The following is a 115343-nucleotide window of genomic DNA, read 5'->3' on the forward strand; positions in this document are numbered from 1 at the left end:
AGGGCGTCAAGACCGATATCGGCGGATGGCTTGTCCTTGACATGCGGCAGCCGCGCGGCGAATCGCGCGAGTTGCGACGAGCCTTGCGCCTTGAGCGAAACGGCGTCGCCTTTCACCGCAGCACCGAGGTCGGACAAGGCGATCTCACCGTTTTCGAGGGAAACCTCGATTGCCGGTTCCCCCGCAGCCGCCGGGACGCTGGCCTGAGCCTTGGATAGACTGGCGGTGGCGTTGGTTGTGAAGAGCGTCGATTCCGGCTGCTGGGTCAGGTCGAACGGCGATGCCGAGATGGCGATTTTCGCCGCTGCGGCGCGTCCTCCCGGCACCGCCGAGGGCGTGGCCGGCGCGGCGCCGGCGCGGCGCGACCGCGCTGTCGGCTGCGGGCTCGGCGACGGCGCGCTGCCCCAGGTGCTGGCCACATCGGTGATCGCAACGTTCAGCTTCCCGCCGCCCTTGGTGCCGGTCTCGCTGCTGGCGAGGTGCAGTTCGTCGAGCTTGGCTTCGGCGCCGCCGACGGCGAATTCAACCGCGGGGGCATCACCGGCGGCCGGCAGCGCACCCGACAATGACGTCAAGCGAGCTTCGGCGTTGCCCGCAATCGCCGCCCGCCCGGCGTTGGCCTCCACGGACAGCGGCGATGCGGTCACATCGAGCGCATCGGCGCCAATCCGTTGTTCACCGCCGCCCGGCTGAGGCAGGCTCACGGTGATCTGCTTGGCGGCGATGTCGGGCGCGACATTCATCTTGAGCCGCTCGCCATCAAGGGTCAGCGAAAGCTCGCCGAGGGATGCCTTCAACGCGGCGAGCGATGCCGCGATCGGGGCCGCCGCGCCTTCCTGCGCTGTTCGCAGCGAAGCATTGGCGAGCGTCGCCGTCGCCTTTGCCGAAGCGGTGGTGCGCTGGGGTGCCGTCGCATCGATGGCTGCGATATCGGCGCTGAGCGCGGTCACATCAAGGACGATGGAATCGGCGCTTGCCTCGACCGGGGAGGCCAGTGCGAGTTTGGCAAGGTCGATCTTGAGGCGTTCGCCATCCCCATCCGCTCCGGCATCGAGACGCACCGTCATCGCGCCTTCGGCGGTGGAGGCGAATTTCAGCGATGATGCCTTTACCGCGATTTTCTCGGCGTTGCCGCGTATCGGCTCGCTGACTGCCGGCCGTTCGATGAAAAAGTCGGGGCGGGCGGACGCATCGATCGCACCGTCGCTGGTGCGGCGGAAGGCGACATCGGCGAGGCCCAGCTCTGCCGATGCCAGCGCCAGCGACGCGCCGCCGACGGCATGCCCCGACGCCTCGTTGAGCTTCGCCTGCACGGTACCGTCGGCGCTGAGGTCGCTGTTTTCGCCGACGACGAAGGAGCCGTCGACGGTAACGCTGCCTTGGTCGACCTTGAGCGCGCCGCTATCGGTCTTGGAAACATCGACATTGGCGAGCACGACGTTGGTGCTGGTGTGGCCTTCGATTCGGCTATCGGGGAATAAGGCGAGTTCGCTTTTGGCATAAAGAGTGACGGTGCCGGCGCTGGTCGCAAGACCGAGCGGGCCGGTGAATCGCTCGATCCGCTGCAGTTCGATGCCGTCGACGGTGATATCGGAGGTGGTGGTGATTTTTTCGGCGAACGGTCGGGCCTCGCCGGTCGCCGAGACGGTGATGCCGTTGACGTCGGCGACGAGCGAGAACGATCCCGGCTTGTTCGGCTCCCACGAACGGAATCCGCGCAGGTCGAGTTCTTGAACCGTAAGCGCGGCGGTACCGCCATCCTTGTTGGTGAAGGTAACGAGAACGTTGCGTGCCTGCAGATTGTCGACCCCGGTACCCCATCCCGACGCCGCCGCCGGGGCGGCTTCGTTTTCGGCCTTCGGTGCCGGTTCGCCCGCCTCTTCGGCGAGGAACTGTCGCAACGAGATGCCGTTGATAATGAGCTCTCCGTCCCCGGTCTGGTGGATGGCGACGACAAGGTCAGAGAGCACCACCGATTCCAGCAGTGCCTGGCGCTCGATGAGATTGCGCAGGCTGAGCGTCAGGCCGAGGCGCCCGACGGAGCCGGGATCGGCTTCGCCGGCATGAAAGCGCACGGGACCGATCGAGATCTCGCCGCGCGGAATGTCGATGTCGATCGTCTTGACCCCCTCGACGTCGATCTGCATGCCGGCGAGGTAATGATTGGCGACGTAACGAGCGACGTAGCGGGGAGCAACGAGAACGAGGAGGGCGATCAGCGCCAGAAACCCGAGGACGATCGCGGCGATCGTCGCGATCCGGCGTCCGCGCCGTCGTCCGGGGCCTTGGCCTCCGTTGTTGCCTGCGGCGGACGATCCGGCTGTGAGGGAAACCTCCGAAGGATTTGATGCGGCCGTCATGGGTTCTCGGCCGCAGCGCCGATGGAAGCGGGAGTTGCGCGCGCGGCGATGGAGCGTCGCCGTATCTGCGCGTCGGCATCTTTGTCGGTCTGGTCAAGCGCGAGGTCACGCACCGTCGTGCTGTCGAGTGCATCGGCGAGCGCGTGCTCGATCCGCGCCTCGATGTCGTCGACGGCGGCGCCGCCCGGCGGCGATGAAACGTGCGCCGGTTTGGGATAATTGCGCACGACGTCCACCACCTCCTTGACCGGCAGGGCGTCGAACGGGCGTGTCGACAGCCAGCGTGGGGGATCGTCGGCGGAGGTCGTGAGCAGGCCGCCGCTGCGTAGCGTCTCGAGAATCTGAGAGACGGCCTGCGGCGATGCCTTGATGCGATCGGCAATGGCATCCGGGGTCATCGCCGGCTGGCGCTTGTATTGCGCGGCCGCGATCGCTCCGACTGCCGCCAGCGCCACGCGTTCGCGACCGAGATTGTTGATCAGGGGATCGTCGGCGCCGCCGAGCAAAGATTCCGGGTGGGCATGGTAGTAGGAAACGTCGACGCCGATCAGCACCACCAGCCAACTGACGTTCAGCCACAAAAAGAACAGGATCAGCGACGCGAGCGCCGAATAGATCGCTTCGTAGCTCGATGTGCCCTTGGCGAATTCGGCAAAGGCGATACCGGCGATCGTCCACAGCACGGTGCCGACGACGCCGCCCACGAAGGCAGATGAGAGCGGGACGCGCGTATTGGGCAGAAACTTATAGATAAAGGTAAACGCGCACAGCAAAAGCAGGAACGGCACCAGACGGCCCAAGGTATCGATCAGCAGGCCGAGCGGCGGAATGGCCGAGAGCTGCTGTACCGTGGGACTCGCGATCAAAGAGCCGACGATGCCGAGGGCTGAAAACAGCAGCACCGGTCCGATCAGAAGGACGCTGAGATAATCGGTGAATTTCCGCGTCATGGGGCGGGCCTGACCGACATGCCAGATGTCGTTGCAGGCGGTCTCGATCTTCTGGACGACGGATATCGCGGTATAGAACAGGGCGGCGACGCCGACGACGCCCAGCACGCCCACGTCCATCTTGTCGACGAACTCCATGATCTGGTCGGTGACCCTGCTCGCCTGGCCGCCGAGCGGAGAGAGAGCCTGGAGCAACAGCGGCTCGAAGCGGTAATGAATCCCGAACCCTTTGAGGACGGAAAATCCGAGAGCGAGGATCGGCACTAGGGATAACGTCGACGTGTAGACGAGGCTCGCGGCGTGCAGCCCCAACCGCCCGGTGGTGTTGTCGCGGGCGACGGCATAGGCGATCCGCAGGGCCTGAATGCCCGTCCGTCTCCAGCCCGCAACCGAATTCGCTTTTGGGCCCCACAGTCGTCGGACCGCGAAGGGGGCAAACATTTGGGGGGGTGGCATCATGTCGAATGGTCCTTCGGCCGGATGCGATTATCTCCGATCTAAAAACGATCACAATGCCTGAACGATCCATTCGTTTTCTGGACGGGGTCGCGCGCTGCTGCTCGCGACCCGCCTTGCGATCCATTCTGCCGCCTCCCGGCCGTCGCGATGGCGGCCGACGGCCCCACCGCGAACGGTCGCGACACGTGCCGCCGTCGTTACCGCATCGAAAGGATGGCAAGCATGCCGGCACCCAGCACAATTCGATAAAAGGCGAACGGCGCAAACCCATTGCGGGAGACGAACGAGATCAGGGTGCGGACGACGATCAGCGCCGCGATGAAGGCACAACCAAAGCCGAGGGCAATGATTGGAAAGTCGCCAAAGGTAAGAACCGACCAGTTTTTATAAATGTCGTAGAGCGTCGCCGCCAGCATCGTCGGAACGGCGAGGAAAAAGGAAAACTCGGTCGCCGTTGCCCGGCCGACCCCGAGCAGCAACGCGCCCATGATCGTCGCGCCGGAGCGGGAAACGCCGGGAATCATCGCCACACACTGACAAAAGCCGATCTTCAACGCCAGCATCGGTGTAATCGCATCAATTTGGCGAACGTCGGTTTTCGAGTGCCAGCGTTCGATGGCGAGGATGGCGAAGCCGCCGACAACCAGCATCGTCGCCACGACCCAAGGGTTGAACAACACACCCTTGATAAAGTCATGGGCAAACGCGCCGATGACCATCGCCGGCAAAAATCCCATGAACAGATTGAGGGTGAATCGTTGCGCTGTAGGATCGGAGAACAGTCCGCTCGCAACGTGGATGAACTTGGATCGATACAGCCAGCAGATGGCAAGAATGGCGCCGAACTGAATGGCGATTTCAAAGACGTGGCCCGCGGGTCCGCGGAATCCGAGAAGGTCGACGAGCAGGATGAGATGCCCGGTCGAGGACACCGGGATGAATTCGGTCAAGCCTTCGACGATACCGAGCAATGCGGCGGTCGCATAAGAGATGAGGTCCACCGAAAATCTCCAGGAAAGGATGCTTGAAACGCGCGCCAGGGCCGGCGGGCGCAAGGCGCTGTTCGTTTGACCCGGCGGCAATGAACCGACGAGAAGGGATGACACGTCCACGCGCATCGGATAAAGAAACGATTGCCTCGGTACCTCGACCTTGTAATCTTGGTCGCAAGGTCCGATGTTGACCGAGCGCCAGGGTGGAGTAGCCCGCTGACCGGCACGCGTCAAGCGAACGCTGGTCGATCAAGGGCGGATGACGGCCGGAAAAATCGGCCGACGCGAACGATAATGACTCCGGGTTCTGCGACGGGCGACGAAATTGGAGGTGCGGGCGACCACGAGTTAGGATGCGCCATATGCGAGATTGTGCTCTGCCGCCGAAGCAGGGGCTGTACGACCCGAATAACGAACACGACGCGTGCGGATTTGGTTTTCTTGCACACATCAAGAACCTTAAGAGCCATGACATTATCCGTCAGGGCCTAGGCATTCTGTGCAACCTGCGGCACCGTGGAGCCGTCGGAGCCGATCCTCTGGCGGGCGACGGTTCCGGCATTCTCATTCAGGTGCCGGATACGCTGCTGCGCGAGGAATGCGAGGGCCTCGGCTTTTCGCTTCCCGCACCCGGCGAGTATGCCGTCGGCATGGTCTTCCTGCCGCGCGACGAAGCAACGCGGCAGGCGTGCATTGACGCCTTCGCCAAGGTGGTTCCCGCCGAAGGCCAGAGCGTGATCGGCTGGCGCGACGTACCGACCGATAACAGCGTTCTCGGCTTCAGCGTCAAGCCGATCGAACCGGTTATCCGCCAGATCTTTATCAAGCGCGGCCCCAGCTGCGCCGATGTCGACTCGTTCGAGCGCAAGCTGTTCGTCATTCGCAAGCAGGCGCATCACGCAATCTGGGACCAGGGCTATACCGGCGGCGATCAGCTCTACATCGCGTCGTTGTCGGCGCGGACGATCGTCTACAAAGGGATGATCCTTGCCGAGAACCTCTCGACGTTCTATGCCGATCTGAGGGATGAGCGCTTGGTCTCGGCCATCGCCCTCGTCCACCAGCGCTTTTCGACCAACACCTTTCCCTCGTGGCGGCTGGCGCATCCGTTTCGCTATCTCTGCCACAATGGCGAGATCAATACGCTGCGTGGCAACATCAACTGGATGATGGCGCGCAAGGCGACGATGCGTTCGGCGCTGCTGGGAGACGATCTCGACAAGCTGTGGCCGCTGATCGGCGACGGATCGTCCGATAGCGCGACCTTTGATAACGCGCTCGAGCTTCTCGTCGCCGGTGGCTACAGCCTGCCGCACGCGATGATGATGATGATCCCGGAAGCGTGGGACGACAATCCGCTGATGGACGAGCCCCGGCGCGCGTTCTACGAGTATCACGCGGCGCTGATGGAGCCGTGGGATGGCCCGGCAGCGGTGGCATTCACCGACGGTCGGTTGATCGGCGCGACGCTGGATCGTAACGGGTTGCGCCCAGCGCGCTACGTCATTACCGAGGACGATCTGTGCGTGATGTCCTCGGAAGCCGGCGTGCTGCCGATTCCCGAGGAGAAGATCGTCAAGAAATGGCGGCTTCAGCCAGGCAAGATGTTCCTGATCGACCTTGAGCAGGGGCGGATTATCGACGACGCCGAGTTGAAGGAGCGCATCGCCGCCGAGCGGCCGTATCAGCAGTGGCTCGACGCGACCCAGATCCGTGTCGAAAAGCTGCCGCCGGAGGTCGGGCCGATGACACCCGATCCGCAGACGCTGCTCGACCAGCAACAGGCTTTTGGCTACACCCAGGAAGACCTCCGCTTTTTCCTGCGGCCGATGGGATTGACCGGAGAGGACCCGATCGGCTCGATGGGGCGCGATATCCCGATCGCGGTGCTGTCCGACCGGCCGAAGATGCTCTACGATTACTTCAAGCAATGCTTCGCGCAGGTGACCAACCCGCCGATCGATCCGATCCGCGAGGAACTGGTGATGTCGCTGGTCTCGTTGATCGGACCGCGGCCGAACCTGCTGGAACCGGAAGGGGCGGCCGGGCACAGCCGGCTTGAGGTGCGCACACCGATCCTTTCCAACGTCGACCTTGAGCGCGTCCGGCGGATCGAGAATCACGTCGACAACGCGTTCCGCACCTACACCCTCGACATCACCTACCCTGCGGCGGAGGCAGAAGCGGGCATGGACCCGGCGCTGGCGCGCATCTTCGCCAAGGCGAGCGCGGTGGTGCACAAGGGCTATAACATCATCATCCTCTCCGACCGGGCGCTGTGTGCGGATCGGATCGCCATCCCGGCGCTGCTGGCGACGGCGGGCGTGCACCATTATCTGATCCGCGAGGGCCTCAGGACCTCGGTCGGTCTCGTCGTCGAGACGGGCGAAGCGCGGCAGGTCCACGACTTCAGTCTGCTCGCAGGCTACGGCGCCGAAGCGATCAACCCTTATCTTGCGTTCTATACGCTCTCGAACCTGCGCGGCGAGATCGCGCAGGACATCACCGACGCCGAACTGCACAAGCGCTATATCAAGGCGATCTCCAAGGGCATCCTCAAAGTGATGTCGAAAATGGGGATTTCGACCTATCAATCGTACTGCGGCGCGCAGATTTTCGATGCTGTTGGGTTGTCACAGAAGTTCATCGACACCTACTTTACCGGTACCCGCACCCCGATCGAGGGAATCGGCTTCGACGAAATCGCCGCCGAGACGGTGCGCCGGCACAAGCTCGCCTACGGCGATTCACCGGTGCTGAATGGTGCCCTCGACGTCGGTGGCGAGGTCCAATACCGGTTGCGCGGCGAGGAACACATCTGGACGCCGGAAACGATTGGCCTGCTGCAACACGCCGCCCGCTCCGGCGACTACGCGCGATTCAAGGCCTATTCACGCAAAGTCAACGACCAGTCGGCGAAGCTGAAGAACCTGCGCGGTCTGTTCGAGTTGAAGAAGGCGCCGTCGCCGATACCACTCGATGAGGTCGAGCCGGTATCGGAGATCGTCAAGCGCTTCGCCACCGGAGCGATGTCGTTCGGTTCGATCTCATGGGAGGCGCACACCACCCTCGCCATTGCGATGAATCGGATTGGCGGCAAATCGAACACCGGTGAGGGTGGGGAGGAGCCGTCGCGCTTCGAGCCCCTACCGAACGGCGATTCCATGCGCTCGGCGATCAAACAGGTCGCCTCGGGCCGCTTTGGCGTGACCACCGAATATCTGGTCAATGCCGACGATCTGCAAATCAAGGTGGCGCAGGGGGCGAAGCCGGGCGAGGGCGGGCAACTCCCGGGTCATAAGGTAGACGACTGGATCGCGCGCGTGCGGCATTCGACGCCGGGCGTTGGCCTGATCTCGCCGCCGCCGCATCACGATATCTATTCGATCGAGGACCTCGCCCAGCTCATCTTCGATCTGAAGAACGTCAACCCCGAGGCGCGGATCAGCGTCAAGCTGGTCTCCGAGGTCGGAGTCGGCACCATCGCTGCGGGCGTTTCGAAGGCGCATGCCGACCATGTGACCATCGCCGGATTCGACGGTGGGACCGGTGCCAGCCCGGTGACGTCCATTCAGCACGCCGGTCTGCCCTGGGAAGTCGGCCTTGCCGAGACCCACCAGACGCTAGTGCTCAACGACCTGCGCGGGCGAATCGCCGTACAGGTCGACGGCGGCTTCAGAACCGGTCGCGACGTCATCGTCGGCGCGCTGCTCGGCGCGGACGAGTTCGGTTTCGCCACCGCGGCGCTGATTACCGCCGGCTGCGTCATGATGCGCAAGTGCCACCTGAATACGTGTCCGGTCGGCGTTGCCACCCAGGATCCGGAATTGCGCAAGCGCTTTACCGGCCAGCCGGAGCATGTGGTCAACTTCATGACCTTCATCGCCGAAGAGGTGCGGGAGATCATGGCCGAGATGGGATTCCGCACGCTTGCTGAGATGATCGGCCGCAGCGATCTGATCGAGAAGCGGCAGGCCATCAAGCATTGGAAGGCATGCGGTCTCGACTTCAGCCGGATGTTCCACCAGCCGGAGGTCGGTCCCGACGTCGCGCGGCGGAACTGCCAGGTGCAGGACCACGGGCTCGACAGCGTACTCGACCGTCAGTTGATCGAACAGGCCAAGCCGGCGCTCGACGAGCGTCGCCCGGTGCAGATCGAAACCCCGGTGCGCAACATCAATCGCAACGTCGGGGCGATGCTCTCCGGCCAACTTGCCCGCCGCTATGGCCGCCAAGGATTGCCGGACGATACCATCTGGATCCGCTGCACCGGTTCGGCCGGGCAGAGCTTCGGGGCCTTCCTCGCCCGCGGTGTGACCTTGGAACTCGAGGGAGACGCCAACGACTACGTCGGCAAGGGCATGTCGGGTGGGCGGGTGATCATTCATCCGTCGAAGCTCAGCAAGTTCAATCCGCGCGAGAACATCATCATCGGCAACACGGTGCTCTACGGCGCGGTCGACGGCGAAGCCTACTTCCGCGGCGTTGCCGGCGAGCGGTTCGCCGTGCGCAATTCCGGCGTTTTCGCCGTCGTTGAGGGTGTTGGCGATCACGGGTGCGAATACATGACCGGTGGCTGTGTCGTCGTGCTCGGCGCGACGGGACGCAACTTCGCCGCCGGAATGAGCGGCGGCATCGCCTACGTGCTCGATGAGGACGGCACGTTCAACAAGCGCTGCAACATGGCGATGGTCGCACTTGAGCCGATCGCCGACGAGGATGAGCAGCTTGAGGAAGAGTATCACCAGGGCGGGGACCTCGAAACGCATGGTCGCGTCGAGCTGATGCGTGATATGTCTCGTCATGACGCCCAGCGGCTGGAACAGTTGATCACGGCTCACCGGCGCTATACCGGAAGCCTGCGCGCCGGCGAGATTCTTGACCAGTGGAGCGACTACCTGCCGAAATTCGTCAAGGTCATGCCGGTCGACTACCGGCGGGCTCTGGAACAGATGCAAGCCAACTGGCGCACGACAGCCCGTAAGGGCGTCAGCGTTGCCGTGGGGATGTGATCATGGGAAAGCCCACGGGGTTCAAGGAAATCGCCCGGCGCGACCGCTCGTACGAGCCGATCGCCCAGCGCGTGCGTCACTGGCACGAGTTTGTCGTTCCGCTCGCTGAAACCGAGCTGGCGAAGCAGGGCGCCCGGTGCATGGACTGCGGCATCCCGTTCTGCCACTCGGGCTGTCCGGTCAACAACATCATTCCGGACTGGAACGATCTGGTGTTTCGCGGTTCGTACCGCGAGGCGCTGGATGTTCTGCATTCGACCAACAACTTCCCGGAATTCACCGGGCGGGTGTGCCCGGCGCCCTGCGAGGCGTCGTGTACACTGAACATCATCGACCAGCCGGTGACGATCAAATCGATCGAGTGTTCGATCATCGATAAGGGCTGGAGCGAGGGCTGGGTGCGGCCGGTGATCCCTCTGCACCGCACCGGCAAGCAGGTGGCCGTCGTCGGCTCGGGACCGGCCGGGCTCGCCTGTGCCCAGCAACTGGCCCGCGCCGGACATGCCGTGGTCGTTTTCGAAAAGCGCGACCGGATTGGCGGCCTGCTGCGTTACGGCATTCCCGACTTCAAGATGGAAAAGCACCTGATCGACCGGCGCATGGCGCAGATGCAAGCCGAAGGCGTTGAGTTCCGCCCCAACAGCCATGTCGGGGGCAATGTTTCGGCCAAGCGCCTGCTCGACGAGTATGATGCTGTCGTCCTCGCCGGCGGTGCCGAGGCGCCGCGCGATCTGACGGTTCCCGGCCGCGAACTCGACGGCATCCATTTCGCCATGGACTTTCTCGTCCAGCAGAATGCCCGCGTCGCCGGGCGCAACGTTGCCGAGGAGCAGGCGATCCTCGCCACCGGCAAGCACGTCGTCGTCATCGGCGGCGGCGATACCGGCTCGGACTGCGTCGGCACGTCGATCCGCCAGAGCGCCAGATCGGTCACCCAGCTCGAGATCATGCCGCGTCCGCCGGAACGGGAGGACAAAAGCCTGACGTGGCCTTTGTGGCCACTGAAGCTGCGCACGTCGACCTCTCACGAGGAAGGCTGCGAGCGCGACTGGGCCGTGTCCACCCGGCGAGCGCTCGGTAACGGGCGGCTCGAGGCACTGGAACTGGTGCGCGTCGATTGGGGTAAAGGCGAGAACGGAGCATGGCGGCTGCAAGAGCGGGACGACAGCGCGTTCACCATTCCGGCCGATCTGGTGCTTCTCGCCATGGGATTCGTCCATCCCGTGCATGACGCCCTGTTCACCGAACTCGGCACCCAGCTCGACGAGCGCGGCAATGTCAAGGCCGACACGGAAGCGGAGGTCGGCGCCTATCAGACCAATATCGCCAAGGTGTTCGCCGCCGGCGACATGCGCCGCGGCCAGTCGCTGGTGGTCTGGGCGATCCGCGAGGGACGTCAGTGCGCCCGCTCCGTCGACGAGTTTATCATGGGTCACTCGGAACTGCCGCGGTAATCCGGGTGGTTCCACCGGACGTACGTCACAAGGAAATCGGATGCTAAAGTCGAGGTTGCCGTGATCGTGTTCAATCTCAAATGCACCGAGGGGCATGCCTTCGAGGAGTGGTTCGCCTCGTCGGCGGACTACGAAGAAAAGGCGGCGGCACATAGTTTGGCCTGCCCCGAGTGCGGTGATACCCACGTCGAAAAAGGCCTGTCGGCGCCACGGATTAATGGCGGGGCGGCGACGCCGGCGCCCGCCGTCGGTCCGTGCGGCATGCCGTGTGGCAGCACCGGTGGCCTGTGCGGAATGGCGCGCTGAACCGTCCCTCGGCTGCCTCGGCTCCGGATGATGGTCGACCTGCGGTCTATTCCCGCCTCTGGGTGTTTCTTGGCGCGCTCAACGGCCTCGTTTCGGTGGCCGCCGGTGCCTATGGGCGGCACGGCGCGCTTGAACCGGCGGGGCGCGAGATGTTCACGATCGCCTCGCAATACCAGATGACCCACGGCCTCGCGCTGCTGGCGGTCGGCTGGCTCGCCGGCGGCAGCGCGCTGGGCGGCGGACGGGTTCTGCCCAACGTCGCCGGCATCGCCTTTACCCTCGGGATCGTGCTGTTCTGCGGCTCGCTCTACTGGTTCGGCATCAACGGGCTGGTGCCGCTGCAAGGCTCGGCGCCGACAGGCGGGATCTTGCTGATGGCCGGATGGGCCACCTTGATGGCGGCGGCGGTGCGCCGCATCGCCGCTCGAAGCTGAACGCGGCGCACGGCCTTGCCAAAGTCAAACTCTTAGAAGCGCACGGCCCTGGCGCGGACGACGTTGGGCAGGGTGCGGACCTGATCGAGGAGGGACTCGCTCGGGGCCTCGTCGATCTCGATCAGGGCGATCGCCTTGCCGCCGGCCTGATCGCGGCCGAGGTTGAAGGTGGCGATGTTGATGCCAGCGTCGCCCAGCAGCGTGCCGAGGCGGCCGATCAATCCCGGTCGGTCGCGGTTGGTGACCAGCAGCATGTTGGGGCGGAGCTGGGCGTCCATCGGCACGCCATTGATGCCGACGATACGCGGCTGATCGCCATTGAACAATGTGCCGGCGATCGTCCGTGTCTGGTTCTCGGAGACGACGGTGAGCGCGATCAGCGTCTGGTAGGCGCCGGCGCGCTCGCGCGTGACCTCGCTGACGGCGATGTCGCGCGCCTTGGCGATCATCGGCGCGTTGACCATGTTGACGGTCTCCATCTGCGGCGACAGCAGTCCCTCGAGCACCAGGCCGGTCAGCGGCTTGAGGTTGAGCGAGGCGGCGTGGCCCTCGTATTCGATAGTCACCGCCGTCACCGCGCTTTCGACCAGCTGGCCCATGAAGCGGCCGATCTGGCCGGCAAGCTTCATGTAGGGCTGCAGGCGCGGCATTTCCTCGGCGCTGACCGACGGCATGTTGAGGGCATTGACCACGGCGCCGGTCAGAAGGAAATCGGCCATCTGCTCGGCGACCTGCAGCGCCACCTTCTCCTGTGCCTCAACGGTGCTGGCGCCGAGATGCGGGGTCGCCACCACCTGCTCGAGGCCGAACAGCACGCTGCTCTTCGCCGGCTCGACCGCGAAGACGTCGAGCGCCGCGCCGGCGACTTTCCCCGCGAGGATCGCCGCCTTGAGGTCGTCCTCGATGACCAGCGAGCCGCGGGCGCAGTTGATGATCCGCACGCCCGGCTTCATCCTGGCCAGAGCCTCGGCGTTGATCATGCCACGCGTGGTTTCCGTCGATGGCGCGTGCAGGCTGATGAAGTCGGCCCGCGCGTAGAGCGCATCGAGCTCGATCTTCTCGACACCAAGCTCCTCGGCCCGCTCGGCGGAGAGGTACGGATCGTGGGCAATGACCTTCATCTTCAGCCCGCGCGCACGGTCGGCGACGATGCCACCGATGTTGCCGCAGCCCACGATGCCGAGCGTCTTGCCGGCGAGTTCAACCCCCATGAATCCTGACTTCTCCCACTTGCCGGCGTGGGTCGAGGCGTTGGCCTGGGGGATCTGGCGGGCGAGAGCCATCATCATCGCCAGCGCGTGCTCGGCGGTGGTGATCGAGTTGCCGAACGGCGTGTTCATCACCACGATGCCGCGCCCCGTGGCGGCGGGAACGTCGACGTTGTCGACGCCGATTCCGGCGCGGCCGATCACCTTGAGGTTCTCTGCGGCGGCGAGGATGTCGGCTGTGACCTTTGTCGACGAGCGAATGGCAAGGCCGTCGTAGCCGCCGATGATCGCCTTGAGCTCGTCGGGTTTGAGTCCGGTGCGGACGTGCACCTCGACTCCGCGCGAGCGGAAGATGTCAGCCGCCTGGCTGCTCATGCTGTCGGAAATCAGAACCTTGGGCATGGGAGTTTCGTCCAGTGATCGTGATATGTCAGTGATCTCGGTAGACCGGAATCGCCGGCCCGCAGTGCGCCGGACGTCCGACGTCAGGCGCGCCGCGAACCAGGTGTGGGCCGATCGGAGGGGGTGTCAGACGGCGGCGAGTTCGGAGCGCGCCTGCGTCCACGCCCAGTCCAGCCAGGGAAACAAGGCCTGCAGGTTGGCGGTCTCGACCGTGGCGCCGGCCCACAGGCGCAGGCCTGGCGGCGCGTCGCGATAGGCGCCGATGTCGTAGCCGGCCCCTTCCTGTTCGATCAGCGCGGCGAGCTTCTTGGCGAGGGCCGCCTGCTGGTCGGCCGGCAGGGCCTGGAAGCCGGGATCGACGATCTTCAGGCACACCGAGGTGCGCGAGCGGGTGACGGGGTCCTCGGCGAGGAAGTCAGGCCAGCCGGCGCGGGTAACCCAGCCGGCGATCGCCGCGAGGTTCTCGCGCGACCGGCGCATCAGACCGGCGAGGCCGCCAACGCTCTCCGCCCAGGCGAGGCCGTCGAGCGCGTCCTCGACCGCGAGCATCGACGGCGTGTTGATCGTCTCGCCCTTGAAGACGCCCTCGGTGAGCTTGCCGCCCTTGGTCATGCGGAACAGCTTGGGCATCGGCCAGGCGGGGGTATAGCTCTCCAGGCGTTCGACGGCGCGCGGGCTCAGCACCAGCATGCCATGCTGGGCCTCGCCGCCCAGCACCTTCTGCCAGGACCAGGTGACGACGTCGAGCTTGTCCCAGGGCAGCTCGTAGGCGAAGGCGGCCGAGGTGGCATCGCACAGGGTGAGCCCCTCACGGTCGGCGGCGATCCATTCGCCGTTGGGGACGACGACGCCGGAGGTGGTGCCGTTCCAGGTGAAGACGACGTCGCGGGCGAAATCGACCTGCGAAAGATCCGGCAGCTTGCCGTAGTCGGCTTTGAGCGCACGGACGTCGGTGAGCTTGAGCTGCTTGACGACGTCGGTCACCCACTGATCGCCGAAGCTCTCCCAGGCGAGCATGTCGACGCCGCGCGCGCCGAGCAGCGACCACATCGCCATCTCGATGGCGCCGGTATCGGAGGCGGGCACGATGGCGAGGCGGTAGTCGTCCGGAAGGCCCAGGATCGCCCGCGAGCGGGTGATCACCGCTTCGAGCTTGGTCTTGCCGGCCTTGCCGCGATGCGAGCGGCCGAGCACCGCGCCGTCGAGGGCGGCGAGCGACCAGCCCGGACGCTTGGCGCAGGGTCCGGACGAAAAACAGGGATTGGCCGGCCGAACGCTCGGCCGTTGCGACGTCGTGGTCATTCAGGTGTGCTCCCATCCTTGCAGATGGGTCGCGGCCCGTCGGGAGGCCGTGGCCCGCCCGGCTTATACGCGAGCGGGCGGGGTGGGGTCAAATGTCGGGTGCGGGAGGCTCGTTCAGTGTAGGGGTTCGGTTTTCCTAGGCCGCGGCCGCGGCCGGCGCTTCCAAAAGGTTGGTGTCAAAAGGCAAGATGATGGAAGCATTTTTATTGGTTTCACAAACGGCGTTACCGCGACCTTAACCCTTATTCAGCGAAGTGAGATTCGGAGTCTCCTTTTGCTGGCTGATTAGCAGATTGCGCTCACTCCATTCGGAGCTAGATTAATCTGATAAAATCGATTCTGAAGGTTAGGGGGAAGGATGTCCGACGTATTTTTGAGTTACTCGTCAAAAGATAAGGTATCAGTAACTCGACTTGCAAAAGATTTGCGAAGTCGTCACGTATCAGTATGGCTCGATGAATGGGAAATAGAGGTGGGGGAATCAATAACACAAAAAATAGAAGAAGCGTTGAAACAGGCAAAGTACATAGCGGTGTGGCTCACTCAAAATTCCGTTAACTCGGGGTGGGTGAGCAAAGAATGGCACGCAAAGATCTACCAGGAAATTTCATGCGCTAAGGTTATTATCTTGCCTTTGCTTGGTGAAAAATGTGATATCCCATTATTTTTGGCAGATAAAAAATGTGCTGATTTTGCGTTTAGCTATAAAACAGGCCTAGATGCCCTCTTGAGGTCTTTAAAGAAGAGGGCGGGTGCAGGAGAAAGTATCGCATTTGACAGCTCTACACCAATTCTTGTGTCTACGGAGCGCTTTCTTAAGGATTTAGAAGGGTCGCATATACCAATTCCATTGGTGGGAAATTTGAGAATTCTGAGATCATTGCAGAATCTTGAGCGATCAGGAAAGCTATTAAGACTCGAGAGCATGGTTCCTAAGCTACCAATACGGTCTATATACGACCATATTTTATCTGTCGCTCATTCAGCAGATTGTCTATTGCCTCACATTAACTTCCCATTATCTGGGAGGGATCGTGTTGAATTGGCTAGAGTCATCGCATATCACGATATATGTGAAATTATTTTGGGAGATATTCCTCAGCATACTAAGCTGAATTTTACAAAGAGAAGTCGAGCGCATGTTACCGCACAGGTGCGACTTGCGCAGCTTCCTGATGGAGAGCCAGAGAGAATAACCTATGATTTTATAGGGATGTTTCTTCAGAATAGTGAAAGAAATAGCTTACATGCTGCGGTAAGCACATTAAAGGGGCAGTCTAATGTAAAGAAACTATTCTATGCATTAGATAAAATAGATCCAATAATTGCAGTATGGCGATATATAGACTACTGCATGAGCATCAAACAATTTCATATAGATGAATTTATATACAGAATGATGAGATTTTTTGATAATCCACAGGTAAGAACTGCCGTGTATAAAAACGTTCCCGATGGAATGATGCTTGATCTTGTGGATCAACTCCAGAATTATGATAATGCCAGGGCATATTTCAATGATCAAACCATTATACGACGCAGATTATTTGAATTTGATGAAATCATCGTGCGGACACTAATACAAGGCCGAGGGTTACATTTCGTGAGATCGAGATCGAAAGCAAATATAAATAAACGTGGTCCCATAATCTCTTCTTCTGCGAGCGCGACGAACCCGGCGGATCGGATTCCACGCTAATTGTTGGGCTATCAATGTGTGCTTTGATTGATACACGACGTGCGGCGGATTAAGGGCGTTGCCCTAATCCGCCCTCTATCGACCCTGATAATCCGGCAAACCGCGATCTTTTCGTCCGCTTCGTCCGTTCCGCTATCATTGGCGTTGGGAGCACGCGGCGGCGCTAGGCGTTGCGCCAGAATGATTGCAGCGCCGTGGCGAACGCCGGCGGGTTGCTGCAGCTGTCGCCCGATGCCGCGCGTGCCATGACAAGGGCGTAAGGCCGCGGGGTGTCACTGGCATCGGGTGTGCTCAGACGGGTTCGCTGACGTCGCAGGGGCCGGCGGCGGCGGCTTCCTCGCCGCCGAGGATCAGGGCCCGCCAGTCGGCGCGCTGGGGCATCAGCGGCGGGCGGGCGGTGTGGATGGGGGCGAGGCCGGGCGCGGCGATGGCGCCGTGCGGGTCGCGCTCGCTGATCTCCATGCGCCGGTAGAAGAGGTTATAGACCGACCACAGCGCGCGGCTGCGCCCGCCGCCCAGCGGGAAGCGGCGCAACAGCGAGCGCGGCCCATAGAACCGGTCGTAGGCCAGCCACTGGCCGTCGCGGAGCTGCTCGGCGCCGAGGCCGACCGGCTTATAGACGACGTGATGCTGGTCGTAGGCGTTCCAGTCGAACGAGGCGATGCGGTCGTTTTGCAGCATCTCGAACCAGTTCAAGGTGCCGGGGTAGGGGGTCATGATCGAAAAGCCGCAGACGTCGTAGCCGGCGTCGATGACGAAGCGGGCGGTCTCGTCGAAGACGCTGGCCTCGTCCTGATCAAAGCCGAACATGAACAGGCCGAAGACGAGGATGCCGTGACTGTGGAGCTTTTCGACCAGCGCCCGGTAGCGCTCTGGCGAGTTCTGGTATTTATGCGCCTTGCGCAGGGTTTCGCGGGACAGGGATTCGAAGCCGATGGCGAGCATGTTGCAGCCGCTGGCGGCGGCGAGTTCGAGCAGCCGGTCGTCGAACGCCGCGCCGAAATTCACCCCCGCCTGCCAGGAGACGCGCCGGCCCTTGAGCGCCTGCATCACCTCGGCGGCGCGCGCCGGGGTACCAAAGAAGTCGGCGTCATTGAAGGCAAAGCTGCGGGCGCCGGTGGCATCGATCTCGCGCATCACCTCGTCCACCGGCCGGTAGCGGAAGCGCAGGCCATACATCAGCTGCTCGGCGCAGAAGGTGCAGGCGTGGTGACAGCCGCGCGAGGTCTGGATGAAGGTGCGGTTGACGTAGCGCTTCGGCTTGATCAGATCGTAGCGGGCGAGCGGCATGTCCTGCATCGAGTGCAGGCGGTCGGCCTTGTAGATGCCCTTGACGCCGTCGCCGTCGAGGTCGTCGAGGACCTTGTGCATGACCAGTTCGGCCTCGCCGATGAGCACCGCATCGGCGTGCTGCAGCGCCTCGTCGGGCATGAAGCTGGGATGCACGCCGCCCATGATCACCGGGATACCGCGGCGGCGGAAGGCATCGGCGATCTCGTAGCCGCGCTTGACATATGAGGTCATCGCCGAGATGCCGACCAGATCGGCGGTGAGGTCGAAATCGACCGGCTCGACGTTCTCGTCGGTCAGCACCACCTCGTAGCGGTCCTGGGGGATCAGCGCCGCCACCGCGAGCAGGCCGGCGAGCGGCGAATAGAGTGCCCGGCCGAAATAGAGCGGGCGGGTGATGGCGGAGTCCGCCTTCGGATTGACGAGATAGATCCGTCGCGCGCGCATGCTTTCCCTCTCTGCTCCCCATTGAGCGATTGGTCTTACCAGCGCGGGCTCGCGGGGTCTGGCGCGGGTCACCTCTGGCTTCAGTCTCACTGGCCTTGCTGGCCTTATTGTGTGCAATCGCTCCGCGAGCGTAACACCGTTCGGGAGCGGAATCAGACCGTAATCGCATGCATGGGGCGGCGTTCGCATCACGGCGGCGTGCGCCGCCCCTTGGCTGGCGTTGCGCCGGCGGGCGTGGATGCCTAAAGTCCGGCGCATGTCCATTCCCGTCATTGGTATCACGCTCGACCGCGAGGAGCCCGGCGGCTACTCGAAGTTTCCCTGGCTGGCGTTGCGGCAGAATTACTGCGGCGCGGTTGCCCACGCCGGCGGCTTGCCGCTGCTGCTGCCGCCCGATGCCGGTTCCGCCGAGGACTATCTCGCCAGGATCGACGGGTTGATCGTCTCCGGCGGCGCCTTTGATATCGATCCGGCGCTGTTCGGTGCCAGCGAGCGCCACCCCAGCGTGACCACCAAGGACGAGCGCACCGCCTTCGAATTGGCGCTGACCCGCCTTGCCCTTGAGAGCGATCGCCCGGTCTTCGGCATCTGCGGCGGCCAGCAGCTCCTTCATGTCGTTCTGGGCGGCACGCTCATCCAGCACATCCCCGACGAGATCGAGGGCGCGCTCGCCCACGAGCAGCCCAATCCCCGCGACGAGCCGGGCCACGTCGTGCGCGTTTTTGCCGGCACCCGCCTTCACGCCATCGTCGGCGCCGAGACCATGGCGGTGAACAGCGCCCACCACCAGGCGGTGAAGGACGTGCCGGTGGGCGTGGTCATCGGCGCGGTCGCCGAGGACGGGGTGATCGAGGCGATCGAGGCGCCGGACAAGCGCTTCTGCCTCGGCGTGCAGTGGCATCCCGAGTTCGAGATCGATCCCGGTGATCGCTTGCTATTCCAGGCCTTCGTCGATGCCGCGCGCACCTGACCGCGGCGCGGGGCCGGCGGCCAAGCCGGCGGAGACGGGGCGGGGGGAAAGGGCTGGGACGGAGAAGGTGGAGACGGAAAAAGCGCGGACGGACGGCGCGCGGATCGCCAAGCGCATCGCCGCGGCGGGGTTGTGCTCGCGCCGCGACGCCGAACGCTGGATCGCCGAAGGCCGGGTGGCGGTCAACGGCCGGACGATCGATTCCCCCGCCCTCGTCGTCGGCGGAGACGACCGGGTGGTGGTCGATGGCGCGCTGCTGCCCGACCAGGCTCCGCCGCGGCTGTGGCGCTACCACAAGCCGGCGGGGCTGGTGACCACCCATCGCGATCCCGAGGGGCGACCGACGGTGTTCGAGCATCTTCCCCGGGCCCTCGGCCGGGTGATCTCGATCGGTCGCCTCGACCTCACCTCGGAGGGGCTGCTGCTGCTGACCAATGACGGCGCGCTCGCCCGCCGACTTGAACTGCCGTCGACCGGATGGACCCGGCGCTACCGGGTGCGGGCGCATGGCACGCTCTCGCCGGCGGCCATCGACCGGCTTGGCCGCGGAATGATCGTCGACGGTATCCGCTACGGGCCGATCGAGGCGCAAGTCGACAAGCAGCAGGGCAGCAATGTCTGGCTGTCGCTCTCGCTTCAGGAAGGCAAGAACCGCGAGGTGCGCAAGGTCCTGGAAGCGCTGGGACTGACCGTCACCCGACTGATCCGCCTCGCCTATGGGCCGTTCCAGCTCGGCAGCCTCGAGCGCGGCGAGGTTGCCGAGATCTCCGCCAAGGTGATGCGCGAGCAGCTCGGATCTGAGGCGAAGCGGTGAGGATCGTCGCCGGGCGCCATCGCGGCCGGGTGCTGCGCGTCCCCGACGTCGTGGGCGTGCGGCCGACCGCCGATCGTGTGCGCGAATCGCTGTTCAATATTCTCGATCACGGGATCGACTGGCCGGGCATCGCCGGAGCGGGCGTGATCGATGGCTTCGCCGGCACCGGCGCCTGCGGGCTGGAAGCGCTGTCGCGCGGCGCCGCGCAGGTGACTTTCCTCGATACCAGCGCCGACGCCCTGCTCGCTATCCGCCGCAACGCGGCGAGTCTCGGCGAAATCGCCAACGCGGTGCTGCTCAAGCTCGACGCCAGCCGCCTGCCACCGCCGCCGCGGGTAATCAAGGCGCCGGCGAGCCTTGCGCTGCTCGATCCGCCCTACGATTCCGGCCTCGCGGTGCCGGCGCTGCAAGGGCTTGTCCTGCGCGGCTGGATGGCATCGGGGGCGATCGCGGTTGTCGAGGTGGCGGTGCGCGAGCCGCTCGCCGTGCCGTTTGCCTGGGCGATGATCGACGAGCGGGTCTACGGCGCGGCGCGGCTGGTGTTCCTGCGCGCCAAGGCGCCGACAGGCGAAGCGGGTGCGGCTGGCACCCTGCCTGCCGGCGAGCCTACCAGCGCAGGGTCATCTGACCGTGGCTGACCTCGTAGCCGCCAAGGCGGGCGAGGAAACTGGCGCCGAGTAAGGAGACATCCATCGGCTGGGCGCTGACCGAGGCGCGGACGTTGCGCATCCTCAGCGCGCCGATGCGCACCTCGCCCAACCGGACCGGCGCGGCGCGGACAACTCCGCCGGGGGTGCTGTAGATCTCGGTATAATCGTGGGCACCGACCTTGAGATCCAGACGCTCGGCATCGCTGGCGGAGAGCACGACGTTGCTGGCACCGGTATCGACGAGAAAGCGGATGGGCTGGCCGTCGACGTCGGCGCGGACGAGAAAATGGCCGCGCGGATCGGCGCGCAGGACCACCTTGCCAGGACCTTCTGTGACGATCGCGTTCGTCGGCTGGGGCTGCGGGATGAGGCGGGCAAGATCGTTCAGCGTCGAGCGATCGCCGAGGGAGGCAAGAACGAGCAGGCCGGCGCAAGCGGCGTTAAGCAACCAGCGGGCGAACGTCGCGATCATCGAAACGGCGGCATGCTCCTACTGGCGGCCACAGGCTAGCGCCGACCGAACAGTTTTTCGATGTCGGCGCGCTTGAGCTCGACCCAGGTCGGCCGGCCGTGGCTGCACTGGCCGGAATGTGGGGTCGCTTCCATCGCCCGCAACAGCGCGTTCATCTCATCGACAGCAAGCCGGCGCCCGGCGCGCACGCTGCCATGACAGGCCATGGTCGCGCAGACATTGGCGAGCCGGTCACGCAGGGCTGTCGCCTCGTCGAGCGTGGCGAGGTCCTCGGCGAGGTCACGGATGAGGCCGGCGACGTCGAGATCGCCAAGCACCGCCGGAACCTCACGGACGACGACGGCTCCCGGGCCGAACGGCTCGAGGATCAGGCCCAGCTCGGCCAGCTCGGCGAGCCGGGCGGTGAGGCGGCCGATCGCCGTGCTATCCAACTCGACGACCTCGGGCAGGAGGAGGCCCTGGCGGGTGACGCCGCCGCTGGCGAGAGCTGCCTTCAGGCGCTCGTGGACGAGGCGCTCGTGGGCGGCGTGCTGATCGACGATGACCATGCCATCGGCCGTCTGGGCGACAATGTAGGTGGCGTGCACCTGCGCCCGGGCGAAGCCAAGCGGAGGAATGGCATCGTCGCTGTCTGGCGTCGGTGCCGACGGCTGCGACACCCCATGCCCCCGCGCGAAGGGCGCCGCGTCTTCGGCAAGGCCGCGCACGCCGAAGCCGGCATCGAGTGCCAGTGTCAGGCTGTCGGTGGACAGCGATGGCGGCGGAATTGGACGCCAAGCGCCGCGCCCGCTGGCGCCGTGGCTGCCGGTCCATGGCGCCGAGACTGCCGACGATGCGGCGCGGTGGCCGGCGGCGGCCAGCGCCTGTTTCAGCGCGCCGACGATCAGTCCGCGAACCAATGCCGCGTCGCGGAAGCGCACTTCGGTTTTCATCGGGTGAACGTTGACGTCGACGAGGTCGGCGGGAACGTCGAGAAAGAGGGCGAGCAGCGGATGACGGTCGTGGGCGATCAGGTCGTGGTAGGCGGCGCGCACGGCGCCATGCAGCAGGCGATCGCGCACCGGGCGGCGATTGACGAACAGGTACTGGTGCGTCGACGTCCGGCGGTGCAGGGTCGGCAGTCCGGCATGACCGAAAAGTCGGATGCCCTCGCGCTCGGCCGAAATCGCCAGCGCGTTGGCGGAGAACTCGCGGCCCATGACCGCGGAGAGCCGCTGAAGGCGTGCATCGTCGCCCTCGATACCCGCGGACGGCAGGGACAGCAGGGTTCGAGCGTCTTCGCTGAGCGAGAAGGATACGGCCGGCCGGGCCATGGCGAGGCGGCTGACGGCATCGACGGTATGGGCGACCTCGGTCGGTCGGCTCTTGAGAAAGTTCAGCCGTGCCGGCGTCGCGAAGAAGAGATCGCGGACCTCGATGCGGGTGCCGGGCGGATGCGCCGCCGGCCGCACCGGCGCCAGACGTCCGCCCTCGACGCGGATCGCCCAGGCGCAGGCGCCGCCAGCCGGCCGGCTGGTGACGGTGAGGCGCGCCACCGCGCCGATCGACGGCAGTGCCTCGCCGCGAAAGCCGAGCGTGGCGATGTGGCGAAGGTCGTCGTCCGGCAGCTTCGAGGTCGCGTGCCGCTCGACGGCGAGCGCAAGCTCGCCGTCGTCCATGCCGCAACCGTCGTCGGTAACCGCAATGAGCGTCCGGCCGCCGTCGGTCAGCGTGATCTCGATCCGTGAGGCCCCGGCATCGAGACTGTTCTCGACCAGTTCCTTCACCGCCGAGGCCGGCCGCTCGACCACCTCGCCGGCGGCGATGCGGTTGACAACGGTCTCGGGCAGGCGGCGGATCGGCATCAGGTGCGAGCCCGCAACTCCTTGAACGTGTTGATCAGGCCATTGGTCGAGCCGTCATGGCCGGTGACCACCGCGTCGTTTTGCAACTCGGGCAGGATTACCTTGGCGAGCTGTTTGCCGAGTTCGACGCCCCACTGATCGAATGAATTGATCTGCCAGACCACTCCTTGGGTGAAGATCTTGTGCTCGTAGGCGGCGATGATCAGGCCGAGAGTGTAAGGATCGACCTGCTTGACCAGGATCGAATTGGTCGGCCGGTTGCCGTCGAAGACCTTGTGCGGCACCAGGGCCTCGAGTGCCTCGCCGGACAGGCCCTGTGCCGTCAGCTCGCTGCGCACCTCGGCTTCCGACTTGCCTTTCATCAGCGCTTCCGGCTGGGCGAAGAAGTTGGAGAGCAGCAGCGCGTGATGCTCGCCGATCGGGTTGTGCGACTTCGCCGGCGCGATGAAGTCGCACGGAACCAGCCGGGTGCTTTGGTGGACGAGCTGATAGAAGGAGTGCTGGCCGTTGGTTCCCGGTTCGCCGAACAGCACCGGGCCGGTCTTGTAGTCGACCCGCCCGCCGCTGCGGGTGACGTACTTGCCGTTGCTCTCCATGTCCGACTGTTGCAGGAACGCCGGCAGGCGGTGCAGGTACTGATCATAAGGCAGGACGGCGTAGGTCTCGGCGCCGAGGAAATTCGAATTCCAGATGCCGATCAATCCCATCAGTACCGGGATGTTCGCCTCCAGGGGTGCCGTGCAGAAATGGGCGTCCATCGCGCGGCCGCCGGCGAGCAGTTCGTCGAACCGATCCATGCCGATGGCGATGGCGATGGGCAGGCCGATCGCCGACCACAGGGAGTAGCGCCCGCCGACCCAGTCCCAGAAGGCGAACATGTTGGCGGGATCGATGCCGAACGCGGTGACCGCCGGCTCGTTGGTCGAAAGGGCGACGAAGTGCTTGGCGACCGCTGCCTCGCCCAGCGCCTCGACCAGCCAAGCCCGCGCCGTCCTGGCGTTGGCGATGGTTTCCTGGGTGGTAAACGTCTTGGAGGCGACGATGAACAGCGCGCTCTCGGGGCGCAGGCGCTTGAGCGTCTCGGCGGCGTGGGTGCCGTCGACGTTGGAGATGAAGTGGACGCGCAGGCCATCCTGTAGGTAAGGCTTGAGGGCCTCGGTGACCATCACCGGCCCGAGGTCCGAGCCACCGATGCCGATGTTGACGACGTCGGTGATCGGCTCGCCGGTGTGCCCCGTCCACGCGCCGCTGCGCACCGCCTCGGAGAACGTGCGCATCTGCTCACGCACCCGCACCACCTCCGGCATCACGTCCTCGCCGCCGACGAAGATCGGCTTGTCGAGCGTGTTGCGCAGCGCCACGTGCAGGACGGCGCGCCCTTCGGTGGCGTTGATCTTCTCGCCGGAGAACATCTTCGCTCGCCAGCCATCGAGATCGGCGGCACGCGCGAGATCGACGAGCAGCCGCAGCGTCTCGGCGGTGATCCGGTTTTTCGAATAATCGAACAGCAGATCGCCCAGCGTCAGCGAGAATGCTCGGAAGCGCTCGGGGTCCTGTGCGAACAGGTCGCGCATGTGGGTATTTTTGACCGCGTTGGCGTGCGCCTCCAGCGCGCCCCACGCCTGCGTGCCCGTGATCGACGACATATCCCTTCCCCTTTTGACATGATTTTCGTGGCCGGAAGACCTGCCGTGGACATTAGCGCAGGCCACGAGATCGACAAAGGGGAAGCCGGCGCAAAAGTGAACGCTGCCGAAAGGAATGCGATCGGGATCGTTGTTAGCAGCTTTCCTTCGCCACACGTTTACGCGCCTGCCCCGATGGGTTGTGCAAGGCGAGAGCGTAACGCCTGCAGGGCGCTTTCGGATTGTCTCCAGCGTCAATTCGCGCGCTGCCGGCGCCCGGGCGGTGCTCCATGACACCGACTGCTCTATGCGCTGTCGCTGCAAAAGTTGAGCTGCCGGCGCGGGAAATAGATGGTGGCTGGTCGCCAAATTCTGAATTTTTTGTAATTTGCAGGAGCCATATATTTGGAATATGGATGACAAGTTCTTAAGGGTAAATTTTTGATTTGAATAATTAACTATGAATGTGATTAGCAAAAAGTTTTTGTCTGTTCCTTATAATGTTAAGTTTATTTTTGATAAAATATGTTAAGTAAAACTATTTTTAATTGTTGAGTAAGATAATTTGAACGGCATAACAGCAGGAATTTTGATTGTTAATAATAGTCAGGCGAGTGTCGATTAAGCAATAGTGGTGATAAGTCGCCATAAAAAGTGCATCGTCTTGGTCGTGGAACATCAATGAATATGGACCATTTGCCCTCCGTGGACGCGTCGCGGGACGAATTTATGCGGGGCGCCGAAAGCAGTTCCGGCGGAATTTTTCCGAATTCTTCCCCATTTTCTCCTTTGGGTCAGCATACGGCCAAGCCGAGAGTGTGGTCGTCGGCACGGTTTCGTAAGCTGGTCTTGCTCGGCGTCGTTACCTTTGGTGTCGTGGGGAGTGCCGTCTATTTTTTCGCCGATACGCGGCCACCGATCGGATATCGCACCGCCGAGATCGCGCAAGGTCAGATCGTCAGCATCGTCGATGCGTCGGGCACGCTGAAGCCACAGGCCCTTGTTTCCATCTCAGCGCAGAGCACTGGTCAGATCGCTGATGTTCCGGTCAATCTCAATGCGTCCGTCAAGACCGGGGATGTTCTCGCGCGGCTAGACTCCGGCACCGCGGAAGCCCGGCTGGCGATGGCCGCCGCCGATCTCAACGTCGCGCGTGGTCAGGTCGAGATCGCGGGGGATCAGGCGGAACAGGCCCAGCGGCAGGTGGACAACGCGCGCGCCACGTTGCAGGGAATCCACGCCGACGTCGAGCACGCCGAACTGGCGCGCGGCGACGCCAATCGGGACCTGAAGCGCAAGCGCGAGTTGTTGCAGACCGGCGACGCCGCGCCGGTTGAGTCGGACAAGGCGAGGACAGCATCTGGACAGGCCGACGCCGCGTTTGCCTCAGCCAGGGCTCGGGAGAACGCTGCGCAGGCCGCTCTCGCCGCCGCCGAGGCGCAAGTCAAGGTCGCGCAGTCGGGCGAGGCCAACGCCGTTGCCATCGTTGCCGCGCGCGAAGCCGCGCTCAGGCAGGCGCGACTTGACCTCGATCATACGACGATCCGTTCACCGATCGACGGCATCGTCGTCGAGTCAAACGCCGTCGTCGGGCAGACGGTAAGCGCTGCCGCGCAAGCAGCGCCGCTTTTCGCCGTGGCCAACGACCTGCACAAGCTCGATTTGCACGCGAACGTCGACGAAGCCGATATTGGCCGCATCATCGAGGGGCAGGTGGCGACATTTACATTCGACGCTTATCCAGGGCAGGTCTTCACCGGCAAGGTCGCGGAAATTCGCAAGACGCCGCAAGTCCTGCAGAGCGTCGTCAGTTATGACGTTATCATCTCCGTGGTCAACGATGACCTCAAGCTTCTACCCGGCATGACCGCGGATACCCGCATCGTCACTGGCGAGCGCGACGACGTTCTCATGGTGCCGAACGCGGCCTTCCGCTTTCGTCCTTCTGCCGCGCACGAGCGATCCGCAGTACCCGCCGCTGGCGCAGAGAGTGGGACGCCGTCAACGGCGACGATCTGGCGCCTGACCCATGGTGGCCACCTTCAGGCCCTTGCCGTGCGTGCCGGCCTGTCGGACGGGATCGAGACTGAGATCGCTGGCGGCGATGTTGCTGTCGGGGACGCGATCGTGATCGGAGCGAACAAGGGCTCGGCCCCGGAAACGCGGGACGCCCGCGTCGGGCCACTGAAGTTCTAGGCCATGCATCCTCCCCTGATCGAGACCGTGGCCCTTTCCAAGCGCTATCGCCTCGGCGACTTCGAAGTCCCCGCACTGCTCGACGTCTCGCTCGCGATCGAGCGTGGCGATTTCATCGCGGTGATGGGGCGATCCGGCTCGGGCAAATCGACCCTGATGAACCAGATCGGTTGTCTTGATCGGCCGACATCGGGTCACTATCGCTTCGATGGCGACGACGTCTCGGCGCTTGGTCCCGATGAACTGGCGCGCGTGCGCAACCGCAAAGTTGGTTTTTGCTTTCAGTCGTTCAACCTGTTGCCACGGGCAAACGCCATCGACAACGTCGCGGTGCCGCTGGTCTATGCCGGAATTGAGGCCCGCGCGCGACGCCAGCGTGCCGAGGCGGCGATCGCCGCGGTCGGCCTCACCGAGCGCGCCCACCATCTGCCGAGTCAGCTTTCCGGCGGCCAACAGCAACGGATCGCCATTGCCCGGGCCCTGGTCAACCGGCCGGTGCTGATCCTTGCCGACGAGCCGACCGGGACACTCGACGAACGCACCGGACTTGAGATCATGGTGCTGTTTCGGCGGCTCAACCGGGCTGGGATCACCATACTGCTGGTCACTCACGATCCGGATGTAGCCCGGTTCGCTGATCGCGTCATCGTCCTGCGCGACGGCCGGATGGTGGAAGATCGAAGCCAGGCTCCGATCGATCCGACAGCACTGCTCACTCGCGCGCCCGCCGAGGTGCTCGCATGACCTTTCTCGATGCCCTCCTCAGTGCCGTGCAGGCGCTGCGCGCCAACGTCCTGCGCAGCGCCCTGACCATGCTGGGGATCGTCATCGGCGTGGCGGCGGTCATCCTCGTCGTCGCCATCGGTTCGGGCGCGCGCGACGTCATTGTCCGGCAAATCAGCAGTCTTGGCTCCAACCTGATCGTCATCGATCCACTTTCCGTGCCGATCGGCAGCATGCGAGGGATCGGCGGGAACGGCCGCTCACTCTCCGAGGACGACGCGGACGCAATCCGACGCGATGTGCCGGATATCCAGGACGCCGTCCCCATGGTGCGGGGCAGCGTCTTAGCCGTTCGCGGTGACCTTAACGTCGTTACGCCGATTTACGGGGTAACGTTGGGGTTTCTCGACGCACGCGACTGGGAGATCGCCAACGGGCGAAGTTTCGCCAACGACGAGATGAACGCGGGAGACAAGGTCGCGCTGATCGGAAAGACAGTCGCGCGCGCACTATTTGGCGAGATCGATCCCGTCGGCGCCGCCATCCGCATCCAGCGCGTTCCGTTCACCGTCGTCGGCGTGCTCGCCGCCAAGGGACAGACGACGTCGGGTAAAGACCAGGACGATGTGATCATCGCACCGCTCAAGACGGTCAAGGCGCGCGTTCTCGGAGTCAATCCGGCAGCGCCTCAGCGAGTGGATTCGATGCTGGTCAAGGTGAGCGAGGGCGCCGATTTGAGCGTCACCGAGGAAGAGGTGCGCGGTCTTTTGCGTGAGCGCCACCGGCTTCAGACCTTCCAGGAAGATGATTTCTCGATCAAGAATCTCGCCGAGGTCCTGCAGATCAAGCAGGCCTCGGCGCAGGCCCTGGCCTCGCTCGTCGCCGCCGTCGCCTCTGTCTCACTGCTTGTCGGCGGCATCGGCATCATGAATATCATGCTCGTCTCGGTCATCGAGCGCACCCGCGAGATCGGCATCCGCATGGCGGTCGGCGCACGCCGTCGCGACATCCTTGCGCAATTCCTTGTCGAGGCGGTGAGCGTATCGGCAATCGGCGGCGGCGTCGGCCTAATCATCGGTATCGTCGCCGCTGGCGTTGTCGCCTCGATCGCCGGCTGGCCATGGATCATCAGCCCCGTCGCCGTGCTGCTCGCCGTCGGATTCAGCGTTGGCGTCGGCGTCGTCTTCGGCTTCTACCCGGCCCGCCGGGCGGCATGGCTCGATCCGATCGAGGCACTCCGCCATGAATAGGCGGATCCAGCGCTTGGTGGCGAACGGCATCATCGCCACCGTGCTGACACCCACCGTGCTGGCACCGGGGGCGCTGGGACTGAGCCTGATTGTCGGCCCGTCTGTCGCCGCCGCCGAAACGCTCAGCGAAGCGCTGGCGCAGGCTTACGCGAACAATTCGATGCTGGCGGCGGCGCGGGCGGAACTGCGGCGAACGGACGAACTCGTGCCGGAAGCGCTGTCCGGTTGGCGGCCTCAGGCGGACGTGACCACCGGCGGTGGATACGTCTTCAGCGGCGGCGGCAGCGGCGGTGCCAGCAACGTCACGCAATCCAGCGGACCGGCAGTGGCACTGGACCTGCGTGTCAAACAGCCGATCTACAATTTCGTCACTCCGGCCACGGTCCGGCAGGCAAAGAGCGCGGTGCGGGCACAAAGGGCACGGCTGACGGCGGTCGAGCAGGACACGCTCCTGCATACGGCCACGGCCTACCTGGACGTGCTTCGTGCCGAGAGTGTGCTGCAGCTAACTGGAGATCAGCAACGCCAACTCGATCGTGACCTTCAATCGGCGCAGCGGCGGTTCGCTCTTGGTGAGCTTAAGAACAGCGACATCGCTCAGTCGGAAGCCGGGGTCGCGCGAGCACGGGCGATGCGCACCCAGGCGGAAGGCTCGCTGCAATCGGCGCGCGCTGCGCTGAGCGCGCTGACGGGCAGCGCTCCGGACGCCTTGACGATGCCGGTGATGCCCGATGACCTGCCGGCGACGGAAGCCGAGGCCGCCGATGCGTCGGTGAACAGCCCAAACGTCATCGCTGCCGATTTCGCTCTGCGCGCGGCCGAAGACGGCGTCGACGTCAGTTTCGGCCAGGAACTGCCGCAGGCCTACGTGCAGGCCGATGCCGGTGCCTCAACCCAATCGATCCTCGGGCTGGTCTCCTTTCCGCTCTACCACGGCGGCATGCTGGATGCGCAGGTTCGCGCCGCCAAGCAGCTTGTCGGCCAACGACAGCGGGAAGCCGACGGGCAACGACGGCAAGCGAAACAGGCGGCGATCACCGCCTGGGCGTTGCTGCAGAGCGGGCGCGCCAACGAAGAGTCCTATCAAGCGCAGGTCAAGGCCACGCAGGTCGCCGCCGATGGTATCGGCCGGGAAGGTGGCCTCGGCCTGCGAACAATGACCGACGTCCTCCTGTCGCGCCAGCAGGTGCTTGAAGCTCAGGTCGAAAGCCTCGGCGCGCAGCGGGACGCACTCGTCGGTGCCTACCAACTGCTCGCTGCCGTTGGGCGACTGACCGCGAACGACCTCAATCTTGACGTGCAGAAATACGACCCAACTGCGCATTACAACGACGTCAGCCAACTATGGGGTGGGCGTGATATCGGAGACGACAAGTAAAATATTTTTATTTATTTGATAAAAATTAAATAGTAGGATGTATCGTATAATGTACATCCATTTATAATGGAGTATATTCCCGATAATGCTTGCAATTTTTTAGGTTATTCTGTGTGTAAAAAGGATAAACACAATGAGAATGCTGCGCATGATGTTGGCAGATGCGGTAATATTCGCGTCTGTTGGTGTGGCTGCGTGTTCTTCTACAGATACACAGGCTGAGAAAGCCTACGATGATTCGACGGCAATATGCGAAAGAATGCAGGCGACCGATCAACGCGAGCAATGCTTTGACTCGGCCATGCGCACGTATCAGGCGGGGGTCGCGAAGCGGCGCGTTTCCACGGCGGATTGCCCGAAAAGTAGTTGCTGACCAGGATCGGCTCGCACGCGGTGGGAGCAGGCTGGGAGAACGGCTGCTGAGCTTCCAAGATAGCTCCGTTGCCCCGCGCTGGCGGACGGCCGCGTGAGCCACAGCAGGGTCATGCGACTGTTTCAGCAGCCCGGTCTGGACACTTTCGGCGTTTGCGCCGTCAGCGCCACTCGGTCGGTTGCGCCGATTCGCAAGGGGACGGTGCAGGGGAGTACGGTGAGCGGATGGCCGCCGGCGAAGTTGCGCCGGACATCCGCAGCGGCTGCGGCAAAGCGGTTGCTTGACGGGTGTCTTCGGCGCCGGCATCGTTAACGTGATGAGCGTTGCAAATGACAGTCAAGGCGTCGCCGCCGGCCGTGGTGCAGACCCTGGCGATGATCCGATCTGCGAGAAGGTTGGTGTTGTGGACGGCGGCGCTGGCGCGAGGGCGAGGGATAGCGACACGCCCAAGGCTCGCCTGGCGGCCGCCTTGCGCGATAACCTGAAGAAGCGCAAGGCGCAAGCGCGCCTTCGCGCTGGCACTCGTCCAGCCGCCGAGGAGCCGTAGCGCGCAATAAATTCGACGATGATCGATGGCATGTCGGCCGCCGGGTAGGGGGCAGGCCTCTTTGGCGAGAGGAGTACTTCCACCCCGGCGCAAAGCGACCGCCTGACGACGCGGCCAACTGAGGGGCGCGCCGCCAAGCGGAGTCACACCGAGATCATCGCGCCCCAGCCGCCGAACCGGGATCTGGCAGGGCGGGAGGACGGCAGGATCGTTTCCAAAGCGTACCCCACTGAAGGCTGTCAACCCTTGTGGCATCCGCCTGCCATCCGCCCGGCTAACCCGAATGCCTGGAGCGAGCGCGAAAGACGCATCCACTATTCGCTGCGTGCGACGCCTACGAGTTGCAGGATCCAGATAAACATCGTCACAAAACTGCCGTAGAGCATGAACGCACCGAATATCGATTTGCGCTGAGCGACGTCTCGGGCGTCTGACTCATAGTACCAGCTTTTGATCTGTTGCGTTTCGAACGCGGTCAGGCCGGCGAAGATCACCGGAACGACGAACGACATCACCAGATGCAAGCCGCTCGACTGCACGAAGATGTTGACGACCAGGGCAATCATCACGCCGATGCTTGCCATTACCAGGAAACGGCCCATCGCCGACAGGTCTCGCTTCGTGGTGTAGCCATAAAGGCTCATACCGGCGAAGGCGCCCGCGGTGATGAAGAAGGCGCGCGCGATGCTGTCTCCCGTGTACATGTAGAAGAAGGGCGCGATTAACGCTCCCCACATTGCCGCATACGCCCAGAAGCACGCCTGCGCTGCACCCACGCTGCGCGACATCATGATCTTCGGGGCGAAGAAGCCGAGGCCGAGAACACCAATGAACAGCACCCACTTGGCCGGGCCGAGGGCGATGGTTTGCATCAGCGCGACATTGCTAGCGACCAGCATGGCAATGATGCCGGTGAGCGCAACGCCAAGCGCCATGTAGTTGTAGACCCGCAGCATGTATTGGCGAAGGCCGACATCAATTTGCGCGGACGCCGCCTGCGAACGTGTCATCGGCTCGGTTCGAACGTCAAACCGCCGATCAGGTCCGAAAGCCATTTCTGCCTCTTTCCTCTCCATAAGACCGGCTCTAGATATGGCGGCATGGTGCGCGTCGCGCAAGGCAAGTCCGGCGCTGGTCGGCAGCCGGAGTTCTGGTGCGTATCGAAAGCGCGGGCAAAGGCGATGCCGGGGGCTGGCTTGAGGCTCACGCGATCGCAAGGAGTGCGGCCATGTTCCGCTTGTTCGTCGGCGTCCTGTTTCCGGATGACATCCGAAACCGGTTATCGTCCCTTTATTCCGGATTGCCGGGAGCGCGGTGGGTCGATGCGCAGAGCATGCATCTCACATTGCGGTTTATCGGCGAGGTGGGCGGTGGGCAGGCCGAGGACATCGACGCGGCGCTGCAACGGGTGACGGCCCCCGCCTTCGACCTCGTCGTCTCGAGCGTCGACTTCTTCGAGTCGGGCGGCAAGGTGCATACGTTGTGGGCGGGGGTGGATAAGCAGCCGTTGCTGATGCATCTGCGCGACAAGATTGAATCGGCGGTGGTACGCGCCGGTTGCACCCCCGAGCGACGCAAGTTCAAGGCACACGTAACCCTTGCCCGGTTCCGCACCGATCCGGGACCGCGCATCGGCGCTTTTCTTCAACTCAATGGGCGGCTGTCGATCGGCCCGTTTACAATCGATCGATTTATCCTCTTCCGCAGTCACCTGGGAAGCGAACGCGCGCATTACGAGATCCTGGCCGAGTACCCGCTCGATCTCTACGCGGCGCCGCGCCGGGCCATCTGACGCCAGACTGCCTGACGCTAAATCGCCCGAATGAGAACCGGGAGATCATGCATGCGCGCGAAGACCCGCGTGGCGCCTGCTTGCCGCAGGATCGCCGGATAATCGTTGTCGCAATGGCTGCCGCCAGAAAAGCCCAGGACGTGCATGCCGGCGGCAACCGCTGCCTGAACCCCCGCCGGTGAATCTTCGATCACGACACAGTCCTTCGCCGCGGCCCCCATGCGCGCGGCGGCATAAAGGAACAGGTCTGGCGCCGGCTTGCCGTGTTCCACCATCTCCGCCGAAAAAAGATGCGGCTCGACAAGATCGATGAGTCGGCTCAGCGTCAGTGTCAGCCGTATTTTGGCGATGCGTCCGGACGACGCGACGCACCGGGGCTGCGGGAGGCGCAGAAGGACGTCGCGCGCGCCCGGCATTGCGCTGAGCGAGCGGCGGAACGCGCTCTCGTCGCTCGCCCGCAGCCGATCGGTGAACCCCGCCGGTAACGGTTGTCCCCGCTCGGCTTCGATCAGTTCGAACACCCGCGGCATGCTCAGTCCGGTGTAACGCCGGATGCATTCCCGCGCCGTCAGATCGAAGCCGATGGCGGTCAGTTCCGTGGCCAGGACCTCGGCGGCGAGCAGTTCTGAATCGACGAGGACGCCATCACAGTCGAAGATCACGAGAACGATGCGATCTTTGTTCGTCACCGGCATCGATCCTCTTCTGGGCAACGGGGCTTGCGGCTACGATAAGTCTGCTCGCGCGCGTTATGCCAGACGCGAGCGAGCTTGGCTGCGGTCACATGTATCGCACTTCCGGCGTCGAGCCGCGAAGCCACAGGCGCGTCAAGGTCGGGCGAGTGCGCACGTAATCATGACGTTCGCGAGGGATTGGAAACAATGAACCAACGAAACGAGGGCGCTGGGGCGATCGTCGTTCTTACCGGCGCCGGGATCTCCAAGGAATCCGGCCTCGATACCTTCCGTTGTGAGGGAGGGATCTGGTCGCGGGTCAGTCTCGAGGACGTGGCGACACCGGAGGGTTTCGCCCGTGATCCGGTCCTTGTTCATGATTTCTACAATGCCCGGCGCAGCAAGCTCGCCGATCCGCAAATCGCTCCCAACGCCGCCCACCGGGCGCTCGCCCGGCTCGAACAGGAGTGGCCCGGTGAGGTCTTCATCGTGACCCAGAACATCGACGATCTGCATGAGCGTGCCGGCAGCCGCAACCTTCTGCACATGCACGGTGAGTTGACCAAGATCCGTTGCGATGCCTGCGACGAGGTGTTCGAATGGCGCTGTGATCTGACCGTTGATCACGTCTGCGCCAAGTGTGACGCCAGAGGCGGTCTCCGGCCGCATGTGGTGTGGTTCGGCGAAATGCCGATCGGTATGGAGCAGATTTTCGCGGCGCTGGACCGCTGCGCCCTGTTCATGTCCGTCGGTACGTCCGGCAACGTCTACCCTGCGGCGAGCTTCGTCAGCCAGGTCCGCCGCAACGGGCGGGCGCATACCGTCGAGCTCAATCTCGAGCCATCGAATGGCGCGACGCTGTTCGCAGAGACCATTTATGGCTCCGCGACAGAGGTGGTCCCGCGCTACATCGACACTTTGCTGGCGCAGCGCATACAGCACTGATTTGCCCGGCAAGATGGGGGATTTGTGTCGTCAAAAGCTTTGTGTTGATTTCCAATACAACTTTACGTATTTTTGTAATGAGGCACATCAAGTGTAGATTGCATGAATAAGGCGGCACCTGCCGCGCGGCACGAGCGGGAAAGCAAGCGATGAGCACCATGGACGCGGGACGCGGATTTTCGACAGGTGGCACCAGCGATCGCATCGAGCGCCGCGGCTGCGGGGATCGTCGCAGCGGCCTCGATCGACGAGGTTCGGGGCGTCGTTCACTGGTCTCGTGCGAGCCGCGGGCGTACGGCTTTCGCGAGTTTCGCGAACAGCGGACGATGCAAGATCGCCGTCTGTACGTCGCCGACGCCGCGGCCTGGGACCGCCGTCGCCGACCGGAGGACGACGAGGGATTCATCCGGCTGAGCCGTGCGGAGATCCTCGCCCTGCTCGCCGGCCTGGACGACTGACGCGGCGCCGCGATCAGGCGCCGCGCAGCCGCGCCGCCAGTCGCATGCGCAGTGCGTTCAACTTGATGAAGCCCTCGGCGTCGCGCTGATCGTAGACCACGTCCTCTTCAAACGTGGCGATGTCCTGATCGTAGAGGCTGTTCGGCGAGCGCCGGCCGGTTACGATGACATTGCCCTTGTAGAGCTTGAGGCGCACGCTGCCGGTCACGTTCCCTTGCGTCGAATCGATCAGCGCCTGCAGGGCGACGCGTTCCGGCGCGAACCAAAAGCCGTTATAGATCAGCTCGGCATAACGCGGCATCAGTTCGTCCTTAAGGTGTGCCGCTCCACGGTCGAGCGTCAGGCTTTCAACAGCGCGCCGGGCGGCGAGGAGAACCGTGCCTCCGGGTGTCTCGTAGACGCCGCGCGACTTCATGCCGACGAAGCGGTTCTCGACGAGATCAACGCGGCCGACGCCATTCGCGCCGGCAACAACGTTGAGGCGATCGAGCAGGCTTGCCGGCGACAGCCGCTCGCCATCAATGGCGACGGGGTCGCCCTGTTCGAAGTCGATGACGATCGTCGTCGGCTGATTGGGGGCCGCTTCCGGCGAGACGCTCAGGCGGAACATCTCCTCGCCGGGCTCGGTCCAGGGGTCCTCCAGCGCCTTGCCCTCATAGGAGATGTGCAGCAGGTTGGCGTCCATCGAATACGGTGGCTCGCCTTCCTTATCGGTCGGCACCGGAATCTGGTGCTGGCGCGCGTAATCGATCAGCTTGGCGCGCGAGTTCAGGTCCCATTCGCGCCAAGGGGCGATGACCCGGACGTCGGGTTTCAGCGCGTAATAGCCGAGCTCGAAGCGGACCTGATCGTTGCCTTTGCCGGTCGATCCGTGTGAGACGGCGTCGGCGCCGACCTCGTTGGCGATCTCGATCTGGCGCTTGGCGATCAGCGGCCGGGCGATCGAGGTCCCAAGCAGGTAGATTCCTTCGTAGAGCGCGTTCGCCCGGAACATCGGAAAGACGTAATCGCGGACGAATTCCTCGCGCAGGTCCTCAACGAAGATCTGCTTCACGCCCATCATTTCCGCCTTAGCGCGGGCCGGCTCGACCTCCTCGCGCTGGCCGACGTCGGCGGTGAAGGTGACCACCTCGCAGCGATAGGCGTCCTTCAACCAGCGCAGGATCACCGAGGTATCGAGCCCACCTGAGTACGCGAGCACGACCTTCTTCACATCACCCTTCATCGCTTGTCCGTCGTCCTTGAGGGAAAGAGCGGCGGAGTATAGGCGATGCCGGCGCGCCGGCAAGCCGCAACCACGCGCCGGTTGCGCCCTGTCGCGATTATGGTGCGCGCGTAAGACGGTTAATCGGCGCCGAGTGGCGCGTCGATGAGCGGCATCGCCATGCCCGTCGCGGGCGGTGGCGCGCTCACGGGTAGTGGGGCCGGCAGGGGCGTGACCGACGCGATGATCGCGCTGTCGTGGCGGGCGGGCGCGGCGATCGTCGCCAGTGCCACGACGGCGGTCATGGCCGCAAGCCGGAGGGTCAGCGCCAGCAGGAGCGGGTCCCATCCCTCGGACAACGAGGGCCGATGAGCGAACGGATGAAGATCGCGAATGCGGAATGCGTATTTCATGTTTCATGTTACGTATCAGAATTGACCGGCGAGCACAATCGCAATTAGTCTTGTCTCGCCTGTCATCCCGACCGCCGCCCATGCAAGCGGCTCGCCATGAGGCGGGTGGATCGTGGTGTCGCGTGCGATGAGATCGAAAAAGGGCACAGACAACCGAGCAGATAGGCGATGGCTGGTCAAACACAACGGTTGGTCAAATTAAGACGAACAAACCAATCGAAACGATCGGGAGGTAACGACAATGCAGCCATTGCGGTGCTCAACGCTTGGCCGTGATGCCTATACCGCGGTGCGTGCGGTGCTGCTCGACGGCGTGACGTTCGCCCCGGGCGCGAAGATCAGCGTCGAGGACATGGCTCGCCGGCTTGGCGTCAGCCGATCACCACTTTGGGCGGCGATCGCCCGGCTGGAAGCAGAGGGGATCGTTGACGTCGTCCCGCGCCAGGGGGTTTTCCTTTCTCGCTGTGATCCGATGAAGCTTACGGCGCTGTTCGAAGCGCGCGAGGCGCTCGAAGGCATGGCGGCCCGACTGGCGGCCGGTCGGCGCGACGAGTCCCACCTTGCGTCGATGGCGGCGGCGGTAACAGAGCAGCAGGGCTGCGCGCGGCGTGGCGAGCGCGGCGGCTATCACCATGCTGCTCGTGCCTTTCACGAGGTTGTATCGCGCGCCGCCGCCAGTCCGGAAATCGACCGCCTGTTAAGCGGCCTCTACGGTCGGGGGCAGGCGATGTGCAGCCGATTACCACCGCCACCGGACCGCTGGGCGGGCGCTTGCGCCGATCACGCGGCGCTCTTGGAGGCGTTGCACCAACGTGATGGCGATGCCGCAGAGCGCATCGCTCGCGCGCACGTCCACCGCCTGGCGCAGGCGGCGCTGGATGCTCTCGTGCCCGCATGAGTGAAGCGCGTGCGTTGACGCGCCGCTAGGGGTCGAGAACGATGACCATCAGCTCCTTCGGTCCATGCACGCCGTACGCGAGCGTCTGCTCGATGTCCGCCGTCTTGCTCGGCCCCGAGATCAGCAGGGCATTCGTTGGCATGCCCGCCGCCCAGTCGCAGGCGATCATCGCTTCAGTCAAGGTGCCGTAGAGCGCGCCGGCATCGACAAGGGCGATATGCAGCGGCGGCAGCAGCGACATCAGTCGCGGCTCGTCCCGCGTCGGCCACAAGATCAGCGAGCCGGTTTCAGCGATTCCGCCCATGGTGCCGGTCACCGCGGCGCCGACCCCGTGAACGAGGGTCTCCTTGAGCTCTTCCACCGGCCGATCGTAGGCCACCAGCGGGAAGTCGGGCTGGTCGGCCCATGCCTCGGCGAGTTGGCGGCCGTGTGCCGTGCCGGGCGCGTAAAGCACGGGGCCGATGGCACCGGTATTGCCGCGTGCCTTCAATCGCTCGGCGAGCAACGCCGGCCAGCGTTGCGAGGCACTGGTCACGACCTCGGCGTGGCTGGCCTCCAGCAAGGTACAGAAGCGATCGAGGCGCTCGGCGCTCGGCACGTCCGTGCGCCACTCCGGGAGTGCCGGCAACATTCCTTGTGGGGTCGCGCGCAAGCGGGCGAGAATGGCGGAGCGGGCGTTATTCATCATGGTATCCCCGGTCGCGGGCGAGGTCATGCAGGGATCGCGGCGCGAACTGCGGTTTGGCGCGCACGCGGGTCCAGTCGCGCAGCATCGGCAGCGAGGCGGGAAGCCGGTTGCCGATCAGCCTTAGCATCCGCGTGGCGAGACGATAGAAAAGCGGGGTGGCATACATCCAGCGCCAGCCGCGCCATATCCAATCCTCGACCGCACTGTGCTGCGCGCCGGCGCCCATGACCGATGATGACGGAATCGCATGCGATGCTTCCCGCCGGAGTCGCACCAGGAGATCGGGAATCGGAATGGCGACGGGGCAAACCTCCCCGCAGGCGCCACACAGGCTCGATGCGTGCGCGAGGTCGCCGGCCTTGCCCAGGCCTTCGATCTGCGGCGTCAGGATTTTGCCGATCGGGCCCGGATAGACGGCGTCATAGGCGTGCCCTCCCACCCGGGTATAAACCGGGCAGTGGTTCATGCAGGCGCCGCAGCGGATGCAGGCGAGGGTCTCGCGCAGTTGGAGATCACCGTGGATGCGCGATCGGCCATTGTCGAGCAGCACCAGGTGCACCTCACGGGGGCCGTCTTGTTCATCAGTCTTGCGCGGCCCCGAAATGAAGTTGACGTAGGTCGTGATCGTCTGGCCGGTTGCCGAGCGGGTCAGCAGCGATAACAGCGGCGGGACGTCCTCGAGTTGCTCGACGACCTTCTCGATGCCCATGACCGCGACATGCAATGGCGGCAAGGTGGTCGACAGCCGGCCGTTGCCCTCGTTCTCGACTAGGCAGAGCGTGCCGGTCTCGGCGACGGCGAAATTGACACCGGACAGTCCGGCGTCGGCTGCGGCAAACTGCTCGCGCAGGACCCGCCGCGCGGTCGCCGTCAGTACGTCGACGTCCTCGGTATAGGGCTGACCGTCGATCTTCGCCTCGAACAGGCTGGCCACGTCTTCTTTGCTCTTGTGGATGCACGGCATGATGATGTGCGATGGCGTCTCCTTGGCGAGTTGGATGACAAACTCGCCAAGGTCGGATTCAATCGCGCCGATGCCGTGCTCGCCGAGGAAGTGGTTGAGGTGAATCTCCTCGCTCACCATCGACTTGCCCTTGATGATCGTGCGCACGCCGTGTCGGGTAAGGATGCCCTCGATAATCCCGTCCGCCTCGGCGCTGGTCTCCGCCCAATGCACCGTGATTCCATTCTTGCGGCAATTGGCTTCGAGTTGCTCGAGCAGTTCCGGCAGCCGGGCGAGCGCCCGGCGGCGGATGGCGGCGCCGCGCGCGCGAAGGCTCGCCCACGCCTCGGTATCGGCGAACTGCGCTGCGCGCTTGGTCATCAGCCCGTCCATGGCGCGGCGGAACTTCCGCCGCAGTCCATCATCGGCGAGGGCGACGTGAGCGCGGGCGGCAAAGCTCGCGTGTGGAGGTGAAGCGGTCGTGGCCGCCGGGTCAGGCGCGTTCATGGCAGCGCTCCAAGATGAACTCGGCGATATGGCGCGCGCGAATGCTGACGCCCGCTTTCTCCATTGCGCCCGCGATGTTCATCAGGCAGCCGCAATCACCGGAAACGACCTCGTCCGCTCCGGACGTCTCGATGTCGGCGACCTTGTCGGCAACCATCGCCGCCGAAATCTCCGGCAGGCGAACGGAGAATGTGCCGCCGAAACCACAGCATTCCGCCGGCCGCTGCAGGTCGACGAAGGTCACCTGATCCAGTTCGCGCAGCAGGGCTTTGGGCTCGTCGCGAACGCCCATCTCGCGCTGGCTGTGGCACGAGCCGTGGAAAGTTACCGTGACCGGCTCCCCACGATCGACGAGCTTAACCTTGCAGACGTGGACGAGGAACCAGGTGAGTTCATAAACGCGCTCCGAGAATGCCGCGGCCTCGTCGGCATCCGGTTCGCCCGCGAATAATTCGGCATAGTGCTCGCGCATCATTCCGGCGCAGCTCCCCGACGGAACGACGATTGGCCACGGATTGGGAAAACTGCGGATCTGGCGACGCGCAACGGCGCGCGCTTCCTCGCGGAAACCGCAGTTGCGCGCCGGCTGCCCGCAGCAGCTCTGATTTGGCGGGAAGACGACGCGAAGGCCCTCGCGACGCAGCAATTCCATTCCTGCGAGCCCGGCGGAGGGATAGAACAGGTCGATCAGACAGGTTCCGAAGAAATAGACGGTCTTGGGCTTTTCAGGGACGGCAATCATGCGCCCCTCCTCGGTGTTGCTTTCACGTTGATCCTCCCGGCTCAGGCGGCGGCGTCTGTCGATCACACGTCGCCATGCTTTATTGCTTGTCAGACAAGTGTATGACCGAATCGACTCAATGGTCAATTTTTTTGTCCACCCAAGCCACCAGGTGCGCCGCGAATGACCACCGGCAAAAAAAATTGCCCAACCCTGACCGTCGGTCGATATGATTGCACAGCGTGACATGATGCCCGATTTGAGCTGCCCAGGGCGGCCGAGGGCGCGACGGTGGGCTGAATCGAAGGATCGCGGCGAGCGGTATGAGACAATCGATCAAGCCGATGCGGATCGCCGATGCGATCGCCGACCACCTCGAGCGGCTGATCTACGAGGGCGCGCTGCGTCCGGGTGAGCGGCTGATCGGCGAGCGCGAGCTGGCGCAGCGGCTCGATGTTTCGCGCCCGTCGCTGCGCGATGCGCTCTTGCTGCTCGAGCAGCGTGGCCTGATTCAGACGGACCGGCAGGGCTCGCGCGTCGCCGAATTCCTGCGGCCGTTAACCCAACCGCTGGAGCAGTTGATCCAGAGCAACCCGGACGCCTCGCTCGACTATATGGAATTTCGCTCGATCATCGAAAGCGCGGCAGCGGCGTTCGCTGCGGTGCGGGCGACCCCGCTCGATCGCGAGTCCATCTCCGTCATTCTCGCCCGCATGGAGCGTGCCCACGGAAACGCGGACCCGGCGGAAGAGGCGGATGCCGATGCCGAGTTGCACGCGGCAACCTACGAAGCGGCGCACAACGTCATTATTCTTCATGTCATGCGGGCGTTTTCGGAGATGCTGCGGCGCGACGTTTTCTACAGCCGCGCACAATTCTATGGACTGCCCGGCGTGCGCGATGCGCTGCTCGATCAGCACCGGGCGATCGGCGATGCCATTCTCCGCGGGGATGCCGCCGCGGCGCGCGGCGCGGCGGCGGCGCACATCGCGTTTACCCGCAGTACCCTGGAGGCTGCCCGCCAGGCCGATGCTCGCCTTGACGTTTCGTTGCGCCGCGTCGGCCGCGCTGATCTCATCGCTTCCGCACGAACTGGCGATGGACGGCCGGGCGAAGGCGACGAGGTCGGCGCGACGCAGGAATAAGACGAGACCTCTTCCTGCGGTCACGCGCGCTCCGTGTTCTCAGCTCGTCGCATGAAATCGTGGCCAGTATCCTTTACCGTCAATGAGGTGGCGATGAAGCGAGGTAACGCGGACAAGATGAGCATGCAATTTTGGTTTGAGTTCGCCAGCACGTATTCCTACCCGGCGGCGCTTCGGATCGAGCGCGCGGCGGCGGCGCGCAACGTGCGCATCGCCTGGTGCCCGTTTCTCCTCGGCCCGATTTTTGCGGCGCAGGGTTGGGGCGATTCCCCGTTCAATCTCTTCCCGGCCAAGGGTGCGTATATGTGGCGCGATCTCGAACGCCTCTGCGAGGCCGAGCGCTTGCCTTGGCGCAGACCGTCTTGCTTCCCGCGCAGCGGCTTGCTCGCCGCGCGCCTCGCCTGCGTTGCCGAAGACGAGCCGTGGCTGCCGTCGTTCGTTCGCTCGGTCTACTGCGCCAACTTCGCCGAAGACCGCGATATTACCGCGGTGGACGAGATCGGCCGTTTGCTGACTGCGCTCGATCTTCCCGCCAGCACTTGGCTCGATCGTGCGCAGAGTTACGATGCCAAAGCGCGGCTGCGCGCGCGGACCGAGGAGGCACAGCGAGCGGGGCTCTTCGGCGCTCCGAGCTTTGTTGTCGCGGGCGAACTGTTCTGGGGCAACGACCGCCTGGAAGCCGCGCTTGACTGGGCTGTTTGTCATGGCGGATGAGCGCATCAGCGCCGATCCGCTGCCCGATGCTGCGACGCGGGCCCGCGTGACCGCGTGGTTTGTCACCTTGCGCGATCGGCTCATCGCCGCGTTCGAGGCGATCGAAGCGGAGGGTGCCGCGCCCTCACCAGACCCTTCACGTCCGTCTGACGATGCCGCCCCGGGCCGGTTCGTGCGCACCGCGTGGCAACGGCCCGGCGGCGGTGGCGGTGAGATGTCGATCTTGCGCGGACGGGTGCTGGAGAAGGCGGGCGTAAACGTCTCGACGGTCGAGGGGGAATTTTCGCCGGCCGTGCGACAGCGTATTCCCGGGGCAGGCGAGGACGGTCGCTTCTGGGCCTCGGGAATTTCTGTGGTCGTCCACCCGCAGTCCCCCCTTGTGCCTGCGGCGCATATGAATACGCGGATGATCATCACCTCGAAGCGCTGGTTCGGCGGCGGTGCCGACCTCACGCCGGTCTTCGTCGATGACGACGATACATCAGCGTTCCATGGCGCGCTGCGTGCCGCGTGCGAGCGCCACGGTGATGCGTTTTATCCGCGCTTCAAGGCGTGGTGCGACGAATACTTCTACCTGCCGCACCGGGGTGAGCCACGCGGTGTCGGCGGCATTTTTTTCGATGATCTCTGCGGCGAGGGATTCGAAGCCGATTTCGCCTTTGTCCGCGACGTCGGACTCGCGTTTCTCGACGTTTATCCGGCAATCGTTCACCGCCACCGGGAGCGGCCATGGACGGAAGAGGAAAAGCGCGCGCAACTGATCAAGCGGGGTCGCTACGTCGAGTTCAACCTGCTGTGGGATCGGGGAACCCGCTTTGGCATCGAAACCGGCGGGAATCCCGAGGCGGTGCTCATGTCGATGCCGCCGGAAGTAATATGGCCGTGAGCCGCGTGCACTGATTCGCGGCAGCGGGGCAACAATCACCAGGGAAATCGTTGGCTAGTGTGACAACCGTCAACGGTGCGAGCCGGAAACTGGACTAGGATGCCACTCGTTCGCTCTGACGGCGGGCATGTTCGCGGCGATCTTGCGGGGGACTATGCTTCTTTCCTGGCTGGCGCTGATCGCCACCATTATCTGCAGCACCGGCGGCAACACCTTTGCCAACTGGTCTCACCACTTCGAAGGTCGTCGTCGACTGCTGGTTCTGGGCTCGGCGATCGGTATTCACGGCTTCGGGCTGCTGTGCTTTTCGCTGGCGCTGACCGGCATTCCGCTGGCAATCGCCTATCCGGTATTGATCGGCGGCAGCGTCGCCTGTGTGAGCTTTCTCGCCGTGCTGCTGTTTGGTGAGCGCATTACGTCACGCCACCTCGGCGGGCTGGCCTTGGTTCTTGTCGGCATGCTGATGTTGAACGACACAACGGCGCCAGTGTCCGGAGCCTCCGCCACACCGGTTACGACGCCGATGACAAGCCCGACCGCCGCTATGGGAGACGCCAAATGAGCCCTTCAGTCAAAGCAACTGCGGTGGCACCGCGGGCGGAGATCGGCTCGTGGCTTAACCTCGCAGTCGCGATCGCGCTGCTCAACGGTGGAAATCTCCTGCTCGACCGCGTCGCCAAGGCCGCGGGAGTGGGGCTTGATCTGTTCTTCTCGCCCGGATTCGTCGTTGCCATCGGCTGCCTCGGTCTCGCCTTCTTGTTTTACGTTCGCGCGCTGGCCCGTTTGCCCCTCGCGGTCGCCTATCCGATCATGGTCGGTCTGTCGATGATCATCGTCGCCGTTGCCAACCACTTCTGGGGTCAGGAGGTCCTGTCGCAGGTGCAGATCCTGGGCGTATTCGTGCTTTTCTTTGGCGTCGTGCTGATTTCGACCGCCGCGCGTCCCTCCTGATGCCGCTTTTGCCCGTCCCGGGACTGTGGCGTGGGTGTGATCGCGGAACAACCGATGTGTTTATGCGCGTCGCGCGTCTTGCGTGTGGCCGCAGGGACATCTAATAACATAAAGATAAATGTTCCTATGCCCCTGGTGGCGGCGGATCGCGGCGACGAAACGGAATGACAATGAAAGCCTTCCCGGTGTTGTGGCTGCTGGCTGTGACGGCCGGCGTAATACTCGTTCGTCAGCCCGAAGCCGGGGCCGCGATCGTCGGCGACATCCCCTCGTCGATCGAGCACCTGATGACCGCGGTGCCGCAGTCGGAGGTCGGCCTTGGAACGCCCACCGACGCGGATGTGCTTGCCGGGTTTTATCAGCAGCGGCAGTACAAGCCCGTCTGGATCGACGACCGCGGACTGAACGGGCGGGGACAATCATTGCTGCAGGCCTTCCGCTCGGCGACAGATGACGGTCTTGATCCCAGCGAATACCTGCCGCCCGAAACCTCGGCTGTGAACCTTGCTGCCAGCAATTCTGCGCCCACGCTGCGGGTGCCGGCCACCGCGGCCGCCCCTTCATTGCCGCTCTCCCCGCGCTCGGCGGGTGACGGCGCCCTCGCCGGGAGCGGCGCCACAGCCGATCGCCTGGCATCGATGGACGTTGCACTGAACCTCGCACTTCTTCGTTATGCGTCGGATGTTCGCCGCGGCCGGACCGTTCAATCGGGCAATGAGGACGGGAGGGTCGCCCTGAAGGTAATGGACCCCCTCGGCGTCCTGACCAAGGCGGCCGAATCGAACGATCCGAAGGCGTTCGTCGCGAGCCTCGCGCCGATTGATCCGATCTACATCGGCTTGCGTCGGCTGTTGGCCCGTTATCGGGCCATCGCGGCGGCCGGGGGCTGGCCGACTGTGCCAGAAGGGCCAAAGCTCGAGCCGGGAATGACCGATCGACGGACGGCAGCGCTGCGTTTGCGTCTGCAATTGACTGATGATCTGCCGGTCACTGAGCAGGGTCGGGCGCTTGATCGCTTCGATGATGCTGTCGAGCAAGCGGTGCGCCGCTTTCAAGGGCGCAATGGGCTCGCTGCGGATGGTGTGGTCGGCCCGCGCACTCTGGCGGCGCTGAACGTTCCGGCGCAGGACCGGATTCGCCAGATTCTGGTCAATCTTGAACGCTCACGCTGGTTGCCGGACGATCTTGGCAATCCCTATGTCATGGTCAATCTCGCCGCGTTCGAGCTCGAGGTTGTCGAATCCGGCCGGACGGCGCTTCAAATGCGGGTTGTCGTCGGCGAGCTCGACAAGCGGACGCCAGTGTTCAGCGACGCGATCAGCTACATCGAGTTCAACCCTTATTGGAATATTCCCCGTAGTATCGCGGTGAAGGAAGAGCTGCCGCAATTGCGCGGCAATCCCGGCGCGCTGAGCGCAAAAAATATCAAGATCCTGAGTTCTGATGGTGAGGTCGTCGACCCCTACATGGTCGATTGGTCGACGGTTAACAGCAATCATTTTCCTTATCGTCTGCGTCAGGAACCAGGGCAGCGGAATGCGCTGGGTCGGATCAAGTTCATGTTTCCCAATCCGTATGATATTTACTTGCATGACACGCCGTCACGATCGCTCTTCCAGCGGTCGGTGCGAGCGTTTTCTCACGGATGTATCCGGGTGGAGAAACCGCTTGAGCTTGCCGAACTCCTGCTTCGCCAGACCGACGGCTGGCAGCGCAGCCGCATCGACGGGGTTATCAAGGATGGTCGCAATCGCGCCGTCTCACTCGCCAAGCCGGTGCCGGTGCATATCGTCTATCTGACCGCGTGGATGTCGCCCGACGGGCGCGCGCAATTCCGCGACGATCTTTACAACCGTGACGCGACTTTAGTGGCCGCGCTCGACGCGCATCGCGAGTAAATATTAGCTGATCCTGCTTTCCTTTCCGTTCCACGCCCTAAGGTGTTGACCTTCACACGCCGGTTGAGGCACAAACCGGAAGTCAGCCCTTTTGCACTCCGGCGACAAAGTAAACGGAAGGGAGCATCGGAAGGTGAAAGACGAGCAGCAAAAGGCCGCTTGTTCGCGTCGCCGTTTTCTGGCGGTCGGGATGGCCAGTGTCGCAGGCTTGGCAGCCACGCCGACTTGGGCTCGTGATTCGGTCGAATGGGGGGAGACCCAATTCTCCTGGACGCACCCGAAAGTCACCGTCGAGCGCGCGCTGTCGTTCCGCCACCGGCACACCGATGAAACTTTGAATACCGTCTACTACGCCAACGGCCGTTATCTTCCGCAAGCCCTCGACGAAGTGAACTGGCTGCTGCGCGATTTTCGCACCTCCGAGATCAAGCCGATCGATCCGCAATTGCTTGACCTTCTCTACGCGGTTCGCCAGCGGCTCGAATCGAACGAATCTTTTGACGTGTTCTCCGGGTATCGCTCACCGGAGACCAACGCCCTGTTGCGCCGCGAAGGCTGGGGGGTTGCGCGCAATAGCCTGCACATGCAAGGCATGGCGATCGACATCGGGCTTCCTGGGATGGAAACCCGGCACATCGCCAACTGCGCACTGTCGCTGCAGCGGGGGGGCGTCGGAATCTATCGGCGCTACAACTTCGTGCATCTCGATACCGGAAGGGTTCGCACGTGGCGCGGCTGATCCTGAATTAGGGCCGCCTCGACGAGATTCCCTGCGGCGGCCTTTCTCATCGAAATTAAGTGGCTATTCTCTCGTCATTGGGTTGTCACGCGCCGGCATGGCTTGGGCGGGCGGGGTCTGCTTGGATCTGAGCACATCGGCTGTGGCTTCTGCCCGGCAGGACGCCGGCGTCTTGACGCCCCTGCGCGCGTGACCGGATGAAACGCGAGGACTTCGATTTTTCCCTGCCCACCGACCGCATTGCTCAGCGACCGGCGGTGCCGCGGGACTCGGCTCGCCTGCTGACCGTGGGCGAGACGCGCGATGACCAGACGATCACCGACCTGCCGCGTCTATTGCGCCCGGGTGACCTTCTCGTCCTTAACGATACCCGGGTCATCGCCTCAAGGCTGTTCGGGTGGCGCGGTTCCGTGCGCATCGAGGCCACGCTCATCGAGAGGCACGGAGCTGGGGTGTGGTGGGCGCTCGCCAAACCAGCGCGCCGGCTCAAGCCGGGGGATCGTATCGACGTCGCCTGTGGATTCGCACCCAAGGTGGTGGCGAAGCGAGCGGACGGCGCGGTATTGCTCGACTTGGCGCAGGACGACGCCGCGCTGGCGGAGGCGCTTGAGGCGCACGGCGCAGCACCCCTCCCGCCGTACATTCGCCGCAACGCGCTCGATCCACGCGACCGGCGGGACTATCAGACGGTCTTCGCCGACCGGCCGGGGGCGGTGGCCGCGCCGACGGCGGGGCTTCATTTTACGCCGGCGTTGATTGCCGCGCTTGAAGCGGCCGGCATCGCCATGACCTGCGTTACCCTGCACGTGGGCGCCGGAACGTTCTTGCCGGTGAAGACGGAACGCCTCGAAGACCACATCATGCACAGTGAAACCGGCGAGATCGGCGCCGCCGCTGTCGCCGCGATCACTCGCTGCCGCACCGACGGCGGGCGAGTGATCGCGGTCGGCACGACGTCGCTGCGTCTGTTGGAAACAGCGGCGGACGAACGCGGCGACGTGCATGAATGGTCGGGCGAGACGTCGCTCTTTATTACCCCCGGCTTTGGCTTTCGCATCGTGGATCGTTTGCTGACCAACTTTCATCTGCCGTGTTCGACGCTGTTCATGCTGGTTTGTGCCTTTGCTGGTACCCAGCGCATGCGCGAGGCCTATGCGCACGCGATCGAGCGGGGGTATCGATTTTACTCTTATGGAGATGCTTGCCTTCTCGATCGCGCGGTGGCGTCGTGAGCGGTATCGGATTTCGCCTGCTGGCGACCGACGGCGAGGCGCGCTGTGGCGAGATCGAGACGGCGCACGGCACTCTGTCGACGCCGGCGTTCATGCCGGTGGGAACGGCGGCGAGCGTTAAAGCGTTGACCCCCGAAATGCTGGCATCGAGCGATGTCGGCATGGTTCTGGCCAACACCTATCACCTGATGCTGCGGCCGGGCGCCGAGCGTGTCGCGCGCCTCGGCGGGCTGCATGTATTCATGCGTTGGCCGGGGCCGATTCTCACCGATTCCGGCGGCTATCAGGTGATGTCGCTCGCCGCGCTGCGCACGATCGACGAAGATGCCGTGACCTTCCGCAGCCATGTTGATGGCTCCCGCCACCGTCTGACACCGGCTCGCGCCATTGACATCCAGCGATTGCTCGATGCGGACATCTCGATGGTGCTCGACGAGTGTCCGCGTTTCGGCGTCGGCGAGGAGGAAGCGGCAGCGTCGATGCGGCGCTCGATGCGCTGGGCGGAGCGCAGCAAGGACGCGTTCGTGCCACGTGCCGGATACGGTCTGTTCGGGATCGTTCAAGGCGGGGTCCATGCCGATCTGCGCGCCGAATCCGCCGCATCGCTGCGTGAGATCGGCTTCGACGGCTATGCTGTCGGCGGCTTGGCGGTGGGCGAGGGGCAGGAGACGATGTTCGCCATTCTAGATCGGACGGCGCCGCTGCTACCCAGCGACCGGCCGCGCTATCTCATGGGCGTCGGCAAGCCGGACGACCTCGTCGGTGCGGTCGCGCGCGGGATCGATCTGTTTGACTGCGTGTTGCCGACGCGCTCGGGCCGGACCGGGCAGGCATTCACCCGCAATGGTCCCGTCAACCTGCGCAACGCCCGCCATGCCGACGATCCGAGGCCGCTCGACGAGAGCCTCGATTGCCCGGCCAGCCGCGAGTATAGCCGCGGCTATCTTCACCATCTCGTGCGCTCCAACGAAATCCTCGGCGCCATACTGCTGTCCTGGCACAACGTCGCCTATTATCAGTCCTTGGTGGCGCAGATGCGCGCGGCGATCAGGGTCGGGCGCTTTGCTGCGTTCAGCGCCGCGTTCGCGCACACGTATGCAGCGGGCGACATCGAGCCGATCACGGCCCGGTGCAGCGCCGACGAAGAGTGAGATGAGATGGTCAAGCAGCAGATGCCGGTCGCGTTCCTGCTCGCCAGTCTGGTGGCGGCCGCATGCACGCCGCAGGAGTTCGTTCAGGTGGTTGGCCAGACACTGTACAACTCCGGGCGGTACCTCTGTACCCAGAGCCGGAACTGCGATACCCCCAATGACGGCATGCCGTCCGGCGCCAGTAGCAACGGGCGATGAGCGACGCACACGAGATTTCACTCACGCAGCTCGGTCGGGCGACCGTGGTCGCCGCGTCTCCCGATGCGGCCGTGCTAGAGACGGTCGCCAATCCGCACCCGGACGCAACGTACCTTGTCCGCTTCACTTGCGCGGAGTTCACCACCTTGTGTCCGGTCACCGGGCAGCCGGATTTCGCCCACCTGGTGATCGACTACGTGCCCGCCGGGCGGCTGGTGGAATCGAAATCGCTGAAGCTTTTCCTTGCCAGCTTTCGAAATCATCCGGGCTTTCACGAGGCCTGCACGCTCGATGTCGCAACCAAGATCATTGCCGCGGCGGCGCCACGCTGGCTGCGTATCGGCGGCTACTGGTATCCGCGCGGCGGCATTCCGATCGACGTCTTCTGGCAGACAGACGTGCCGCCGGAGGGGCTGTGGCTTCCTGATCAGGGCGTGCCGACCTACCGTGGGCGTGGTTGAATCGGGCGAGGGGTGGCCGATGCGCTCCGTTAGGCCTGCTTTGCTTCGACGATGCCGCGGCGGATTGCCCGGGTGCGGGCGAACTTCTCCTGCAATACATCGCCCTCGCCCCAGCGGATCGCCCGCTGCAACGCGGTGAGATCCTCGGTGAAGCGGGCCAGCATCTCGAGCACGGCCTCGCGATTGTTGAGAAAGATGTCGCGCCACATCACCGGATCGGAGGCGGCGATACGGGTGAAGTCACGAAAGCCGCCGGCGGAAAACTTGATCACCTCTGATTTCACCTGATCTTCGAGATCGGTCGCGGTGCCGACGATGGTGTAGGCGATCAGGTGCGGCAGGTGCGAGGTGATCGCCAGCACGCGGTCGTGATGGTGGGCGGGCATCACCTGCACGGTCATTCCCGCCTGCTTCCACAGCGCTTCGATACGGGCGACGGCGGTGGCGTCCGTGCCGGCGGGGGGGGTCAACAGACAGTAGCGCCCTGCGAACAGCTCGGCGAATCCGGCCTCCGGCCCCGAGTGCTCGGTGCCGGCGATCGGATGGCCGGGGACGAAATGCACGCCCTCGGGAATATGCGGGCCGACATCGGCGATGACGCTTTCCTTGGCCGAGCCGACATCGGTGACGATCGCCCCCGGCCGAAGGCCCGGTGCGATCGCCTTAGCGATCGCGGCGTAGGCGCCGAGGGGGGCGCACAGGACGACAAGATCGGCGCCGTCAACGCAGGCACGCGGGTCGGTTGTGGTGGAATCGGCGATGCCGAGTGCGCGCGCGGTATCCAGCGTCGCGTGCGTCCGCGCGCACACGGCGATGTGATCGGCGAGCGCGTCGCGGCGCACGACATGGGCGAGCGACGAGCCAATGAGGCCGATGCCGATCAGGGCGATTCGTTCAAAGTGCGGGGTGACGAGGGTCACGTCTGCGTCGCTCACGCGCTGCCGCCAAGGAAATCAGTTATAGCGGCAACACAGGCGCGCATGTCGTCCTCCAATCCGATGGTAATGCGCAGGCAATCCGGCAGTCGATATGACGTCATGCGTCGGACGATGATGCCGCGGCGCTTGAGATAAGTATCCGCAGCGATCGCATCGCGATCCGGCGAGGTCGGGAAACGAACCAGCAAGAAGTTGCAATGACTTTCCGGGACGACGAGGCCAAGATTGCGCAGGGCGTCCGCCGTCCACGCCCGCCATTGGTGATTGTGCTCGCGTGCGCGTTCGACAAAAGCCTGGTCAGCAAGGGCAGCAATGCCCGCCGCTTGCGCCAGGCTCGGCACGTTGAAGGGATTGCGCAACCGGTTGAGGACATCGATGACCGCCGGGGGGCCATACGCCCAGCCGAGGCGCGCGCCGCCCAGACCATAGATCTTGGAGAATGTCCGGGTAACGACAACGTTGGCGAAGTCGTCGACGAGGTCGATCCCGGTCTCATAGTCGCTCGCCGCGACGTACTCGGCATAGGCGGCGTCGACCACCAGCAGCACAGCCGGTGGCAGGCCCTCGCGTAGTCGTCGCATCTCGCTCGCGGGCAGGTAGGTGCCGGTCGGATTATTCGGATTGGCGATGTAGACGATGCGCGTCGCCGGCGTCGCCGCCGCCAGCAGCGCGTCAACATCCGCCCGCAGATCGCGTTCGGGCACGGCGATCGGCGTTGCCCCGGCTCCCTGGGCCGCGATCGGATAAATCAAGAAACCATGGACGGTGTACAGCACTTCGTCGCCTGGGCCGGCATAGGCGCGCGCGAGCAGCGTCAGCAGCTCATCCGAACCGGCACCGCATACGATACGCTCGGCGTCGAGCGCGAACGCGGCGGCGAGCGCCCGGCGCAGCGCGTGGCAGCCGCCGTCGGGATAACGATGCGCGGTCAGTGCCGCCGCGTGCATCGCTTCGACGGCCTTTGGGCTAGGTCCGAATGCCCCCTCGTTCGAGGCGAGTTTGGTGATGCGGTTGACCCCGGGAACGGTCGACTCCCCGCCGACGTAAGGGGCGATATCAAGGATCCCCGGTCGGGGAGTCGGAAATACCGTCAAGCAGATGAATCCTCACTCTTCGGCTGTCTGGCCGGCAGCGCCGGCTGCGGCGCCGCTGCCGGTGCCGGCCCCAGAACGTCCGGCGGGATGGGCAGGGCGTAGCCGCCAATCGGCTGGAGCCGCTTGAGCGGCTTGCCGATGGTACGGCGCAGGATGTCGAGGCGCGCGTCGTCGGTGGCGAGCGAGCCGTCAACCTCGCTCAGGTAGAGCCACGACTGTGGTTGACCCTCGTCTCGCCAGACGGTGGCAAACGTCGAGGTCAGGCCGGCCTCCTGCAGCGCCTGGGTGAATTGGTTGAGGCCCAGCCGCTCTTCGGTTTCGGCGACGAGGTACGACCGGTCGCGTCCGGTGGGTACGACGGAAACCGGGCAGATCGCCAGCGCTTCCGCTCCGGTTCGCCGACCGGCGCCGAAGTCGACGAACGGCAGGCGGGCGATGATTCTCGGCGCCTCCGGGTGACTGGTCACGATATGACGCCACCAGGGGTCGGTATCGTCGAGGCGTGGCATCGGCAGCACGCCGACGATCGCGTCCTGCCGGTGGACTGCCTCGATGACTGAACGCACGGATGTGTGGCGCGTCACCGGCGTGCAAGGTCCGAAGTGATCGCGCGCCAAGTCCCAGTAGCCGGTTTCGTTCGCCGGAGTGTAGACGGCGACGGAGAACGGTCCCTCGAACGACAGTGTCGCGCAGATCAGCACCCGCCAGATTGCGACGAGATCGCGCTTAGGAAACGCACCGCTGTGACGCTTGACCAGGCGATAGAGAATCTCCGCCTCGCGGGAGGGCTGAATTTTCACCCGCCAGTCATGCTTGATTACTCGGACCTCGCTGACCAGCTGTGTACGACGGATCAGGAGGTCCTGGATGGCGTCATCGATGGAGTCGATCTCGCTCCGGACTTCCGCGAGGGTTCGTTCGCTGCTCATCCTGGCTTTCGGCGCGGGGGTATTGGGCAAAAGGGCTGACGCTATCGACGTCTCCCCACTCATAATGATACGATTGGACGAAAGCAAAGAAAACGTTGCCGCCAAACTCGCCGCGGCGTTGCATCCATCGGAAGGTCTTCTCATTCATCGATGATCAGTTACACCGGATTACGCCTTCACGGTCCGGGTGAGGCATTCGCGTTGCCCGGTCACCGCGTTATCCTCGGCACGGACCGGCCGCTGCGGCTCGATTCCGGCGCGGAGCTGCGTGCCTTCCCGCTCGCCTATCAAGCCTACGGGCGGCTCAATGCCGGGCGAACGAACGCCGTGCTCGTCTGTCACGCGCTCACCGGCGATCATTTCGTCGCCGAGCCGCATCCGCTGACCGGCAAGCCCGGCTGGTGGTCGGACATGGTCGGTGCGGGCCGGACGATTGATACCGACCGGTATTTCGTGATCTGCGTCAACGTGCTTGGCGGCTGCATGGGCTCCGCCGGTCCCAGTGAGGTCAATCCCGAGACCGGCGAAATCTGGGGGCTGTCGTTTCCCGTCGTCACCATTGCCGACATGGTACGGGCGCAGGCGATGCTGCTCGATCACCTCGGCATCGAGCGGCTGTTCGCCGTCATCGGCGGATCGATGGGCGGCATGCAGGTGCTCGAATGGGCGTCACTTTATCCCAAGCGGCTGTTCGCGGCGGTGCCGATCGCGACCGCGGCCCATCACTCCGCCCAGAATATTGCCTTCCACGAGGTTGGACGGCAGGCGGTGATGGCTGATCCCGACTGGCAGCAGGGCGAGTATTGGCGGCATGGCCGCAAACCGGTCGCGGGTCTCGCCGTCGCCCGCATGGCGGCGCACATCACCTATCTGTCTGAAACCAAACTGCATGAGAAGTTTGGACGCAAGTTGCAGGACCGAGAGAACATCAAGTACGGCTTCGACGCGGATTTCCAGGTCGAGAGCTATTTGCGACATCAAGGGCAGTCGTTCGTCGAGCGCTTTGACGCAAATTCGTATTTGTTCATTACGCGGGCGATGGACTACTTTGATATTGCCGCGCGGCATGGCGGCGTTCTAGCGAACGCTTTCCGTGAAACAACGGTACGATTTTGCGTTCTGTCGTTTACCTCGGATTGGCTCTACCCGACGATCGAGAGCCGGCGGATTGTCCACGCACTGAATGCCGTTGCCGCCAACGTCAGCTATGCCGAAATCGTCTCCAACAGCGGTCACGACGCATTCCTGCTCGACGAGCCGGACTTTCGTCGGGTCCTCGCCGGTTTTCTCAACGGCGCGGCGCAACACTGCGGCCTTGCGCCGACGTCGAGCGCCGCCTGATGGAGCAATCTTCGGCCATCCGAGTCGATCTGCAACTGATCGCCGATATGATCGATCCAGGCGCGCGCGTGCTCGACGTCGGTTGCGGCGACGGCGCGCTGCTCGACTACCTAGTGCAGTTCAAGCAGGTCGACGGTCGCGGAATCGAGCTTTCCAGCGACGGCGTCAACGCCTGCGTCAGTGCCGGACTGTCGGTTATCCAGGGTGACGCGGATACCGATCTGTTCGACTACCCCGATCAGGCATTCGATTATGTCGTGCTCAGCCAGACGCTTCAGGCCATGCGCGCGCCGAAAATGATGCTTCAGCAGCTTTTGCGAATTGGCAATCGGGCGATCGTCTCGATGCCGAATTTCGCTCACTGGAGGCTGCGCTGGCAGTTGCTCACCCGCGGCCGCATGCCGTCGAGCGGTGTGTTGCCTCACGCCTGGTACGATAGCCCCAACATCCACCTCTGCTCGATCCGCGATTTCGTCGTCGTCTGCAAGGACCTCGGTGCGCGTATCGAACGCGGCCTCTTCCTCGATCAGACCGGCACGCCGAGACGGCTGGGCTCAGGGCTTGTGCTCGCCAACCTGCTGGGCGAACAGGCGGTGTTCCTGCTTTGCCGCGATGAGTCTGCGCACCGTCCGTCGCGCGTCATCGGATAGATCGACGCAGTTCCTCGCCGCGGTGGGGTTGGGGACGACGGCCGCGGTTGGCGGGGCCCGCTCGATGGAGATCCGGGGCCGATCAGGGCGCCGCGATCGGGGCGTAGGCGCGCGATCGGGGCGCCGTCGCCAACAGTTCGCCCGCATAGATCTGCTTGCTGGCCTCGACGACGAAGGTCCCGGCGAAGGAGGGGAACCAGCGCAACCCAATCTCTTCCCAGGCCCCGGCGGACGAGATCAGCATGCGCGAGGCGATGGGTGGCACGAACAGAGCTGCCGTCAACTGATAAGGGGTGAACAGCGAATCGCGCAGACCCCGGGAGAGCTGGCGCGGCGAATAGGGGCGTCCGTGGCCGAACGGCGTATTCTCGAAGCGGGCCCACAGTCCACGGCGGTTGGGGACGACGACGATCAGCCGGCCACCGTCGGCCAGCACCCGCCAGATCTCGCGCATCATCGGCTGCGTCCATTCGGCGCATTCGAGGGCGTGTACCAGCAGGATCCGGTCGAACGCTCGATCCGGAAGCGGCAAGGCGGTTTCGTCCGCGAGCGCCGTCAGGTTCGGCCCATCGATCGGCCAGGGCAGGACGCCCTGTGCCGCCGGCATCATTGCCACAACCCTTTGTGCCTCGGCACGAAAGACGCCGAGAAACGGCGAGGTGTAGCCGAGGCCAAGGATGCCGAGACCGCGAACGTCGGGCCAGAGCGCGCGAACGCGCCGGCCGATCATCCGTCGCGCCACGCGTCCGAGCGAAGATGCATAAAAATCCCGGAGATCAACCGCATCCGACCACATGATCCGGCCAATCTAGCGCAGCCGGTGCGGGCGGTGATAGTCTTGCATCGGAACAAAGGGCGCTGTCGCGGGACGAGGGGCGGTGAAATGGAGCAGTTGGCCAGCTTGCAAGTCGAGCAGATCCCTGTGTTAAGCGACAATTACATCTATCTCGCACGCGACGCGCAGACAGGAGCCTGTGCCGCCATTGATCCCGCCGTTGCGCCGCCGGTTCTGGCGGCGCTTGAGCGGCTCGGCTGGCAATTGTCGCACATTTTCAACACCCACCATCATCACGACCACGTCGGCGGCAATCTCGCGCTGAAGCGGGTGACCGGATGTGTCATCGTCGGCAACCGTCATGATGCGGCGCGTATTCCCGGTATCGATCTGGCCGTCGAGGAAGGGGATGAGGTCGCGCTGGGATCGTCGCGGGCACGGGTGCTCGATGTTTCCGGGCATACCCTGGGCCATATAGCCTACTGGTTCGCCGATTCTGCGGCGGTGTTTTGCGGAGATACGATGTTCTCGCTGGGTTGCGGGCGCCTGTTCGAGGGAACGCCAGCGCAAATGTGGGCGAGCCTGCTCAAACTGCGCGCGCTACCGGACGCCACTCGCGCTTTTTGCGCCCATGAATATACCGAGAGCAACGCCCGTTTCGCCTGTTCCATCGATCCGGACAACGAGGCCCTGCTCCGGCGTGCCGAGGACGTGCGCGCCTTGCGCACGCGCGGACAGCCGACGGTTCCTTCGCCCATTGCCATCGAACGGGCGACGAACCCCTTTTTGCGCGCCGATGATCCGGGACTGCAGGCGGCGGTCGGAACCGTCGGTGACGCCGTTGCCACGTTTGCCACGATCCGCCGGCGTAAGGACGTGTTCTGAGAGGTAGCCGGCGATACAGCGGTTCGTCCCTGTTGCTGCCGATCCTTCTTGCCGATCTTACGGATTCGTAAGGGACCCTTGAGATGAAGCTTCGCTATTCCTCTACTTCTGCGTTCGTGCGTATGGTTACGGTGACCGCGCTGGAGACCGGCTTGAGCGATCGCATCGAACGGGTGACGACGGACCACCGTTCCCCAAAGGCGGAGTTTCTCGGCGAAAATCCGCTCGGCAAAGTTCCGACACTGGTGACCGATGACGGCCTGTCGCTGTTCGATTCGTCGGTCATTTGCGAATATCTCGACAGCCTGCATGACGGACCCAAGCTGTTTCCGACAGACGTGCCGCAGCGTTGGCGGACGTTGCGGCTGATGGCGCTCGGTAAGGGCATTCTCGATGCTGCTACCGCCCGCTGGCTGGAATCCAGGCGCCCCGAACGAGAACAGTCGCCGGCGTGGATCGAGCGGCAGAAAAGCAAGGTCACGCGGGGGCTCGACATGCTGGAACGTGAGGTGCCACGCTTTCGCCCGCAGATTACCATTGGCCAGATTGCGGTCGGCTGCTGTCTCGGCTGGCTCGACTTCCGTTACAGCCAGGAGGACTGGCGGATTGGCCGGACAATGCTGGGCGACTGGTACAGCATGATCATGATCCGCCCGTCCATGGTCGCGACCGCGCCTGAGGAGGAATGAGCGCCGGATCTTGTTGCGAGGAGCGGTGTTTGAATGCGACGTGTTCGACGCTGCGGTAAGATCGCATTAGCACTTTCACGCTACGATTGGTCTCACTGAGCGATTTAGCGGTCCTTGCGCTTTGAGCGCGAACAAAGCGGGCTGTCAGAGCGTCAGGACATCCTTAGCGTGGAGCGCGTTCATGGCAGCAAGAAAGAACGCAGGTCGGATACGCCCGGGGTTCCCCGGCCAGCGGTCGGCACCCGGTCCGCGCGGCGTTCCCCCAGCCGGAGCGCTTTACGCATGAATGCTCTCGAAGCCGTCGATTTTTCGGGCGCAGATTTCGAAGAGCGCGCGCACCGACTGCGCGACTTCGCCAAGGCAAGTTCCGAATGGTTCTGGGAGACGGATGCCGATCTGCGATTCATCTGGTTCTCCGAGGAAATGGACCAGCGCATGGGAATCCCCGCCCGCGATATGATTGGCAAGAAACGCGGCGATCTCGGCGCCGACCGGGACCCGGATGCGGATTGGCAAAGCCATTTCGCCGACCTGCAGGCTCGCCGCCCGTTTCGCGATTTCTGCTATCGTGTCCGTACGGCCGACGGCGCCGAGGTTCATCTGAGTGTCAGCGGGGTTCCGGTGTTCGACGACACGGGTGCGTTCCGTGGCTATCGTGGAACCGGTTGCAATATCACCGCCGAAGTTGAAGATCGGCGTCGCCGGCGCGAGGCCGAGGAGCGCTTGCGTATCGCTTTCAGCACATCCACCAGCGCCATCGCCATCAGCCGCCTCGCAGACGGCCTGTTGCTTGACGTTAATGAAGCGATGGAGCGATACATCGGTTGTTCGCGGCGCGAGCTGATCGGTCGGTCATCGGTCGAGATGGGTTTCTGGGCGTCGGCGCTGGAGCGGGACGCATGGCGACAATCGTTGATCGCGACCGGCAGCATGCGCGACAGACCACACTCGCTTGTTCGCAAGGACGGGCAGTGCCGTTTCGGGCTCTTGTCAGCACGCATGTTTCTGGTCGACGGCGTACCGCACGCTTTCGTCAGCATTGACGATATTACCGAAACCCACAAAGCAAAACTGGAGCTTCGAAAGCTGTCGCACGCGGTCGAACAAAGTTCCACAGCGATACATATTACAAATACTAACGGTGTAATCGAATATATAAATAAGAGCTTTTCACAGCTAACAGGTTATTCAAGCGAAGAATGTATTGGAAATACCCCGGCTTTGCTAAAGTCAAATCTGATACCCATAGATTTTTACAAAGAAATGTGGAAAACAATATCAGAAGGAAAAGATTTTCTAGGAGAATTATATAATAAAAAGAAGAATGGAGATCTATATTGGGCAAATATTCGGATATCACCGGTACGTGATGCCGATGGAGCGCTTACCCATTATATCGGTATTCAAGTTGATATGACGGCGCGTAAGAATGCTGAAGATGAGCTACGTGCGAGCGAGGAGCGGTATCGCTCCATCGTCGAATCATCTTTGCTTGGCGTCTGTATCGAACAGGACGGCAGACCGGTCTTCGCAAACCAGACGTTTACGGATATTTTCGGATACACACACTCGCAAGACATTACCGGGCTTGATCAATGGGACGCGTTGTGGCCTGTGGAGGATCGGCGGCGGATTGCCGAGGTGATTGGTGCCGACGCAAGCTCCACGAACGGCGGTGTCTTTGGCGTTTCCGGCACCTTACAATGCGACGCGGACGGCGAAGACGGCGAGATCGGGGTGGCGGACGACGGGGAGGGCGGGTCGCGGTGCATCGAGGTGCGCGGCAGGCGGTTCGACGGCTCAGACGTCTTCGTGCTGGCGCAGTTCAAACGAATTCCCTGGAAGGGTGCGCACGCGACCCAGGCGAGTGTCGTCGATATCACCCTGCGCAAGCGCATCGAAGCCAAGCTGCAGTTTCAAGCGAATTACGATGCGCTCACCGGCCTGCCCAATCGATCGCTGGCGCTCGATCGCCTGGAGCGCGCGATCCGTGGCGCTCGCAGGCGCGGGGGCAAAATCGGTGTCCTGTTCATCGACTTTGATCATTTCAAGCAAATCAACGATACCCTTGGCCATGCGATTGGCGACGATTTTTTGTTTCGTGCCGCCGAACGGATAAAGTCGGTTACTCGCGAGGAAGACACCGCCGCGCGTTTTGGCGGGGATGAGTTCGCCGTCATCCTGCCGCACATTCAGACCTCAGCCGATGCGCTCGTCGTCGCCAAGCGGATTGTCGCCGCCATGGCGCAGCCCTTCATCCTGCGCGGCAAAGCGGTCCTCGCCGGCGCCAGTATCGGTGCCTCTATCTACCCTGAGCACGGGGACGACGCCGAAACCCTGATCAAGCACGCGGATGCCGCGATGTACGTCGCCAAGAACGAGGGGCGGGGAACGGTTCGCCTGTTTTGCGACGATCCGTCCGGACGCGGAAAACGTGCGAAACCTTTGGAATCGGACCTGCGCCGCGCGATCGAGCGCGATGAACTGTCGATCTATTACCGCCCGATCGTCGACCTGACGTCGAGAGCGATTGTCGCTGGCGAAGCGATGGGGCGATGGGCGCATCCGCAGTTCGGCGAGGTTGGTCACGGCAAGTTTCTGCGCATTGCCGAGGAATCCGGCCTCATGACGACGATCGGCGCATGGATGATGCGGCGAAGCTGCGCGGACGCGCGCCAGTGGATGGATCGCGGTCATACCGACGTCAATGTGTCGGTTCCGGTTTCTTGCCATCAGTTTCGAGACGCATCGCTGCTCGACAGCGTTCGGCGGGAGCTCGCTGCCAGCGGCCTCGATGCGACCAGCCTCGAACTGGAACTTGCCGAGCGTCTGCTGATTGATGCGACCAACGAAATTGTCGCCATCGTTCGTCAGCTCAAGTCCTTCGGAGTCCGTTTCACGGTCTCCGGCTTCGGTATTGGCGGCGCGTCAATCAACGCTCTTTCACGCTTACCACTCGACGCGGTGAAAATTGATCCATCGTTTATCGGTGCTATGCTCGATGATCAAGGTCATGCCAAAGTGATCGACGCCTTGATCGCCGTCGCGCAGCGGCTTGGTCTTCGTGTCATCGCCGAAGGTGTCGAGACGGTAGCGCAGCTCTCCTTACTTAAATCTTTTGGCTGTGCTACGGCACATGGACAGTATTTTACACCTCCCCTTCCATCAGGCGAATTTATCGCGCTGCTCGATTCCTGGGCGCTGTTTCGGCCGCCCGCATTGCCGCTTGAGTTTGCCAGCGGCGTTGCCTAACCCGTCTGACCTTGCATCCGCTCCACGGAGCCGACCTCTTCTTCCGCGTTGGTGATGAAGGGCATCCCTGTCCCCAGGCCGTCCGAACAAATTAATAAACGACAGTTATTAAAAAACTATGGTGCTCATAAACGGCGCATGGTAGCGTCCTGTCATGAAAACAGGACTGAGACGATACGAATTCAGCGAGCGGCTGGCCGATATCCTTGGGGCGTCGCGCCGCGACGTCCGGGTGCGCGTGACGCTCCTTGTTACCGGCGGCCTGATCCCTCCCGGTCCACGTGGTCCCGGCGCACCGCCGGCAACCGCCGATTATGCCGCCGATCTTCTCGTCGGTGTCATGGCGGCTCCACAACAGATTCACACTGTGGAGGCTGTCCGCTGCTTTCGCGCGCTTAGACCAACGGCGATCGCCGACGATGCGACCAGTCCTGGCGTTATTGTCGGCGTTCCCGCCACCCGGCGCGATCACCGTCAACGCGCCGCGCCGCCGCTGGCTCTCGCTCAATTTGAGTTCGGTGACGCACTTGCCCGTCTGCTCGACGAGGCACGAGACGGCGACGTCCGCGCCATCGCCCGGGATGTGTTCGGCGTCTGGGTAAACCGCGGCTTTCCGGTCGCGGCGCTGCAACTCGCCGCCTGGATGGACGGCAGGCGCACCGTGATCGCACAGCGCTACGAATTACCCGAAGGCGGCCAGTTGCCCGCCTGGCTCGACCCCGGTCGCGGCGGAACCGCCGATCCGGGCCTTTTCCACAGCGTGTTTCTGCCAGTCAGCAAGCTGATCGAGATCGCTGCTCTTACTGCCCCATCAGAAAAAGGGACGCCCTCCGTGATCGAACTCGGACAGACGATATCCAGCCTCGCTCATCTCGCCCGTAATGGCCGCCATCGGCGCGCATGGGAAAAATTCGTCTCGGTCGCGGAAAGCGCGCAAGCCGCGGTCGACGCGGCGGCGGGCACAGCGGCAGACACTGCCCAAGCGCGCGCTCCGCGCCTCACCGAGGTCACTGACTTCGGCAGCAATCCCGGCAACCTGAAGATGCTGGCCTACGTGCCGGAAAGCCTCGGTGCGACACCGGCGCTGGTCGTCGTGCTGCACGGGTGCACCCAGACGGCGACCTCCTACGACACCGGCACCGGCTGGTCGACACTCGCCGAGCGCTACGGTTTCGCCCTTTTGCTTCCCGAACAGCGGCGGACGAACAATCCGATGCGTTGCTTCAACTGGTTTCGCACCGACGATAACGCTCGCGACTCAGGCGAGGCCCTGTCGATCCGCCAGATGATCGACGAGATGGCCGCCCGCCACGGCATCGATCACTCGCGCGTCTTTGTCACCGGTCTATCGGCCGGCGGGGCGATGACCTCCGTCATGCTCGCCACATACCCCGAGGTTTTCGCCGGTGGAGCGGTCATCGCCGGCGTGCCCTATCGCAGCGCCAGCGGCCTGCAGGAGGCGTTCGAGGTGATCTTTCAAGGACCCACCCGGCCGGCGCAAGACTGGGGCGATCTCGTTCGCGCCGCTTCGCTGCACCAGGGGCCGTGGCCGAAAATCGCCGTCTGGCACGGCGATGCCGATTCGACCGTCAAGCCCAGCAACGCCGCGGAGAGCGTCAAGCAGTGGCTCGACGTGCACGGCCTCGCGGCGACGGAACCGGAGGTGGAGCGCACCCAGCGTTTCGTGCGCAGCGTTTGGAAGGACGAAAGCGGGGCAGCGCGCGTCGAGTCCGTCGTTGTCGCAGGCATGGCTCACGGCGCGCCGATCGATCCCTCCGGCGAGGACGGCTGTGGTGTGGCCGGCCCGTTCATCGTCGACGCGGGTGTCTCGTCAAGCCTGATGATTGCTCGTTCCTGGGGTCTGATTGGCGAGCGCCGTCCGGCAATCGACGTTTCGTTTGAAGCGGAACCGACACGCGCGCCAAAAGCAAAGGCAACGGAGCCGGACGCTTCGATCGCCCCGCCGGTTATGGCCGCGCCGCCGGCCGAGGCGATACGGCCCACCGTCCTCGACAAGGAAGTACCGGCCCTCGCGCCGCGAACGGACGGACTGCCGGTCGCAATCGAAATCCCCATTCGCACCGCGTCGCCACAGTCGGATTCATCACCCGGTAAGGCCGAACGCATGGACGAGCGCAAGGCCGATGCGCCCGGCGCCGATCAGACGGCGCGGCGTGGCGGGGAGGGGCCATCGCCAGGTGTCGATATTGGCGGGATCCTTGGCAGGGCGTTCGAGGCGGCGGGGGCGTTGAGAAGTCTGCGCCAGGCCCGACGGCAGGGACCGTCGGCGGGACTCCGCGCCGGCGGCATTGACGTGCAGGGCCTGATCGAAAAATCGCTCGAGACGGCCGAGCGCTTCGCCGCACTGGGCGAGAAGCGCAGTGGACAGGCCGGCTCCGGCCCGGGCGCCAGGCCCTCGGGACGCGGTACGATCGGTGGCATTGATGTGCAGTCGATCCTGACCAAGTCGTTCGAGGCGGCAGGTCTGCTGCATCCCCGCGGCGATGGGCCGTCACGCCCTGGTCGCACTGTAGATATCGCCGGGTCCGGCTGGGAAGGCGATGGCTGGCAGCTTCTCGACGATGCGGACAGGGGGCCGGGTGGCGGGCGGGTCCTGTTCGGTTACGCATCATCGGGCGTCAACTGCGATATCGGCAACAAGGTCATGGTGGCGTCGCGTACGCTCACGCTCGGAGGCAGCCCCCAGTTGAGTTACCAGCGCAAACTGTCGCTGGATGCCGCGATCAACATCCTGACGACAGCGAGCTTCAGCGTCCTGGTCGACGGTATTCCGGTCGACGAAGTCTCCGTCCGCGGCATGGAGTTCAGCGAGGACGAATGGACCTTGCGCGGCGGCATCGATCTCGCCCGTTTTGCCGGTCGTAACGTAACCCTGACCGTCGAACTCGCCGCCAATTCCAATGTCTGCATCGAAGTTGCGGCGAAAGCCTGGATCACCGGCATCACCATCGAAGATGTTGCTGCAGCCTGACGACGGGCGTACGCGGCGGCGCGCGAGACGGTGCGCGCCGCCTACAACTCAGCCGGCGCGGGTTTCGGATGGGGCTTTGCCGATGGCTTGGGATTCCACCTGCGCGAGGTGGTGTTCGATCTGATCGGCAAGGCGGTCGCGGGCGATGGTACGGTCGCGATCGTTGGGGGCGGCGCGGGCGTCAAGCACGGCGAAGCGCGACCATTCGGGGTGAATGCGCGCGTCGACCAAGGTCTCCGGTAATGATCGATCCATCCAGGCGTGACGTCGCACGGCATCCTCATCGGATCGGCTCGCCGGGATTGCCTGCTGCGCGGCATGACCCCGGCGCAGCAGCGCTTCGATCAGCAAGGTTTCGCGCGCGGCGAGAAGCCTTAGCGTTTCCTCCGTCACCTTGAGCTCGGTGAAGCCGCGAAAGACGTCGCCTAATCGCCGGCCGTGAGTCGCAACGCTGCCCCACAGGGCGCCCAGGGCGGCGCCGAGAATGGCCGCGGCGCCGAGCGACAGGCCGCCGGTGACGACATCGATGGCGACTCCGGCGAGCCCGCCAGCGGCCGCGGCGCTGCCGGCACGAATGCCGAACTGGCGGAGCGCCGCAGGGCTGAACAGATCAATGCCCCACTGGCCGTCTTCAAGCGGTAGCCGGTCAGCCTCGTACGCATCGGACGTGAAGCGGAACAGCTCCAGCAACGCCGCGATGCAACGCTGTTCGCCGTCGCGGACCGTCCGCTGCAGCGCTGCGATGCTCTCGTGCTGTCGGTCGATCTCCGTCTCCGGCACGATGAGCGAAAAGGCGGCGGCGTCGATCAGCAGGTCGGCGAGCAGCTCCGCAGCGGAGCGGACGAGCCGCGCGCGTTCGCTCGCGCGCTCCGCGATCAGCGCGTCGAGCGTCGGACGGAAGCGGGCGAGCAGGACGCGCATCGTCTCGAACAGCCGCTGTTCGCCCGTGGCGTCGAAGACGACGGTATCGAATTCGGCGATGGCATGCATATTGATCCGGCCGAGATGCGCGCGCCAAGCGGCCGTTTGCGCGCCCGATCCGGCGACGAAGTTGAGTACCGGAACGACAGGCCGGGCGCATCGTCCGAGAATTTCCAGTTCGTCCCGGTTCTTGCCCAGCACCCGGTCGCGCGCGTCGACCACGTAAAGGGCGGCGTCGCTCGCCAGCACCTGACGGATCGCCTGGGCTTCCTGGGAAAAGCGGCCGCGCGCCTCGTCGCTGGCGAGAAAGGCTTCGATGACATCGATCCAGTCCGCTCTGCCGTCGCCGCGCCGCCCGTCGATCAATTCCAGCAATCCGCCGGGATCCTCGAGGCCGGGCGTATCGTAGAGCTCGATAAACGGTCGCCCCTTGACCAGCAGGGTACTGCCCTCGACGCAACGCGTGGTCGCCGCCCGATTTGAAACGTCGCCAAAGTTGGCATCGCGGGTCAACGTGCGCACCAGCGACGTTTTTCCGGTGTTCGTATGGCCGACGATGGCGATCTTGAGCGGCACGAGTCCGTCCGGCAGCGCCTGCGATCCGGGGGTCATGGCTCTTCCTCCCCCCGGATGCGCTCAAAGCGCTGAGCGAGGGTATCCAGCCACGACCGCGCCGTGTCGGCATCGGCGATCGGTGGCGGGACATCGTCGCCGACAATGCCGTCCAGGCTGCGGCCGATCGCCGCTTCGTCGCGTCCTTGCAATTCGAGGAGGAGGGCGAACAGGGCGGCAGCGCGGACCGCCTGACTAAGATCGGCGGGCGAATCGGAATCGTTGTGGGACGTGGCGAGAGAAGGTCCCAGCAGCGCTGCGGCGCCGGCGCCGAGCCCGGCCCATGCCGGCAACGCAGCGATTGCCGCCGGCGCGATCAAGCCTGCCGCGGCAATGCAGCCTAATGCGCCCGCCGCGGCGCCGGCGGCAAGCCAGCGCGGGTCTGCCCGCAAGCGGGCGGGCAGCAGCGCCACCATGCGACGGGCGCCGGATTTGAGATCGTCGAGGCGCGGTGCGGCGCCGGCCGCGCGCGCCCGCAGGATGGTCTGCCAGCGCGGCTCGCCGCTGCTCGCGTAGACATCGGCGATCGCCCGGTGCAGCGCGGCTTGCTCGTGTACGCCCGGCGCCGCTGTCCAGGTGCGCGCGCGGGACACGATGAGCGCGAAAGCGCGTGCCAGGCGCTCAGCGCCGGCGTGTGCGTCCGGCGCTGTCGCATCGCCCGTGCCGCCGGCAAGGAGGCGTGCGAGGCGGTCTCGGCTTGCGTCCGTCAGGTGCGGCAGGTCGCAGGCGACGATGTATGCGGCCGCGACGCCGGCAAGCATGGCCAGCGCCTGCCAGTCGGCGATTCGTTGTTCGACCTCAACGCGCGGCATGCGTTCGCGCACACGCTGGCCGTCGCTGAGCACGACGACGAGCGGGCAGGGGCTGGATCGGCGCAGGGCGTCCAGCACGACGCCGGTGCCGCGGTCGGGTGTCGCTGCCAGCGAGCAGACGACGACGAGGGCGCGCAAGCCGCTCGCCTCGCTCAGGTCCGCGATCACCCGTTGCCGATCCTGCCGATCGTCGATGAAGCCGAAATCCTGCCAGCGCAAGCCGCGAAGATCAGGTGGCCAGCCCGAGCTGGGAGGCTCGATCTCAAACCCGAGAATGCCGGCGGGACCTTGGCCGGCGATCGGCAGGACATCCGGCGCAATGGTCTTGTCGTCCTGTATATCCCGTCTCATCGCGTCGTCGCTGTCGCGCACGCCGGTCGGCCGGGCGATCGGCATCAGCCGACGACTGAGGCGGGCGAAACCCGCGTGCGTTAAGTCGAGGCGAAAGCGCCGCCGGGCGCAAGAAAGGGCGATCAGGCTCACCAGGAGTGCCACACTGCGCGGAGCAAGACCGTAGAGCAGCAGGCAGCCGATCAGGAGGCCGCCCCAGGCAATCCGGGACTCGCCGAAAGCCTTGCCTTCGGCGCGCCACCGGCTGGCGGCAACCTGCTCCGCGTCCGGCACGGCAAAGCCGAGAGCGTCGAGTGGTGTTGCCAGGGTCCGCGTCGCCGTTATGTAGGCGGGTTCGGACAAGATCGTGGTTTCCCAGGCGAAATCGTATTGCCGGGTGCCGAGCATGATCAGCGCCGATAAGATGCAGCCGGTGAGAAACGCGATCCACAGCGTGTGCGCCATCGCGCTCAATGACCAGCATGCACTCTTGCCTTCGGCGTGCACACTGCTGGCGGCGCGCACGGCGGCAAGTTCGACGTGACCGTGGCCAAACCGGCGGCTGAGCCATCCGCCCATCGCGGCGACGCCTCTGCCGAGGATGCTCGCTGCGGCGCCGCCCGGTCCAAAGACGATCAGCGCCAGCCAGATCAGCAGTGTCAGCGTATGCAGGCCGAGGAGGCTGGCGATTGCCCAGAAAACGTTGACCGGCCCGTCGCCGTGCGATCCCAACACGACGCGCACCGAAGCGGCGCCGGCAGAGGCGGCGATGATCGCGGCGATCGCCGTCGCGATAACCGTCGTCTCGCGCAGCCGGGCAAACGCGGCGAGCAGGGGCGCCGCTATCGTCAGGTGTCGTGCGCGAACGATAATCCGCTCCTCCAGATCGCCTCCCGCGGCACGCGCCGCCGCTTCCGCCGCCGGCTCGTCAAGCGGTGCGCCGCGCGCCTCCTCGTAGTGGCGTACGCCCTCGGCCAGCAGACGGCCCCGTGCTGCGTTGGGCACGCGAACACGGTGGCTTTGCGCGAGGCTTGGGCTCGGTGACGCAGAGATCGACATCGGTTGCGCCCGGCAATCCTTCTCGTCCGGTCGTTGTTCTAGCGCCACTCTAACCAAATCGGCGTACGGTGGAAGGCGATGGCAGGAGCGGTCGAGCACAGACAACGCGATCGCCCGATCCGCGCTCCCGCAGGAAGATCACTGTTTAGCTAGGCGCCCGTCAGAGCGATGACCGGGCCGGTCTGGCCGGCGAGGAGCCGCCGGAGATGGAAGGTAGCCAGCCGATCATCGCTGTTGGCGCCGACGCAGGCGGCGAAACTCTGGGTGGCGTTCGGATCACCGGCCGCCAGTAGCTCAAATGCCTGTCGGTAGTTCACCATTCCCCGCGACTGGCTGGCGGTGGAATCGAGGGGCTCGAATGCGTCAATCCCCCGTTCCTTACCCTTCAGCATGAGAGTGCCAACGGGCCGGCCGACGAAATCCGGAATAAGACGCACCGTTTCGCCACTGACGCACACGCGCGTGCCGAGTTGTTTGTTGGCCGTCTCCAGTCTCGCGGCCGTGTTGACCGCATCGCCGTAGGCGGTGTAGTGGAAAAATGCGTCACCGCCGAAATTGCCGACGATGGCGGCTCCGGTATGCACGCCAATGCGGGTATGACCGATCGGCACCGCCTCCGCCTTCTTGCTCTCGGAAAACGCGCGCGCGAATGCGTCCAGCTCGAGGGCGCAGGCGACAGCACGGGCAGCATGGTCCGCGTGCTCGAGGGGAGCGCCGAACATGGCGTGAATGGCGTCGCCGACCAGCGTATGGATGGTTCCGCCATGCGCAAAGACGATGCGGGACAATTCCCCCATGTACTCGTTCATGACGGTGACGACGATCGATGGATCAAGCCGTTCGACAAACGGCGTGAAGTCGGCAAGGTCAGTAAACAGGAACGTCAGTTCCCGGCGCTCACCGCCGAGATCGAGCGCTTTGGGGTGGTCAGCCAGATAATTGGCGAGATTAGGCGAGAAATAACGCGCGAGATTGGCGCGTGCCCGCTCCGCCTCGATTCGCAGCTGGTTGGCGCGGCGTAAGGCGTCGAGGTCGGCGATGGTCTTGGCGATGGTGGCTTCCAGATCGTCGAAATCGATCGGCTTGGTGATGAAGTCGAAGGCGCCGCGATTCATCGCGGTTCGAATGTTCTTCATATCGCCGTAAGCGGAGATGATCACCGTCCGCAGCATGCTTGAAAGGTCTTGCAGGCGCGTGAGCAGGGTCAACCCGTCCATACGGGGCATATTGATATCGGACAGGACGACGTCGACATCCGGGTGGCTTTCCAGCCGTGCAAGCGCCTCCTCGCCGTCACTGGCGAACAGGAAAGCGTATTCGCCCGCGCCAATCCGGCGGCGAAATTTTTGCGTTACGAGTAATTCGAGATCGGGCTCGTCGTCGACAACCAGGATCTTTTTGACCATCAAATGCCGTCTCCGGCAACGTAAGGCTCCAGGGTGCGCTTGAGATCACCGAAATCGACCGGCTTGGTGACGAAATCGCTGGCGCCATAGTCAAGGGCGCGGCGGCGATTGTCTGCATCGCCATAGGCTGAAACCATGATCACGACAAGGCGCGGCCAGCGCTGCTTGGCTTCGCGCAGCAGGTCGAGCCCGGTCATTCCCGGCATGTTGATGTCGGACAGCACCAGGAACCGCTCGGCGGCATGACTGCCGGCGAGGAACGCAAGGGCTTCATCGCCGGAGGTGGTAAACTGAATATCCAGTTCGCCGCGCCGGATCTCACGCCGGAAAGACTGCCGGAACAGCTCTAGGGCATCGACCTCGTCGTCGACAAGTAGAACCTCGACCGTCATCTGTCGGCCTCCCCCGATTTTTCGGCTACTTTACCGCACGGCAGGCGCACGGTGAACTGCGTATACTCGTCCGGGCGTGAGTCGACATCGAACGTTCCGTTGTGCGCGTGGACAACGATGTCATAGCTCAACGACAGGCCGAGGCCGGTGCCTTCGCCCGGGGGCTTGGTGGTAAAAAACGGCGTGAAGACCTTCTCGACGGCGTGCGCGGGAATGCCGGTGCCATTGTCGCGGACGCGAATCTCGATGGCGTCATTGGTGCGCCGGGTGGCAACGGCGAGCGTCGGCTCGTACGTAGGATCGGCACATGTCCTGTGGCGCTCCTGGGTTGCGTAAAAACCGTTGGAGAACAGGTTCAACAGCGCCCGGCTGATGTCCTGCGGGATGATCTCAACCGTTCCCGCAGCGGGGTCGAGATCGCGCTGCAAGGTTATATTGAAACTCCGGTCCTGAGCGCGCGCGCCGTGATAGGCAAGGTTCAGGCTTTCTTCGACGAGTGCGTTGATGTCGGCGGGACGACGTTCCGCCGGACCCTCGCGCGAGTGCGCCAACATGCTCTTGACGATCGAATCCGCCCGCGCCCCGTGTTCCGCGATCTTCTTGAGATTGCCCGTCACCGTCGCAAAGAGGTCCTCGATCTCCTCGCGTGCGGCGACGTCGAGGTGGGGGACCGCATCGTCCAACAGCACTTTCAGCTCAGACAACAGCTCTGCCGACAGGCTGGCGAAATTGTTGACGAAGTTGAGCGGATTTTTGATTTCGTGGGCGATGCCGGCGACCAGTTGACCTAGAAGGGCAAGTTTCTCCGCCTGCACGAGGCTGTTCTGTGCCCGCTGCAATGCGTGCAATGCATCTTCCGCCCGTTCCTTCTCGGCCCGCAGTTCTTGCTCGTGCTCCTTGAGCTCGGTGACGTCGGTATAGACCGCGACCGTCCCGTTATCGGGCGTTCTGCGCTCGGTCACGCGGATCCAGCGGCTGTCCCCGTGACGGTGGAGGTGCGAGCCACCCGGATTGCGGTGCTCGTTCAGGCGGTGTTGCAGCCAAGCCTCGCGGGACCATTCACCTGGATCGTGAAGCCCGAGGTCCAGCGCAGCGCGCGCGATGTCCTCGAAGGCCACACCGGCGACCACGCAGTGCTGCAAGCTGGCGTACAGCTCCTTGAACCGGCTGTTGGCCAGCACGAGCCGATCGTCGTTGTCGTAAAGCACGATTCCGTCGGTGATTGTCTCGACCGCGGTTTCGATCGTCCGCCGCTGCTCGTCTCGTTCCCGGCTGAGCCGTTCGCGCGCGAGCAGGCTCTCGCGAAACAGTTCAAGGGTTCGCGACATGGCGCCGATTTCGTCCCTGCCTGCCGGTGGGATGTCGACGCGCAGGTTTCCGGCGGAAAGGCCATCCATGGCGCTGACGAGGCGGGCGAGCGGCAGCGAGATGGAACGCAGCAGTAGGCCAGTCAGAGCAAAACCGGTCACCACCGCCACCGCGACGGCTGCCAGCGCCAGATGAAGGGTCTGTTCGGTTTGGCGGGCTACCCGATCGCGCAAACTCCGCGATTCCTCGCGCAGCCGCGTAACCAGTGCGGCGAGCTTGGTGTCCGCGTCCTGCATGTCGGCGCGCGCCGGCGCCATCAGGGAGTTGCCGAGAACGCGCTGGTCGTGTGTGTAGGCATCGACCGCCAGCAGCGATTGCTGCATGACCCGGTCGGCGTCGGAGCGAATGGCGCCGGCCGCCTGGGGGGCGACCGCGGAGAGCCGATCGAGTTCGTCGTCGAGGCTGGCGCGCGCCGCTCGGGCGCGCGTCTCCGCGTTCATCAGCAAGCTCACCGCCAGGTCGGTGAGCCAGTACTTCATCTCGTTAAACTGGCTGCTCGCCCGATAGGCCGTCTCCAGTACCTCGACGAGCCGGGTCTGCTCCGCCAGCGACGCCGTGTTACGCACGAGCGTGCGCGTTAAAAAGAAAGTGGTGGCGAGGAACACGACGAGGCCGACGCCCGCCAGAACGATGAACCGGGTTCGAATGGAAAACCGCATCATGCTTGAACTGCTTCCGCTCGCGTTGTGCCGCACCCGAACGTTCGCGGTCATTGACCGGCGTTTGGGTCTCGTCGCGTTGATCAACGGTACAAGATCACGCTGATCACGCCGCCAAGCGAGCCCTCGTCGCCACCCTCTTTCGGGTAGCCAGTTATATCCATTTCACCCTTGGGATGGCCATGACAGACGAGACAGGATGTCTGGTAGTACTCCGGGATTAAAAAGCGGAATGCTTGGCGTCCGTGCACGCTTTGCGAATCCTGAATCGGTTTTCCCGTGGTCCAGTCTGGGGATTTAAGCTTTGTATCTATGATATTTTCTTCCCATGGATCGGGTAATGATTTGCGGTTGCGTACTAACTCCTTGGGAGCTGTAACCTTCATTTCCGCCTGTCCCTGCATCAGTGTGTCAAAACGCTCGTTGACGAGTCTGGCGAAAACCGCAGGAATGAAGCCCTTGAATCCGACTCCCGGCAGGTTGATCGTTGACTGATGTTCGTCGGTGACCTCGACGATCGACGTTTCAAGCGCCGACATCGCGCGTCCGTATCGGCTCTGCGCAGTGTTGCTGGCGAGATCATCCCCCGTCGCCTGCCGGTAGCGCTGCCGCGCGTCGGCAAGGACCACCGCTCCGGTCAAACCCTTATCTCCGATGCTTGGATCGTTGATCAGGTCCTGTTTCGCCGAGATCACACCGCGCGCGGCGCGGAGCAGTTCGGCGAGGCTGATGGCTGTTTCCTCATCGCTTCGCTCGCTATCCGTCGCCAGCGCGACGTTCGCGGCAAGCACCATCCCGGCAACAATCAGTGCGACCATCCGGCCCCAGGCTGCGGGTTTTCTCCTTGGCACGATCAATCCTCCCGTCAAACCCGGCGCCTCTCTTCGCCAGGAAGACCCGGGGAAGAGATTACGCCGGAGGGTCGCATTATTCGTTGGCACAGATCCGCACCGCCCGGCGGCTCCATCACCCAGGAAGTTTCCAAACGCGGGATCGTTCCCGTGCCATGCTAACGCGAATTCTGTCGTATTTCATCCGGGTGGCGTGAGTGAGGTCGGGTTTCGTAGGACGTTATTACTTTCGGTAGCATGAGACCTGTCTTCGCCGACCCTGCCGAACACCGGTGCTGGTTTTGTCTTGAAAGACTCGCGCGCCGTTCTGCTTGACCACGCGTTGAAGTTGAATAGGCCTCGGGTGGGCGCGACGCCGTGGGCCTCGAAGCGGGAGGTGTGCGATCGTCCTGCCTCCCGGCCAAGCACTGTGATCCAGCCTTGGTGTGCCGCGGCATTGACGGTGGGCCATGGACGACGCAAGACTGATCCCATGAGCGACTACGCGATCCGCCGTGACCTCGTCGCCCGGTGCCTCGAGATGAACGCCACCGGCCTTAACCAGGGAACGTCCGGGAACCTCAGCGCGCGCCATGACGGCGGCATGCTGATCACGCCCAGTGGTATTCCCTATGATCAGCTTCGCGCCGTCGATATCGTCCGCGTCGAGATGGACGGCCGCTATCGTCACCCGTTGGCCCCGTCGAGCGAATGGCGGATTCACCGCGACATCCTGGCGTCATCGCCGGCGGTCAACGCGGTCGTGCACGCGCATCCCACCTACTGCACCGCCCTGGCCATGCGCGGCATGGAAATCCCGGCGGCCCACTACATGGTGGCGATCAGCGGCGGTCATTCCATTCGCTGCGCGCCCTATGCGACCTATGGCACGCAGGCGCTGTCCGACGCGGCGGTCCGCGCCCTGGCCGGACGAACCGCCTGCCTGCTCGCCAATCACGGTCTGATCGCCACCGGCCCATCTCTGGCAAAGGCGATGTGGCTCGCGGTCGAGGTTGAAACGCTCGCCCGCCAGTACGTTGTCGCGCTACTGCTGGGCGGTGCGAACATCCTCGCCGACGACGAGATCGAGCGCGTCGTCGAGCGGTTCAAGGAGTACGGCATGAAGGCCGCTCCCGCGGCGGCGGATCGCCGGCAATCGCGCCGACGGGGGGCGCCGTCTCGCCCCCTGCGATGGCGACGTCGACGCCCACCCGCTACGCGTTGACCAGCCAGCACTGGACGACGATCACTTCAGCTCAGTCTTGCGGCGATCGCATCGACGCCGGCCCGGGCGCAGACCTCGTCCTTGTCGCCACCCGGAGCGCCGCCAACACCGATGGCGCCGACGACATCGGGGCCGGCCTGCAGCAAGGCGCCGCCGGCGAGCAGGAACACGCCCGGCAGGGACTGCTGCGCGCTTCTCGCCGTGACATTAAGCCGATCGGAAAGCGCGCCGTTCAGCGTTTCGCCGAAGATCGGCCCCAAGGTGACGATGCTGTAGGCTTTTCCCCGACTGCTATCGAGGGTATGTGGCTGGCTGCCGTCGCCCTTGGCAACGGCCTTGAGCAGCCCCGAGGCATCGACGACGGTGGCGGTGACATGATAACCGCTGCGCTCGCACGCGGCGACGGCGGCGAGTGCCGCCTCGTTGGCAAGCGATAGTGGCAGCGTGCGGACCGTCGGCAGCGACTGGCCGAACGCGGCGCTGGCCGATAGGGCGGCAACGGTGGCGAGCATCACCACGGCGGGCGTCTTGTGTGTCATGGGCGCGGTCTCCTGGCGAAGATGAGTTTCGGGCACATGGCTTGCCCGAGAAAAATCAGCCGGCGCGCGGCGCGGTGTGAACGCGGCCGAGGAAGTCGCGCACCAGGCCGGCAATCTCGTCGGCGTTGCTTTCGAGGGGAAAGTGTCCGGCGTCGAGCAGGTGTACATCGGCGTCGGGATTGTCGCGCCGGTAGGCCTCAGCGCCGGCGGGCAGAAAGAACGGATCGTTTCGTCCCCAGACGGCGAGCATGGGCGGACGGTGGGTGCGCAGATAGGCCTGGAACGTCGGATAGAGCGCGACATTGCTCTGATAGTCGGAGAACAGGTCGAGCTGGATTTCGTCGTTGCCCGGCCGTTCGAGCAATGCCTGGTCGAGCGTCCAGGATTCTGGAGCCAGATGCTCGGGATGCGGTGCGCCGTGTTGGTACTGCCAGCGCGTGCTGGCCGGGGAGAAAAACCCTCGCAGCGCGGCGCGGTTTTCCGCCGACGGGTTGCGCCAATAGCTCTGGATCGGATCCCAGGCGTTGCTGAGGCCATCCTCATAGGCGTTTCCATTCTGCGAGATCAGCCCGGTGATCCGCTCGGGATGGTTCACGGCCAGCCGGAAGCCGATCGGAGCGCCGTAATCGAAGACGTAAAGAGCGTAGCGGGTGAGGCCCACAATCTCGGTAAACCGCTCCATGATCTGGGCGAGATGCGCAAACGTGTAGGCGAAGGTCGCGCGATCCGGGGCGTCCGAGAAGCCGAAGCCGGGAAGATCCGGGGCGATCACCCGCCAGCGATCGGCGAGTGCCGGGATGAGGTTGCGATACATGTGCGAGGACGTTGGAAATCCGTGCAGCAGCAGCACGGCGGGCGCATCCGCCGGTCCGGCTTCCCGGTAGAAGACGGTAACCCCGTCCACGTGCGTGGTTCGATAAGCAATGGTCATCGCGGCATCCTTGGTGAGATCAAAGCACCGTCGCGTCGCTGATCGACGTGACGGGAAGAGAGTGGACCTCACCGTGTTACGGATGAATGCCAAGCGTTCGACGCTCTCTATTTCATAGAATGCAACAATGCTGGCCGATTATCATGGCCGATCATTACCGACGTGCGATCCTTCGCCGCCAAATCGCGCGCGCAACGCTGCGGTCGCGCAATCGATGAACAGCCGCACTTTCGCCGACAGGTGGCGGCCGGCCGGATGAACGATGTGGATGGGAAGCGGCGGGGGCTCGTTCGTAACCAGGATGCGTTTGAGCCGGCCGGCGACGACGTGTGCGTCCGCCTGATAGGAGAGCATGCACACGATCCCCAGCGCCGCGAGCGCGGCATCGATCGCGGCGTCGGTGGTATTGACGATCACGCGTGGCCGGACGGCGACGGCGTGGCGTCTCTCCCCATGCTCGAACGTCCAGCGCTCGGGGATCGGTGTTACCCCGGTGCAGGCGATGCAGCGATGACGACTGAGGTCCTGTGGCGTTTGCGGCTCGCCAAAGTGCGCCAGATAGTCGGGGCTGGCGTAGACGCAACGACGGACATGCCCGGCCAGGATTGCCCGCAGCGAGGAGTCCGGAAGATGGCCGAGGCGCACGCCGACGTCGAGGCCCTCATCGATCAGCGAGACGACACGATCGAGGAACAGCAACCGCGTGTCGACGTCGGGCCAATTGGCGAGAAATTGCTGAACGATCGGCAAGACGTGCAATCGTCCGAACATTACCGGCGCGGTGACGTTGAGCACCCCGCGTGGTTGCTGTCGTTCGCCGGATGCCGTCGCCTCCAGTTCGGCGAAGTCGGCGAGCACGCGCCGGCACGTATCGAGATACCGCGCACCGACATCGGTCAACGCGACCGCGCGGGTGGTGCGGTTAAACAGCCGGCTCGCCAGCCGGCTCTCCAGCCCGGCGACGGCGCGAGTGACCGCCGCTGGCGAGCGTCCCAGCGCCCGCGCGGCGCCAGCAAAACTGCCGTGTTCGGCGACGGCGGCGAAGATCGCCCAAGTGTCTAGCCGATCCATGAACGATTATTCCGCTTCGAGCAATAGAATGCATCGATTTTGCCCGATTAAAACAAACTTGAACATAGCCGATGCTTCGGGAGATCAGCGAGCATCGTCCAGGGGCGGGCTCGCCGAGTGAGGGAGTTGGTCATGTCACACCGCGCCGTTGTTCATCGCGTCCTTCTTGCAGGCAAGGCCGGGCAAAGCGAGACGCCACCTGGTCTGTCCTCCTCGTCGGCGCGGGACTGGCAAAGGCCATGGCGATGACGGCGAGCCCGACGCACGCCGCGCCGTCTGCCGCCGATAGTGCGGCCCGCGTCGTGTCCGTTCAGGTCGGCCGGATCGCTCCGCTCGGACCGGAGGGCGTGCCCAGCGGCTTTGTCAAACGGCCGGTCGATCGGCCCGTCGCGGTTACGGACCTCGGTCTTGCCGGCGACGAGCAGGCCGACCTGCGGGTTCACGGCGGCAGCGAAAAAGCCGTTTATGGTTATGCGCACGCCGCCTATGCCGAATGGAGGGAGACATTTCCCGAGCATGGCGCGATGCTCGTGCCGGGGGCGTTCGGCGAGAATCTCACTATCGACGGAACCGACGAGGAGCAGGTCTGCATTGGCGATATCGTCCGCGTCGGTACGGCGACGCTGCAGATCGCGCAACCGCGCCAGCCGTGCTTCAAGCTCGCCTTACGGTTCGCCGATCGCCGCATGCCACGGGCGATGATCCGCAATGGCCGGTCGGGCTGGTACTATCGTGTCCTGGCGACCGGCGTCGTTGCCGCGGGCGACGGGCATGCCGTGCTGGCGCGACCGAATCCGCATTGGTCGATGGCCCGCTTCAACCGCCTGCTCGCAGCGAAAGCGTGGCCGACGAGCGATCTCGCCGAGCTTATCCACCTTCCCGGCCTTGCCTCGGGATGGCGGGACATCGCCCGCTCGACACTCGCCGACGCAAGCCGGAACACATAAGGCTCAGGGTCTTTTGTCAGTGCGCCTTCTTCTTGCTTCTTGCGACACGGGTCGCGCTCGTTTTCCGGCGCAAGTCGGCTGTGTGTCCCCGCCGTGAGCGGCGTTGCGGGAGCAGGCGGGCTCCCGCAACGCGCCGACCGGTGAACGATCCGCTGGGGATTCTTGGATCCGAAACGGAATCTCAGGCGGTTTCGTACTTGTGGAAGCCGCGGCCAGACTTGCGGCCGAGGTAGCCAGCGTCGACCATCTGCTTGAGCAGCGGGCTCGGACGGTACTTCGGATCTTCGAATCCGTCGTAGATCGTCTGCATCACGTTCAAGGTAATGTCGAGACCGATGAGGTCGGCAAGTGCCAGCGGGCCGATCGGATGATTGGCGCCGAGCTTCATCACCTCGTCGATGTCCTCGGGGCCGGCGAGGCCCTCGTAAAGGCAGTTGATCGCCTCGTTGATCATCGGGATCAAGACCCGGTTGACGACGAAGCCGTAGCTGTCCTTCACCAGATGCGGCTTCTTGCCGATCTTCTTGCTGACGTCGACGATGGCATCGCAGGTCGCGTCCGCGGTCTGCAGCGCGCGGATGACTTCGACGAGCTGCATCACCGGCACCGGATTGAAGAAGTGCATGCCGATCACCTGGCCCGGCCGCTTGGTCGAGGCGGCGATCTTGGTCAGGGAGATCGACGAGGTGTTGCTGGCGAGAATGGCGTCCGGCTTGACCAGGGCGTCGAGCTCGCCGAACAGCTTGGTCTTGAGCACTTCGTTCTCGAGCGCCGCCTCGACGATCAGATCGCACTCGGCCAAGGGGCCAAGATCGACGGTCGTTTGAATGCGGGCAAGGGTTGCATCCTTGGCCTCGGTGGTGATCTTGCTGCGCGACGCGAGGCGCTCGAGGCTCTTGCGAATCGTCCCGAGGCCGCGGGCAACGAACTCTTCCTTGATGTCGCGCATGACGACGCTAAAGCCCGCAGCGGCGAAAGCCTGGGTGATGCCGTTGCCCATGGTGCCAGCGCCGACGACGCCCACTTTGCTGATTTCCATCATTTTCCTCCCCTGCCGTCTGATGATGAGGCTGTCCTGTGCACGGCAGCCGCCGACGTTTGCTTCGAGGTGCGCGGCGCGACGGGCGCCGCGCGCAAGCATCATCTCGCACGGCGGACGGTCCAGCGAAAGGAGAAATCGATGTCGATGACGATTCGGTCGGTGTGACGGCGGGCCATGGCGCACGCTCGGGCGCAAGACAGGGAATCATTTCCGATACAGGCTGCCGGTGAGCATGGTGGTTTGCCAGCGCCTGGGACGATCGCAAGCTTGATTCCCCACTCATACGTCCCGAGCAGATCCGGACCTGCCCGTCCTGGGCGGAAACGCGCTGGGCAATCAGGTTGGTAGCGTGGACTTGCAGAACTGCTGTCGGTATCGTCGCGCCGATTTTCAATGAAAGACGGAGCGGAGATGGCGAAAGTTCTGCTGATGATTTTGCTGGGGACGACGCTGAGCGGCTGCATTGTTCCGATCGTCGAAAGTGTCGATGCCACCGTCGTCGGCGAGAATCCAGACGGGATATGGTTCCGCGAGCCGTCGATTGGTTCAGGAAACATGCAGGAGAAAGCGGATAAGCACTGCGCCAAGTACGGGAAGCAGGCGGCGTATCGGGGTACCTTGCTTCAGAACAACCCCTACGTTGTTCCCGTCGTCGCTTACAATTGCGAGTAATATATGTACTATGTTTTTATCCTGATGGTTTTTCGTTCTTATAAAAATGAGATCTATTCCGGTTTTTGATCAAGCACAGACATATTACCGTCAACCACGCGGACCGTGGGCGTCACGACGCGGGCCGTCCGTGTCTACGTCATGCGTTCGCGGGATCGATCCGATTGCGCTGTGATAACCTGGGTGCCGACGGCAGGTCCCGCGACGAGGCAGGATCGCGGTACGGACGAGGGCGAGGCGACCATCAACGACGCGAACGGGCTCGGACCGCTGGTTGATATTCTCTTTCTCGCCGTCACCGGTTTCATCGCCTGTCACGCGATCCGCCATCGTCGCGCGTCGGGCGAGACTGATACCGTCCGCCTTCTGTTCGGCTGCATCGCCGCGCTGTTTTTCGTCAAGGTCTTGTTCGACGACCTGCTGGGGCTCGTGCACTTTTGAGTGTGGTGTGCCGGACGGCCGCCCGTGCGCGACCTGTCGATCGCGCGACGAGCATTCGCGGCACGGTCGCGATCGGACACCGTGTTATTGCTCGCGATGGCGGCGAGGACGGATGGTGGGCCCGGCAGGACTCGAACCTGCAACCAGACCGTTATGAGCGGCCGGCTCTAACCAATTGAGCTACGGGCCCGGGGGCGGGTGGTCGACCCGCGCGCCGGTGACCGCGATCATAGCGCGGATTTCCGCCCGCGCACCCCTGCAAAGCGCATTTGCCCTTGCGCTTTGACGTCGTCAAGAATGCGCAGAAGCTGGCGCAGCGGCGCGATGCTGTGAGCGAAACCGAACGACGTCGAGAAGTGTCCGGCGGATGCGCGGAAGACGTTCTCCTCCGGCAATGCCCAGGAGCGGACCAGGGTCTCGCCGCCGGCGGCGAGGGTGACGTCATCCGTCATGCCGATGAGGACGACGATCCGCTCGGGCGGAACCGCGGGACTGCTGGTCGGATCAAGCAGCGGGCGCCAGTGGGCGATATCGCTGCTCGTCCATCCTGCCGCGCGAATCGCTGCCGGTACACCCAGCGCACGCGTCAGACTGCCTTCGAAGGTGACCGCGGCGAGCGAATGCGACGGCGCGACGAGGAACAGCGCATCCGGTCGCATCTCCGCCGGCCAGTTGCAGGCGGCGACGGCGGCCAGTTGCGCCGTCAGCGCTCCGAGGCTGACTCCGCCGACCGCAACCGGACCGCCACCTGTCGCTCGCGCCCAAGCGACGAGCAGACCGATTTCGATGACATGGGCATGGAAGTAGTCGAGCAGTCCGCCCGGACCACGGCCGAGGACCGGCTCACCGCCGTAGAAGCCGCGAAGCCGCCGGCGGCCATGCCACGGACCTTCCGGGCGGATCACCCGCACACCTGAGCCAACGAGCATGGCGAGCGGATTTCGCCCGTCGCCGGTAAACTCGGGCTCCATCCCGATACCGTGGGCATAGATCAGCGACGGCGTACGGGCCGCAGCCATGGGCGTCTTCACCGGCGAGGAGACCCGCGCCCACGCCGTGCCGGCGGCTGCGGTCGTCGGCGCGGCAAAGCGCACCCAGCGATCAACGCCGTTGCCGGCGAGAAAGCCGCGCGAGACGGTGACCGCCGCGGGATCGACGTGGGCCGCGAACGCCTGTTCTAGCTGGGCAAGCCGCTCGCCATGGCGTCGCGCGACGGATCCTTCCGATTCGATCGCCCAGGCGATCGGCGGCAGCGGCGCCCGCATGTGCAAAGGGACGAACGAAGCGCGCAGGTTGCTCACCTTCGCCGCGGCGTGCATTCTCGCCGCCTCGATCCCGGCCAACCCGGCCGCCGGCGCGACCGTCCAGGCGCTGGGGGGCGCCGACGTGAACAGTGCCTCTTCCCAGCGCGCGTCAGCGGCGACGAGGGCGGCCATGCGCAGACTCGTGCGCGACAGGATCGACGGCAGCATGCGGCGGAAGAGGCGCCCTTCGCACGGAATGTCGACGAGAAAGTGATCGACGGAGCCGTCGGCGGCGAGTGCCGCCGCCCACGCGCGCGAGAGCGGAAAATACCACTGGGTCAGGATGCGGAGGGTGGCGGCGTCGAACCACGGCCGCAGCAGCCAGCCGCCAGCGGTGCTGCGCAAAAGCAACCGCAGACTATCGCGCGGCAAACTGCGGCGCTGGGCTCCCGCCCTGGGCATGGGCCTGGATCAGTAGTCGAGGAAGCTTCGCAGCTTGCGCGAGCGGCTTGGGTGCTTGAGCTTGCGCAGGGCTTTCGCCTCGATCTGGCGGATGCGCTCGCGGGTCACCGAGAACTGCTGGCCGACCTCCTCAAGGGTGTGGTCGGTGTTCATGCCGATGCCGAAGCGCATCCTCAGCACGCGCTCCTCGCGCGGCGTCAGGCTGGCCAGCACCCGGGTCGTGGTCTCGCGCAGGTTGGCCTGGATGGCGGCGTCGAGCGGCTGGACAGCGTTCTTGTCTTCGATGAAATCGCCAAGGTGGCTGTCCTCCTCGTCGCCGATCGGCGTTTCCAGCGAGATTGGCTCCTTGGCAATCTTGAGGACCTTGCGCACCTTTTCGAGCGGCATCGACAGCTTCTCGGCAAGCTCCTCCGGCGTCGGCTCGCGGCCGATCTCGTGAAGCATCTGCCGCGAGGTGCGGACCAGTTTGTTGATGGTCTCGATCATGTGCACCGGAATGCGGATCGTCCGTGCCTGATCGGCGATCGAGCGGGTGATCGCCTGGCGGATCCACCAGGTCGCATAGGTCGAGAACTTGTAGCCGCGGCGGTACTCGAACTTGTCGACCGCCTTCATCAGGCCGATGTTGCCTTCCTGAATCAGGTCGAGGAACTGCAGCCCGCGGTTGGTGTATTTCTTGGCAATCGAGATCACCAGGCGAAGGTTGGCCTCGATCATCTCCTTCTTGGCCTTGCTCGCCTCGCGCTCGCCTTTCTGAACAGTGGAGACGATGCGGCGGAACTCGGCGATCGGCAGCGCGGTTTCGTCGGCGACGGCGGCGATCTGTCGGCGCAAATCCGTGATTTCATTGCCGTGTCGGCTGATGTATGTCGACCAGCCTTTGGCCGGCAGCACGCTGATCTGCTCGACCCACTTCGGGGCGAGCTCGCTGTTGCGATAGTGTTCGAGAAATTCTTCGCGCTTTACCCGGCAATCGAGCGCCAAGCGCATCATCCGCCCCTCGAGACCGATCAGCTTGCGATTGAGGTCGTAGAGCTGGGTGACAAGCTCTTCGATCCGCAGGTTGTGCAAGTGCACGTCCTGCAGCAGCGTGGCGATTTCCCGGCGAAGCTTGAAAAAACGCTTTTCCAACGCGGGCTTCGCTTCCTCACCGCGACGGATCACTTCAAGCCTCTGCACCTGGACCCGGTGCAGTCGCTTATAGGCCAGGGTGATCTGCTCGAACGTTGCCAGCACCTGGGGCAACAGGGCGATCTCCATCGCTGCGAGCGAAACATTTTGCTCTTCCGGATCGACTTCTTCCGGATCGTCTTCCTCGCCTGCGTCATCGCCGGCAGAGGGCTCGGCGACGTCAGCCGCGAAGGCGGCGGCGTCAGCGGCGCTGGCGGACGTCCGCACCACGCCTAGCGGTACGACTGGCGCCAGCGGTGCGACGGGTGGACTATTGCCGCCGTCGCCGTCACCATCGACTGCGGATGTGCCATCACCCGGCACGGCTGTGGGCAGTACCGGCGGAGCGGCGCCATCGTAGGTCGCGTCCAGATCGATGATGTCGCGCAGCAGCAGGCGACCGTCGAGCAGAGCTTCGTTCCAGCGGACAAGCGCGCGCATGGTGAGCGGGCTTTCGCAGATGCCGCCGATCATCATCTCACGGCCGGCCTCGATCCGCTTGGCGATGGCTATTTCGCCCTCGCGCGATAAGAGCTCGACATTGCCCATCTCGCGCAGGTACATCCGCACCGGATCGTCGGTGCGGCCCATCTCGTTCTCGTCGACATTTCCCGCCGGGGTTTCGGATTCAACGACCTCCGAAGCCTGCGCGCCTTCCTCGGTCTCCTCGCTTTCGATGACGTTGATGCCGATCTCGGACAGCATCGCCATGGTGTCCTCGATCTGCTCGGAGGACACCTGCTCCGGCGGGAGCGCGCCGTTCAGTTCGTCGTAGGTGACGTACCCGCGTTCTTTACCGCGGGCGATCATGCGCTTGATGCCGGCACCCAGTGAATCGAGAAGCGGGCCGTCCGGTTGCTCGCTCTTCGCATCCGTCGCTTCAGCCACGCCTGCCGATTTTGCCGACATTCTACCCTCGCTGCCTATTTGCGCGCTGCCGCCCACAATTCGCTTCGGCCAAATGCAGCCAACCGGCGTCACCACTCCCGCGCCGCAGCACGCGACGTCGCCGGATCGCTGTCAGAATCTTTCTCGCTCTTACCGGAGCGAATGCCCACCGATGAAAAGACGAAGATTTTCGTCGCGATCGCCTTCGACCGTTACGGCTTCCTCTCTCATCCAGGCTGACGATCGAGCATTGCAGGCCGCTATCGAACTGTCTGTCGTGTGGCACGTGCCCCGCAACCCTCGAATCCACGCGCGCACTCGGTGCCAGATCGGCCCGACCCCGATGCTCCACCGCATGTTGTCAAGTAGCGTCGTCACTTCGCCCCGTCAAGGGTATCCCGAGCCGCAGCGGCGGTACTGTGTTGGTTTTATGGAGGTCAAGGAGTTCAGAGCACACTTCTGTCCCTTCGGATGGCGCGATGGTGACGGCGCGCGGACAACCCGGCGGACGAGTATTTCAGCATGATGTGCGCCGGTAGCTCCGCAGGAGCCGCCAGAAAGCGGCGATCAGTCGTCATCGCCACCGGAGCCTGCGGCCCGCTGGCGGGTTAGACGAGCGAGACCGCCGGCGGTGGCGGTACTCAGCGGGGATAGAGCCGCATTGCGAACCACCGCGAGATTCTCCTCCCAGGTGGCGCGGACCTGCTCCAACGGCGCTGACGGCGCGATCTGGCGATGGGTGCGGATCAACGGATCGGCGAGAACGTCGGCGACGCATTCCTCTTGCCCGGCGGCGGCAAGGGCATCGGCAAGGCGGGTGGCATCGAGGGTCTCGCCACCGGAGAGGGCCTGCACGATCGCCTGGCGCAATTGGTCGAGGTTGAAATCGGTGAAGGCGATGGCGCCGAAACTGTCTTCGACTTCGTGGAAGAACTCGGGATGGTTGAGCATGATCGCCAGCAGCGTCCATTCCGCGGGACGGGCGGCCGCTCCGTCCGCGTGATTTGCGCCGGCGACGGCGGGCGGGGCGCCGATGCTGGCACGTGCCGCCCAGGGCGGCTCCGCGCCTCGGCCTTTGCGTCTTGCCGCCCGCATCGCTGTTCCGGCCCCTGCGTGGATGTTGCCGGTGCCGCGGAAGGCAGCGCGCCGGACTCGGCTGCGGAATGTCTGTTGAAACTGGCGTCGGGCGTCAGCGTCGCTGATCTCCAGGGCGTATTGGTTCAGGCGCTGCTCGAGCGCGGCAAAGTCCTCGGCGTTGTTCAGCCGTCGTTGGCGGGTCGCGGTCATTAGCAGGAATTCGGACAGCGGTGCGGCTTCGACGATGGCGCGGTGCAACAACTGTTTCGGGTAGCGACGGGCGGCGGCATCGGGGTCATCGCCGGGTGCCGCCATCAGATTGGCGAAGCGCAGGCCGAATCCGGGATGGAGCAGGGGCAAGGCCCGTTCCGCGGCGCGCAGCGCCGCGCGCTCGCCAGCGGCATCCGCATCGAAGAGCAGCACGGGTTCGGGCGCGAGGCGCCACAGGGTCTGGAGTTGTTCATCGGTCAACGCCGTGCCCAGCGGAGCTACGACATTGTTCCAGCCCGCTTCGGCGAGGCCGATGACGTCCATGTAGCCTTCGACGACGATGATCGTTCCCGCCGCCGCCGCCGCAGGCGCCGCGTGGGCGAGGCCGTAGAGCATGCGGCCTTTGTGGAAGAGCGGCGTTTCCGGAGAGTTGAGGTACTTGGGCTCGCCGGACTCGAGCAGTCGCCCGCCGAAGCCGACGACGCGGCCACGGCTATCGGCGATGGGGAACATCACCCGGGCGCGAAACCGGTCGTAGGACGAGCGGCCAGCATCCTCCGGCGCGACGAGCAAGCCGGCTTCGATCATCGCTTCGTCGGTAAAACCGTCGCGGGCGAGGGCCGATTTGAGGGCACTCCGACCATCAGGGGCGAAGCCGAGACGGAACCGCTCGATCGCAGCCTCACTCACCGCGCGCCGGCGCAGATACTCGGCGGCCGGGCGGCCCTCGGGCATGCGCAACATCTTGTGAAAATACGCGCTTGCGGCCTCGATCGCGTCGAACAGCGAGCCGCGCCGGCGTTCCCGCTCGCGTGCCTCGGGCGAGGCTTCCGGCACGGTCATGCCGGCGAGCGCGGCGATCCTTTCGACTGCGTCGCGAAAGCCGACGCTCTCCGAGAGCATGACGAAATCGAACAGCGAGCCGTGCGCGCCGCAGCCGAAGCAGTGGAAATGGTCTTCGTAGACGTGAAACGATGGCGTCTTTTCGCCATGGAAAGGGCACAGGCCGAGGAACTGGCGGCCGCGGCGAACAAGTCGGACCCGGGCGCCGATCACCTCGGCGAGGCCGACGCGGGCACGAAGTTGATCCAGAAACTCCGTGGGCAGGCTCACGGCTGGGGTGATCCTTCTGCGGCGGCGATCGGCGTGCGCACGACGGGCGATCAGGCCCGTCAGCCGAGGCCGCGTTTAACCAGCGCGCTAGCCTTGGCGAAGTCCATCTGTCCGGAAAAGCGTTCCTTGAGCAGGGCCATGACCCGGCCCATGTCCTTCAGCGACTTGGCGTCGATTTCGGCGATGGCGGCGGCGATGGCCGCCTCGGTGTGCGCTTCATCCATTTGTGGCGGCAGGAAACGATCGATGATCTCGATCTCTTCCGCCTCCTGTTTGGCGAGGTCGACTCGCCCGCCCTGCTCGTAAAGGCGGATGCTTTCGTTCCGCTGTTTGATCATCGAGCGAAGCAGCCCAAGGATCTGCTCGTCCGTCAATCCAGCCGGATTGCCCTTGCCGCGCTCGGCGATGTCCCGATCCTTGAGCGCCGCGAGGATCAGCCGTAAGGTCGATACGGCGCGTTCGTTGCGCGCGCGCATGGCGGCCTTCAGGCCTTCGTCCAGACTCTCGCGCAGCATGTGTTCTCCCGATCCGTTTGCAGTGACATACTATTTCACTCGACGGCGGATTCGTCACCGAAAAAAGGCGAGCAAAACCAAGCCATTCGTTCATGCGGCGGGTTGACGAGGCGCGTGCGATCGCCTATCTGTCAGACGTGAAGGCTTTCGGTTTCGCAACGGCTAACTGCGCCGCCGCCTTTCAATCAGACAGGATCAGGAGTTGGCGCCCGTGGCGGACGAGATGGGAGCAGGATATGCTGCGCCAGTCATTCAATGCGTCGAAACGCCTTCGGCGCCGCCCCAAGCGGACGCTGCTCTGGTGCTCGAGGACGGCTCCGTCTATTGGGGCCGGGGCGTCGGCGCCGTCGGCGTCGCCATCGGCGAGGTCTGTTTCAATACGTCGGTGACGGGATATCAGGAAATCCTCACCGACCCGTCCTACGCCGGGCAAATCATCACCTTTACCTTTCCCCACATCGGCAACGTCGGCACCAACGCCGAGGATGCGGAGGCGAGTACGCCTGCCGCGCGCGGCTGCATTTTGCGCATGCCGATCACCGAGCCGTCGAACTGGCGGGCGACGCTGCCGCTGCACGCTTGGCTTCGCTCGCACAATCTCGTCGCCATAGCCGATGTCGATACCCGGCGCTTGACCCGGCGTATCCGCGACGGCGGGGCGCCGCGGGGAGCGCTGATTCACTGTCCCGGCGAGACGATCGATACGCTTGCCCTGCGCTTCATGGCGGAGCACTGGCCGGGTCTGGAAGGCATGGACCTTGCCAAGGAGGTCATGTGCCGGCAGACCTACCAGTGGGACGAGCCGAGGTGGACGCGTGGCGGAGGGGACGCCAGTGTGGACAAGCCCCGCTGGCACGTCGTTGCCGTCGACTTCGGGGCCAAGCGCAACATCTTGCGTTGTCTTGCCTCGGCGGGGTGCCGCGTGACGGTGGTTCCGGGCACGGCCTCGATGGAGGAGGTGCTGCGTCATCAACCGGATGGCGTGTTTTTATCGAACGGGCCGGGCGATCCGGCGGCGACGGGTGAATACGCGGTGCCGATGATCCAGGGCCTGCTCGCCCGGCGGGTTCCCCTCTTCGGTATTTGTCTCGGCCACCAGCTTCTCGGCCTTGCGCTCGGCGCCCGGACGTACAAGCTGCATCTCGGTCACCGAGGCGCCAATCATCCGGTCAAGGACCTCGAGACCGGCAAGGTTGAAATCACCAGCCAGAATCATGGATTTGCGGTCGACCGGGGCAGCCTTCCGCAAGGCGTGATCGAAACCCACGTCTCGCTGTTCGACAAGACGAACGAGGGGCTTCGCCTCGACGGCGCGCCGGCATTCTCGGTGCAGTATCACCCCGAAGCGTCGCCGGGACCGCAGGACAGCCACTACCTGTTCGATCGCTTTACCGATCTGATGCGCCGCGCCGCGCCATCAGCGGTTTCGGTCGCTTAAGCGCAGGCGGTGTGGCGCGGCGCGCCCCACCGCCGCTGGTGTCTTGGTTAAACAAATATAACGTCGGCGAGGTGGCTGACGTTGACGAACTCGATGGTATCGCCGTCCCCGGCGAGAACGACGATCAGATTACCGTTGAGAACGAACGAGCTTGTGATCGAGGCTGCGGCCGACGGTAGCTTGACCTTGTCGCCCTCCGCGGCCGAGTAGTCGACGATCAGGTCACCCTCCGCGATGCCGTTCGTCAGTTGCGCGGCGTTGTAGCAAAAGACGTCCGCCCCGGTACCGCCGGTCAGCAGATCCTCTCCGGTGCCACCGATGACCGTATCGTTGCCAGCGCTCCCGCTGACCGTATCGTCGCCGCTGTTGCCGTACAGCACGTCGTTGCCGTCCTGGCCGTCGACGTCGTCATCGCCGTCCTGGCCGGCGATGGTATCGTTGCCATCAAGTCCGAGGAGCACGTCATAGCCGTTGCCACCGAGCATGCTGTCGTCGCCGCTGCCGCCGATCAGGGTGTCGTCGCCGAGACCTCCGTCGGTCATAAGGGCAAGCCCGGTTGCAGTCGCATCGAGAATGTCGTTGCCGTCGCCGGCATTGAAGCTGACGGTGGTCAGCCCGGTGCCGGCAAGATCGCCAACGGTCATCAGATCATCGCCGCCACCGCCGTCGAAGGCGACGATTTCAACCGCCGCAAGATCGAGGGTTCCGCTGCCCGATCCGCTTACGTCGATCAACAGACTCGATCCGCTGGCGGCAATGCTTACCATGTCATCGCTTGCCGTGCCGCCGGCGATCGCGAGCGTGTCGGTTCCGTTGCCGCCGTCGATCTGATCACCGCCGTCGCCGATGGCCCATGCGAAGAGGTCGTCGCCGCCGTCACCGTGCATCGTATCGACGCCGTGACGGCCGGTCAGCGTATCATTCCCGTCGCCGCCGGAGAGGCTGTCGGCAAGTTCGCTGCCGGTAAGGCTGTCGTTGCCGGCGCCCCCTAATCCGGTCAGCGCGCGGGTTGCCGCGATGCCGTCGAGCGTATCGTTGCCATCACCGCCGTCGAAGATAACCTGGGTGAGCGAGGTATAATCAAGGGGGCCGACGGTAAGCCGGTCGTCGTTACTGCCGCCGGCGATGACGGCCGTCTCGACCGCGTAAAGGTTGAGGGTGAAGGCGCCGAGGTTACTGCGCGCGAGCACGGCGTCGGTTCCGCCCGCGGCAAGGGTGAACTCATCGCCCGCAGCCGCACCGGTGACGGAGACCTCGTCGATTTCCCCGCCACCATAAACGTAGTCATTGCCGTCGCCATTGTTCCAGATGAACAGATCGTTGCCTTCCTGGCCCAGCAGCGTGTCATCACCCGCGCCGCCAATAAGGACGTCGTCGCCGTTCTGGCCGCTCAGCGAGTCCGCCCCGGCGCCGCCGAGTAGGGTGTCGTTCCCATTGCCACCATAGCCGGTGTCGTTGCCGTCGGACGCGACGATGGAATCGTCCCCGTTCAGGCCGAGAAAAATTTCGTCGGCGACGGTGCCGATCAATGTGTCTGCGGCGTTCGTACCGATCCGTGTTGTTGCCATGATGAGCCACCTGGGAGAGACAAAATAAGACAATAATAGGGCGCAACTGCCTCTATCGGGGTACTAGGCCCTACCACGTCTGTCAAATGTCATTTCGATATCACCATGTGCGGGCGCCGATGCCACAACGGTGCCGTTCCGCAGGGTGGGGGCGCGTTACTTCGGCTCAAGTTTTTACCGGAGACGGGCGCACCTGGGCCTCCCCGTGGTCGCGGGGTTGTCTTCGGCCCAGAAGAGAGCGTATGCATGCGGCATTATCAGGTGCACCGCCGCTCGGCTTGGCAGCGACCCGTTCGTTGCCGACCGCCGCGCGCGTCGATGTCAAGGCAACTGCGAGAGTCCGGGACCCGATCATGCCGAAGCGCGCTGACATCCATTCGATACTGATCGTCGGCGCCGGCCCGATCGTGATCGGGCAAGCCTGCGAGTTCGATTATTCCGGAGCCCAGGCATGCAAGGCGCTGCGCGAGGAAGGCTATCGCGTGGTGCTGGTCAACTCCAATCCGGCGACGATCATGACCGACCCCGGCATGGCGGATGCCACATACATCGAGCCGATCACGCCGGCGACGGTCGAACGGATCATCCTGCGCGAGCGGCCGGATGTCCTGCTGCCGACGATGGGCGGCCAGACCGCACTCAACGTCGGCATGGAACTCTATCACACCGGCGTCCTCGATCGTTGCGGCGTCGAGATGATCGGCGCGACTCCCGGCGCGATCGCCATGGCGGAGGACCGCCAACTCTTCCGCGAAGCGATGGTGCGCATCGGCCTCGATTGCCCACGCAGCCATACGGTTCAGTCGATGGAAGCGGCGCGGTCGGTCGTTCAGGAGATCGGCTTGCCGGTGATCATCCGTCCATCGTTCACCCTCGGCGGCATGGGCGGCGGCATCGCCTACAATGGCGAAGAGTTCGAGCGCGTGGTGGCCGGCGGGCTCGCCGCCTCGCCGACGCATCAGGTGCTGATCGAGGAATCGGTCCTGGGCTGGAAAGAGTTCGAGATGGAGGTGGTCCGCGACAACGCGGACAACTGCATCATCGTCTGTTCGATCGAGAACATCGATCCGATGGGGGTGCACACCGGGGACTCGATCACCGTCGCCCCGGCGCTGACCCTCACCGACAAGGAATTCCAGATCATGCGCAACGCCTCGATCGCGGTGCTGCGCGAGATCGGCGTTGATACCGGCGGCTCGAACGTTCAGTTCGCGATCAATCCCGACGACGGCCGGATCGTGGTCATCGAGATGAACCCGCGGGTCTCGCGCTCGTCGGCGCTGGCGTCGAAGGCCACCGGATTTCCCATTGCCAAGATCGCGGCGAAGCTGGCGGTGGGCTACCGGCTGGACGAGTTGACCAATGATATCACCGGGGTGACCCCGGCCTCGTTCGAGCCGACGATCGATTATATCGTGGCGAAAATCCCGCGCTTTACCTTCGAGAAGTTTCCCGGTGCAGAGCCGATCCTGACCACGTCGATGAAGTCGGTCGGTGAGGCGATGGCGATCGGTCGCTGTTTTGCCGAGACCTTGCAAAAAGGCCTGCGCTCTATGGAAACCGGGCTTTCCGGTTTCAACGACGTTGCCATTGACGGCGATAACGATGCGGTGCTGGCAGCGCTGGCGCTGCCGCGACCCGATCGGGTTCTGGTGATCGGCGAGGCGTTCCGCCGTGGCCTGCCGCTCGAGAAGATCTATTCCGCGTGCCGTTACGACCGCTGGTTCCTAGAGCAGATCCGCGCGATCATCGAAGTCGAAGCGGAGGTCAAGCGCGACGGTCTGCCGCGCAACGCCGCCGATCTTCTGCGCCTGAAGTCGATGGGGTTTTCTGATCAGCGGCTGTCCGAATTGACCGGCAAGACCGTGACCGAGGTCGCCCATCGCCGTCGCCTGCTCGGCGTTGTCCCGGTTTACAAGCGAGTCGACACCTGTGCGGCCGAGTTCCGTGCCCAGACGTCTTACATGTACTCAACCTACGAGAGCCAGCTCGGCGCGATGCCGGAATGCGAGGCATGGCCGACGGAACGCACGAAGGTGATCATTCTCGGCGGCGGGCCGAACCGCATCGGTCAGGGCATTGAATTCGATTACTGTTGTGTGCACGCCGCCTACGCTCTGAAGGAAGCCGGCTTCGAAGCGATCATGGTAAACTGCAATCCGGAGACGGTCTCCACCGACTACGATACGTCGGATCGCCTCTACTTCGAGCCGCTGACCGAGGAGGACGTCATCGAGCTGATCCGCGTCGAGCAGGCGCGTGGCACGCTGCTCGGCGTCATCGTTCAGTTCGGCGGCCAGACGCCGCTGAAGCTGGCGCACGGACTCGCCAAGGCGGACATTCCCATTCTCGGTACATCGCCCGATGCCATCGATCTCGCCGAGGACCGACAGCGCTTTCAGTCGCTCCTGCACCGCCTGGGATTGCGCCAGCCGGCGAACGGCACGGCGGCATCACCCGAGCAGGCGAAGCTGGTGGCCGATCGGATCGGCTTTCCGCTGGTGGTTCGTCCGTCGTATGTGCTCGGCGGACGCGCCATGGACATCCTGCACGAGCCGAACGACCTCGACGTCTATTTCGCCAGGCTGATTTTCGAGAACCGGGTCGGGATCGACAAGGCGGTACAGATATCGGAAAAATATCCAATATTGCTCGATCATTATCTGGAGAACGCGATCGAGATCGACGTCGACGTCGTCTGCGACGGAACGGACGTTTACGTCGCGGGCGTCATGCAGCACGTCGAAGAGGCGGGGGTTCATTCGGGTGACTCCGCGTGTTCGCTGCCGCCGCACACGCTGTCGGACGATCTCGTCGAGGAGATCGAGCGCCAGTCGATCGAACTGGCGCGCGCGCTGCACGTGGTTGGCCTTATGAACGTGCAGTTTGCCATTCGCGATGGCGAGATCTTCATTCTCGAGGTCAACCCGCGCGCGAGCCGCACGGTGCCGTTTGTTGCCAAGGCAACCGGCGTTCCGATTGCCAAGATCGCCGCCCGGGTGATGGCCGGTGAGCCGCTGGCGCGATTCAATCTCGGCAAGCGGCCCCAGCAGGCGCACGTCTCGGTCAAGGAGGCGGTGTTCCCGTTCGCCCGCTTCCCCGGGGTCGATATCATCCTCGGGCCGGAAATGAAGTCGACCGGCGAGGTCATGGGCATTGCCCCCGACTTCCGCCAGGCATTCGCCAAATCACAGCTCGGCGCCGGCATCAAGCTGCCGACGTCGGGGACGGTGTTCATTTCGGTCAAGGACGGCGACAAGGACGCTGCGGCCGTCATCGCCCGGCGGTTGGTCGATATGGGATTCGACCTCATGGCGACCGACGGCACCGCGCGCGATCTCGAGCGTCTGGGCCTTTCGGTGCGGCGGATCAATAAAGTGCTTCAGGGCCGTCCGCATTGCGAGGATGCGATTATCAACGGCGACGTTCATTTGGTGATCAACACTACCGAAGGTGCGCAGGCGATTCGCGACAGCATGTCGATCCGCCGCTCTGCCCTGGTCAAGAACGTTCCCCACTATACGACAATGTCGGGGGCGGCGGCGGCGGTTGAGGCGATCGATGCCATCGCATCGGGTCACGCGCTTGAAGTAACGCCATTGCAGAACTATGGTACCCGTTCGTTTTGAGGCGCCGGGGTGGTCCGTCGGCCGGTGATCGCGTAGCTCCTTCGCGCTCCCGGCGGGCTGACGCCGGCGAGGATCGAACAGCGGGAGCACACGCGAGGACACGGAATGGAAAAATTCCCCATGACCCAGGATGGCTTGGTTCGTCTCGAAGACGAGCGCAGGCGGTTGCGGACGGAGGAGCGGCCTGCCGTCATCCGTGCCATCGCCGAGGCGCGCGAGCATGGGGATCTTTCAGAAAATGCCGAATACCATGCCGCGCGTGAGCGGCAGAGCTTCATCGAGGGACGACTGGCTGAACTCGAGGACATCATCAGCCGGGCACAGGTGATCGATACATCGCAACTCACCGGCGACGTCATTCGCTTCGGGGCCACCGTGCTTCTCGCCGACGAGGACACGGATGAGGAAGCGACGTACCGGCTCGTCGGCAGTCACGAGGCGGATGCTGGCTCGGGTCTGCTTTCGGTCACCTCGCCGCTTGGCCGGGCGCTGATCGGCAAGTCGTTGGGCGACGTCGTCGAGGTGACGACGCCACGCGGGTCACGCTCCTACGAAGTGGTCAAGATCACCTACGGTTGAGGCTCACGATCAGCCAGACAACGCCCATGCGCGAGGACCGCGCGGCACTGCGCGCACGGATCGCCCAGTCCCTCGCCGACGTGCTGAGGGAGACGGACATCCCGGGCCTTCCCGCGGTGCAGCGGGGCAAGGTGCGCGATAGCTACGATCTTGCCGACGGCCGCCGGTTGATGATCGCCACGGACCGGCAGAGCGCGTTCGACCAGATTCTCGCCGCCGTGCCGTTCAAGGGGCAGGTGCTCACCCAGACGGCGCGGTTCTGGTTCGAGGCGACGGCCGATGTCTGTCCCAATCATGTTCTCGACTTTCCCGATCCCAACGTCACCGTTGTCCGCCGTCTTGCCATGCTGCCGGTCGAGGTCGTGGTCCGCGATTACCTCACCGGGACGACGGCCACTTCGATCTGGCCGATGTATCGCGATGGTCGCCGGGTGCTTTATGGCGAGCGGTTTCCCGACGGTCTGCGCCAGAACGAGAAACTGGCGCAGACGATCCTGACGCCGACGACGAAGGGGGCAAGCGGTGCCCACGACGAGCCGGTGAGCGGTGACGAAATCATCGCCCGTGGCCTGTTGACGGCGGCGCAATGGCAGGAGATCCGCGCGCTGGCGTTGGCACTGTTCGCCCGTGGTCGCGCCATTGCCGCCGACCGTGGCCTGATCCTCGTCGATACCAAGTACGAGTTCGGTCTCGATGGTGCGGGCCGCATTACTCTCGCCGATGAGATCCACACGCCGGATTCCAGCCGCTACTGGCTCGCTGCGTCCTATGCCGAGCGGTTCGGGCGTGGCGAAGATCCCGAGACACTCGATAAGGACTTCCTGCGCCGCTGGATTGTCGAGCGTTGCGATCCGTACACCGAGGCGATCCCGGCAATCCCGGATGCGGCGCTGGTTGAGTTCGCCCTGCGCTATATCACGCTGGCCGAGACGATCACCGGCACCCCGTTCTCACCCCAAACGCCTCCCAGAGCGTCCACGAGCGCATACGCAACAACATCTTGCGCTATCTGCGCGCCTGAGCGGACCCGTTCAGACCTGCGCGTCGTCACCGGCGACGCCCAGGCGCTAATTTTACGTCTCGCTCCGGCGACGGGACGCTCCTTCACTCAATCCGACGACGATCGGCACGCAGCGCCCCCCTGACCTTCGGTCTGGCTCATGCCGAGAGGCGTTCCGGCGCGTCTGCTCTTTGGCTTCGATCTCTCACCATGATCGGCAGCTCGGGTTGATTGTCTCCAATATAAATCGCCTGAAATACGCAACAAAAGTGCAATATTGCTGACAAGTAACTGCAATAAATAAAAGTTCGTTGGAAACAAATTGAAGTGTGTTCTTGTGGTATCTATAAGGAAACGCCGATCAACGAGTTGCAATTGATGACAAGTCGGATGTCTATTGTCGCGTGCGTGTTATCGACTATTCATGGTCGTGGCGAGTCCGTTGTCTTGACTGCTGCGGACGATCGCGAACCTGCGCTACGACAATCTCTGGCAACGGGGCGACAGCATCAGCTTCAGCTATCAGGTGGCGCCGCAACGCACATCGGACAGCGAAGTCTTTTCCGGCTCTTATCTGGCACGGATTCCTGGCAGCCGCCTGTCACTGCAAGCCTATGGGCTCAAGCCCGACAGCGATGTCGCCTCGGTCGGAGGGGTCAACGTTGTCGGTTCCGGCGAGATTGTCGGCGGCAGGGCGATCCTGCCTCTGACCATCCAGTCCGGCTTCGTCCAGTCGCTCATCGGCGGCCTCGATTACAAGCACTTCGGCGAAAATGTCGTCCTCGGCTCGGACGAGTCGACGGCGCCGATTACCTATTATCCGTTTACTGTGGGCTATCTTGCCAATTGGAGTGACGAGACGTCGCAGACTGCACGCCGGCAACTTCAACTTCGCCGATGCCAAGGAAGACGGCTCGGACCTGCGGTTTGTCGCCGCCGCCGACGCGACGCCGCTCGCCTACCATATCGAGAAGTACGACGGGCTCGTCGAAGAGGTTGGTCTGATCTGGGTCAACGTTGCGACGCTTGAGCCGGGCGCGGCGACCTCGATCTGGATGTATTACGGCAACGACAAGGCGCCGTCCGCCACGGACGCCGCCGGGACCTACGACGGCGAAGAGGTTCTGGTCTGGCATTTCGGTGAAGCGGACGGGATCGCTCGTGATCAGACGCGTAATCACAACGACGCGCTCACTGCCGGCGTCCGCGACGAGGCGGGCCTGATCAGCTGGGGGCTATCGCTCGATGGCACCGCACCGGTACATCTGCCCGCGTCACCATCACGCGCGATTGCGCCAGGCCAGCCGTTGACCTGGTCGGTGTGGATAAAGCCCGCGGGCGCGGAGCAGACGAGCGTTGTCTACGAGGCGCGCGGCGTCGGCGGCGCCTTCCGCGTCGGGCTCGTGGCCGGCATGTCGTACGCCGAGATCGAGACACCCTCGGGACGCATCCGGACCAGGACCGGCGAACTTCTCGCGGCAGACGTCTGGCACCATGTTGCCGTAACCGTCGCCGATCGCACGGTCGTTTACGTCGACGGCGCGCGCTACGGCGACGCCGAGGCGGTTTTGCCCCAGCTCGAAGGCGAGGCGCTCCTCGGCGGCTCTTTGTCCGCTCCAATCGCGCCGATAACGCCCGCCGGTGGCAACGCGACACCCGCTGCCGCAAATGCCACGCAGGCTGCTGCCGGCACCCCGGTCGTTGCACCGGGCTTTACCGGGCAAACTCAACTACCAGTGCATCTTCACCCTGCGCGGGGGAGCCATCAATGCCTATGTCGATGCCGACTTCACCGTTAATAGCAGCCGCGTGCTGACAGCGCAGGGGGGGGGATATCACCATTTTTACCGCCAATGGCGACATCGGCGCCGGTCGCGGCAAGAAGACGGCGAGCTTCAGCCCGCCGATCCGGCCCTATTACACGCCCGATACCACCGCTGTCGTCGACTACGGCGGGTTGATCACCGGCTCCGGCATCGGACCCTGATCACGCTGCCAGGCGGCGAACCCGCAGATATTTACCTGAGCTCGGCACTAAGGCGCTAGCCGACGTCGCGACAGCCGCCGGCGGTACCCAGCCCCACACACTGCCGTCGATCATCGATGTCGAGGTGCTGAGTTTCGGCGAGAACGGGTAGGGGATAGAGCAGGCGCCAGGACGGGGTGGCCGCGCGGAACCGGAACCGTGACCGGTCTCAGGCTGCGTCGTCCTGTTCACCGCGAGCGCGTGTGCCGTCCTCATCACGGTCATCGGCGTCTGGGTTGTCATGGCCCACATTGCCATGAACCTTGGCAGCCTCATCAGGCGCAAGAGTTTCGGCGGTGATGGGCACACCCGGTTCTGCTTTCGATGTGCGGATCGACAGCGCGGATTTGACATGGGTGACGTTCGGGGCCGCTGTCAGCCGGTTGGTCAGGAACCGCTCGTAAGCGTCCCAGTCCTCGGCCATGACCTTGAGCAAAAAGTCTGTTTCGCCCGCCAACATATAACACTCGCGTACTTCCGGCCAGGACGCGACGCGGGCCTCGAATGCCTGGAGATCAACCTCCGCCTGGCTGCTGAGGCCGACGTGGGCGAAGACGGTGACGTTGAAACCGAGAGCCTTCGGCTCCAGATCCGCATGATAGCCGCGGACATAGCCGGCGCGTTCCAGTGCTCGCACCCGGCGCAAACAAGGAGGCGCCGATATGCCGGCGCGGCGCGCTAGTTCGACGTTGCTGATCCGCCCGTCAGACTGAAGGTCGAACAGGATGCGCTGATCGATCTTGTCGAGCTTCACCCGCCGCACGCCCGCCGTTCCCTTCCCTGATGCTTGTGCCGATGTCCGACGCCCGCGAGCAATTATATTACTCGGCGTAGGCGGTCTTCGGAAGAGCGAGAATTTCCTAGCGATGGGAATATGGCGGAAAATTACCGTACTCTTTGGTGGCAGCAGTGTTGCGCGTGGGATTATCGCCACCTATGCTATGCAAAAGAGCACGCTTGCCGTGCAGAAATCGCTCTTGTGAACGTGCTATCCATGTCGACGCAGCATCACAGTAGGGTCGTGATCCTTGGTTCCGGGCCGGCCGGCTATACGGCCGGAATCTATGCGGCGCGTGCGAATCTCGCGCCCATTCTCGTCCGCGGGTTGCAACCGGGCGGCCAGCTCACCATCACCACCGACGTCGAGAATTTCCCGGGCTACGCCGAGACGGTGCAAGGTCCGTGGATGATGGAACAGATGGATCGGCAGGCTTCGAAGGTCGGCGTGCGGATGTTCGATGACATGGCCGTCGGCGTTGATCTGTCGCGACGTCCGTTTCGTGTCGTCGGCGATAACGGCGATATCTACCTCGGCGATTCACTGATCATCTGCACCGGCGCCTCGGCGCGCTGGCTCGGGCTGGAGGCCGAAACGCGATTTCAAGGGTTCGGCGTTTCGGCGTGCGCGACCTGTGACGGCTTCTTCTTCCGCGACAAGGCGGTCGTGGTCGTCGGCGGCGGCAACACGGCGGTCGAAGAGGCGCTGTTTCTGACCAATTTCGCTTCCGCGGTTACGCTGATCCACCGGCGCGACCAGCTTCGCGCCGAGCCGATTCTGCAAGATCGCCTGAGGCGCAATCCCAAGATTCGCCTGCTTTGGAATCATGTCGTCGAAGACATCCTCGGCCAGCAGGAGCCGGTGCGCGCAGTCCAAGGCGTGCGCGTGCGCAACGTTGACACCGGCGCGATGACCGACCTTTCCGCCGATGGTGTGTTCATCGCCATTGGTCACGTGCCCAATACCGATCTGTTTCGCGGCCAGCTCGACATGGACGCGGACGGTTATCTGACGACGAAGCCGGATAGCACCGCGACCGACGTTGCCGGCGTCTTTGCCGCCGGAGATGTGCAAGACAAGATCTTTCGTCAGGCGATTACGGCGGCGGGGAGCGGCTGCATGGCAGCGCTTGAGGCAGAACGATATCTCGCCCACGACGGCGAGGAAGTCACGGCTCGCGCCGCAGAATAGCGCGACACGCGCGTCACAACGTCGGCTCCGGCCTAGTCCTTACTCTTGAGGGAAGGCCTTCATGTCGGCGGTCGACCATTGGGAGGCGATCGAACCGGCGATGACAATGGATTGGGATAAGCTGCGCGTCTTTCATGCGGTCGCGGAGGCCGGCAGCTTCACGCACGCGGGAGATACCCTCAATCTCAGCCAGTCGGCGGTCAGCCGCCAAGTGAGCGCGCTGGAAGAGAGCCTGCAGGTCCCGTTGTTTCACCGTCATGCGCGCGGTTTGATGTTGACCGAGCAGGGCGAAATTCTGTTCAAGACGGCGCGAGAGATTCTTGCCAAGCTCAACATGGCGGAAGCGCGGATCAGCGAAAGCCGGGAGCGTCCGAAGGGACCGCTCAAGATTACGACGACCATTGCCTTTGGCTCGATCTGGCTGGCTCCGCGCCTCAAGGAGTTTCTGGAGGACAACCCGGATATCGAAGTCTCGCTGGTGTTGACCGACAGCGAACTCGATTTGTCGATGCGCGAAGCCGATGTCGGCATTCGGATGAATACGCCGACCCAGTCGGACCTGATCCAGCGACGGCTGATGACGCTGACGTATCACGTGTTCGCCGCCCCGTCCTACCTGCAAAGACACGGCATGCCGCGCTCGCCCGCCGATCTCGACGGTCACCGGATCATCGTATTCGGCGAGGATGCGCGCCCGCCGGTACCCAACTTGAACTGGCTCCTCGAGGCCGATGTTAAGGACGGAACCAAGCGCAAGGCCTATCTTAAGGTCAATTCGACCTTCGCCATTTTGCGTGCGGTTCAAAACGGGATCGGCATCGGTGCGCTGCCGCATTATCTGAACTATGAAGCCAGCAACCTCGTCGAGATCCTCCCCGAAATCCGCGGCCCGGACCTCGACGTATACTTCGTCTATCCCGAAGAACTTCGCCATTCGAGCCGCATCATGTTGTTCCGCCAGTTCATCTTGCGAAAAGTGGAAGAGTTGACCAACTGACGCGGGCAAGCCGGACGGCGATGCTCCAAAGCGGGTGGCGGGTGAGGCGTTCGCTGCGCGTGCCGCCTGCCGCTCAGCGCGCGGGTCTTGCGGTCATCGCGCCCGCTTCGATCTTCTCGTGTCGCTGCACCTGCGTATGCTGCGGCCTGAAGCTTTCGCCGGTGCGAACATCGCAAGCGGAACCAGGATTTCCGCTTATACGGCGAGAAAGTAAAAAAATCGTTCAACCACGCATGCATAACGCGCATGCGAGAGATGCGTATTTTTTTGCTGGCGGTTACCGCAGAACCTGCTTATATACGTTCCTGACGCTGCACTGCAGCAATGAGTTTTCAGGTTTCGGGTGCAATGCCCGAAAAAAGGGCTCGTCTCTGATGAGTCCTACGTCTCCCAGACGTGAAGCCTCCCTGTTGGACTTGCCGGGCCGGATTTCGGCCCGGCTTTTTTTTGCCTTCCGGCGCTGCAGCGCAATACTGATGTTCCCGCGTCCGAATGTCGATTTGTCAACTTGGCACGCAAGCGCACGCCGTTGGCAGTTCGTGGCGATAGCGCCTCCCACGCCGACGATGGTCGGCTTTTGATCCAAAAAGCGCGAACGCAGGTTGTCCTATTTCGCCTGTTCGTTTATGGTCAAACGACTTGGTGTTCACGGCTGCGCGATGGGGAGGCGCAGGACATCGGGGGAGTGGGCCTATCGAGCCCAGACGTTCGGCGGCCGCGTGCTGTGCGCCGAGCCTGCCGCGCCGGGGCTGACGCGGGCCCTTTCATCTGCACTCACGTTTGACCGTGCACCGTGAACACCACCGTTTTGTCCTCTACCGAAACCGGGCCTGGGTCCGGCGGCCCGCAGCCGGGGCGTCAGCCTCGCGGCTTGGGGAAAAGCTTGTCGTCGAAGTCATCGAGGCGGGGAAAGCGCAGGGGGGGCAAGCGGTCGAGCGCTAGCAGGTGCTCTCGGTAGGATACAAGGATTTCGCGCCGGGCAGCGTCGCTAATATAAGGGACATGGTAGGCGTAGAAAGGCGGCAAGACTTCGAGACCGACGTAATAAAGGGTACCGCGAAGCAGGGGGCGGAGCATGGTCTCGAGCTCGCCGTGAATGGCATCGCGGCCGAACATGTGGGCTCGTCCACCAAGACTCATCGCAATCGTGCCTTTTTTGCCGGCAAGGCCGCCGCGGTCGTAGAAGCGCTTTCCGCCGTAGGTCAGGCCGGAGATGAGCACGCGGTCGATCCAGCCCTTGAGGATCGCCGGCACCGAAAACCAGAACAGCGGAAAGTTGAACAGAAGCAGGTCGCAAGCGATGAGCTTGTCGATCTCAAGGGCGATGTCGCGGGCGAGGTTTCCGCTCTCGTAGGCATGCCGCTGCTCGAGCGCGTAGACGAGGTAGTCCGGGTTCGCCGGCTCGGCGAAGTCGGCCGCCGAGGCCACGGGTTCGAATCCCATGGCGTAGAGGTCGGATACGACCACGCTGTGCCCGGCAGCCGAGAATGTCTCAACCGCGCAGTCTTTCATTGCGGCGGTGAATGAGCGGCGCTCCGGGTGGGCGTGGACGATCAGCACGTTCATGCCGTGGTCTTCTCCTGTCAGAAAAAGTGCTGGAGGGGTGGGCGGGCTCAGTTCAACGACGCGCGCTGGGTCACCACCTCGTCGGCGAGCTTGCCGGACAGTTCCTGCAGATGGTCGAACCGCCATTCGAAGGTTCCGACCCCCAGCGTTGCCGACCGTAGTTCAACGATCAGGCCGTGCATTTCCGCCTGTGGCAGCAGCACCGAAACCTCATCCCATCCGGGCCAGTCGGATCGGGGCTCAAATCCCAAGATCTGCCCGCGACGGCCGCTCGACAGCCGCTGGATACGCGAGGTGAACTCCGCCGGTACCGAAATCCGCACGCTGAAGATCGGCTCGAGCAGAACCGGATCACACTTGGCCATGCCCTCGCGCATCGCCAGTTGCGCCGCCTTGCGGAACGCCATGTCTGACGAATCGACCGTGTGAAAGGTGCCATCGGTCAAGGTTACGGTGATATCGACCACCGGAAAGCCGAGTGGGCCGCGCGCGAGATATTCGCGCACGCCGGCTTCGACGGCGGGAATGTACCGTTTCGGAACCGCGCCGCCGGTGATCGAATCGGAAAAGGCGAAGCCGGCACCGCGCGGCAGCGGCTTGATATCGAGATGCACATCGCCGAATTCGCCGTGCCCGCCGGACTGTTTTTTGTGCCGTGCGTGCTGGCTGGTGGCGCCGCGGATCGTCTCCTTGTACGGCACTTGCGGGCGCCGCGCGTCCACGGGGACATTGAACCGGTTGCGCAGGCGGTCAAGGGCAATGGCAATCTGCATCTCCCCCTGACCCCACATCAGGAATTCGCTGGTATCGGGATCGTGGCCGTAGGAGAGCGAGGGGTCCTCGTCGACGAGTCGCGTCAGCGCGCTGGTCAGCTTGACCTCGTCGGCGCGCTCACGAGCGTGCACCGCCTGAGCGAAGAGCGGTTTCAGTGGCTCCGGCCAGGGCTCGCCCGCGGCCTTGCCGGAAGGCGATAACAGCGATCCGGTCTGCGCCGACTCAAGCCGCCCGAAAGCGACAACCTCGCCGGTCGCGGCCCGTGCCACCTTCTCCAGCTTGTGGCCTTGAAGCCGGTTTACGCCGCTGACCCGTTCGCCGTTCAAGGACATCCCGTCCACGAATTCGCCCTGCCAGACGCGGACGATCGATAGCTTGCCGGTATGGGCGGCGTGCAGCGTCTTGAAGATTTGCGCGCACGACTCCTCGGCAATGACGTTCAGCCGTTCCGCCGTCTGCACCGCGTCCGGGGCTTCGTGGCGCAGCGCCTTCAACAGCCGGGTGACGCCGTGCATGCCCTCGGCCGAGCCGAAGAATACCGGAACGATCAGGTCCTGCTGCAGGTCGCGGGCGAGGCCGGCGTAGATTTCGTCCGGGTCCGGGGGGACGTCCTCGAGAAGTTTTTCGAGCAGGACGTCATCGAAATCGGCGATCGCCTCCAGCATCCCGGCACGGGCCTCTTTCTCGCGGTCGGCATCGATCTCGGGAATCCGGATCAATTCGGATCGCTGCCCTTCGCTCCAACGGAACGCCCGCTCGCTGACCAGATCGACGAAGCCGCTGATCTTTTCGCCGCTGCGGATGGGGATTTCGCGCAGCACCAGCGGCCGGTTGGACAGGCCTTGCAGGGCCTCGAGGGTGGCGCGGATGCTGCCGCCGGCAAGGTCCATCTTGTTGATGAACACGACGTGCGGAATCGTGCGCTCGTCGAGAAAGCGCAGCAGCGGTGCCAAGGTCAGAATCTTCTGCGGTTCCGCCTCGCAGACGACGACCGCGGCGTCGACAACCATCAGCGCGTTGTATGCGTCTTGTGCCAGCTCGATAAAGCCCGGGCAGTCGAGGAACGTCCACTGCTCGCCAAGATATTCCGCAGTGGCGATATTCATCTCGGTCGACATCTGCCGGGCGCGCGACTCGGCGCTGCTGTCGCCGACGGTGTTACCTTCCCGCACGCTGCCTTTGCGGCTGATAGCGCCACACACCGCCAGAACGCTTTCCAGTAACGAGGTCTTGCCGGCCCCGTAGGGTCCGACGAACGCCGCGCATCGGGGTCCGGATGAAGGTTTCTTGGTCAAGGGGGGGTCCTCCCGTGGGCGTTTCGCCTTGGTGTGCCCCGCACCAGCGCAGGGCAAGTGTCGACCGCGTAAAGCGAGCCTAGCGCCGCTTCAATCCGAATCAAGACCGAATGGTGAAAGCGGTGCCAGCACGTGCGTACCATCAAAGCAGCGGTGGCCGGCGGCAATCGCCCACGCTATAAGCCCCGCAGCCCCTTGTTTTCGAACGGAGCCTTCGTCGTCCGATGCGCGCGTTGCAGGATCCGTCGCGGCTGCTGGTTATCGGCTTTGCCGGCGCGATGGTGCTGGGCGGCTTGGTTCTGGCCCTGCCGATCGCCCACCGCGCCGCGCCGGTCAGCTTCATCGATGCGCTGTTTACCGCGGCGAGCGCGGTGTGCGTGACCGGCCTGAACGTGGTCGATACCGGGAGCCGGTACAGTGGATTCGGCCAGGCGGTGATTCTTTTGCTGATCCAGATCGGCGGGGTCGGCATCACCACCCTATCGACCGGTTTCTTCCTTTTGCTCCGCCAGCGCGTTTCTCTCTCCAGTATCGATGCGGTCTCGTCGAGCTTTGTATCCAACCGCAAGCTCGCCTACGGGGCGCTGCTGCGCCGGGTGCTGGCGTGGACGATGGTGATCGAGACTGCTGGCGCGGCGATCCTGTTCGTCGAGGAGAGTCGCCGGCTGCCGCTCGGCGATGCACTGTGGTACTCGGTCTTCCACGCGATCAGCGCGTTCTGCAACGCCGGCTTTGCGCTGCGTGCCGACAACCTGGTGGGTGATCGCGACAACCCTATGATCGTGCTGCCGATCGCCCTGCTGATCATCATCGGCGGCCTTGGCTTCAGCGTGATTACCGAAATTGCCGCTTGGCTCCGTCGGCCGCCGGGCGGGCGGCTGCAGGAACTCAGCTTGCATTCGCGAACCGCGCTCGTGGTCACCGCCATTCTTCTTGTGTCCGGTGCCATCGCCTTCGCCGTGCTCGAACGGCAGAACGTGCTTGCCGGGGCTGGCGCTGGCGACGTCGTGCTGACCAGCTTCTTTGCGTCGGTCACCGCCCGCACCGCCGGGTTCAACACCGTTTCCTACAACGATCTCACCGCCGCTACGCTCTACGTGACCATTGCCCTGATGTTCGTCGGCGGCTGCCCCGGCTCGACCGCGGGCGGGATCAAGGCGACGACGCTGGCGGTGCTGTTCGCGCTCGGCCGGGCGCGCCTGCGCGGCGACACGCACCCGCGGATCGGCAATCGCAGCATCGCCGCCGATACCTTGAACAAGGCGATGATCATTCTCGTCCTTGCCGGGATCGTCGTCATTGTTGCCGTTATCGTGCTCGCCGCCTGCGAGGTGGCGCAGGAGCGGGCGCACAACTCCTTGCAATGGTCCCTGGGCCTGCTGTTTGAGGTCGTCTCGGCCCTGTGCACCGTCGGGTTGACCACCGGCATCACCCCTGACCTCAACATTGCCGGCAAGATCGTGCTGATCGTGTTGATGTTCGTCGGTCGTCTCGGCCCGCTGACGCTCGCGGTGGCCATCTCGCGCCGTCGCCCGCGCCCCGCGATCCGCTACGCCGAAGAGCCGCTGATGGTCGGCTGAGCCAACGAGGTAAACGATGCGAATCGCCGTCCTGGGTCTCGGAGACTTCGGCTTCAACCTTGCCGTCTGGCTGAACGCGCTCGGCAACGACGTCATCGCCGTCGATAAGTCCGCCGCCACCGTGCAGCGGATCATGGGGCAGGTCGGCAAGGCGATCGTCGCCGATGCCGCCGATCACGAGGCCCTCGACGAAATCGGCATTCGCGAGGTTGATGTCGCGCTGATCTCCGTCGGCCGACGCCTCGAGACCACCGTGCTCCTCACCCATTACCTGCGCGAGATCGGCGTGCCGCGCATCGTGGTCAAGGTTGTGGACGACGAGCACCGGCGCATCCTGACGCTGGTCGGCGCCTCCGCGGTCGTTCAGCCGGACCGGGATATCGCCGCCAAGGTCGCCGCCTCGCTGACCTTTCCCGATGTCGTCGACTACGTCACGCTACAACATCAGGCGCGCATCCTCGCCGTGAAGGCGCAGCAGAGCTGGCTGGGGCAGACCTGCGCCGCCATTGAGCGCGACGCTGGCAACCGCTTCCGGGTGATCGCGCTCGACCCCGCTGGCGAAGACCGGCCACCACAGGTTCCCTCGCCCGAAACCATCATCACCGCGGGCGACACGTTGGTGCTCATGGGCGAGCTCGTCGATCTCTTGGGCGAACTGGATACCGCCAGAGGCCGCTGACCGTGGGCGCGCCTGCCTCGCGTCTGGTGCGATGGCTGAGGTGGCGCGCCAGCATCGGCCGGTCGCACACTGGTGATCACCCGAAAGCCGACGATGTTGTCGCGGCCGTCCGCCTCGCCCCAGCCGCGCGCCGACGCGCGTATCTGCTCGGACGAGGAAGAATCCCGCGAGCCACTGCGCAGCACGTGCTTATCGCACCCCTTGCGCGCGACGGGCGGCACTCCCGTCGGCGAGGCATCGCGGTAGTCGCTGCGCCAACAGTCCTCAATTCATTCCCAAACGTTACCGCTGGTATCGAAGAGTCCAAAGGGATTGGCTGGGAACGAGGCGACCGGCGCGGTCTGCTGACCGTCCCGGGTGCTGCCGCAGTCGCGGCAGACCGTATGGTCGTGGCCGACGTCCGCCCCCCCCCATCCTTCGTGATTGGGCTGCAGCCCGTCGCAGCCTTTATCGGCAACGCAGGTCTGCCACTGCGCGAAGGTGATCTCGCTGCGCCCGATCGCGAATGGCTGATCGATCGTGACCTGGTGCTACGGGCGTTCGGAGTCTGCGGCGTCGGCGTCACCGTCAGCCGCGCCCATCGTGAAGCGTCCGGCGGAATCACCATCATCTTTGGGCAGGTCCCGCAATCCTTGAAGCCGGGGGGGCCTTGAAGCCGGGGGGGATCTCGAAACCGGGAGGGGAAGCCGCCGCTTCGGGCGCCGCCGCCGGCGTCTCGACAGCGACGGCCGGCACCGGCGGGGCCTTTTGGTGGATCACCAGATAAGCGATCAGGGTGGCGATGGCGAGACCGCCGATGACGAAAGCGAGGCGTTTGCCGCGGGAGCGGTTGGGCATAACCAACGGGTGCTGCAACGGCTCGGAGGCATTTTCCCCGGCCGAGGACGTCTGCCCTTCCGCTGTCTGATCGTCCGCCATGATTCCGCCCGAATCCGATCTGGTGCGGCGCCTTCATAGGACGGCGCTCATCGGCTGTTAAAGCCAGAACTACCCGCTGTTGTCGTCCTCAGACCAGCGCGGCGCACGCTCGCTGGATGCGCCGGCAGGCTTCCTCCAACGCCGATGTCGCTGTGGCGTAGGAAATGCGGAAGTAGGGGGAGAGGCCGAATGCGGCCCCGTGCACGCAGGCAACGCCTTCCGCTTCCAGCAGATAGGTGACGAAGTCCTCGTCGGTGGCGATCGTCTTGCCGTCGGGGGTGCGGCGGCCAATCGTACCGGCACAGGAGGGATAGACGTAAAACGCGCCGTCCGGGCAGGTGCAATCCAGACCCATGGTCTGGTTGAGCATGCCGACGACAAGATCGCGGCGCTCCTTGAAGACGGCATTGTTCTGGGCGATGAAGTCCTGGGGCCCGTTGAGCGCTGCTACCGCCGCCGCCTGGCTGATTGACGAGGTGTGCGTCGTCGATTGCGATTGGATCATGTTCATCGCCGCGATCAGCGGTTTCGGGCCGGCGGCATAGCCCACGCGCCAGCCGGTCATGCTGTAGGCCTTCGAGCAGCCGTTAAGGGTCAGCGTCCGCTCGGCAAGGCGCGGTTCGATCTGTGCCGGCGTGGTGAAACGGAAGTCGTCGTAGATGACGTGCTCGTAGATATCGTCGCTCATCACCCAGACGCGCGGATGCTCCGCGAGAACGTTGCAGATCTCCCGCATCTCATGTTCGCTATAGGCAGCTCCGGTCGGGTTGGACGGCGAGTTGAGGATCACCCACTTTGTCCGCCGGGTGATCGCCCGATCGAGATCGGCGGGATCGAGCTTGAACCCGCGCTCAGCGGCGCAGGGCACGATGACCGGATCGGCTTCGGCGAGCAGCACGATGTCGGGGTAGGAAACCCAGTACGGCGCCGGGATGATCACCTCGTCGCCTGGGTCGAGCGACGCCATCAGCGCGTTGTAAATCGATTGCTTGCCACCGCAGGCGACGGAAATCTGATCCGGCGCGTAGGTGAGCCCGTTTTCCCGCGCGAACTTGGCCGAAATGGCCTGTCGTAACGCCAGCGTGCCGGCAACGGCGGTATATTTGGTCTCGCCGCGATCGATCGCGGCCTTGGCGGCGTCCTTAATGTGCTGTGGCGTATCGAAGTCGGGCTCGCCCGCGCCAAGACCGATGACGTCGCGACCCGCGGCCTTGAGCTCGGCCGCCTTCTGCGTGACCGCGATGGTCGGCGACGGCTTGATGCGAGCGAGGCGTTGGGCGAGAAAGGACATCTGAAAGCTCCGGTCGATTGCACATATGAGCAGGAGAGTAAGCCGCCGGCGGCAGACCTGCAACGGCGTCCGGCCGCCGGTACAATTATGTGACGAGTGTGCGATGATCCCGCCGGAAGACGCCGGGCCGACGGCTGATTTGCCGGGCGCGGCCGAGATCGAGACGATTTTTGCCGCTGCTGTCGCGCGCTGGGCTGCGGCGTGCCACGGGCGGGTGGACGACTTCGCTCGTGCTAATTTCAGCCTCGCCGGCACCTTTCGCCTCCACCGGCGGGCCTTCGGCCTCGATCTGCTGCGCGCCCCCGCCAATGTCGCGCTCGTTCCGGTGCATCTGCTGATACAACTCGCCGCGAGCGGACTGGGACGGATGCGCGTCCGCAGTGCGGCGCGCTGGTTGCGTCGCCGCAACGTGTTCCTTGCCACCAGCGTCGCGCGCGAGCTTGTCTGGCGGTTGCACGTCGATCTGTTGGGGCTTCCCTGTCGTGACCGGGCCCGTGAATCGACGAAGGACGCCCTGGCGGAGGCGCTCCTCGCCGATCCGGCGCTCGCGGCCCGTTTTGGTGCGGCGTCGGCGCGCGTCCTGCGCCATCGCGACGATCCCTTGGTACGTCAACGGCTCGGCGCCACGCTCGACACCTACACGGGCGCGCGCACCGCCGCCGCCGAGCTGGTAAACAACATGATGCTGGCGGGCGCCGGTGCCAGCGCTTTTCAGAAACTGACGCCGGGCGCCTTGTCGCTGGGCCCGCTGCTCGCCGGCCTTGTCGCCCAGCACCTCGCCATCGCCAGCTTCCCCCTGGGCGCGAGTCTCGGCTCACTATGGTACGGCGTCGTCGTAGCGCAGCCTTCGGCCGCGCTCGTCGCCGGGGTGACCGCCGGCCTGATGCTGGGCGCGGCGATGCTCACCGCGTTCGCCGGCATCGTCAGCGATCCGCTGCAGCGGGCATTGGGTCTGCATCAGCGCCGGCTTCACCGCCTGATCGATGCGCTGGCGCGGCAGCTCGGTGGGGATGGCGAGGCCTCGTTGCGGTTGCGCGATCACTACGCCGCCCGCCTGTTCGATGTCATCGACGCACTGAACACCGCCGCGCGTCTCGCCGGCTGAGGCGCCGTTCACGGCTCTTCAGTGGTGACCAGAACCGAAGTCTGCGCCGCGACCGGCGGGAATGTCTCGACTGACCATACCGGCGTGCCGGTGGCGGTCACGAAATTGACGGTTGTCGCCGTCACCACCGGACGCACCGCGGTGAGCGTCCGGCTCTCGCCGGGCGCGAGCGAGGCAATCGTGGCGATCGGTTGAGGAACGAACTGGTCGTCGATAACGGCGACGTTGGTCAGGCTTGTCGTCGCGTCGAGGTTGGCGAGCGCATGGCAGTAGGTCACGTCGGCCCCAAAATCGACGGTGATCTCGGCTGCGCCCGGGCATGGGTCGACGGTCGCGGTGACGCTCAGACCGAGGCCGGGGGCAGCCTTGATCATGGTGATTTCGCCGGCGCTGCAGGCCAATGGTCGATAGAACGCATCATGGCCCTCGCCCGTCGCCGCGTGCGTGCCGAACGCTGCCTCGCCGGTGATCGAGACGAAGTCGGAGGTCTCGCCAGCGCCGGTCTCGTCAAGCAGGCCCGGCACGACGCCCAGGATCGCGTCGGAGATGGCGACACCGTCGAGGTCGATGTTGGTCTCGTTGCGGACCTGATAGCACCACAACACCGGCGTACCAGGGGGAACGGCCAGCGGATTGAGCCCCGGACAGGACGCGCCGGCCACGACGGCCGTGGCGGATACGACGATCGCGCACGTGCCGGTCAGGGGCGGGGGTGCCGCCGCGCCGTCCCAGGCGGCGAGGCCGATCATCAGCCCGCCCGCTGCGCTCGCCCCGATGCGACGCATCATCATGTCTCGCGCCTCGTGGTTGTCTCGCTGACATTCCGTCACCCGCGCCGTGCAACCGCCAGACGTACCCGACCGCCAGCGCCCGGCAAAGCGACGGTTTTACGAAGATCGTCCGGTTGTTGGTTCTCGGCGGCGACCTCGCCACTGGCAACCCGGCTGGCGCATCCCTATAAACGAGGCCATGGTCGCGTTTACCAATCCCGCCATCTTCATGCCGGCCAGGCGGCCGCCGGTGGCGTTCACCCGTCGCTTCGCGCTTGCCTCAGGCTATCGACCGGCCGGCGACCAGCCGCAGGCGATCGCGGCGCTGATCGCGGGACTCGAAGGCGGCGAGCGCGATCAGGTGCTGCTCGGCGTCACCGGGTCCGGCAAGACGTTCACCGTCGCCAACGTCATTGCGGCCGTCCAGCGGCCGACGCTGGTACTGGCGCCCAACAAGATCCTGGCGGCCCAGCTCTATGCCGAGATGAAGGGATTTTTCCCCGAGAACGCCGTCGAGTATTTCGTTTCGTATTACGACTACTACCAGCCGGAAGCCTACGTTCCACGCACCGATACCTACATCGCCAAGGATTCATCGATCAACGAGCAGATCGATCGGATGCGCCACGCCGCCACCCGGGCGCTGCTCGAGCGCAACGACGTGATCATCGTCGCCTCGGTCTCGTGCATCTATGGCATCGGCGCGGTCGAAACTTACGCGCAGATGGTGTTGACGCTGGCGACCGGGCAGACGATCGAGCGCAAGGCGCTGCTGCAGCGGCTCGTGGAGTTGCAGTACAAGCGCAACGATCTCGCCTTCGCCCGTGGCTTTTTCCGCGCGCCTGGCGACATTGTCGAGGTGTTCCCCTCGCACCTCGAGGACCGGGCTTGGAAGCTGTCGATGTTTGGGGACGAAATCGAGACGATTTGGGAGATCGACCCGCTGACCGGCGAGAAGCTCGGCCGGCTGGATGAGATCGTCATCTATCCGAACAGCCACTACGTAACGCCGCGGCCAACCCTGCAGCAGGCCGTTCCCCGTATCAAGCAGGAGCTGAAGGCACGGATCGAGGAGTTTGTTCGCGACGGCCACCTCCTCGAGGCCCAGCGGCTGCAGGAGCGCACGACCTACGATATCGAGATGCTGGAGACCGTCGGCGTATGCAGCGGCATCGAGAACTATTCGCGCTACCTGACCGGCCGCAATCCCGGTGAGCCGCCGCCGACCCTGTTCGAATACATTCCCGAGAACGCCTTGCTCGTCGTCGATGAGAGTCACGTCACCGTCCCTCAGCTCGGCGCGATGTTTCGCGGCGACTTCCAGCGCAAGTCGACACTCGCCGAGTACGGCTTCCGCCTGCCGTCCTGCGCCGACAACCGGCCGCTGAAGTTCGAGGAATGGCGCCAGATGCGCCCGCAGACGATCTTCGTCTCGGCGACGCCCGGACCGTGGGAACTGGAGCAGACGGGCGGGGTGATCATCGAGCAGGTGGTCCGCCCGACCGGGCTGATCGATCCGCTGTGCATCGTCCGGCCGGTGGAAAGGCAGGTCGACGACCTGATGGGCGAATGCCGCACCGCCGCTGCCGCCGGTGGTCGCGTCCTGGTCACCACCTTGACCAAGCGCATGGCCGAGGACCTCACGGAATACCTGCACGAGCAGGGCGTGCGCGTGCGCTACATGCATTCGGACGTCGATACGCTCGAGCGCATCGAGATCATCCGTGACCTCAGGCTGGGTGCCTTCGACGTGTTGATCGGCATCAACCTGTTGCGCGAGGGACTCGATATCCCCGAATGTGTGCTTGTCGCCATCCTCGACGCCGACAAGGAAGGCTATCTCCGATCGAAAACCTCGCTGGTGCAGACCATCGGTCGCGCGGCGCGGAACGTCGACGGCCGTGTCATCCTCTACGCCGACAAGATAACCGACTCGCTCGACTATGCGCTGCGGGAGACCGAGCGCCGACGCGAGAAGCAGATGGCCTACAATGCCGAGCACGGCATTACCCCCAAGAGCGTCAAGAAGGGCATCGCCGACGTGCTGCAAAGCGTCTATGAGGCGGACTACGTCACCGTCGATCTCGGCGCTGCCGGCGCGACGGCCGTTGTCGGCAAGGATCTCAAGGCGGTGATCGGCGAGCTGGAAAAAAAGATGCGCGCGGCCGCCGCTAATCTCGAATTTGAGGACGCGGCCCGGTTCCGCGACGAGATCCGCCGGCTCGAGGTGCACGAAATGGGCCTCGATCGGCCAGGGATGGCACCACCGCCGCTGCTCGCCTCCATGGATGACGCGTCGGCGAAAGCTGGCGATCCGTCCCGGGCAAAAGGCCGGGCCGGATCGCGCCGGCCCGAACGGAACCAGGGGCGGCGGTAGGCACCCGGCCGCGGCGCCTCGTTCCGGAAAGCAGGTGTTCTCGCGCATGCCGGGTTTCCGGCGCCGGTAGGCAACGAAAGCTCAACCTTCGGTGGGTTGCGACCACGGGTTGGTGACGCGCCACGGTGGACAGTCCGGAATTTTCCTCAATTGACGATTGGGCAATTTCCAGGCAATTTTATTGCAATAGACAATTAGTGACAACGAGCGAGGACTCGCCGGATGCTGCCGAATCCGTTTACCGCCCTCTTAAAACTACAACTCAGCCTTGTGCGCGATGGCATGGCGCTCTATAGCGCTCTCCTTGAGCCGTGGCTGGCCTTCGAGCCGCAAAACACGCGCCAGGGCGGGATGGCACCCGGCCGCGGTCTCGTTCCCGTTCGGATTCCGGTGAAGGTCAATGCGAACACCATCGCGTCCGACAGGTCCATTCGCCGCTAGGTCTCGGGCAGTCTTCTTGAGTACGCCGAACGTGGCGGAGTATGCGGCGGAGGTTTGCCGTGCACGGGCACGTGGCGCTTGTGGCGCAATCTTCTGCCGCTTAAATTGCGGGCGAGGACGAGTAAGGTGGCACCTGTGCCTCGCTCAGGTTGACGTCTCACGTCGACGGACGTCTGGATAGACGCTGGACCACCGGCAAAGCGAGGCGAAGAGCACGACAGCAAAGACGCGGGCGTGGCGGAATGGCAGACGCGCCGGACTCAAAATCCGGTTCTGGTGACAGAGTGTCGGTTCGACCCCGACCGCCCGCACCACTTTTTTCTGGTCGAGATTGCCGCGAAGCGGACCGGTTTCGGGCTGCTCGCCGCTCTTTGATAATCGCCGAGACGCAATGGTCGAGGCGGATGATGCCATTGCTGGTAGCCAATATTGCGCGAAACCAGTGGCAGGATTTGCTGTGTGGAACGCGCCAGGGTGCCTTGAACAGGACTTAACGTCGTCCTAGCGCCGGTCATCGGCTGGGAGCCGTCTGGGAACGCGCAGCGCCTGCGGGCGACAAGGTCTTCGCGCGAGCGGCGCATTAAACCTTCAGCTGAACCTTCGTTCAATTCTCAATCTAGTTCCGGGTTCGTGATACGATAGCGCACGCTCCAATGCATTTTTTCCGCATAGTACACGCGACGGCTGTTTTCGTCAGCCGATAAAGGGGGGGAGGTTGAAAAGGCGAACGCGCCGGCTGCTGATATTTGGATTCGGCGGCAGCTTTCTTGCGATCGTTCCGATCGTCGTCGGCCTTGGATGGACGTACCTTGCCACCGTCGAGCAGGCACAGGAGCGCATTGATGTGCTGGCTCGCCAAGTGGCCGACAACGTGCACGATGTCTTGAAGACGGCGGTGGAAGCGCTGACGGACGTCAGTCAAGTGGCACAGCAAGGCTGCACCGACGCGCTCATACTTGCAATGCGCACCAAGGCGGCCGCGCTCTACGCGATGCGCGACATCGGTTACGTAACAAGCGACGGCTTCCTCACCTGCAACTCTTACGGGCGGCTGGACCCACCGCGCGCCGTCGGATCGCCCCGGACGATCGAGCCGGACGGGTCGGATTTCGTCATAACCCCGCCGGTGGCGACCGTATTCACGCCGGGCAAGTCGATCATCATCTCCCAGCGACTGCCAAATGGGGACTTCGTCAATATCCTCGTGCCGCCGGAAGTGCTTTTAAGTCCGCTAAGGCCGGGGGCTCTCGGCACCGGCGGTTCCGTCGAAGTGACCATGCAGGACCTTCCGCTCGCCGTCCTCGGCCGGCCGTCGCGCGCGCATGAGCAGTTATTCCGCGCCGAGGAAGACTCGGGGATATTCGGCGTTCAGATCGCGATCGCCGCCGACCGCGTTTCGGCGCTCGCGGAATGGCGGCGTCTGGCGGCGATCAATGGCGTGATCGGTGGTGCCGTCGGTTTCGTCATCATTCTCGTCGCTGTGCGGCTCGCCATTCGGCGGCCCTCGATGGGTGACGAATTGCGCGAGGCGCTCGATCAACAGGAGTTCATCGTTCATTACCAGCCAATCATCGACCTGCATGCAAATCGCTGCGCCGGTGCCGAGGCGCTCATCCGTTGGCGTCACCCGAAACGCGGCATCCTTCCGCCGGATGTATTCATCGCCCTCGCCGAGGAGACGGGGGTGATCGTGCCGATGACACGTTGGCTGATGCGCCGCGTGGGAGAAGAAATCGGCGAGCTGCTTCGCGCGGATGACGGGTTTCACGTCGCGATCAACCTTGCGCCGGTCCATTTCCTTGACCTGGATGTGGTCGCCGACGCCAAAGCGGCAGCCGAGGAAACCGATATTCGACCGCGGCAGATGCTGTTCGAGATTACCGAAAGAGGGCTTGTCGATGACACGTTCTGCCGCGAGGTGATCGAGGGGCTCGCAGAACTCGGCTCACGCGTGGCGATCGATGACTTTGGAACCGGCTACTCCAACCTCGCTTACATCGGGATGTTCCGGCTCGACTTCCTGAAAATTGACAAGGCGTTTGTCAAGACGATCGGCTCTGACGCGGCGAGTGCGGGCCTTGCCCAGGTGATCGTCGACATGGCGTCCGCGCTCGGGCTCAAAGTCATCGCCGAAGGCGTGGAGACACGGGATCAAATGGCCTTTTTGCGCGATCGGGGCGTGGGCTTAGCTCAAGGCTGGTATTTTTCGCGGCCGCTGCCGGCCGTCGACTTAGTCGGTTACGTCCAGAAGTTTCGCTGACACGCTGGAGCTGAACATGAAACCGGGGCAGGGCTGGGTTTCGCAGATCCTTGTAAGGACGGGCGAGACGGCGTCGGCGGGACACGAGCGCCTAGGTCATGAACGAGCGGCGAGACCGTCGTTTACTTGAGGGCGGTGGTTCTCTACCCTTTATACCCCATTAAGGGCGCGGTATGCCGCGATGATAGGGAAAGATAGACCTGCGGAACACCGAGACCGCGACGTGGACCGGGCAGCCTTGGCCATGCTGCACGCGAGGATGCCGGTTATTCTCGGCGCGAACCTCGTCAACGGCACGCTCCTCGCATGGTTTTTTGCGCATGATATCAATACTTGGCTGCTTTGGTCCTGGTTCTCGGCGCTGCTGCTGAGCGTGGCCGGCCGAGCGGCTGCCTGGTACAGGTACCGTAACCTGCCGGCTGGGGATTGGAGAGGCTGGGAATTCGCGGCCGTCACCGGCTCTACGGCCAGCGGCCTGTTGTGGGGTATCGCCGGAGCGGTGTTCTTTCTACCTCAATCGGTCATCCTGGCGACGCTGACGGCCTTTGTGCTGGGCGGAATGGCCGCCGGTGCGCTGGCCCTGTTGACCGCTCATCTACCCGCGTTTCGCCTTTATGTCGTTCTGTCTCTGTTGCCTTTCTGCCTGCGACTGGTCTGGGAGGGCGGAAACGAGAATCTGGTAATGGCGGCGATGTTCCTGACGTACATGATTGCCGTTCTCGTGGTTGGCCCACAAATGCACAAGGCGATCATCGAGTCCCTGGACTTGCGTTTCGAGAACCGCAAATTGCTCCGCAATCTTGAGGATCGGGTCTCCGCGCGAACGGTTCTTCAGGCGGCGGTGGTTGATTTCAGTCAGCGCGCGCTATCCGGCCTTGCCCTCGATGTGGTTCTCGCGGAGGCGGCCGCCATCGTCAGGGACGGGCTTTCGGCGACCGGCACGCTCATCCTGCAACGGCATCCGGACAACGTTTTGATCGTACGCGCGCACGCCGGGCCGCCGGGTGAGGACTGCCCGGAGACGCGTTTTATGGCGGACCCGGATTTCGTCGCTAGCCGCGCTCTCATGTGCGGCGAACCGCTCCTCGTGAACGATGTCGCCCGCGACCCGGCATGGAAAGTCTGCCCGCCCTTGGCCGGTCGCGGTGTCCGCAGCATCTTGTGCGTGCCGATCTGGATCGACGGTCGTGCTCAGGCGGTACTGCAGGCGTGGAGCACCGGGCCGCAGAGCCTTGCCACGGACGACATAAATTTCGTTCGCTCCGTGGCGACGACGGTCGCCGCCGCGGTGCAACGCCGACGTGCGGAGGATCAGGCCCAGCGGCTTGCCCGGCACGATCCCCTGACCACACTGCCCAATCGCACGCTTTTCCGCGAAGACCTCGCGCGCTCTCTAAGCCGATCGACGCGATCCGAACGGTGCGCGGCGGTACTGCTGATCGACCTTGATCACTTCAAGGACGTGAATGACTCGCTTGGACACCCGACGGGTGATCTCCTCCTGGTCAAGGCGGCAGAGCGGCTGCGGCAGACCGTGCGACGGGAGGACCCACCCGCGCGCCTCGGTGGCGACGAGTTTGCCATCGTCCTTTCGGATCTTGAGAGAGCCGAGTCCGCCGCGATGGTTGCGGACCATATCGTGCGGGCGTTCAGCGAACCGTTCGATTTGGACGGACACATCGTTCAAGTCAGCGCCAGCGTCGGCATCACCATATTTCCGGACGACGGACAAGATCCCGACCGTTTGCTGCGGAACGCCGACCTCGCGCTGTACCGAGCAAAGGAGAACGGGCGAGCGGGCTACGAATTTTATTCGAAGGACATG

The 115343-nt window shown here is 64.1% G+C and carries 96 protein-coding genes, 2 tRNA genes and 1 pseudogene (2 of these 99 only partly in view); 55 read left to right on the forward strand and 44 right to left on the reverse strand.

Features of this window, described 5'->3' with window-relative positions:
* The 3 genes from IPK66_14800 to IPK66_14810 form a co-directional block, all read right to left on the reverse strand.
* Nucleotides 1-2360 carry the 5' portion of a DUF748 domain-containing protein gene (locus IPK66_14800; GenBank protein MBK8176483.1) on the reverse strand. Its footprint begins 1348 nt before the window's first position, so only the first 2360 of its 3708 coding nucleotides appear in the window; the start codon lies at nucleotides 2358-2360; its stop codon lies beyond the left edge, outside the window.
* Complete coding sequence (locus IPK66_14805; protein ID MBK8176484.1) at nucleotides 2357-3769, reverse strand: YihY family inner membrane protein; 1413 nt, start codon at nucleotides 3767-3769, stop codon at nucleotides 2357-2359. The genes IPK66_14800 and IPK66_14805 overlap by 4 nt, the downstream gene beginning before the upstream one ends.
* A 197-nt stretch (nucleotides 3770-3966) precedes the next feature.
* The gene (locus IPK66_14810) at nucleotides 3967-4887 is read right to left on the reverse strand and encodes an undecaprenyl-diphosphate phosphatase (protein ID MBK8176485.1); all 921 of its coding nucleotides are present in this window, start codon (nucleotides 4885-4887) and stop codon (nucleotides 3967-3969) included.
* Nucleotides 4888-5123: 236 nt separating this feature from the next.
* On the opposite strand from IPK66_14810, the gene gltB reads away from it, so the two are divergent.
* The 4 genes from gltB to IPK66_14830 are packed head-to-tail and all read left to right on the forward strand — an operon-like array spanning nucleotide 5124 to nucleotide 11967.
* Entirely contained in the window at nucleotides 5124-9773 is a 4650-nt protein-coding gene (gltB, locus tag IPK66_14815) for a glutamate synthase large subunit (GenBank protein ID MBK8176486.1), read from the forward strand.
* Between the two features lie 2 nt (nucleotides 9774-9775).
* The gene (locus IPK66_14820) at nucleotides 9776-11227 is read left to right on the forward strand and encodes a glutamate synthase subunit beta (protein ID MBK8176487.1); all 1452 of its coding nucleotides are present in this window, start codon (nucleotides 9776-9778) and stop codon (nucleotides 11225-11227) included.
* Nucleotides 11228-11287: 60 nt separating this feature from the next.
* Complete coding sequence (locus tag IPK66_14825) at nucleotides 11288-11533, forward strand: DUF1178 family protein (protein ID MBK8176488.1); 246 nt, start codon at nucleotides 11288-11290, stop codon at nucleotides 11531-11533.
* The gene (locus IPK66_14830; protein MBK8176489.1) at nucleotides 11515-11967 is read left to right on the forward strand and encodes a DUF423 domain-containing protein; all 453 of its coding nucleotides are present in this window, start codon (nucleotides 11515-11517) and stop codon (nucleotides 11965-11967) included. Before IPK66_14825 ends, IPK66_14830 begins: the two co-directional genes overlap by 19 nt.
* A gap of 32 nt (nucleotides 11968-11999) precedes the next feature.
* Here the strand turns inward: IPK66_14830 and IPK66_14835 are convergent, their stop codons facing one another.
* A complete protein-coding gene (locus IPK66_14835) occupies nucleotides 12000-13577 on the reverse strand; it encodes a phosphoglycerate dehydrogenase (protein MBK8176490.1) in 1578 nt (525 codons plus the stop codon).
* A gap of 126 nt (nucleotides 13578-13703) precedes the next feature.
* Nucleotides 13704-14879 carry a phosphoserine transaminase gene (locus tag IPK66_14840; GenBank protein MBK8176491.1) on the reverse strand — a complete coding sequence of 392 codons (1176 nt, stop codon included), beginning with the start codon at nucleotides 14877-14879 and terminating at the stop codon, nucleotides 13704-13706.
* A 358-nt stretch (nucleotides 14880-15237) separates the two neighbouring features.
* Between IPK66_14840 and IPK66_14845 the strand changes: the two genes are divergently transcribed.
* Nucleotides 15238-16578 (forward strand): TIR domain-containing protein, encoded by a 1341-nt coding sequence (locus tag IPK66_14845; protein ID MBK8176492.1) that lies wholly within the window; start codon nucleotides 15238-15240, stop codon nucleotides 16576-16578.
* Between the two features lie 291 nt (nucleotides 16579-16869).
* On the opposite strand, the gene IPK66_14850 is transcribed toward IPK66_14845, so the two are convergent.
* Complete coding sequence (locus IPK66_14850; protein MBK8176493.1) at nucleotides 16870-18315, reverse strand: B12-binding domain-containing radical SAM protein; 1446 nt, start codon at nucleotides 18313-18315, stop codon at nucleotides 16870-16872.
* A gap of 256 nt (nucleotides 18316-18571) precedes the next feature.
* Between IPK66_14850 and IPK66_14855 the strand changes: the two genes are divergently transcribed.
* Genes IPK66_14855 through rsmD form a run of 3 tightly spaced genes read left to right on the forward strand, consistent with a single transcriptional unit; the run spans nucleotide 18572 to nucleotide 20737 of the window.
* A complete protein-coding gene (locus IPK66_14855) occupies nucleotides 18572-19285 on the forward strand; it encodes a gamma-glutamyl-gamma-aminobutyrate hydrolase family protein (GenBank protein MBK8176494.1) in 714 nt (237 codons plus the stop codon).
* Nucleotides 19269-20099: a pseudouridine synthase gene (locus IPK66_14860; GenBank protein MBK8176495.1), complete on the forward strand. Its 831-nt coding sequence runs from the start codon at nucleotides 19269-19271 to the stop codon at nucleotides 20097-20099. The genes IPK66_14855 and IPK66_14860 overlap by 17 nt, the downstream gene beginning before the upstream one ends.
* Nucleotides 20096-20737, forward strand: a complete 642-nt coding sequence (rsmD, locus tag IPK66_14865; GenBank protein ID MBK8176496.1) for a 16S rRNA (guanine(966)-N(2))-methyltransferase RsmD — start codon at nucleotides 20096-20098, stop codon at nucleotides 20735-20737. The genes IPK66_14860 and rsmD overlap by 4 nt, the downstream gene beginning before the upstream one ends.
* Here rsmD and IPK66_14870 read toward each other — a convergent pair.
* The 3 genes from IPK66_14870 to pgi are packed head-to-tail and all read right to left on the reverse strand — an operon-like array spanning nucleotide 20706 to nucleotide 24711.
* Nucleotides 20706-21221 (reverse strand): TIGR02281 family clan AA aspartic protease, encoded by a 516-nt coding sequence (locus tag IPK66_14870; GenBank protein ID MBK8176497.1) that lies wholly within the window; start codon nucleotides 21219-21221, stop codon nucleotides 20706-20708. The genes rsmD and IPK66_14870 overlap by 32 nt on opposite strands.
* A gap of 35 nt (nucleotides 21222-21256) precedes the next feature.
* A complete protein-coding gene (mutL, locus tag IPK66_14875; protein MBK8176498.1) occupies nucleotides 21257-23065 on the reverse strand; it encodes a DNA mismatch repair endonuclease MutL in 1809 nt (602 codons plus the stop codon).
* Nucleotides 23065-24711: a glucose-6-phosphate isomerase gene (pgi, locus tag IPK66_14880; GenBank protein MBK8176499.1), complete on the reverse strand. Its 1647-nt coding sequence runs from the start codon at nucleotides 24709-24711 to the stop codon at nucleotides 23065-23067. The genes mutL and pgi overlap by 1 nt, the downstream gene beginning before the upstream one ends.
* A 795-nt stretch (nucleotides 24712-25506) precedes the next feature.
* On the opposite strand from pgi, the gene IPK66_14885 reads away from it, so the two are divergent.
* The 6 genes from IPK66_14885 to IPK66_14910 all read left to right on the forward strand — a co-directional run bounded on the left by IPK66_14885 (nucleotide 25507) and on the right by IPK66_14910 (nucleotide 31157).
* Nucleotides 25507-26886 carry an efflux RND transporter periplasmic adaptor subunit gene (locus IPK66_14885; GenBank protein MBK8176500.1) on the forward strand — a complete coding sequence of 460 codons (1380 nt, stop codon included), beginning with the start codon at nucleotides 25507-25509 and terminating at the stop codon, nucleotides 26884-26886.
* Nucleotides 26887-26889: 3 nt separating this feature from the next.
* Nucleotides 26890-27630, forward strand: coding sequence for an ABC transporter ATP-binding protein (locus IPK66_14890; protein ID MBK8176501.1), 741 nt, complete (start codon nucleotides 26890-26892; stop codon nucleotides 27628-27630).
* Complete coding sequence (locus IPK66_14895; protein MBK8176502.1) at nucleotides 27627-28859, forward strand: ABC transporter permease; 1233 nt, start codon at nucleotides 27627-27629, stop codon at nucleotides 28857-28859. The genes IPK66_14890 and IPK66_14895 overlap by 4 nt, the downstream gene beginning before the upstream one ends.
* Nucleotides 28852-30237, forward strand: a complete 1386-nt coding sequence (locus tag IPK66_14900) for a TolC family outer membrane protein (GenBank protein MBK8176503.1) — start codon at nucleotides 28852-28854, stop codon at nucleotides 30235-30237. Before IPK66_14895 ends, IPK66_14900 begins: the two co-directional genes overlap by 8 nt.
* 133 nt (nucleotides 30238-30370) lie before the next feature.
* A complete protein-coding gene (locus IPK66_14905) occupies nucleotides 30371-30610 on the forward strand; it encodes a hypothetical protein (GenBank protein MBK8176504.1) in 240 nt (79 codons plus the stop codon).
* Nucleotides 30611-30926: 316 nt separating this feature from the next.
* Nucleotides 30927-31157 carry a hypothetical protein gene (locus tag IPK66_14910; GenBank protein MBK8176505.1) on the forward strand — a complete coding sequence of 77 codons (231 nt, stop codon included), beginning with the start codon at nucleotides 30927-30929 and terminating at the stop codon, nucleotides 31155-31157.
* A gap of 314 nt (nucleotides 31158-31471) precedes the next feature.
* On the opposite strand, the gene IPK66_14915 is transcribed toward IPK66_14910, so the two are convergent.
* Nucleotides 31472-32212 (reverse strand): Bax inhibitor-1/YccA family protein, encoded by a 741-nt coding sequence (locus IPK66_14915; GenBank protein ID MBK8176506.1) that lies wholly within the window; start codon nucleotides 32210-32212, stop codon nucleotides 31472-31474.
* Between the two features lie 173 nt (nucleotides 32213-32385).
* Here IPK66_14915 and thpR point away from each other — a divergent pair, with 173 nt between their 5' ends.
* Nucleotides 32386-32949, forward strand: a complete 564-nt coding sequence (gene thpR / locus IPK66_14920; protein MBK8176507.1) for an RNA 2',3'-cyclic phosphodiesterase — start codon at nucleotides 32386-32388, stop codon at nucleotides 32947-32949.
* A gap of 17 nt (nucleotides 32950-32966) precedes the next feature.
* On the opposite strand, the gene IPK66_14925 is transcribed toward thpR, so the two are convergent.
* The gene (locus tag IPK66_14925) at nucleotides 32967-33644 is read right to left on the reverse strand and encodes an HAD-IA family hydrolase (protein MBK8176508.1); all 678 of its coding nucleotides are present in this window, start codon (nucleotides 33642-33644) and stop codon (nucleotides 32967-32969) included.
* Nucleotides 33645-33830: 186 nt separating this feature from the next.
* Here IPK66_14925 and cobB point away from each other — a divergent pair, with 186 nt between their 5' ends.
* Nucleotides 33831-34568, forward strand: coding sequence for an NAD-dependent protein deacylase (gene cobB, locus IPK66_14930; protein MBK8176509.1), 738 nt, complete (start codon nucleotides 33831-33833; stop codon nucleotides 34566-34568).
* Between the two features lie 149 nt (nucleotides 34569-34717).
* Nucleotides 34718-35026: a hypothetical protein gene (locus IPK66_14935; protein ID MBK8176510.1), complete on the forward strand. Its 309-nt coding sequence runs from the start codon at nucleotides 34718-34720 to the stop codon at nucleotides 35024-35026.
* Nucleotides 35027-35039: 13 nt separating this feature from the next.
* Here IPK66_14935 and IPK66_14940 read toward each other — a convergent pair whose 3' ends face one another.
* Both IPK66_14940 and IPK66_14945 read right to left on the reverse strand, forming a co-directional pair.
* The gene (locus tag IPK66_14940) at nucleotides 35040-36251 is read right to left on the reverse strand and encodes an argininosuccinate synthase (protein MBK8176511.1); all 1212 of its coding nucleotides are present in this window, start codon (nucleotides 36249-36251) and stop codon (nucleotides 35040-35042) included.
* A 119-nt stretch (nucleotides 36252-36370) separates the two neighbouring features.
* Nucleotides 36371-36643: a hypothetical protein gene (locus tag IPK66_14945; protein MBK8176512.1), complete on the reverse strand. Its 273-nt coding sequence runs from the start codon at nucleotides 36641-36643 to the stop codon at nucleotides 36371-36373.
* Nucleotides 36644-36884: 241 nt separating this feature from the next.
* Here IPK66_14945 and IPK66_14950 point away from each other — a divergent pair, with 241 nt between their 5' ends.
* The gene (locus tag IPK66_14950) at nucleotides 36885-37541 is read left to right on the forward strand and encodes a GntR family transcriptional regulator (GenBank protein MBK8176513.1); all 657 of its coding nucleotides are present in this window, start codon (nucleotides 36885-36887) and stop codon (nucleotides 37539-37541) included.
* A 25-nt stretch (nucleotides 37542-37566) separates the two neighbouring features.
* On the opposite strand, the gene IPK66_14955 is transcribed toward IPK66_14950, so the two are convergent.
* Genes IPK66_14955 through IPK66_14965 form a run of 3 tightly spaced genes read right to left on the reverse strand, consistent with a single transcriptional unit; the run spans nucleotide 37567 to nucleotide 40421 of the window.
* Entirely contained in the window at nucleotides 37567-38226 is a 660-nt protein-coding gene (locus IPK66_14955; protein MBK8176514.1) for a lactate utilization protein, read from the reverse strand.
* Entirely contained in the window at nucleotides 38219-39679 is a 1461-nt protein-coding gene (locus IPK66_14960; protein ID MBK8176515.1) for an iron-sulfur cluster-binding protein, read from the reverse strand. Before IPK66_14960 ends, IPK66_14955 begins: the two co-directional genes overlap by 8 nt.
* The gene (locus IPK66_14965; protein ID MBK8176516.1) at nucleotides 39666-40421 is read right to left on the reverse strand and encodes a (Fe-S)-binding protein; all 756 of its coding nucleotides are present in this window, start codon (nucleotides 40419-40421) and stop codon (nucleotides 39666-39668) included. Before IPK66_14965 ends, IPK66_14960 begins: the two co-directional genes overlap by 14 nt.
* A 302-nt stretch (nucleotides 40422-40723) precedes the next feature.
* On the opposite strand from IPK66_14965, the gene IPK66_14970 reads away from it, so the two are divergent.
* From IPK66_14970 to queF, 11 genes are all read left to right on the forward strand, one after another.
* Nucleotides 40724-41545 (forward strand): FCD domain-containing protein, encoded by an 822-nt coding sequence (locus tag IPK66_14970; GenBank protein ID MBK8176517.1) that lies wholly within the window; start codon nucleotides 40724-40726, stop codon nucleotides 41543-41545.
* Nucleotides 41546-41662: 117 nt separating this feature from the next.
* The gene (locus tag IPK66_14975) at nucleotides 41663-42259 is read left to right on the forward strand and encodes a 2-hydroxychromene-2-carboxylate isomerase (GenBank protein MBK8176518.1); all 597 of its coding nucleotides are present in this window, start codon (nucleotides 41663-41665) and stop codon (nucleotides 42257-42259) included.
* Nucleotides 42249-43145, forward strand: coding sequence for an oxygen-dependent coproporphyrinogen oxidase (hemF, locus tag IPK66_14980; GenBank protein MBK8176519.1), 897 nt, complete (start codon nucleotides 42249-42251; stop codon nucleotides 43143-43145). Before IPK66_14975 ends, hemF begins: the two co-directional genes overlap by 11 nt.
* A gap of 127 nt (nucleotides 43146-43272) precedes the next feature.
* Nucleotides 43273-43707 (forward strand): hypothetical protein, encoded by a 435-nt coding sequence (locus tag IPK66_14985; GenBank protein MBK8176520.1) that lies wholly within the window; start codon nucleotides 43273-43275, stop codon nucleotides 43705-43707.
* On the forward strand, nucleotides 43704-44096 hold the full coding sequence (locus IPK66_14990) for a hypothetical protein (GenBank protein MBK8176521.1): 393 nt from the start codon (nucleotides 43704-43706) through the stop codon (nucleotides 44094-44096). The genes IPK66_14985 and IPK66_14990 overlap by 4 nt, the downstream gene beginning before the upstream one ends.
* A gap of 170 nt (nucleotides 44097-44266) precedes the next feature.
* Nucleotides 44267-45994: a L,D-transpeptidase family protein gene (locus IPK66_14995; protein ID MBK8176522.1), complete on the forward strand. Its 1728-nt coding sequence runs from the start codon at nucleotides 44267-44269 to the stop codon at nucleotides 45992-45994.
* A gap of 190 nt (nucleotides 45995-46184) precedes the next feature.
* Complete coding sequence (locus tag IPK66_15000) at nucleotides 46185-46733, forward strand: DUF882 domain-containing protein (GenBank protein ID MBK8176523.1); 549 nt, start codon at nucleotides 46185-46187, stop codon at nucleotides 46731-46733.
* Between the two features lie 197 nt (nucleotides 46734-46930).
* Nucleotides 46931-47965, forward strand: coding sequence for a tRNA preQ1(34) S-adenosylmethionine ribosyltransferase-isomerase QueA (gene queA / locus IPK66_15005; GenBank protein ID MBK8176524.1), 1035 nt, complete (start codon nucleotides 46931-46933; stop codon nucleotides 47963-47965).
* Nucleotides 47962-49116, forward strand: a complete 1155-nt coding sequence (tgt, locus tag IPK66_15010; protein MBK8176525.1) for a tRNA guanosine(34) transglycosylase Tgt — start codon at nucleotides 47962-47964, stop codon at nucleotides 49114-49116. Before queA ends, tgt begins: the two co-directional genes overlap by 4 nt.
* A 21-nt stretch (nucleotides 49117-49137) precedes the next feature.
* Entirely contained in the window at nucleotides 49138-49314 is a 177-nt protein-coding gene (locus IPK66_15015) for a hypothetical protein (protein MBK8176526.1), read from the forward strand.
* Nucleotides 49311-49775 carry an NADPH-dependent 7-cyano-7-deazaguanine reductase QueF gene (queF, locus tag IPK66_15020; protein MBK8176527.1) on the forward strand — a complete coding sequence of 155 codons (465 nt, stop codon included), beginning with the start codon at nucleotides 49311-49313 and terminating at the stop codon, nucleotides 49773-49775. Before IPK66_15015 ends, queF begins: the two co-directional genes overlap by 4 nt.
* A 29-nt stretch (nucleotides 49776-49804) precedes the next feature.
* Here the strand turns inward: queF and IPK66_15025 are convergent, their stop codons facing one another.
* The 3 genes from IPK66_15025 to IPK66_15035 are packed head-to-tail and all read right to left on the reverse strand — an operon-like array spanning nucleotide 49805 to nucleotide 52736.
* Nucleotides 49805-50695: a prephenate/arogenate dehydrogenase family protein gene (locus IPK66_15025; protein MBK8176528.1), complete on the reverse strand. Its 891-nt coding sequence runs from the start codon at nucleotides 50693-50695 to the stop codon at nucleotides 49805-49807.
* A gap of 11 nt (nucleotides 50696-50706) precedes the next feature.
* On the reverse strand, nucleotides 50707-51807 hold the full coding sequence (locus tag IPK66_15030; GenBank protein MBK8176529.1) for a histidinol-phosphate transaminase: 1101 nt from the start codon (nucleotides 51805-51807) through the stop codon (nucleotides 50707-50709).
* On the reverse strand, nucleotides 51804-52736 hold the full coding sequence (locus IPK66_15035; protein MBK8176530.1) for a chorismate mutase: 933 nt from the start codon (nucleotides 52734-52736) through the stop codon (nucleotides 51804-51806). Before IPK66_15035 ends, IPK66_15030 begins: the two co-directional genes overlap by 4 nt.
* A 150-nt stretch (nucleotides 52737-52886) precedes the next feature.
* Here IPK66_15035 and IPK66_15040 point away from each other — a divergent pair, with 150 nt between their 5' ends.
* On the forward strand, nucleotides 52887-54077 hold the full coding sequence (locus IPK66_15040) for a homoserine O-acetyltransferase (GenBank protein MBK8176531.1): 1191 nt from the start codon (nucleotides 52887-52889) through the stop codon (nucleotides 54075-54077).
* Nucleotides 54077-54727 (forward strand): methionine biosynthesis protein MetW, encoded by a 651-nt coding sequence (gene metW, locus IPK66_15045; protein MBK8176532.1) that lies wholly within the window; start codon nucleotides 54077-54079, stop codon nucleotides 54725-54727. The genes IPK66_15040 and metW overlap by 1 nt, the downstream gene beginning before the upstream one ends.
* Before the next feature lie 82 nt (nucleotides 54728-54809).
* Here metW and IPK66_15050 read toward each other — a convergent pair whose 3' ends face one another.
* Nucleotides 54810-55523, reverse strand: a complete 714-nt coding sequence (locus IPK66_15050; protein ID MBK8176533.1) for a methyltransferase domain-containing protein — start codon at nucleotides 55521-55523, stop codon at nucleotides 54810-54812.
* 96 nt (nucleotides 55524-55619) lie between these two features.
* Here IPK66_15050 and gloB point away from each other — a divergent pair, with 96 nt between their 5' ends.
* From gloB to IPK66_15070, 4 genes are all read left to right on the forward strand, one after another.
* The gene (gene gloB, locus IPK66_15055) at nucleotides 55620-56387 is read left to right on the forward strand and encodes a hydroxyacylglutathione hydrolase (protein ID MBK8176534.1); all 768 of its coding nucleotides are present in this window, start codon (nucleotides 55620-55622) and stop codon (nucleotides 56385-56387) included.
* Between the two features lie 83 nt (nucleotides 56388-56470).
* Nucleotides 56471-57076, forward strand: a complete 606-nt coding sequence (locus IPK66_15060; protein MBK8176535.1) for a glutathione S-transferase N-terminal domain-containing protein — start codon at nucleotides 56471-56473, stop codon at nucleotides 57074-57076.
* A 282-nt stretch (nucleotides 57077-57358) separates the two neighbouring features.
* Nucleotides 57359-60328: an EAL domain-containing protein gene (locus tag IPK66_15065; protein MBK8176536.1), complete on the forward strand. Its 2970-nt coding sequence runs from the start codon at nucleotides 57359-57361 to the stop codon at nucleotides 60326-60328.
* A 154-nt stretch (nucleotides 60329-60482) separates the two neighbouring features.
* Nucleotides 60483-63320, forward strand: a complete 2838-nt coding sequence (locus IPK66_15070; protein ID MBK8176537.1) for a PHB depolymerase family esterase — start codon at nucleotides 60483-60485, stop codon at nucleotides 63318-63320.
* A 48-nt stretch (nucleotides 63321-63368) separates the two neighbouring features.
* Here IPK66_15070 and IPK66_15075 read toward each other — a convergent pair whose 3' ends face one another.
* The 6 genes from IPK66_15075 to IPK66_15100 all read right to left on the reverse strand — a co-directional run bounded on the left by IPK66_15075 (nucleotide 63369) and on the right by IPK66_15100 (nucleotide 71673).
* On the reverse strand, nucleotides 63369-64853 hold the full coding sequence (locus IPK66_15075; GenBank protein ID MBK8176538.1) for a GTPase/DUF3482 domain-containing protein: 1485 nt from the start codon (nucleotides 64851-64853) through the stop codon (nucleotides 63369-63371).
* Nucleotides 64850-67000: a DUF2868 domain-containing protein gene (locus tag IPK66_15080; protein MBK8176539.1), complete on the reverse strand. Its 2151-nt coding sequence runs from the start codon at nucleotides 66998-67000 to the stop codon at nucleotides 64850-64852. Before IPK66_15080 ends, IPK66_15075 begins: the two co-directional genes overlap by 4 nt.
* Before the next feature lie 203 nt (nucleotides 67001-67203).
* Nucleotides 67204-68460 (reverse strand): response regulator, encoded by a 1257-nt coding sequence (locus IPK66_15085; GenBank protein MBK8176540.1) that lies wholly within the window; start codon nucleotides 68458-68460, stop codon nucleotides 67204-67206.
* Entirely contained in the window at nucleotides 68460-68852 is a 393-nt protein-coding gene (locus IPK66_15090) for a response regulator (GenBank protein MBK8176541.1), read from the reverse strand. The genes IPK66_15085 and IPK66_15090 overlap by 1 nt, the downstream gene beginning before the upstream one ends.
* Complete coding sequence (locus IPK66_15095) at nucleotides 68849-70249, reverse strand: PAS-domain containing protein (protein MBK8176542.1); 1401 nt, start codon at nucleotides 70247-70249, stop codon at nucleotides 68849-68851. Before IPK66_15095 ends, IPK66_15090 begins: the two co-directional genes overlap by 4 nt.
* Nucleotides 70250-70962: 713 nt before the next feature.
* On the reverse strand, nucleotides 70963-71673 hold the full coding sequence (locus IPK66_15100; protein ID MBK8176543.1) for a DUF3365 domain-containing protein: 711 nt from the start codon (nucleotides 71671-71673) through the stop codon (nucleotides 70963-70965).
* 529 nt (nucleotides 71674-72202) lie between these two features.
* On the opposite strand from IPK66_15100, the gene IPK66_15105 reads away from it, so the two are divergent.
* A complete protein-coding gene (locus tag IPK66_15105) occupies nucleotides 72203-72934 on the forward strand; it encodes a class II aldolase/adducin family protein (GenBank protein MBK8176544.1) in 732 nt (243 codons plus the stop codon).
* 26 nt (nucleotides 72935-72960) lie between these two features.
* Here IPK66_15105 and IPK66_15110 read toward each other — a convergent pair whose 3' ends face one another.
* The 3 genes from IPK66_15110 to IPK66_15120 form a co-directional block, all read right to left on the reverse strand.
* Nucleotides 72961-73473, reverse strand: coding sequence for a heme-binding protein (locus IPK66_15110; GenBank protein MBK8176545.1), 513 nt, complete (start codon nucleotides 73471-73473; stop codon nucleotides 72961-72963).
* A gap of 55 nt (nucleotides 73474-73528) precedes the next feature.
* On the reverse strand, nucleotides 73529-74404 hold the full coding sequence (locus tag IPK66_15115; GenBank protein MBK8176546.1) for an alpha/beta hydrolase: 876 nt from the start codon (nucleotides 74402-74404) through the stop codon (nucleotides 73529-73531).
* A 141-nt stretch (nucleotides 74405-74545) separates the two neighbouring features.
* Nucleotides 74546-75475: a LysR family transcriptional regulator gene (locus IPK66_15120; GenBank protein MBK8176547.1), complete on the reverse strand. Its 930-nt coding sequence runs from the start codon at nucleotides 75473-75475 to the stop codon at nucleotides 74546-74548.
* A gap of 245 nt (nucleotides 75476-75720) precedes the next feature.
* On the opposite strand from IPK66_15120, the gene IPK66_15125 reads away from it, so the two are divergent.
* Nucleotides 75721-76422 (forward strand): MOSC domain-containing protein, encoded by a 702-nt coding sequence (locus IPK66_15125; protein ID MBK8176548.1) that lies wholly within the window; start codon nucleotides 75721-75723, stop codon nucleotides 76420-76422.
* 181 nt (nucleotides 76423-76603) lie between these two features.
* Here the strand turns inward: IPK66_15125 and IPK66_15130 are convergent, their stop codons facing one another.
* Nucleotides 76604-77461: a 3-hydroxybutyryl-CoA dehydrogenase gene (locus IPK66_15130; protein ID MBK8176549.1), complete on the reverse strand. Its 858-nt coding sequence runs from the start codon at nucleotides 77459-77461 to the stop codon at nucleotides 76604-76606.
* Between the two features lie 414 nt (nucleotides 77462-77875).
* Between IPK66_15130 and IPK66_15135 the strand changes: the two genes are divergently transcribed.
* Nucleotides 77876-78136, forward strand: a complete 261-nt coding sequence (locus IPK66_15135; GenBank protein ID MBK8176550.1) for a hypothetical protein — start codon at nucleotides 77876-77878, stop codon at nucleotides 78134-78136.
* Nucleotides 78137-78319: 183 nt separating this feature from the next.
* On the forward strand, nucleotides 78320-78577 hold the full coding sequence (locus tag IPK66_15140; protein ID MBK8176551.1) for a hypothetical protein: 258 nt from the start codon (nucleotides 78320-78322) through the stop codon (nucleotides 78575-78577).
* 113 nt (nucleotides 78578-78690) lie between these two features.
* Here IPK66_15140 and IPK66_15145 read toward each other — a convergent pair.
* The 5 genes from IPK66_15145 to IPK66_15165 form a co-directional block, all read right to left on the reverse strand.
* Nucleotides 78691-78767: transfer RNA gene (locus IPK66_15145), tRNA-Ile, on the reverse strand.
* 37 nt (nucleotides 78768-78804) lie between these two features.
* Nucleotides 78805-80283 carry an alpha/beta hydrolase family protein gene (locus IPK66_15150; GenBank protein MBK8176552.1) on the reverse strand — a complete coding sequence of 493 codons (1479 nt, stop codon included), beginning with the start codon at nucleotides 80281-80283 and terminating at the stop codon, nucleotides 78805-78807.
* Between the two features lie 9 nt (nucleotides 80284-80292).
* Nucleotides 80293-82362, reverse strand: a complete 2070-nt coding sequence (rpoD, locus tag IPK66_15155) for an RNA polymerase sigma factor RpoD (protein MBK8176553.1) — start codon at nucleotides 82360-82362, stop codon at nucleotides 80293-80295.
* A gap of 546 nt (nucleotides 82363-82908) precedes the next feature.
* Nucleotides 82909-84741 carry a DNA primase gene (locus tag IPK66_15160; GenBank protein MBK8176554.1) on the reverse strand — a complete coding sequence of 611 codons (1833 nt, stop codon included), beginning with the start codon at nucleotides 84739-84741 and terminating at the stop codon, nucleotides 82909-82911.
* A gap of 59 nt (nucleotides 84742-84800) precedes the next feature.
* Complete coding sequence (locus tag IPK66_15165; GenBank protein MBK8176555.1) at nucleotides 84801-85256, reverse strand: GatB/YqeY domain-containing protein; 456 nt, start codon at nucleotides 85254-85256, stop codon at nucleotides 84801-84803.
* A gap of 223 nt (nucleotides 85257-85479) precedes the next feature.
* Between IPK66_15165 and carA the strand changes: the two genes are divergently transcribed.
* A complete protein-coding gene (gene carA, locus IPK66_15170) occupies nucleotides 85480-86694 on the forward strand; it encodes a glutamine-hydrolyzing carbamoyl-phosphate synthase small subunit (protein MBK8176556.1) in 1215 nt (404 codons plus the stop codon).
* A gap of 47 nt (nucleotides 86695-86741) precedes the next feature.
* Here carA and IPK66_15175 read toward each other — a convergent pair whose 3' ends face one another.
* The gene (locus IPK66_15175) at nucleotides 86742-88262 is read right to left on the reverse strand and encodes a hypothetical protein (GenBank protein MBK8176557.1); all 1521 of its coding nucleotides are present in this window, start codon (nucleotides 88260-88262) and stop codon (nucleotides 86742-86744) included.
* 353 nt (nucleotides 88263-88615) lie between these two features.
* Here IPK66_15175 and carB point away from each other — a divergent pair, with 353 nt between their 5' ends.
* From carB to IPK66_15190, 3 genes and pseudogenes are all read left to right on the forward strand, one after another.
* Entirely contained in the window at nucleotides 88616-91891 is a 3276-nt protein-coding gene (carB, locus tag IPK66_15180; GenBank protein MBK8176558.1) for a carbamoyl-phosphate synthase large subunit, read from the forward strand.
* 105 nt (nucleotides 91892-91996) lie between these two features.
* A complete protein-coding gene (gene greA, locus IPK66_15185; GenBank protein MBK8176559.1) occupies nucleotides 91997-92470 on the forward strand; it encodes a transcription elongation factor GreA in 474 nt (157 codons plus the stop codon).
* 26 nt (nucleotides 92471-92496) lie between these two features.
* A pseudogene (locus tag IPK66_15190) lies at nucleotides 92497-93491 on the forward strand (phosphoribosylaminoimidazolesuccinocarboxamide synthase).
* A gap of 580 nt (nucleotides 93492-94071) precedes the next feature.
* On the opposite strand, the gene IPK66_15195 reads toward IPK66_15190, so the two are convergent.
* A complete protein-coding gene (locus IPK66_15195; protein MBK8176560.1) occupies nucleotides 94072-94233 on the reverse strand; it encodes a hypothetical protein in 162 nt (53 codons plus the stop codon).
* Between the two features lie 88 nt (nucleotides 94234-94321).
* Between IPK66_15195 and IPK66_15200 the strand changes: the two genes are divergently transcribed.
* Both IPK66_15200 and IPK66_15205 read left to right on the forward strand, forming a co-directional pair.
* Complete coding sequence (locus tag IPK66_15200) at nucleotides 94322-95269, forward strand: DUF2341 domain-containing protein (protein ID MBK8176561.1); 948 nt, start codon at nucleotides 94322-94324, stop codon at nucleotides 95267-95269.
* 35 nt (nucleotides 95270-95304) lie between these two features.
* Entirely contained in the window at nucleotides 95305-95457 is a 153-nt protein-coding gene (locus tag IPK66_15205) for a filamentous hemagglutinin family protein (GenBank protein ID MBK8176562.1), read from the forward strand.
* Between the two features lie 208 nt (nucleotides 95458-95665).
* Here IPK66_15205 and IPK66_15210 read toward each other — a convergent pair whose 3' ends face one another.
* Nucleotides 95666-96259: an Lrp/AsnC family transcriptional regulator gene (locus tag IPK66_15210; GenBank protein MBK8176563.1), complete on the reverse strand. Its 594-nt coding sequence runs from the start codon at nucleotides 96257-96259 to the stop codon at nucleotides 95666-95668.
* 231 nt (nucleotides 96260-96490) lie between these two features.
* On the opposite strand from IPK66_15210, the gene trxB reads away from it, so the two are divergent.
* Both trxB and IPK66_15220 read left to right on the forward strand, forming a co-directional pair.
* Entirely contained in the window at nucleotides 96491-97465 is a 975-nt protein-coding gene (gene trxB / locus IPK66_15215) for a thioredoxin-disulfide reductase (GenBank protein MBK8176564.1), read from the forward strand.
* A 106-nt stretch (nucleotides 97466-97571) separates the two neighbouring features.
* Complete coding sequence (locus IPK66_15220; GenBank protein MBK8176565.1) at nucleotides 97572-98462, forward strand: LysR family transcriptional regulator; 891 nt, start codon at nucleotides 97572-97574, stop codon at nucleotides 98460-98462.
* 858 nt (nucleotides 98463-99320) lie between these two features.
* Here IPK66_15220 and IPK66_15225 read toward each other — a convergent pair.
* Nucleotides 99321-100028, reverse strand: a complete 708-nt coding sequence (locus IPK66_15225; protein ID MBK8176566.1) for an NAD(P)H-dependent oxidoreductase — start codon at nucleotides 100026-100028, stop codon at nucleotides 99321-99323.
* Nucleotides 100029-100075: 47 nt separating this feature from the next.
* Nucleotides 100076-102097 carry an elongation factor G gene (locus IPK66_15230; GenBank protein ID MBK8176567.1) on the reverse strand — a complete coding sequence of 674 codons (2022 nt, stop codon included), beginning with the start codon at nucleotides 102095-102097 and terminating at the stop codon, nucleotides 100076-100078.
* A gap of 224 nt (nucleotides 102098-102321) precedes the next feature.
* On the opposite strand from IPK66_15230, the gene IPK66_15235 reads away from it, so the two are divergent.
* Nucleotides 102322-103677, forward strand: coding sequence for a potassium transporter (locus tag IPK66_15235; protein MBK8176568.1), 1356 nt, complete (start codon nucleotides 102322-102324; stop codon nucleotides 103675-103677).
* Nucleotides 103678-103693: 16 nt separating this feature from the next.
* Nucleotides 103694-104356 carry a TrkA family potassium uptake protein gene (locus IPK66_15240; GenBank protein ID MBK8176569.1) on the forward strand — a complete coding sequence of 221 codons (663 nt, stop codon included), beginning with the start codon at nucleotides 103694-103696 and terminating at the stop codon, nucleotides 104354-104356.
* Between the two features lie 269 nt (nucleotides 104357-104625).
* On the opposite strand, the gene IPK66_15245 is transcribed toward IPK66_15240, so the two are convergent.
* The 3 genes from IPK66_15245 to IPK66_15255 all read right to left on the reverse strand — a co-directional run bounded on the left by IPK66_15245 (nucleotide 104626) and on the right by IPK66_15255 (nucleotide 106565).
* Nucleotides 104626-104874 carry an SUMF1/EgtB/PvdO family nonheme iron enzyme gene (locus IPK66_15245; GenBank protein MBK8176570.1) on the reverse strand — a complete coding sequence of 83 codons (249 nt, stop codon included), beginning with the start codon at nucleotides 104872-104874 and terminating at the stop codon, nucleotides 104626-104628.
* 88 nt (nucleotides 104875-104962) lie between these two features.
* Nucleotides 104963-105274 (reverse strand): hypothetical protein, encoded by a 312-nt coding sequence (locus IPK66_15250; GenBank protein MBK8176571.1) that lies wholly within the window; start codon nucleotides 105272-105274, stop codon nucleotides 104963-104965.
* Between the two features lie 88 nt (nucleotides 105275-105362).
* A complete protein-coding gene (locus tag IPK66_15255) occupies nucleotides 105363-106565 on the reverse strand; it encodes a pyridoxal phosphate-dependent aminotransferase (protein MBK8176572.1) in 1203 nt (400 codons plus the stop codon).
* A gap of 103 nt (nucleotides 106566-106668) precedes the next feature.
* Here IPK66_15255 and IPK66_15260 point away from each other — a divergent pair, with 103 nt between their 5' ends.
* Nucleotides 106669-107670 carry a hypothetical protein gene (locus IPK66_15260; GenBank protein MBK8176573.1) on the forward strand — a complete coding sequence of 334 codons (1002 nt, stop codon included), beginning with the start codon at nucleotides 106669-106671 and terminating at the stop codon, nucleotides 107668-107670.
* Between the two features lie 8 nt (nucleotides 107671-107678).
* Here IPK66_15260 and IPK66_15265 read toward each other — a convergent pair whose 3' ends face one another.
* Complete coding sequence (locus IPK66_15265) at nucleotides 107679-108461, reverse strand: hypothetical protein (protein MBK8176574.1); 783 nt, start codon at nucleotides 108459-108461, stop codon at nucleotides 107679-107681.
* Between the two features lie 208 nt (nucleotides 108462-108669).
* Between IPK66_15265 and uvrB the strand changes: the two genes are divergently transcribed.
* The 5 genes from uvrB to IPK66_15290 all read left to right on the forward strand — a co-directional run.
* Nucleotides 108670-110817 carry an excinuclease ABC subunit UvrB gene (gene uvrB, locus IPK66_15270; protein MBK8176575.1) on the forward strand — a complete coding sequence of 716 codons (2148 nt, stop codon included), beginning with the start codon at nucleotides 108670-108672 and terminating at the stop codon, nucleotides 110815-110817.
* 222 nt (nucleotides 110818-111039) lie between these two features.
* Entirely contained in the window at nucleotides 111040-111258 is a 219-nt protein-coding gene (locus IPK66_15275; GenBank protein ID MBK8176576.1) for a hypothetical protein, read from the forward strand.
* 228 nt (nucleotides 111259-111486) lie between these two features.
* Nucleotides 111487-111572, forward strand: a tRNA-Leu gene (locus IPK66_15280).
* A 401-nt stretch (nucleotides 111573-111973) separates the two neighbouring features.
* Nucleotides 111974-113518 carry an EAL domain-containing protein gene (locus tag IPK66_15285; protein MBK8176577.1) on the forward strand — a complete coding sequence of 515 codons (1545 nt, stop codon included), beginning with the start codon at nucleotides 111974-111976 and terminating at the stop codon, nucleotides 113516-113518.
* Between the two features lie 244 nt (nucleotides 113519-113762).
* Nucleotides 113763-115343, forward strand: partial view of an EAL domain-containing protein gene (locus tag IPK66_15290; protein MBK8176578.1) — the 5' portion only. The gene runs 816 nt beyond the window's last position; the window shows 1581 of its 2397 coding nt (coding positions 1-1581); its start codon is at nucleotides 113763-113765; its stop codon lies beyond the right edge, outside the window.

The organism is Rhodospirillales bacterium (assembly GCA_016712595.1).
Taxonomy (GTDB): domain Bacteria; phylum Pseudomonadota; class Alphaproteobacteria; order Rhodospirillales; family Defluviicoccaceae; genus Defluviicoccus.

Coding starts and splice junctions, on each gene's coding strand:
- IPK66_14805 (MBK8176484.1), bottom strand. CDS start 3,769: ATGATGCCACCCCCCCAAATGTTTGCCCCCTTCGCGGTCCGACGACTG.
- IPK66_14810 (MBK8176485.1), bottom strand. CDS start 4,887: ATGCGCGTGGACGTGTCATCCCTTCTCGTCGGTTCATTGCCGCCGGGT.
- gltB (MBK8176486.1), top strand. CDS start 5,124: ATGCGAGATTGTGCTCTGCCGCCGAAGCAGGGGCTGTACGACCCGAAT.
- IPK66_14820 (MBK8176487.1), top strand. CDS start 9,776: ATGGGAAAGCCCACGGGGTTCAAGGAAATCGCCCGGCGCGACCGCTCG.
- IPK66_14835 (MBK8176490.1), bottom strand. CDS start 13,577: ATGCCCAAGGTTCTGATTTCCGACAGCATGAGCAGCCAGGCGGCTGAC.
- IPK66_14840 (MBK8176491.1), bottom strand. CDS start 14,879: ATGACCACGACGTCGCAACGGCCGAGCGTTCGGCCGGCCAATCCCTGT.
- IPK66_14845 (MBK8176492.1), top strand. CDS start 15,238: ATGTCCGACGTATTTTTGAGTTACTCGTCAAAAGATAAGGTATCAGTA.
- IPK66_14850 (MBK8176493.1), bottom strand. CDS start 18,315: ATGCGCGCGCGACGGATCTATCTCGTCAATCCGAAGGCGGACTCCGCC.
- IPK66_14855 (MBK8176494.1), top strand. CDS start 18,572: ATGTCCATTCCCGTCATTGGTATCACGCTCGACCGCGAGGAGCCCGGC.
- IPK66_14860 (MBK8176495.1), top strand. CDS start 19,269: ATGCCGCGCGCACCTGACCGCGGCGCGGGGCCGGCGGCCAAGCCGGCG.
- IPK66_14870 (MBK8176497.1), bottom strand. CDS start 21,221: ATGATCGCGACGTTCGCCCGCTGGTTGCTTAACGCCGCTTGCGCCGGC.
- mutL (MBK8176498.1), bottom strand. CDS start 23,065: ATGCCGATCCGCCGCCTGCCCGAGACCGTTGTCAACCGCATCGCCGCC.
- pgi (MBK8176499.1), bottom strand. CDS start 24,711: ATGTCGTCGATCACGGGCACGCAGGCGTGGGGCGCGCTGGAGGCGCAC.
- IPK66_14890 (MBK8176501.1), top strand. CDS start 26,890: ATGCATCCTCCCCTGATCGAGACCGTGGCCCTTTCCAAGCGCTATCGC.
- IPK66_14895 (MBK8176502.1), top strand. CDS start 27,627: ATGACCTTTCTCGATGCCCTCCTCAGTGCCGTGCAGGCGCTGCGCGCC.
- IPK66_14900 (MBK8176503.1), top strand. CDS start 28,852: ATGAATAGGCGGATCCAGCGCTTGGTGGCGAACGGCATCATCGCCACC.
- IPK66_14905 (MBK8176504.1), top strand. CDS start 30,371: ATGAGAATGCTGCGCATGATGTTGGCAGATGCGGTAATATTCGCGTCT.
- IPK66_14910 (MBK8176505.1), top strand. CDS start 30,927: ATGAGCGTTGCAAATGACAGTCAAGGCGTCGCCGCCGGCCGTGGTGCA.
- IPK66_14915 (MBK8176506.1), bottom strand. CDS start 32,212: ATGGCTTTCGGACCTGATCGGCGGTTTGACGTTCGAACCGAGCCGATG.
- thpR (MBK8176507.1), top strand. CDS start 32,386: ATGTTCCGCTTGTTCGTCGGCGTCCTGTTTCCGGATGACATCCGAAAC.
- IPK66_14925 (MBK8176508.1), bottom strand. CDS start 33,644: ATGCCGGTGACGAACAAAGATCGCATCGTTCTCGTGATCTTCGACTGT.
- cobB (MBK8176509.1), top strand. CDS start 33,831: ATGAACCAACGAAACGAGGGCGCTGGGGCGATCGTCGTTCTTACCGGC.
- IPK66_14935 (MBK8176510.1), top strand. CDS start 34,718: ATGAGCACCATGGACGCGGGACGCGGATTTTCGACAGGTGGCACCAGC.
- IPK66_14940 (MBK8176511.1), bottom strand. CDS start 36,251: ATGAAGGGTGATGTGAAGAAGGTCGTGCTCGCGTACTCAGGTGGGCTC.
- IPK66_14945 (MBK8176512.1), bottom strand. CDS start 36,643: ATGAAATACGCATTCCGCATTCGCGATCTTCATCCGTTCGCTCATCGG.
- IPK66_14950 (MBK8176513.1), top strand. CDS start 36,885: ATGCAGCCATTGCGGTGCTCAACGCTTGGCCGTGATGCCTATACCGCG.
- IPK66_14955 (MBK8176514.1), bottom strand. CDS start 38,226: ATGAATAACGCCCGCTCCGCCATTCTCGCCCGCTTGCGCGCGACCCCA.
- IPK66_14960 (MBK8176515.1), bottom strand. CDS start 39,679: ATGAACGCGCCTGACCCGGCGGCCACGACCGCTTCACCTCCACACGCG.
- IPK66_14965 (MBK8176516.1), bottom strand. CDS start 40,421: ATGATTGCCGTCCCTGAAAAGCCCAAGACCGTCTATTTCTTCGGAACC.
- IPK66_14970 (MBK8176517.1), top strand. CDS start 40,724: ATGAGACAATCGATCAAGCCGATGCGGATCGCCGATGCGATCGCCGAC.
- IPK66_14975 (MBK8176518.1), top strand. CDS start 41,663: ATGAGCATGCAATTTTGGTTTGAGTTCGCCAGCACGTATTCCTACCCG.
- hemF (MBK8176519.1), top strand. CDS start 42,249: ATGGCGGATGAGCGCATCAGCGCCGATCCGCTGCCCGATGCTGCGACG.
- IPK66_14985 (MBK8176520.1), top strand. CDS start 43,273: ATGTTCGCGGCGATCTTGCGGGGGACTATGCTTCTTTCCTGGCTGGCG.
- IPK66_14990 (MBK8176521.1), top strand. CDS start 43,704: ATGAGCCCTTCAGTCAAAGCAACTGCGGTGGCACCGCGGGCGGAGATC.
- IPK66_14995 (MBK8176522.1), top strand. CDS start 44,267: ATGAAAGCCTTCCCGGTGTTGTGGCTGCTGGCTGTGACGGCCGGCGTA.
- IPK66_15000 (MBK8176523.1), top strand. CDS start 46,185: ATGGCCAGTGTCGCAGGCTTGGCAGCCACGCCGACTTGGGCTCGTGAT.
- queA (MBK8176524.1), top strand. CDS start 46,931: ATGAAACGCGAGGACTTCGATTTTTCCCTGCCCACCGACCGCATTGCT.
- IPK66_15015 (MBK8176526.1), top strand. CDS start 49,138: ATGCCGGTCGCGTTCCTGCTCGCCAGTCTGGTGGCGGCCGCATGCACG.
- queF (MBK8176527.1), top strand. CDS start 49,311: ATGAGCGACGCACACGAGATTTCACTCACGCAGCTCGGTCGGGCGACC.
- IPK66_15035 (MBK8176530.1), bottom strand. CDS start 52,736: ATGAGCAGCGAACGAACCCTCGCGGAAGTCCGGAGCGAGATCGACTCC.
- IPK66_15040 (MBK8176531.1), top strand. CDS start 52,887: ATGATCAGTTACACCGGATTACGCCTTCACGGTCCGGGTGAGGCATTC.
- metW (MBK8176532.1), top strand. CDS start 54,077: ATGGAGCAATCTTCGGCCATCCGAGTCGATCTGCAACTGATCGCCGAT.
- IPK66_15050 (MBK8176533.1), bottom strand. CDS start 55,523: ATGTGGTCGGATGCGGTTGATCTCCGGGATTTTTATGCATCTTCGCTC.
- IPK66_15060 (MBK8176535.1), top strand. CDS start 56,471: ATGAAGCTTCGCTATTCCTCTACTTCTGCGTTCGTGCGTATGGTTACG.
- IPK66_15065 (MBK8176536.1), top strand. CDS start 57,359: ATGAATGCTCTCGAAGCCGTCGATTTTTCGGGCGCAGATTTCGAAGAG.
- IPK66_15070 (MBK8176537.1), top strand. CDS start 60,483: ATGAAAACAGGACTGAGACGATACGAATTCAGCGAGCGGCTGGCCGAT.
- IPK66_15075 (MBK8176538.1), bottom strand. CDS start 64,853: ATGACCCCCGGATCGCAGGCGCTGCCGGACGGACTCGTGCCGCTCAAG.
- IPK66_15085 (MBK8176540.1), bottom strand. CDS start 68,460: ATGGTCAAAAAGATCCTGGTTGTCGACGACGAGCCCGATCTCGAATTA.
- IPK66_15090 (MBK8176541.1), bottom strand. CDS start 68,852: ATGACGGTCGAGGTTCTACTTGTCGACGACGAGGTCGATGCCCTAGAG.
- IPK66_15095 (MBK8176542.1), bottom strand. CDS start 70,249: ATGGATGGCCTTTCCGCCGGAAACCTGCGCGTCGACATCCCACCGGCA.
- IPK66_15100 (MBK8176543.1), bottom strand. CDS start 71,673: ATGGTGCTTGCCGCGAACGTCGCGCTGGCGACGGATAGCGAGCGAAGC.
- IPK66_15105 (MBK8176544.1), top strand. CDS start 72,203: ATGAGCGACTACGCGATCCGCCGTGACCTCGTCGCCCGGTGCCTCGAG.
- IPK66_15110 (MBK8176545.1), bottom strand. CDS start 73,473: ATGACACACAAGACGCCCGCCGTGGTGATGCTCGCCACCGTTGCCGCC.
- IPK66_15115 (MBK8176546.1), bottom strand. CDS start 74,404: ATGACCATTGCTTATCGAACCACGCACGTGGACGGGGTTACCGTCTTC.
- IPK66_15120 (MBK8176547.1), bottom strand. CDS start 75,475: ATGGATCGGCTAGACACTTGGGCGATCTTCGCCGCCGTCGCCGAACAC.
- IPK66_15125 (MBK8176548.1), top strand. CDS start 75,721: ATGACGGCGAGCCCGACGCACGCCGCGCCGTCTGCCGCCGATAGTGCG.
- IPK66_15130 (MBK8176549.1), bottom strand. CDS start 77,461: ATGGAAATCAGCAAAGTGGGCGTCGTCGGCGCTGGCACCATGGGCAAC.
- IPK66_15135 (MBK8176550.1), top strand. CDS start 77,876: ATGGCGAAAGTTCTGCTGATGATTTTGCTGGGGACGACGCTGAGCGGC.
- IPK66_15150 (MBK8176552.1), bottom strand. CDS start 80,283: ATGCCCAGGGCGGGAGCCCAGCGCCGCAGTTTGCCGCGCGATAGTCTG.
- rpoD (MBK8176553.1), bottom strand. CDS start 82,362: ATGTCGGCAAAATCGGCAGGCGTGGCTGAAGCGACGGATGCGAAGAGC.
- IPK66_15165 (MBK8176555.1), bottom strand. CDS start 85,256: ATGCTGCGCGAGAGTCTGGACGAAGGCCTGAAGGCCGCCATGCGCGCG.
- carA (MBK8176556.1), top strand. CDS start 85,480: ATGGGAGCAGGATATGCTGCGCCAGTCATTCAATGCGTCGAAACGCCT.
- IPK66_15175 (MBK8176557.1), bottom strand. CDS start 88,262: ATGGCAACAACACGGATCGGTACGAACGCCGCAGACACATTGATCGGC.
- carB (MBK8176558.1), top strand. CDS start 88,616: ATGCCGAAGCGCGCTGACATCCATTCGATACTGATCGTCGGCGCCGGC.
- greA (MBK8176559.1), top strand. CDS start 91,997: ATGGAAAAATTCCCCATGACCCAGGATGGCTTGGTTCGTCTCGAAGAC.
- trxB (MBK8176564.1), top strand. CDS start 96,491: ATGTCGACGCAGCATCACAGTAGGGTCGTGATCCTTGGTTCCGGGCCG.
- IPK66_15220 (MBK8176565.1), top strand. CDS start 97,572: ATGGATTGGGATAAGCTGCGCGTCTTTCATGCGGTCGCGGAGGCCGGC.
- IPK66_15225 (MBK8176566.1), bottom strand. CDS start 100,028: ATGAACGTGCTGATCGTCCACGCCCACCCGGAGCGCCGCTCATTCACC.
- IPK66_15235 (MBK8176568.1), top strand. CDS start 102,322: ATGCGCGCGTTGCAGGATCCGTCGCGGCTGCTGGTTATCGGCTTTGCC.
- IPK66_15240 (MBK8176569.1), top strand. CDS start 103,694: ATGCGAATCGCCGTCCTGGGTCTCGGAGACTTCGGCTTCAACCTTGCC.
- IPK66_15250 (MBK8176571.1), bottom strand. CDS start 105,274: ATGGCGGACGATCAGACAGCGGAAGGGCAGACGTCCTCGGCCGGGGAA.
- IPK66_15255 (MBK8176572.1), bottom strand. CDS start 106,565: ATGTCCTTTCTCGCCCAACGCCTCGCTCGCATCAAGCCGTCGCCGACC.
- IPK66_15260 (MBK8176573.1), top strand. CDS start 106,669: ATGATCCCGCCGGAAGACGCCGGGCCGACGGCTGATTTGCCGGGCGCG.
- IPK66_15265 (MBK8176574.1), bottom strand. CDS start 108,461: ATGATGATGCGTCGCATCGGGGCGAGCGCAGCGGGCGGGCTGATGATC.
- uvrB (MBK8176575.1), top strand. CDS start 108,670: ATGCCGGCCAGGCGGCCGCCGGTGGCGTTCACCCGTCGCTTCGCGCTT.
- IPK66_15275 (MBK8176576.1), top strand. CDS start 111,040: ATGCTGCCGAATCCGTTTACCGCCCTCTTAAAACTACAACTCAGCCTT.